Raw genomic sequence first — 113474 nt, 5'->3', positions numbered from 1 at the left:
CGCCACGAGGGCGGCCTCGGCAAAACGCGGCTCGCGGTTGGGGTTCGACCTCACGTGCACGCTGGTGACCGCGCCGAAGTCCTGGGGAACCCGCATCCGCATCACCAGGTCCTGGCCGAGCGACGGATGCTGCTCCTCTATATACAGCGGAGAACCGTCGTGGTGGGGCAGGGAGGCGAGGGGCACGGCGTCATCCATTCATCGACGGTATCGCCCGGATGTTACGGGCAGGTGTGCTGGGCAGGCGAGCTGGGGGCGCGAATGCAGGACCAGGCCCGACCTGGCCGCAGATCGCGTCCGTGTCGAGGCTGGTCCTGCATTCGCCGGGCTGGGCCTACTTGACGGCGCCGGCCGTCAGGCCGCCGACGATGTAGCGCTGCAACAGCAGGAACAGCACGACGACAGGCACGGCCGCCATGATCGCCCCGGCCGAGAAGGCGCTCCAGTCGGCGTAGCGAGGGTTCGAGACCAGCTTCACGAGCCCGACGGCGAGGGTCTGCTTCTCGGGGTCGATGAGCACGACGCTCGCGATGACGTAGTCGCCGAAGGTGGCGATGAACGACAGCAGCGCGACGACAGCCAGGATCGGCGCGACCAACCGCAGGATGATCGTGAAGAAGATGCGGGCGTGGCCCGCTCCGTCGAGCTTGGCGGCCTCATCGATGGACGCCGGGATGGTGTTGAAGAACCCGTACATGAGGAAGGTGTTCACACCCAGCGCTCCGCCGAGGTACACCATGATCAGGCCGACGTGGGTGTTCAGGCCGATGGCCGGGAAGAGGTCGCCGATGGCGTTCAGCAGCAGGAAGATCGCGACGACGGCGAGCATCTGCGGGAACATCTGCACGACGACGATGGTGACCAGTCCGAAGCGACGGCCCGTGAACCGCATCCGCGAGAACGAGTAGGCGGCGAGGGCTCCGAGGAACACCGTCGCGACCGCCGTGATGCTGGCGATGATGAGCGTGTTCCAGTACCACGGCAGGTAGGGCACCTGCGGATCGGTCAGGATGCGGCCGTAGCTCTCGAGCCCGAACTTCGAGAACAGCGCGTTCGAACCGGTGAGCGTTCCCTTCGGGTTGAGGGATGCCGACAGCACGAAGACGAGCGGGAAGAGGGCGAAGACGCTCACGACAACGCCGACGACGTGGCGCCAGCCGGTGGCGCCGAACCAGCGGCCGAAGTTGAACGGGCGGCGCCTGTCGGCCGGCCCGCGCAGGTGTGGAGGAGACGGGTTCCTGGCTGCGTCGTCGGCCTCGAGGATCAGGGCCTCGGTGAGGCCGACGTTCGTGCCGGGCACTGCCTTCTGAGCGTTCATCAGTTGAGATCCTCCAGCGCCTTGGTCTTGCGGAAACTGACGATGGCGATGACCGCCACGATGATGAAGATGATGATCGCGAAGGCGCTGGCCAGGCCGTAGTCGCGGGTCTGGCCGGTGAAGGCCACCTTGTAGACCATCGAGATGAGGATGTCCGAGAAGCCGACGGGGATGGGCGCGTTCGCGTCGCGCGGCCCACCGTTGGTGAGCAGGTAGATCAGGTTGAAGTTGTTGAAGTTGAACGCGAACGACGCGATGAGCAGCGGCGTCAGCGTCACCAGCAGCAGCGGCAGCTTGATGAGCCTGAAGATGGCCCACGGCCTGGCGCCGTCGACGGTCGCGGCCTCGGTGATGTCCTCCGGAATCGCCTGCAGTGCACCGGTGCACACGAGGAACATGTACGGGAAGCCGAGCCACAGGTTCACGATCAGGATCGAGACCTTCGCCAGGGTCGGATCGGTGAGCCACGGTATCTCGGCCCCGCCGAAGATCACCTGGTTGATGAACCCGAAGGTCTCGTTCATCATGCCCGCCCAGACGAGGGCCGTGAGGAAGGCCGGGAAGGCGTAGGGCAGGATCATGATGACCCTGTAGTACTTGCGTCCCTTCATCCGCGCATCGTTGAAGACGATGGCGAGGAAGAGCCCGAGGAAGAAGGTCGTGGCCACCGACAGGATCGCGAACACGAACGTCCAGATCGTGACGTAGATGAGCGGACCACGGATGCGTTCGTCGGTGAAGGCGCGCACGAAGTTCTCGAAGCCCACGTTCACCTGCCAACCGGGCAGCAGCTCGGTGCCGTCCTCGGCCGTGAAGGCTCCGGTTCCGGTGTTCGAATACACGATGCCGGTCTCGGTGTCCGTCATCGTGTCAGCGGCCTCGTCGTACTCGAGCGACGAGGTGTAGAGGTAGGCCGAACGGCCGTCCTGGGTGCGCAGCGCACCGTCGTTCGGGTCGTCGGAGAAGGGCACGGAGAGTTCGGTGATCTCGTCGGTGCGGGCGATCACCTCGGCGAAGTTCAGGCTGGTGGCGTTGGGGATCGCGACCGCGAGGCCGCCCTCGACGGTCGCATCCGTCACCTCGTGCAACGGGGTCTCGTTGTTTCCGACGCTCACCGTGCCGTCGGGGTCGGTGACCAGCAGGCCGAGGGTGCCCGCCTCGTCGATGACCGTCACGCTGTAGGTGGGCGAGTCCGGCACGCGCACCAGCGCCGAGCTCATGAGCGAATCGATCGCCTGCTCCTGCGTGCCGTTGTGGCCGGTTCCGTAGTTGGTGAAGGCCACGTAGCCGGTGTAGACCAGCGTGAAGATCTGGAACACGACGAGGAACAGCACGCCGGGAGCCAGGTACTTGGCCGGCAGCTTGCGCGGCGAGAAGTAGATCCAGTTGAACAGCGCCGTCACGACGACGACGATCGCCGCGACCAGCCACTGTTCGTGGCCGACGAGCACGAACAGGGCGTACAGCGCGACCGCGTCGACGACACCGAGCAGCACGATCTTCAGCAGAAGTGCCTTCGTGCCGACGGATGCCGCCTCGGCGACCCTGGCCGCCCGCTTCTGGTTCCTCGTCGGCGGCGGGGTGGTGCCGGAGTCGACGTCCTCGGTGATGGTGCTCATGTACGTCCTCGTTCTCGTCGCCCGGAGTGTGCGGTCCCAGCTCCCGCTGAGTCTGCCCCACCCCGACGAACACCGAAACCCGGTGCGGATGCTCTGGCATCCGCACCGGGTCGATGGGTGGTGTTACTTGATGGCGGCCTGCACGTCGCTGGCCAGCTTCTGCCAGGTCGTCACCGGGTCGGCGCCGTTGATGATGCCGGCTTCGGCGATGCCCCAGTACTGCCAGACCGAGCCCATGGCCGGGATGGCCGGCATCGGAACGGCGTCCTGGCCGACGGTCTCGAAGCCCTTGATGATCGGGTCCTTAGAGGCGGTCTCAGCCGCGGCGGTGAGGGCGGGAAGCACGTTTCCGGCCTTGAACAGCTCGAGCTGCACGGCCTCGGTGCCGATGTAGTTGACGAGGAAGTCGGTCGCGGCGACCTTGTTCTTCGACTCGGCGCTCATGAAGAAGCCCTTCACACCGGCGAACGGCTGTGCAGCCTGGTCGGTGGGGCTGGGGATCGGGTCGATGGCGACGTTGATGCCGGCATCCGTCGCCGCGCCCACGTTCCACGGGCCCGTCAGCCAGAAGGCAGCCGTGCCGTCGAGGAATGCCTGCTTGGCGATGTCACCGTCGATGTCGGTGTTGAAGGCGCCGGTGCCGTTCTTGCCCTGGCTGCCGAGCCACGTGGCGAACTGCTCGCCGCCCGCGTTGCCGAGCTGCAGGTCGGTGGGGTCGTAGCCCTCGGCTCCGGAGCCGAAGACGGGAGCACCGAATGCAGTCTGGAACGGGTAGAGGTGGTACGGGTCGCCCTCTGCACCCTGCTGCACGACGAACGGCTGGGTGAGGCCGGCGGCCTTGCCCTTAGCGATCATGTCGTCGAAGCTCGTGGCGGCGTCGGGGACGAGGTCGGCGTTGCGCAGCATCGCGATGTTCTCGACGGCGTAGGGCAGGAGGTAGGTCGTGCCCTCGTAGGTCGATGCGTCGATGGCGACGGGGAGGTAGTCCCCTGCTGCATCGCCGAGCTCGAGCGGAGCGACGACACCGTTGGTCGAGAGCTCACCGAGCCAGTCGTGCGCGCCCATGACGATGTCGGGGCCCTTGCCGGTCGGAACCTGCTGGATGAAGTCGTCCTTGATGGTCGCCGTGTCCTTGCCGACGAGCTTCACGTCGATGCCGGTCTTCTCGCTGTAGTCCGCGGCGGCACCCTTCAGCGCGTCCACGCGCTCGGAGTCCACCCACACGGTCAGGGAGCCGGTGCTTGCACTGGACTTCGTGTCGTCGGAACCGCCGGTGCTGGCCGAGCAACCCGACAGAACCACGGCGGCCGTGAGCGCTACGGCTCCGAGCCCCACAAGACCCTTCTTCTTCACCATCATTGGTGTCGCCTCTCGTTTGAACGCTGATGTGGAGAGAGTTCCTTCACCCGCGGGAGGCGCGAAAGGTCGTTCTCTCGACTTGCCTGCAGAAATGCAAGCGATTACATGTATACCCGCTCGGGGCGCGTACGCCAAACTGCACAAGCAGAACCGATATGGGGTTGTTACCTCTGATACCTGCCCGAAACATGCAATCGCTTGCATTCCGTGGATTTCGCGTATGGTGTCGCCATGAACACTGAGAGCACCGTGCCCTCCGACGCGAGCCGCGCGGCCGCAGCCGGCGAGGCATCCGACGCCGAATCCACCGCCGCGAACGTGGCCTCGGAATGGTGGAGAACCGCCGTCATCTACCAGATCTACCCGCGTTCCTTCGCCGATGCGAACGGTGACGGCATGGGCGATCTGGCCGGCATCACGCACAGGCTTCCGGCGCTCGCCGACCTCGGTGTCGATGCGATCTGGCTCTCGCCGTTCTACACCTCGCCTCAGCGCGACGCCGGCTACGACGTCGCCGACTACTGCGACATCGACCCGCTGTTCGGAACCCTCGCCGACTTCGACGTGATGAAGGATGCTGCGCACGCCCTCGGCATCCGCGTCATCGTCGACCTCGTCCCCAACCACTCCTCGAGCGACCACGCCTGGTTCCAGGCTGCGCTCGCGGCGCCTGCCGGAAGCGTGGAGCGCGAGCACTACATGTTCCGCGAGGGCCGCGGCGAGAACGGGGAGCTGCCACCGAACAACTGGGAGTCTGTGTTCGGCGGCGCGGCCTGGACCCGCGTGACGGAGCCCGACGGAACGCCCGGCCAGTGGTACCTCCACCTCTTCGACTCCTCGCAGCCCGACCTCAACTGGGACGACCCCTGGGTGCGCGAGCAGTTCCGCGACGTGCTGCGCTTCTGGCTCGACCGCGGCGTCGACGGTTTCCGCGTCGATGTGGCGCACGGCATGGTCAAGAAGGCCGGCCTGCCCGACTACACGCCGGCCGAGGGCACGGGCAGCATGGGAGGCGGCACGGCCACGCTCGAACCGGCCATCAGCACCGAGTTGCCCGACCTGCCGCCGTACTGGGGACAGGACGGCGTGCACGACATCTACCGCGACTGGCGCAAGCTCCTCGACACCTACCCCGGCGAGCGCATCCTCGCAGCCGAGGCCTGGGTCGACCCGCTGGCGCGCATGGCCAACTGGGTGCGCCCTGACGAGATGCACCAGGCCTTCAACTTCGCCTACCTCGAGACGCCGTGGAACGCGGCAGCCCTGCGCTCGGTCATCGACGAGTCCCTCGAGGCCTTCGCCGCCGTGGGCGCGCCGTCGACGTGGGTGCTGTCAAACCACGACGTCGTGCGTCACGCCTCGCGCCTCGCGCTCACCGCCGAGAACCTGCAGGGCCACGGCATCGGCCCCAAGACCGTAGGCCTCCCCGACCCCGAGATCGGCCTGCGGCGGGCGCGCGCCGCGACGGCGCTCATGCTCGCGCTTCCCGGCTCGGCCTACCTGTACCAGGGCGAGGAGCTCGGCCTTCCCGAGGTCATCGACCTGCCCGACGACGCCCGCGAGGACCCGACCTGGTTCCGCACGAACGGCGAACGCTACGGGCGAGACGGATGCCGCGTGCCCATCCCATGGGAGACCGGCGGCCCGTCGTACGGCTTCGGCCCCTCCACGGCCTCGTGGCTGCCGCAGCCGGCCGTCTGGGCGCAGTTCGCCCGCGACCAGCAGGTGGGCGTCGAGGGATCGACGCTCGAGCTCTACAAGGCCGCCCTGCGTCTGCGCCGGGCGCACGGCCTGGCCTCGGGCACGCTCGTGTGGGGTGGTGCGGGCGCAGCGGACGCCGACCGTGCTGACGTGCTGGTCGTGACCAACGGATCCGTCACCGTCGTCGCCAACACCGGCACGTCGCCGGTGGAGCTGCCCGAGGGCGAGGTGCTGCTGAGCAGCGCGCCGCTCACCGGCCGCACCCTCCCCGCCGACACGACGGTCTGGCTCGCCGCCTAGCGACAGCGCCGAGCGCCGCGCCCAGCAACCTCAGTCATCACGTTTGCAGGATCAGGAGCAGGATGAGGCCCTTGGGGACCTCATCGGGGCGCTGATCCTGTATACGTGAAGGGCACGGGCGCGCTCGGCCGACGTCCTCCCCACAGGTGCTCGTCGCGCCGGACCAGCTCCAGGATCGCTGCGGCGACGTCGTCCCAGCGGGCCATGACCATCCGGTAGCTGATCCTCACCACCAGGTAGCCCTGCATCACGAGCTCGAGATCGCGGCGCCGATCCTCTTCGAACGCCGCACCGGTGTGGAACGCGCGCCCGTCGAGCTCGAGCACCAACCGGTCGCCTACCAGGATGTCGACCCTGCCTGCCGGCGCGATCCACACTTGCGTGCGGAAACGGATGCGGCGGGCTCTCAGGAGCAGCCGAGCGAGAGTCTCCAACCCGGACTGCGCCTTGCCGTCGACCCTGTCGACGAACTTCCGTCTGTCCGCGGGGATCAGGGTTCGAAGTTCACTCAGCTCAGCGACAGAGAGCAAGCCTTGGTTGAGTGCCGAGTCCGTGGCAACGACTGCGGCCCTGGCGTCGCCGCAGGAGTACATCTCCACCAGCGCGTCGAGCACGCCATCCATCGCGTGCTCGGTGCCCGGGCGGCGACTGTAGTGCACGCACACACGGTCATGAGCGGCGTCGAGCGGCATCCCTCGATCGGCAGGCGAACGCAGTCTGCTCGCAGTGGTCGGCACTCGGACGTGGAGCCGGTCATCATCGAGCGTCCACATTCCCTGCAGACGCGCGGCCGACGAGCCGGTGAGCGTGCCTCCCACGCGCACCGCCCGCACCACGTCGGTGGCGGCGGACGGCGACGCAAACCATCGCCCGCGCACCTGGATGATCTGTCCCGATCTGACGGCGGCGCGCACAGAGGAGCGCCCGACGCCGCGCGAGTCGAGGGTGCGATAGCTCGCGACCCCGCCCGAACGATCGAGGACCTCGGCGATGGACATGACGACAGCTTCCGGTGAAGCTACATCCGACGTCCGGCTCCCGGTGGCATCTGTGGAGTGCGCATTCGCTGGGACGATGTGTGGAGGACGCCTGACGGGCGCGTTTACAGGATCACGCCGCCGTTGAGCCCAAGGGAACAGGCATCATCCTCGGCATCCTGTAAACGCGAGGCGAAGGCGGAGGACGGGCGCGTCAGTTGACGTGCGCGTAGAGCCACTCGAGCGGATCGGTCCAAGGGCCGGTCTTGCCGCCCAGACGGATCTCGAAATGGAGGTGCGGACCCGTCGACATGCCCGTGTCGCCGGTCTTGCCGATGACGTCGCCCACCTTCACGGTGTCGCCCTCCTTGAAGAGCATCGAGCCGTGGATCATGTGGGCGTAGACGCTGGTGACGACCTGGCCGTCGATGACGTGGTCGATCATCATGTGAACGCCGAGCGAGCCGTCGCCGTCCTCGACGTAGCTGACGACGCCGTCGGCGATGGCCTGGATGGGTGCGCCGAGGCCGGGGTTGAAGTCCTGGCCGTGGTGGTCGCTCGAGCAGCCGGCGCAATCGCGGGCTCCGAACTGGTCGCCGATGTGCACGCCGACGCGGAACGGCCACTGCACGGTTCCGTTGGGGTCGTTGGTGAACGACGCCTCGAGACGGATGCCGCTCTCGGCCGCGACCTGCGCCACCGTTGAGGTGTCGTATCCGTCACGCTGCACGGCGTAGACGGAGACGTCGTCGCCGACTGTCACCGTCTGCGCGACGCCGCTGTCGGTTCCCGTGGCCGCGGCCACGGCTGCGGCCTGCACGTCATCCGCCGAGAGCAGTGCGTTGGCGGGGGTCGTGGTTGCGACGGCGAGGAGGGCGACGACGACGATCGCGAGGCTGGCCATCCCCTTCGCAGCGAGGTGCCGTGAGACGCGACGGCTCACGGAGGGCTGGGCGACGGGAGGAGTCGGGGCCTTCGGCGCTGAGGCGGCTTCGGGCAATGAACGCACCGGAGCGGCTCGGCGACCCCGCGACGGGGCGGTGACCTCGTCGGCCAGCGTGCTGCGGGCCTCGCGGCGGGACGACGGCTGGGGCGGCGCCGGAGGAAGATCGGCTGCAGGCAGGTCGACTCGAAGGGCTGCACGATCGCGTGCGGGCACCGAGGTGGCCGGGACGAGGGCCGGGAGGACAGCGGTCGACGGAGACGCTGACGCATCGTCGAAGGGCGCATCGTCGGAGACCGGCACGACGGGACCGGCGGAGGACGCGTCCGGTGCAGCGATCGGTGCAGCCTCGGGAGCCGCATCCGGAGCGACGCCCTCGGGGTTCAGAAGCGAGAAGAAGGCGTCATCGGCAGCACGCGAGACGGTCGGGACGTCTGCGGGAACCGGCAGCTCAGCCGCGGCCGCCTCGGCAGCGGCGCTCGGACGCTCATCCTCGACGGGCTGCGACGTGCCTGTGGAGTCTGACGCGGACGATGCCGCAGCCAGCTCGAGTGCACGCTCGCGCTCACGGATCTCGCGCCGGGTCAGACCTGCATCCGGGGACCCTCCTACGCCAGACGAGGCTGGTGTCAGGGGGTCATGAAGCAAGATGAATACCTTCGGCACAGGATGGAACGGACGCGCCACCGGTCAGGGGATACCGGTAACGGATTGGTAAAGGCTAACGAAGCCTCCCTGAAAACTCTATGTATATGAGTGGAATCACCCCCACAAGAGTCACAATCGATCATAACCACGATCCCGCGGCACCCCGTGTGCCGACCCTGCATGTTGAAGGCGCGCCCGCCCGTACGGCTGGGGAGGAACAGTGCAGGTCAGGCCGTGTATCCGGCCTCGATGAGCAGGTCCTCGAATGCGTCGTAAAGTCGGGGAGCCGCGGCTATCGTCATGGCCGAACTCTCGGCGGCCCCACCGACTCCGCCCACTCTGGCACCCGCTTCGCGAGCGATCAGGCCGCCGGCAGCGTGGTCCCAGGGATTCAGTCCGCGCTCGAAATGAACGTCGAGTCGCCCCGCCGCGAGGTAGCTCAGATCGAGGGCGGCCGAGCCGATGCGCCGGATGTCTCGCACCCGCGGCAGGATCGTGCGCAGAATCTCGGCCTGAACGCCACGCGTCTCCGACGAGTAGGAGAAGCCGGTCGCGACCAGTGCGTACGGCAGCTCGACGTCCTGGTTGACGGCGAGGCGCGCGTCACCGAGGAAGGCACCTCCGCCGGCGCTCGCGCGATAGGTCTCGCCCGCCGCCGGGCCGACCACCACGCCGGCGAGCGCGTTCCACGTCGCCGGGTCGGGGTCGCCCTCCACGACGGCGACACTCACAGCCCAGGCCGGAAGCCCGTAGAGGAAGTTGACAGTGCCGTCGATGGGGTCGACGACCCAGGTGAGGCCGCTCGATCCGCCAGACGCATCCGATTCCTCGCCGAAGAAGCCGTCGTTCGGTCTGGCGTCGGCGATGAGCGAGCGGATGAGCGCCTCGGTCTCGCGATCGGCCTGGGTCACGATGTCGGTCGGTCCGGACTTGGTCGCGGCGACGTCGACACCCTCGCGGCGGCGCTGCAACGCGAGGGCTCCGGCCCGGGTCGCGATGTCGTGGGCGAGGTCGAGAAGGTCGGAATTCGCGGCTGCGGTCATGATTGCAACGCTACTCCGGGGATGCTCGCGGCATAGGGGATGGCGGAGCGCGGATGCACAGGGCACCATTCGCGCAGCCGAGCTAGCAGCCGAGCACCGAGCACCGCGCGTCTGCCGGGTGACGGATGCCGCCGCGGCGAGGCGGCGGCATCCGTCACGCGTGGGCGATCAGCCGATCGAGGCGCGCAGACCCTCGACGAGCGGGGTCGTCGGGCGACCGATGAGGCGCGCCAGGTCGCCGCTCGTCTCGGCGAGCAGGCCGTCGCGGATGTTGCCGTCGAGTGCCACCACGAATCCCGCGGTGCCCTCGTCGAGCCCGGCGGCGGACAGCGCCGCGAGGTGCTCCTCCGGGCTCAGCGCCTGGTAGGTCACGGGGGTGCCGAGCAGCTCGGATGCCGCATCCGCGAGCTCGCTGAAGTTCCAGGCGACGTCGCCGCTCAGCTCGTAGACGGCGCCATCGTGACCGTCCGTCGTGAGCACGGCGGCCGCGGCGTCGGCGTAGTCGGCGCGGCTCGCGCTGGACACGCGGCCGTCGCCCACCGAGGCTGCGATGACGCCGCTGGTGCCGGCATCCGTCACGGTTCCGACGTAGTTCTCGGTGTACCAGCCGTTGCGGAGGATCGTGGTGCTGAGACCGGATGCCTGCAGCAGCTCCTCGGTCGCCTTGTGCTCCGGCGCGAGGACGAGCGGGGAGGTGGTGGCCTTCGGGGCGCTCGTGTAGACGATGCGGCCGACTCCGGCGGCCACGGCGGCATCGATGGCGTTGCGGTGCTGATCGACGCGCTGGCCGACCTCGCTGCCCGAGACGAGGAGCACGGCGTCGGCCCCGTCGAAAGCCGCGGCGAGGGAGGCGGCATCCGTGTAGTCGATGCGCGCTGTGCGGACTCCGCGCTCGGCGAGGTCGGCGAGCTTCTCGACCGATCGACCCCCGGCGACGATGGTGGCGGGTGCGACGCCGCGTGCGAGGAGCGATTCGACGGCGAGGCGTCCGAGGTGGCCGGTGGCTCCGGTGACGACGATGGTCATGGTGGGGTCCTTTCCCGAGGGATGAAGCGGGTGATGCGAACTGCGTACGTCGGTGCCAACGGCGTCCGCGTCGCAATGCTTCCCACTCCGCAGTACCCACTTTTTGGTAAGGTACCCACATGACGGTAAGTGATCTGGCCCTCGACGCCCTGCCCGGATTCAACGGCGGACGATTCCCGGCGGCCTGCAACAGCCGCACGGTGCTCGACCATGTGACGAGCAAGTGGGGAGTCCTCGTGCTGCTCACCCTGTCGGCAGGCAGCCTGCGCTGGGGCGCACTGCGGCGCACCATCGAGGGCATCAGCGAGAAGATGCTGGCCCAGACCCTGCGCACCCTGGAGGCCGACGGCTTCGTGCTGCGCGAGGCGCAGGCGGTCATCCCGCCGCGAGTGGACTACAGCCTCACCGAACGCGGCCGCGACCTGGCCGAGCGACTCATCCCCTTGATGGGATGGATCGCCGACAACGCCGACGACATCGTGGGCGACGGGGCGGCGCGCCGCTGAAGCTGGCGCTGGGGCTGAGGCAGCCGCTGCGCCGGTTCTCATCGGCATCCATCACCAACAAAAAAAGGACCCTGCGGGCCCTTTTCGTGTTGGTGGCGCGTGAGGGATTCGTCCCCACCGCTCGGCCGTCACGTCGCTTCGCGCCGCGCCGGAACCGGCGGCGTGGGCCCACCCGGGGGTTCTCATCGGCATCCATCACCAACAAAAAAAGGACCCTGCGGGCCCTTTTCGTGTTGGTGGCGAGTGAGGGATTCGAACCCCCGAATGCTGAGCAGTCTGATTTACAGTCAGATCCCTTTGGCCGCTTGGGTAACTCGCCGAAGCGCACCCGACCACATGCAACCACATGACCGAAGACGCGTGATAAGGATACTCGGCAGATCGCCAGTCGTGAAATCGACGGATGCACCGGGCCGGAGTGCCCCCAGACCGGGCCACGGCGCGGTGCGGCGGCCCGCGCACGCCGGGCCTGCCGCGCGCCGATAGTATTCACGGGCAGACGAATCGAAGGGCACGTTCATGGCCGGCATCGAAGAGGTCGCCCGGCTGGCCGGGGTCTCGACAGCCACCGTCTCGCGCGCCCTCAGCGGCAACACCCACGTCTCCCCCGCCACCCGGCTGAAGGTGGAGGCCGCTGCGCTCGAGCTCGACTACGTGGTGTCCTCCAACGCCTCGAGCCTCGCCTCAGGTCGCACCCGCAACATCGGCGTCGTCGTGCCGTTCCTGAACCGCTGGTTCTTCTCCTCTGTGCTCGAGGGCGCCCAGCAGTCGCTGCTGCGCCACGGCTACGACCTCACGCTCTACAACCTGTCGGGAGACGGCGACGAGCGTCACAGCGTGTTCGAGCACTTCCTGCTGCGCCAGCGGGTCGATGCCGTGATCGCCATCTCGCTCGAACTGACCGAGAGCGAGGTCACGCGACTGCACGCCCTGCGGAAGCCCCTCGTGGGCGTCGGCGGCCCCATCCCGGGCGTGCGCACCCTCACCGTCGACGACACAGCAGTCGCACGCCTGGCGACCGAGCACCTCATCGGCCTCGGCCACACGCGCATCGCCCACATCGGCGGCACCCTCGAGTTCGACCTCGACTTCCACCTGCCCACGAACCGACGACTCGGCTACGAGCACGCGCTGACGGATGCCGGGGTCGAGATCGACCCGTCGCTGTTCGCTCCTGCCGACTTCACCATCAAGGGCGGCTACCACGCCGCCAAGCAGCTGCTCGGAGTTCCCCACCATCGGCCCACGGCCATCTTCGCCGCATCGGACGAGATGGCGATGGGCTCACTGCTCGCCGCCCGCGACCTCGGCCTCGTCGTTCCGCGCGACGTCTCCATCGTCGGAATCGACGACCACGACCTGTCGGACTTCTTCGGCCTGACCACCGTGGCGCAGTTCCCTCGCGGCCAGGGCGAGAAGGCGGCCGAGATGCTCATGGAGGAGCTGGCGCCGTCGCCGCTCGCCGAGCTGCCGGCGACGACGCCGCTGCCGTTCGAGTTGAAGGTGCGCTCGAGTACGGCTCGTCCGCCGGCGTGACGTTGATCGAGTAGCGCCGCCGCAGCCGACGCGTATCGAGATCGCAGTCGGCCTGATCTCGATACGTGGCCGACTTCGTCGGTCACTACTCGATCGGCGGGAGCAGGGATCGATAGGCTGGCACCATGGCTGATTCCACGTTTGACATCGTTTCCAAGGTCGACAAGATGGAGGCGGAGAACGCCGTCAACCAGGCGCGCAAAGAGGTCGAGCAGCGCTACGACTTCAAGCACGTCGGCGCCTCGGTCGAATGGAGCGGCGAGAAGATCCTGCTGAAGGCCGCCACCGACGAGCGCGTCAAGGCCGTGCTCGAGGTCGTCGAGTCGAAGTTCATCAAGCGCGGCATCACGCTGCGCTCGCTCGACACCGGTGAGCCGTATCCGTCGGGCAAGGAGTTCCGCATCGAGATCGAGCTCAAGAACGGCATCGACAGCGAGAACGCCAAGAAGGTCTCCAAGATCATCCGCGACGAGGCTCCCAAGAGCGTGAAGAGCCAGATCCAGGGTGACGAGCTGCGCGTCTCGTCGAAGAGCCGCGACGACCTCCAGGCCACGATGGCCCTGCTCAAGGGCAAGGACCTCGACGTCGCCCTGCAGTTCGTCAACTTCCGCTGACCCGATGACGGATGCGGCAGCCGGCCGAGACGCCGGCATGCCCGACGCCGCCCATTCCGACGCGCATCAGCCCGGCGCGCGCAGGACTGGACACCCGGGCGTCGACGTGCCCGACCGCCGTGGACGCATCGGGCTCGACAGGGTCGGCCTCGACCTCACCGGCAACCCGCGCGTGCGTGTGCGCGACGTGCGCCTGCTCACCTCCAACTGGTACGTCACCCGGGTCACAACCTTCGACTTCCAGCGCGGCGACGGCACCTGGACGACCCAGGAGCGCGAGACCTACGACCGCGGCGACGGCGCCTGCATCCTCCTCTACGACCCCGAGACGCGCAGCGTGCTGCTGACCAGCCAGTTCCGGTACCCGGCGTACGTCAACGGTCATCCGACCGGCGACCTCATCGAGGTCGTCGGCGGCCTGCTCGACGACGACGACGCCGAGACCGCGATCCGCCGCGAGGCCGAGGAGGAGAGCGGCGTGCGCGTGGGAGCCGTCGAGCACGTCTTCGACGTCTACATGAGCCCCGGCTCGGTCACCGAGAAGCTGCACTTCTATGCGGCTCCCTACGATGCGACCCGCACGGCCGGCGGCGGTCTCGCCGACGAGGGCGAGGACATCACCGTGCTCGAGGTGCCGTTCGACGAGGCGCTGGCACGCATCGGCGATGACATCATCGACGCCAAGACCATCATGCTGCTGCAGTGGGCGGCGCTCAGGGGCCCGTTCGCGCCGTCCGCCTGACCTGCAGCCCGGTCGGCGCCTTCCGCCATCCTCCCCCCTGCCACGCCATTCCGCGGCGGTCTGCGCCAACAGAACTGGCGCACATCACCGGGAAATGGCGCACCAGCATCCGGGCGGCGTGCCGGGGTGCCGAGGGCGCATCACTCCGGCGCGTAGCCGCTCAGCCAGCGGGTGATCGCGGCGGCCGCGGCCTCACGGGCCGGCGGCGCCGAGAGGAACACGTCGTGCAGGGCACCCGGGACGCGCGCCACGGTCACGGTGCCGCCCAACTTGAGCGAGCGGGAGGCGATGTCGTCCACCACCAGCACCGAGTCGCTGGCGCGCATGGCGGCGGACCAACGGGCGGCGATGGTGGAGCGATCCGACATCATCGAGAGCACGGGCGCCTGGATGTCGAGTCCGGCGGCGACGCGGGCCTGCCCCGAGAAGATGGCGCTCAGCCAGGCTGGGTGCACGGGGAAACCGCGGACCGGGCGCCAGACGTCGTCGTAGTCCCACTCCCCCTCGCCGGCCGCCTTCGAGACCGCACGCGTGTAGAAGCCCAGGTCGACGTTGGGCAGTTGAGCGAGAGGATGCAGCCGCGCCTCGGCGCGGGTGAGCGGCGTGATGGCCTGCCGTCCGAGCGCGCTCGCCTGGAACTCGAGCCAGGCACTGTTGAGCACCACTCCGCGGGTGCGATGCGGATGCCGCGCTGCCCAGAGGCTCAGCGTGAGACCTCCCGTCGAGTGGCCCATGAGCACGAGGGACCGCCCGCCGAGGTCGTCGGTGCGCGAGTGGCCCATCACGGCCAGCGCCGCCTCGATGTCCTCGTCATAGGTGCTCAGATCGGTGACGAATCCGGGCGTCTGGTGCGGTCGCAGGCTGCGGCCGTACTTGCGCAGGTCGAGGGCGAAGAAGCGTGCACCGTTCTCATGCCAGTAGTCGGCGAGGTGGGTCTGGAAGAAGTAGTCCGACCAGCCGTGCACGTAGAGCACGTCGATGCCGTGAGCCGGGCCACGACCGGGCAGCTCGAGAGGCAGTCCGCGGCGGCGGACAAGGGTGGCGACCACCTCTCCCTCGGAGTCGTCGGCGAGGGGCAGCGTGAGCTGCTCGAACCCGCGACCCAGCACATCCGGCTGCCATCCGTGCGATCTGACCACCCCCTCACTCTAGGAGGGCACCCACTCCGGAAGGGGGCAGAACCTCTCCTCAGCACAGGCACTCGATGGGTGCAGCCTCCCCGGGGTGCCGTGCCCGCGCCAGTAGAGTTCCCTCACGAGCGAAGGAGCACGCATGATCGACCGCGCCCGACTGGCGACCCTGACCGAACGCGAAGCGGCGGTCTTCGCCGAGCGCAACCCGAAGTCGGCCGCCGCCTACGCTGAAGCCGGGCATCTCTTCGGCCGTGTTCCGATGACGTGGATGAACAAGAAGGCCGGCGCCTTCCCCCTCTACGTCGAGAGCGCTCGCGGCAATCGGGTGATCGACCTCGACGGCAACGAGTACCTCGACTTCGCCCTCGGTGACACGGGAGCCATGGCTGGACACTCCCCTGCGCCCGTCGTCGACGCCATCGGCCGGCGCATCTACGAGCAGGGCGGCATGACCATGATGATGCCGACGACGGATGCCGAGTGGGTGGGCGCCGAGCTCTCCCGTCGCTTCGGCATGGACGCCTGGAGCTTCGCTCTCACGGCGACGGATGCCAACCGCTGGGCCATCCGCCTCGTGCGGGCCATCACGGGCCGCTCCAAGATCCTGTTCCACTCGTACTGCTACCACGGCAGTGTCGATGAGTCCCTGATCGTGGTCGGACCGGACGGCAAGGGCATGGACCGCCGGGGCAACGTCGGGGCTCCGGTGAAGGTCACGAAGACGAGCCGCGTCGCGGAGTTCAACGACATCGACGGCCTGGCCGAGCAGTTGGCCCACGGCGATGTGGCCGCAGTGCTCATCGAGCCGGCACTCACCAACATCGGCATCGTGCTGCCCGAGCCCGGCTACCACGAGGCCGTGCGCCGCCTGACACGGGAGCACGGCGCCCTGCTCATCATCGACGAGACCCACACCTTCTCGGCCGGACCGGGTGGCGCGACGCAGGCGTGGGCGCTCGAGCCCGACGTCGTGGTCATCGGCAAGGCCATCGGCGGCGGCATCCCCAGCGGCGCATACGGCCTCTCAGCGCACCTGGCCGAGCGCATCCTGAACCGCACCGACCTCGACATCGTCGACATGGGCGGCGTCGGCGGCACCCTGGCCGGATCCCCTCTCTCTGTGGCCGCCATGCGCGCCACTCTCGAGCAGGTGCTGACGGATGCCGCCTTCGAGGGCATGATCGCCACCGCGACGGCCTTCACCGACGGCGTGCGCGAGATCATCGCCGAGTTCGACCTGCCGTGGTCCATCAACCAGCTGGGGGCGCGGGCCGAGTACCGTTTCGCGACACCGTATCCGACGAATGGAACGGATGCCGCGGCCGCAGCCGATCCCGAACTCGAGGACTACCTGCACCTGGCACTGGCGAACCGCGGCATCCTGCTCACGCCGTTCCACAACATGGCGCTGATGTGCCCGACCACGACGCTCGACGACGTGGCGGCGCATCACGCGGCTCTGCGCGAGGTCGTGCGTCCGCTGATCGAGTAGCGAGCGACGCAGTCGCACGCGTATCGAGATCATTCGCCGTGCGCAGGGTCGGTTTCGATACGCGTCCTCGCTGCGCTCAGGCGCTACTCAACCAACGGCCGAGCGGCGACCACGGGCGAACGCGAACGGAAGCGGATCAGCCGCGCGAGATCTGCACCATCTCGTCACGCGGGACGACCTTGATGCGCACCCGACCCTCGGCCTCACCGAGTGCCTTCTCGTGCTCATCGAGATTGTGCCAGCCGTCGAGGTCGGTGTAGGCGATGCCGCGCTCGTCGAGCAATGCGACGATCGACTCCTCCGACGGCGACTCGGGGCTCCACCAGTTGCCCAGGTCGTTGATCAGGTGCTTGATCGTCTCCATCGCATCCGACTTGGTGTGGCCGATGAGTCCGACGGGCCCGCGCTTGATCCAGCCTGTGGCGTAGACACCGTACATCTGGCGTGATTGGCCGGTCTCGTGATCCTTCACGAGCACCTGTCCCTCGTGGTTGGGGATCACGCCGCGCTTCTTGTCGAACGGAACCCCGGGCAGCGGAGAGCCGAAGTAGCCGACAGCGCGGTAGAGGGCCTGGATGGGGAGCTCGCGGATCTCGCCGGTGCCGACCACGCCGCCCTCGCCATCCGGTGCCGTGCGCTCGAAGCGGATGGCGCCGACCCGGCCGGTACCGTCGTCGACGAGCTCGAGGGGCTTGGCGAAGAAGTGCAGGTGCAACCGGCGCGATGCCTGGCCGACCTCGCGCTGGCGCCACTGCTGCAGGGTCTTGTCGATCACGAAGACCTGCTTGTTGCCGCTGACGGCCGCTCGCGCCGCGTCGTCGTAGTCGAAGTCCTCGTCGTGCACGATCATGTCGACATCGCGCAGTTCGCCCAGTTCACGCAGTTCGAGAGGAGTGAACTTCACGGATGTCGGCCCACGACGGCCGAACACGTGCACGTCGGTGACCGGCGACGCCGCCAGGCCCGCCCGCACGTTCTCGGGGATCTCGGTGGGCATCAGGTCTTCGACGTGCTTCGCCAGCATGCGGGCGACGTCGAGGGCCACGTTCCCGTTGCCGATGACGGCCACCGACTGGGCGTCGAGAGGCCACTCCCGCGGATAGTCGGGGTGGCCGTCGAACCAGCTGACGAACTCGGCCGCGCCGTACGAGCCTTCGAGCTCGATCCCGGGGATCGCCAGACCGGCGTCGCGCACGGCGCCGGTGGCGAAGATGACGGCGTTGTAGTGCTTCTTGAGGTCGTCGAGGGTGATGTCCTCGCCGAACCTCACGTTTCCGAAGATGCGGATGTCGCCACGGTCGAGCACCTCGCGCAGGGCGTTGATGATGCCCTTGATCCGCGGGTGGTCGGGGGCGACGCCGTAGCGCACGAGCCCGTAGGGCGCGGGCAGGTGATCGAACAGGTCGATCGAGACGTCGAAGTTCCGTTCTGCTTTGAGCAGGATGTCGGCTGCGTAGATTCCGGCAGGGCCGGCGCCGACGATGGCGAGGCGGAGCTTGGTCATCGTGAGGTGACGTTCCTAACTGCTGCGTTCGACGATCGTGTCGGCGAAACGGATGAGCGCTTTCTTGACGGGGCCATTGGGCAGGGTGTCGAGACCGGCGACGGCCTCGCGCGCCCAGCGGTGGGCTTCGGCGAGGGTGGCCGCTGTCGCGGGGTGCTCGCGCAGCTCGGCGACGAGAGCATCGGCGGCAGTCTCGTCGACGTCGAGCAGGCCGATGACGCCGGCCTCGAGGCGGAGGAGGAGGTCGGCGGATGCGGCATCCGTCACCGCCGCCTCTCGCAGCCGGAGCAGCGGCAGCGTCACGACGCCGGCGCGCAGGTCGGTTCCGGGAACCTTGCCGGTCTCCTCGGGCTGGGGCGAGAGGTCGATGACGTCGTCGATCAGCTGGAAGGCGATGCCGATGCGTTCGCCGTACTCGATGATGGGCTGCTCGTACTCGGTCGCCGCGTTCGAGAAGATGACGCCGGACTGCGCAGCCAGCGCGATGAGCGAACCGGTCTTGTCGGCGAGCACCCGGATGTAGTGGGTGACCGGATCCTCGCCCTCGGCCGGGCCGACGGTCTCGTGCAGCTGGCCGAGCACCAGGCGTTCGAAGGTCGTGGCCTGCAGGCGGATGGCGCCTTCACCGAGGCCGGCCATGAGCTGGCTGGCGCGCGCGAACAACAGGTCCCCGGCGAGGATCGCCACGGAGTTGCCCCACACCGTCTGGGCGCTCGGCACTCCACGGCGCTTGTCGGAGTCGTCCATCACGTCGTCGTGGTACAGCGAGGCGAGGTGGGTGATCTCGATCGCGGTGGCGGCCGTGATCACGTCACGGGTGATGCCGTCGCCGAGATGAGCCGTGAGCAGGGTGAGCATGGGGCGTACACGCTTGCCACCGGCGTTCAGCAGGTAGCGCGTCGTGACGTCGGCGATCTCGTCCGCGAATGCGACCTGCTCGCGAAGCCGTTCCTCGATCTCGTCGAGTCCGGCCTCGAGGGACCGGAAGAAGTCGCGGTCTGCTGGGGTGGCGCGCAGTCTGTCGCTCAGGCCCAACTGTGAGGCAAGCGCACTGCCGCGGCGCACGCTACGGGAAATCACCCCCTCAGCCTACCGAGTGCGGCTGAGCGTTCGCGCCGTGCCGCCGCGGAGCTCGCCAGCACACCCGCTGGTCGAGCAGCGCCCGAGCACCCACCCGCACACCCGCTGGTTGAGTAGCGCCCGAGCGCAGCGAGGTCGCGTATCGAAACCAGCCTGGCGCGCACGACGGTGTGATCTCGATACGCGTGCTCCTGCGTCGCGCGCTACTCGATCAGCGGGGCTCCTGCTCCTCCGTCACTCGCTACTCGATCCGCGCGCTACTCGATCAGCGGCGCCGCGCGCCACTCGATCAGCGATCGAGGGGCTTCGTCCCGCGGTGGAGGGCGACCACCCCGGCCGTGAGATTGCGGTGGGCGACATCCGTGTAGCCGGCGGCGCGCAGCCAACTGCTGAGCGTCGGCTGGTCGGGCCAGTCGTTGATCGACTCGTTCAGGTAGTCGTAGGCCGAGTCGTTCGAACTGGACAGCTTCACCAGCGGCGGCATCACGTAGCGCTGGTAGACGCCGTAGCCGAGGCGTACGACGCCGAGCGGCGGGGTGGAGAACTCGCAGATCACGAGGCGCCCGCCCGGCTTGGTCACCCGGAAGAACTCGGCCAGCGCCTTCTGCGGCTCGACCACGTTGCGCAGGCCGAAGGAGATGGTGACGGCGTCGAACGAGGCGTCGTCGAACGGCAGCTGGGTCGCATCGGCCTCGACGAAGACGATGTTGGTCGCCCCGGCCTGCCTGCGGCGCCCGACCTCGATCATGCCCGGCGAGAAGTCGGCTGCGGTCACCCAGGCGCCGCTGGCGGCGAGTGATGCGCTCGAAGTGCCGGTTCCCGCTGCGACGTCGAGCACGGATTCGCCGCGCACAGGAGCGACGGCCCGAGTGGTGGCCCGGCGCCAGAGCGCCGCGTTGCCCATCGACAGCACGGTGTTGGTGCGGTCGTAGCTCGCTGCGACGTCATCGAACATGGCGGAGACCTGCTCGGGCTGCTTGCGGAGATCTGCGCGCGTCATGCTCCGAGTTTAGGCGGCGCACGATCCGTTCCGCCTCGCGCTGCGAACACCCTGAGAGCGGGAACAGGATGCGTCTGCATACGGTTGTCGCTGGTGACCCAACACGACGACGAAAGGCATTCTCATGAAGAAGGCGATCTGGAACGGCGCGGTTCTCGCGGAGTCCGACAAGACCATCGAAGTCGAGGGGAACCAGTACTTCCCGGCTGAAGCGCTCGACCCGCAGTACTTCAGCTCGAGCGAGCGCCACACGGTGTGCTCCTGGAAGGGAACGGCCAGCTACTTCCACGTGACCGTCGACGGCGCGCACAACGCCGATGCCGCCTGGACCTACCCGACGCCGCTCCCCGCAGCCGAGAACATCACCGACTACGTGGCCTTCTGGCGTGGTGTCGAGGTCGTCGACGCGTGACTTCGCAATCGCTCGCCGAGAGCCGAGCGAAGCGACCGCTCGAAGCGCGCGCAGCTGGCGCTTCGGCCGCGGACTTCGTCCGGGCCTCAGCGAGCGGTGAGCGACGCGTAGGCTGAGATGGTGACGGCGACGGAGTCCCGGGTGCGGGCATTGCGAATCGAGACGACGCCCGTCGACGGCATCCGCTCGCTTCTGTTCTTCACGGAGCAGCGCTCGCCCTTGCTCTGGATGCGCCGCGGCGAGGGCTTCGTCGGCGTCGGAGAGGCACTGCGGCTCGAATTCAGCGGGCCGACGCGATTCACCGACGCCGCTGCCGCGTGGGCCGAGGTCGCGGCGATCGCGCAGGTGCACGATGCCGTCGGCCTTCCGGGCACCGGGCTCGTCGCCTTCGGGACCTTCGGATTCGCCGACGACTCGCGTGCCACCAGCGTGCTCATCGTGCCCGAGATCATCGTCGGCCGTCGCGGCTCGCACTCCTGGGTCACCCGGGTCTCTCCCGCGGATGCCGCGGGCGATGACCTCGGCGGTCCTGCAGCCGAGGATCCGGTCGCGACCGCCTTCGGAGACGACTACAGGGTGACCTTCCGGCCCGGGGAGCTCCCGCCTGCCGCCTTCATGGAATCCGTCGCATCCGCCGTGCGGCATATCTCGGCATCCGACGCTCGCAAGGTCGTGCTCGCCCGCGATCTCGTCGGAACAGTGCCCGCCGGGAGTGATCTGCGCCGCGTGCTGGCCGAACTCGCGCTCGGTTACCCGGACTGCTGGACCTTCTCGGTCGACGGGATGCTGGGGTCGAGCCCCGAGACACTCGTGCGCTCGGAGGCCGGCACGGTCTCCGCCCGTGTGCTGGCCGGCACGGCCCCCCGCGGCCGCGACGCCGTGACGGACGAGAAGGTCGCCGCCGGACTCTCACGCTCCGCGAAAGACCTCGCGGAGCACGGCTTCGCGGTGCAGAGCGTGCTCGCCACCCTCGGCCCGCACACGACGCGCCTGCAGAGCTCGAAGCCGTTCACCCTCCAGCTTCCGAACCTGTGGCATCTGGCGACGGATGTCGAGGGCGTGCTGCACGACGGATCGACCTCACTCGACCTGGTCGCGGCGATGCACCCCACGGCTGCCGTCGCCGGTACGCCGACGGATGCCGCCCTCACGATCATCCGCGAGCTCGAACCGTTCGACCGCGGCCGCTACGCGGGACCCGTCGGCTGGATCGACGCCAACGGCGACGGCGAATGGGCCATTGCGCTTCGCTGTGCGCAGGTCGCCGAGGACGACAGCGTGCGCGCATATGCCGGCTGCGGCATAGTCGCAGACAGTGTGCCGGCCGACGAGCTGGCGGAGTCGCGCATCAAGTTCCGTCCGATCGTGGAAGTGTTCGCGTAGCGCACCCACCCCCGCCCGATGGTCGAGTGGGCCCGCGAGCGCACCGACCGCTGGTCGAGTAGCCCCCGAGCGCAGCGAGCGGGCGTATCGAGGCCACGCCGTCGGGTGGCGCGACTCGAGGGATCTCGATACGCGTCCGACTTCGTCGGGCGCTACTCGATCAGCGAGGGGTACGTCGGGCGCTACTCGATCACCGGTGGCACGTCGGGCAGCAGTCGATCGACCGGTCCTCGTCCTAGCTGGCCGCCAACCGCGCCTTCTCCACCTCGACGTCGTAGTCGGGCTTCGGCCACTGGGGGTCGATCAGCCGCAGGGCATCGATGAGCAGGTGCTGCACGGCCAGACGGGCGTACCACTTGCGGTTGGCCGGCACGACGAACCAGGGAGCATCCGTCGTCGACGTCTCGTCGAAGACGCGCTGGTAGGCGGCCTGGTAGTCGTTCCAGCGCAGGCGTTCTGTCACGTCACCCGGGTTGTACTTCCAATGCTTGTCCGGCCGTTCCAGACGGGCGGCGAGGCGCGCCTTCTGCTCGTCGGAACTGATGTGCAGCATCACCTTGACGATGACCGTGCCGTTGGCCACCAGTTCCTGCTCGAACGCCGCGATGTCGCGGAAGCGCTGCTCGATCACGTCGTCGGGTGCGAGCTTGCGCACGGAACCGATCAGCACGTCCTCGTAGTGCGAGCGATCGAAGACTCCGATCTGGCCGGCGACCGGCACCTGCCGGCGCACCCGCCAGAGGAAGTCATGAGCGAGTTCCTCCTCGGTCGGCGCCTTGAAGGCGTGCAGGTGCACTCCGCCGGGGTCGACGGAGCCGACGACGTGCTTCACGATGCCGCCCTTGCCCGCTGTGTCCATGGCCTGCAGCACGAGAAGCACCGAGCGGGTTCCGCCGACCGTGCTGTCGGCGAAGAACTTCTCCTGCAGGGTCGCGAGCACCTCTGCTCCCTCGTCGAGGGCGTCGACGGAGTCGCGTTTGCGCCCGCTGAAGCCGGGAGTGCCGTCGGTGTCGACGTCGGTGAGCACGAAGCCCGGTTCCACACGGAGAAGGGGCGCGGGGTCCTCGCGCCAGAAGGTCTCGAAATCGGCCATCGGATGCCTCCTCGCGTCGCGGATGCCCCCATCCTGCCCTACCCGCCGCTGGGCGAGTAGCCCGCGAGCGTACCTCGCTGGTCGAGTAGCCCGCGAGCGGAGCGAGCAGGCGTATCGAGACCACCTCACGGGGATCTCGATACGCGACCGACTTCGTCGGGCGCTACTCGATCAGCGGAGCGAGAACCCGCTGGTCGAGTAGCCCGCGAGCGCAGCGAGCAGGCGTATCGAGACCACCTCACCGGGATCTCGATACGCGACCGACTTCGTCGGGCGCTACTCGATCGGCGGAGATGAGGTCGGGCGCTACTCGATCAGCGGAGGGAGAACCCGTCGGTCGAGTAGCCCGCGAGCGTAGCGAACAGGCGTATCGAGACCACCTCACGAGATCTCGATACGCGACCGACTCCGCCGGGCGCTACTCGATCAGCGGAGATGAGGTCGGGCGCTCCTGCATCCGCGGAGGAGCGGGAGGAGAAGCCTCAGCGCTGCAGCGGGATCTCGAGGATCGTCGGACCGGTGACCGGTGCCGTCAGCGCGTCGGTCAGTCGCCCCTGGTTCTCGGCGCGCCTGTACTCCCAGCCGAACGCTCCGGCCAGTGCTTCGAGATCCGCGGACTGAGGGGTGTAGAGCACGCGATCGAAGGCGTCGCGAGGAGCACTGGCCGCCACCTCCAGCGTGTCGAAGATCGTGCCGCCGCCGTCGTTTCCCACGACGATCAACACCCTGGGGCGTGTCTCCCCGTCGCCGATCAGCAATGACCCGGCGTCATGCAGCAGCGTCAGATCGCCGAGCAGCACCCTGGTGATCCCGGGGGCTCCTGCGGCCTGGCTGGCAACCGCGATACCGAGGGCGGTGGCGACGGTGCCGTCGATTCCGGCGAGCCCGCGGTTGGAGTGCACGGTGATGCGCTTGCCCGGCACCACGCGGTCGGCATCGCGGATGAGACGGGACGCCCCGAACACCAGCCTGTCGTGAGGCCAGGTGGCGTTCCACAGTGCCTCGACGAGCATCCGCCTGTCGACGGGCTTCTTCACAGCGGCCAGCTCCACCTTGAGGAATTCACGGCGGGCGTCGGCCCCGGACCCCAAGGGCACGAGGGCGTCGGTGCTCGCGTCGAACGCCGCGTCGCGCAGCGCGCGGCTGGTCGCGACCCAGCGTCCGGTCCAGCGGCGCTCCTCGCTGGTCTGCTCGTGGGGCGCGACATCGACAGCGGGGGCGAAGACGGCGCGGTGGCCGGGGTCGTAGCCCTCGGCCGCGCTCGGGTTGACGACGATGGTCTCGACCCCGTCGCGCCGGAGCAGGGCAGGAACCTCGCGGCTGAGCGTCGGATGCCCGAACACGACGGCGCGTTCGATGCGTCCGCCGAAGTCCTCGTCGGAGAGCAGCTCCCGATACGACACCACGAGTTGCGGACCGAAGCGCGCCCCGCTCGAGACTTCGGCGAGCAGCGGCCAGGCGCCGGCTCTCGCCACGGCCTCGGCCTGCTCGCCCGATCCGTGTCCCGCAATCACGACGGTGCGTGGTCCGTGAGCGAGGACGACGGCATCGGATGCCGCATCCGGCGCGTGATCAGCCACAGTTGCGGTCGACGCGGCCGCAGTGGCGCCGGTCTCGTGGACGTCGCTCGACCGTGCAGCGGCGCTCGGTGCCCCGGATGACAGCGGCTCCCGGTACTGCAGGTTGAGGTGCACGGGACCGGGGTTGCCGGTATCCGTCGCCGCCCCGATCGCCCGAGCGGCGAGCGACGTCATGCCGGCGTCGTGGTCATCCGTCTCGATCGGTGCATCGACGTCGACGTCGAGCCGCACGGCGGAGCCGAAGATCCCGGGTTGCGCTGTCGTCTGGTTCGCACGGATGCCGCGGAGCTCGACCGGCCGGTCAGCGCTCAGCACGACGAGCGGGACGCGCGAGTGATGCGCCTCCAGGACGGCCGGGTGCAGGTTGGCGACGGCGGTACCCGAGGTGGTCACGACCAGCGCCGGCACGCCAGCCTCGATGCCGAGGCCCAGCGCGAGGAAGCCGGCGCCACGCTCGTCGAGGCGCACGTGGAGTCGCAGGACGCCGTCATCGGCGAGGGCGGCCGCCGCCAGGGCGAGCGCCTGCGAGCGCGATCCCGGGCAGACGACCACGTCGAGCACGCCGAGCCGCGCGAAGGATCGGAGCAGCGCGAACGCCGCGTCCGATGCTGGGCTCTCGCTTACGGGTGCTGGGGCCTCAGGCATCCGCACGGCCGGGCTTGTCGCCGTCGGTGCGGTGGTCGGGGTCTGCGTCGGGATCGGGGTCCTCGGCCTCGGCGCGTGCGTCGAGATCGGCCAGCTCCTGTTCCATGCGGCGGATGCGCTCCTCCTGGGCGGCGTCGCGCTTGAGCCTGCCGAGGAACTCGGGGTCGTCATCGGGGGCGACGGTGCGGGAACGGCCTCGTGCGCTGGAACTGCGTCGACCGCGGCCGACGAGGAACCAGAGAGCACCGCCCACGAGCGGAACGAGGATGATGACGATCAACCACACGGCCTTGGGCAGCCCTCGAACGCGGCGGCGGTCGAACAGTGCGCAGTCGATGATCGAATAGATCATGAACACGACGGCCGCCACAACGAGGCCGACGAGCAAACGAGTCATGGGGCAAGTCTAGGCACGATTCCTGCACGATCCCGGGGACTGCGGAACTCGCCTGCGGCAGGGGGTACTCAGCCGCCGATCGTAGACTCGAGGGGTGAAGGCTTCCTCCTGGGTGACGTACACCGTTCTGCGACTGCTCGCATTCTTCGTGCCGTTCGCGGTGCTCATGCTCGTGAACGTGCCGTGGTACGTCTCGGCCATCGTCGCGGCCCTGTTCGGGCTCGCCTTCTCCTACATCTTCCTGCGCCGTCCCCGCGAGAAGGTCGCCACGTCGATCTACGAGACGCGGCACCGCGACAAGCCTCTGGTGAACGCAGACGACGAGAGCGAGGACGCCGCCATCGACGAGGCTGCGACGACGGATGCCGCGGTCGACTCAGAAGGCGAACGCCGCTCCTAGTCCGACACCCATGAGCAGGCCGGTGAAGCTGGTCAGCTGCAGGGCCAGGATGAGCTCGGGCGCCGTCTTCGCCGTCACCGTGATGAGGCACGCCGGCAGCGCCAGCAGCAAGGCGAACAGCACCAGCCAGGCGATCGGGTACAGCAGGGCGAGGAACGCCACGATTCCGAACGGCACCAGCAGGAAGATGCAGAACAGCACCGTGGCCCAGCGTCGTCCGATCAGCACGGCGAGGGTGCGCTTCCCGGCGATTCGGTCCTGTTCGATGTCGCGGATGTTGTTGACCATGAGCACGGCACAGGCGACCAACCCGAGCGCGACACCGGCGAGCCAGCTCTCGAGGTTCACGTCGAGCACCTGCACGAAGGTGCTGCCGGCCGTCGCCACGAGGCCGAAGAAGATGAAGACCACGAGCTCGCCCAGCCCGAAGTACCCGTAGGGGCGCTTGCCGCCGGTGTAGAACCACGCGGCGACGATGGCGACGGCGCCCACGGCGAGCAACCACCACTGCTGGCTGGCGATCACGAGCAGCAGGCCGGCCACGGCCGCCAGGCCGAAGAAGACAAGGGCGACGGTGAGCACGCGCTTCGGAGCGACGGCACTGGATGCGGTGAGGCGGGCCGGGCCGACGCGGTGGGCATCCGTTCCCCTGATGCCGTCCGAGTAGTCGTTGGCGTAGTTCACGCCGATCTGGAGGCACAGCGCCACGACCAGGCAGAGCAGCGCACGCACCCAGTGCACCACCTCGGGATCGCTGAGCACGACGGCGGCGCCGGTGCCTGCGGCGACGGGTCCGACCGCGAGCGTCAGGGTGCGCAACCGTGCTCCGGCCACCCAGTCGCCGAAGGTCACCCGGCCGAGCGGATGCTGCACACCGGCGGCACGCTTGGCCGGGTTGCCGCTGCGGGCCGGGTTCGTGCGGGCTGCGCCGCTGTTCTGCTGGTTCTGTCGCGATGTCTGGGCCACGAGGTGCATCCTAAAGGCTGGAGCTATGGGCGGAGGCTGCGCCCGGCGGGCCTGGCGTCGTGAATGCAGGACCACGCTCGACATGGCTGCGATATGCGGCCCTGTCGGATCTCATCCTGCATCCCGAGCCGCAATCAGCGCGGCGATGGCCCTCCGGTCGGGCTTGCCCGAGCTGAGCTGCGGCAGCGCCTCGAGTTCGACCAGCACGGCCGGGCGGGCGGCGACGCCGAGTGCGCTGCCGACGGCGGCACGGATGTCGTCGAGAGTGGGGTGCGTCGGCGTCGGCCGCCCGGCCGGCGGCGCGACCGCGATGGCCGGCACCTCTCCCCAGCGCGGATGCGGCACTCCGACCACGACGGCGTTCTCGAGACCCGGCAGCATCCGCACGGCACGTTCGACGGCGTCGAGCGACACCTTCACGCCGCCGGAGATGATGACGTTGTCCGCCCGGCCGAGGATGCGCAGGCGCTGAGTCCCCCCGGCGCCGGCCACGAGTTCCCCGAGGTCGCCCGTCCGGTACCAGCGGCATCCGTCGCGCTCGACGAAGGCGGCGGCTGTGCGGTCGTCGTCGCCGAGATAGCCCATCGCGAGAGTCGGCCCCGCGAGCTCGACCAGGCCGTCGCGAACGGCGACCCGCGTCGATCCGATCGGCACGCCGTCGTAGACGCAGCCGCCACTGGTCTCGCTGGAACCGTAGGTGCGGGTGACAGCAAGGCCGAGCTCGGCTGCCCGCTCGAGCAGTGCGGGCGGCGATGCCTGCCCACCGAGCAGGATGCGCGTGAAGCTGCGGGCAGCTGCGAGCACGGCAGCGTCCCGCCCCGCGGCCTCGACGATGCGCGCCAGCTGCGTGGGCACCAGCGAGGTGAAGCGCAGCGGGGCGGTGAGACGTGATGCCGCCTCCGAGAAGCCCACGGCATCGAAGTGCTCCGCCTCGAGCACCACCGGCGCGGTGCCCGCGGCGATCGAGCGCACGAGCACGTTCGCACCGGCGATGTAGTGCGCAGGCAGGGCGAGGAGCCACTGACCTGATCCGCCGATGGCCGCAGCGGATGCCGCGGCCGAGGCGAGCAGCGCATCGGCGCCCAGCGCGACCCGCTTCGGGCGTCCGGTCGACCCGCTGGTCTGCACGACCAGCGCGATCCCGTGCGGCACCACCGGCCCGTTGCGGAGATCGGCTGCGGCGAACCCGGCGTCGGCGGCAGCGACCGGGAACACAGCGGGACCGGAGCCGTCGAGTGCCGCGCGCAGAGCCGAGAGGACTGCATCCGCGGCCCCTCCGTCGACGAGGGCGAGCGGCCCGGTCACGTCAGAACTGCCAGGGGAACGGCGACCAGTCCGGCTCACGCTTCTCGAGGAAGGAGTCGCGCCCCTCGACGGCCTCGTCGGTTCCGTAGGCGAGGCGAGTGGCCTCGCCGGCGAACACCTGCTGGCCCACGAGCCCGTCATCGACGGCGTTGAAGGCGAACTTGAGCATGCGGATGGCCGTGGGCGACTTCGTGAGGATCTCGCGTGCCCAGTCGATGGCCGTCGACTCGAGTTCGGTGTGCGGCACGACGGCGTTCACCGCACCCATCTCGTAGGCGCGATCGGCGGAGTACTCGCGGGCGAGGAAGAACACCTCGCGGGCGTTCTTCTGGCCGATCTGGCGCGCGAAGTAGGCGCTGCCGTAGCCGGCATCGAACGACCCGACGTCGGCGTCGGTCTGCTTGAATCGCGCCTGCTCACGACTCGCGATGGTGAGGTCGCAGACCACGTGCAGCGAATGCCCGCCACCGGCCGCCCAGCCGGGAACGACGGCGATGACGACCTTGGGCATGAAGCGGATGAGGCGTTGCACCTCGAGGATGTGCAGGCGGCCGGATCGGGCGGCATCGATGCCGGTAGCCGACTCGCCGTCGGCGTACTTGTAGCCGTCACGCCCCCGGATGCGCTGGTCACCGCCCGAGCAGAAGGCCCAGCCGCCGTCCCTGGGGCTCGGGCCGTTTCCGGTCAGCAGCACCACGCCGATCCGTGGGTTGGTGCGAGCATCCTCGAGCGCCGAGTAGAGCTCGTCGACGGTGTGCGGCCTGAAGGCGTTGCGCACCTCGGGCCTGTTGAAGGCGACGCGGGCGATGCGGCCATCGGTGCTGTGGTGATAGGTGATGTCGGTGAGACCGTCGTAACCGGGAACATCCGTCCACTGGCTCGAATCGAAGATCTCGGACACCGGTGCCGACTGCTGGCTCATGTCTCCAGCCTATTCCGCGGCTCACCGGACCTCTCGCCCCTCACCCGTGCGCCCTCAGCCGCGCGGGCCCGGAGCGGTCGTCTCCGCGGCGACTTCGTCGCGGTACTGGACGCGCGACGGGCGCGGCACGGGCGCGGAGGCTCGCGAGGTGCGACGATGGGACGGTGCCACTGCCGCCGCTCGTCGAATTGCTGTCCACCGCTCGCGTCGTCGCGCTTCCGCTGCGCACCAGGTTCCGCGGCATCGATGTGCGGGAGGCGATGCTCTTCGAGGGGCCGGCCGGGTGGACCGAGTTCTCGCCGTTCGTCGAGTACGACGACGCAGAGGCCGCCGCCTGGCTGAGCGCCGCCATCGACTTCGGCTGGCGCGAACTTCCGGTCCCGTTGCGCACCCGCATTCCCGTGAACGCGACGATTCCCGCAGTCGCGGCGAACGAGGTCGCCGGCATCCTCGCGCGCTATCCCGGATGCCGCACAGCCAAGGTCAAGGTGGCAGGCGGAGACGTGTCGCTCGCCGACGACGTCGCCCGTGTCGCCGCCGTGCGCGGGGCGCTCGGGCCGGAGGGCCGCATCCGCGTCGACGCGAACGGCAACTGGAACGTCGACGAGGCCGAACACGCCGCGCACGCTCTCGAGCCCTACGACCTGGAGTACATCGAGCAGCCGTGCGCCACGGTCGAGGAACTCGTCGAACTGCGGCGTCGCGTGCGCTACATGGGCATTCCGGTGGCGGCCGACGAGAGCGTGCGCCGCGCCGCCGATCCTCTGGCCGTGGCAGAGGCCGGTGCAGCAGACCTGCTCGTCATCAAGGCCCAGCCTCTCGGTGGGATCAAGGCCGCCCTCCAGATCGTCGCACGGGCCGGGCTTCCCGTCGTCGTCTCGAGCGCCATCGACACCAGCATCGGGCTGGCGATGGGCGCCCACCTCGCCGCCAGCATTCCCGAACTGGAATACGACTGCGGACTGGGCACCGCCGAGCTGCTGGCGGCCGATGTGACGGCCGAACCGTTGTCCGTCACCGACGGGGCGATCGACGTGCGGCGGGTGGTTCCGGATGCCGCCCTCCTCGAGCAGCACGCGGCATCACCCGAGCGCCGAGAGTGGTGGCTGGCGCGGCTGAAGGCCGTGTACGCGCACCTGTAGGAGCCGCACACCCGCCCGCTGAGGGCCGAGCGCAGCCCCACCGCGCCACCGCTGGTCGAGTAGTGACCGAGCGCAGCCCCACCGCTGGTCGAGTAGTGACCGAGCGCAGCGAGGACACGTATCGAGACCACCCCAGGCCACGACATCGGCCGGGAGTGATCTCGATACGCCTGCTCGCTGCGCTCGCGGGCTACTCGATCAACGCGGTGGAGTGATCTCGATACGCCTGCTCGCTGCGCTCGCGGGCTACTCGATCAACGAAGTGGGGTGATCTCGATACGCCGGCTCGCTGCGCTCGCGGGCTACTCGATCAACGCAGCGGCCTACCACAGCAGCACCGGCAGCGGGATCGACCGCGAGTTCTCGTATGGTGCGACACCCGTGAACGAGGTGCGGATCAGGTGGATCCCCTTGCCGAGCTTGGGCAGCTTCACATCGATGCGGCCCTTGTCGCCGGCCTTCAGCGTCTCGGTCGCGATGACCTTGCCGTTGTCGGTCACGGTGATCGTGCCCACGGGGTTGGTCCTGTCGGCGGTGACCACCTTGCCCACCACCTTCACGGAGCTACCGGCCTTCGCGATCAGCTTGTTCGGGGCTGCGAGCACCGTCGTCTTCACCGGGGCCGGAGCCTGGTCGTCGAGCAGCACCGCCACCGAGCGACCCGGGATCGTCACCGACCCCGCCGCCCTATCCCAGGTCGTCTGCTTGACCACGGCGTCGGCACCGGATGCCTGCACCGACGACAGCGCGTAGGCCCTGCCCTTCAGCGAGGGCAGCACCTGGGTCGCGGCATCCGGAGACGCGTTGAACACCACGAGGGCGCCGTCGAGGTCGGGGTCGGCATCCGGGCCCACCAGGTCGTCGATGCTCATCGCGATGACGCCGGGCACAGCCGCCGGACCGCTGCCCGGGAAGGACACCTTCTGGTCGATGAGCTCGGCGGAACCGAGGCGCAGCAGGTCGACGTCGGATCGCAGGCGCAGCAGGTCGAGCGCCTGCGCCTCGGCGGTCGCGATGTCGGCAGCCGCCGGCTTCAGGGCCGGGTCGGCGAGCAGCGGCGCCATGATCGGCCACTTGTCCTCGTTGTCGGCAGCCGGCGGGAGGCCGGATCCGAACGTCGACGTCTGGCCGGTCCAATCGATGCGGTTGAACCAGTCACCGGAGTTGAAGCTGTTGCGGTCGAGTGACTTCGAACGCAGCAGTTCGGTTCCGGCGTGCCAGAACGACGGTGACTGCGACAGGGTGGCCGTCGCCAGCGACAGGGTGTTCATCCGGATGCGGTCGGCCATCGGGGTGTCGGTCGGCAGCTTCAGCACCCCGAGGTCGTAGAGCGTCTCGTTGTCGTGGGCGTCGAGGTAGTTGATCGTCTCGGCCGGTTCGTCGGAGTAGCCGGCGGGCTGCCCGTTGTAGTCGAGAGCGTCGCCGCGCTTGACCGTGCCGTCGGCGGTCTCGAACTCGAATCCGCGCAGGTTGCCGGCGAGCCCGAGCTTCACCAGGTCGGTCTGGCGGGCGAGCGCTGCTGCTGCCTCCTCGGGCGTGCCGTTGATGACGTTGCCGTTGGAGTCGGTCGAGAGTCCGGTGCCGTAGCCCTGCGAGTAGGTGGTGCCTGCGTCGACGGGACTGCCGCCGTGCACGGCGTCGCGCAGCCTGTCGTTGAACGTGCCGATGCCCGTGCCGCCGAGCTGGCCCTGCGTCGCCTGCTCGAACAGGGCGTTGTCGGTCACCTCGCCGAAGTTCCAGCCCTCGCCGTAGAGGTAGACGGCCTTCCCGTCGACTCCGTCGTTCGCGAGCGTCAGCTCATCGAGCGCCGCGCGCACGGCCAGCATGTTGGCCTTGGAGTGGTGCCCCATGAGGTCGAATCTGAAGCCGTCGACCTTGTACTCCCGCGCCCACAGCACGACCGAGTCGACCATGAGCTTCTCGGCTGCGGCATGCTCAGTCGCCACGTTCTGGCAGCAGGTCGACGTCTCCACGTTGCCGACGGCGTTCAGCCGCTGGTAGTAGCCCGGCACGACGCGGTCGAGGACGCTGCGCTGTCCCTGTCCGCTCTCGGCGGTGTGGTTGTACACCTCGTCGAGCACGACCTGGAGGCCGGTGGCGTGCAGGGACCCGACCATCTCGCGGAACTCCTCCACGCGCGCTCCGCCGTTCGGGTCGACGGCGTAGGAGCCCTCGGGCGCCTGGAAGTGGTACGGGTCGTAGCCCCAGTTGTAGCCGTCGGTGTCGGCCACGGCCGCGACGCAGGCCTGCTGCTCCGGTGACGCCGGTCCGAAGCTCGCGAGATCGCAGTCCGGCTGCTGCTGGGCGGCGCGGTCCTCCTCGATGGTCGCGAGATCGAAAGTGGGAAGCAGGTGCACCGTGTTGATTCCGGCGTCGGCCAGCTGGCGCAGCTGATCCGTTCCCGCGCTGTCGCGGGCGAACGCCCGGTACGTGCCGCGTTCGGCCTCGGGCACCGTGGTGTCGCCGATCGAGAAGTCGCGCACGTGCAGCTCGTAGATGGCCCGGTCGACGGGCTTGTCGATCACCGGAGCCTTCGTCGTGGCCCACTGCGTCGGCTTCCACTCGTCGTCATCGAGGTCGATGACGACGCTCCGCTCCGAGTTGGTGGTCAGGGCCACCGAGTACGGGTCCGTCACCGAGTTCGTCTCGATGCTGCCCGTGGTCGGCGCGTAGACGTCGACCGACCAGCGGTACTCCGTCCCGGCTGTGACGGATGCATCACTCACGGCCCAGGTTCCGTCGGCGGCATTCCACTCGGCGGGTACTGCGACCGGATCGCCGGCGACGCCCGTCGGGTAGACGAGCACCGCGGCACTCTGTGCCGTCGGAGCCCAGAGCCGGAGCGTGGGCGATGCTCCCGACCAGCTGACGCCGAGAGTGCTCGAGGCAAGATCGTCGGCGTACAGGTCGTCGAGCACGCCGGGCAGCTGCACTCCGGTCAGCGCACTGAGAGCGCCGTCCGTCTCCTGGGAGACGAGAAGCTGCTCGGTGACGAGATCGGCGACGTCGGACCGAGAGAGATCGACCGGATGCAGCGCCACATAGCTGGCGAGGGCCGGGAACGCAGCCTTCTCGGCATCCGTCAGTCCGGCGGAGTCGTAGGCGAGCTCGATGGCGCCGTCGTCGCCGGTCACGGCGTCCTCGCTCACGGCGAGGGCGGCCTCTGCGGAGTGGTGGAGCGTGAAGTTCGCGTCAGCGGCATCCGTCTCGCCCAGGAGCGACTGCGGCCAGGCCAGGGTGTTCTCGCTCACCCAGTGGGCGCGCAGTTCTCCGGTTCCGGCGAGCGGCGGGTCGTCCAGCACGACCTCGAGCACGTGCGTCTCGAGGGTGTAGCGCAGGGTGACGAGCTTGCCGTCGGTTGTGGTGAAGGCGAGGTTGCCGCCGCCGGGGGCGCCACCGACACCGTAGTTCTCATCCCACGACATGCCGTGAGCCACCTTGAGCTCGTAGGAGCCCGCCGGGATCTCGTCGCTCGACCACTCGTAGACGCCGTCGCCGTCACCGTCGGTGAGCCAGGTCGCCAGGCAGTCCGGCTGCCAGTCGCCGGAGCAGCCGACCTCGCTCTGGTAGCTGCCCGGAGCAGTGACGATGGGGCCCTGCGCCGTGTTCTGCACCTGGTGGGTGCGCGGATCGAAGTAGAACGTGATGGGGCCGCCGGGGGCCGTGTAGGCGATGTTGCCGCCATCCTTCACACCATCGGCGCCGTAGTTGACGTCCCACGATCCGTTCAGGGCCACCTTGAACTCATAGTCGCCAGCGGGGATGTCGAAGGTGCCCGCGTAGATGCCGTCGGCACGCTTGGTGAGCTTCGCCGTCTCGCACGCCGGTGTCCAGTCGCCGGCGCAGCCCATCTCGCTGTTGTGGCTGCCCGGGATGGTCACGAGGGAGATCTCCTCCTCCGGCTCCTCGGTCACCACGGTGGTCACGGCGTTGCCGACCGAGGCGTACGTCGACGCTGCGGCGTGGTTGCCTGCGGCATCCGTCGTCACCGCCCGGTACTCGACCAGGGTTCCGGCTGCGAGGCCCTTCACATCGTGAAAGACGCGCGGCGAGGTGGTCTCGGCCGTGCCGAGCTCCGTCCATTCCGCGTCGCCGACGGTGCGCCAGGCGAAGCTGGTCTGCTGCCACGTGTCGTCGGCCACGTCGGCCGAGACGGCGCTGACGCCGGAGAGGCCGGCACCTGCGGTCGGCGCCGAAACCGTGATGGCATCAGGGGCCGCCGGAGCCGTGACCGTCGAGCCGGCCTTCCACACCACGGCGCCGAGAGCGGGCACTGTGACGGATGCGAGTCCGTCGGCATCCGACGCGAGCTCGCCCGTCGCCCCGTAGAGCGGGGTGAACGCGCCACTCTTCGTCAGCGTCGGAACCGAGACCGTCTTCTCGGCGGCCGAGTTGTTGACAGCCACGAGGTACTCGGTCTTCTCGGTCGCGTCGACGCGGGAGAAGGCGTAGACGCCCGGGCCGTTGTCGACGTAGCGCTCGATCTGCGCTCCGCTCGACAGGGCGGGGTGCGCCTGGCGGAGAGCGGAGAGCTCGGCGATGTGCGTGTACAGCTCGCCATCCGTGCCGAAGTGCTCTCCGGTTCCGACGGGCTCACCGGTGATGAGGTTCTGGCCCGTGTACTCGGCGACCTGGCTCGGGAACAGCGTCTGGCGTGCACTCTGGTCGTTGCCCTGGCCGGCACCGGCGAAGCCCTGCTCGTCGCCGTAGTAGACGACGGGCTGGCCGCGGGTGAGGAACATCAGGTCGTGCGCGAGGGCGTCGCGCTGCACGGCGGCGGCGGTGTTCTGCAGGAAGTAGCCGACCCTGCCCATGTCGTGGTTGCCGAGGAAGGTGGGCAGCGCCGTCGCCGAGCTGTGCGGCGTCGTGTAGTAGTCGTCGCCGGCGAACAGGCTCTGCAGACTCTTCGCCGAGTTGCCGGATGCGTAGCCGACGGCCTGCGACTGGAAGGTGAAGTCGAGCACCGAGTTCATGTCGCTGTCGCGCACGTACGGCGAGAGCTTCTGCGGGTCTGCGTCGTACACCTCGCCGAACATGAAGAAGTCGTCGTTGCCGATGGATGCGGCATGGTCGCGCACCGCTGTCGACCACTTCTGCCAGAACTCGAAGTTCACGTGCTTCGCCGTGTCGATGCGGAAGCCGTCGATGCCGAGGTCGACCCAGTCGTTGTAGACGTCGACGAAGCCGTCGACCACCTTCGGGTCCTCGGTCATGAGGTCGTCGAGCCCGGAGAAGTCGCCGAACGTCACCGACTCCCCCTCCCACGTCGAGTCGCCGCGGTTGTGGTAGATCGTCGGATCGTTGAGCCACGCCGGAACCTTCACGTCGGCCTCGGCCGGATCGATCGTGGGCACGTACGGGAAGCTCGTGGCCGGGTCGAGCGTCGGGAAGTCCTCGGTGCCGGCGTAGTCGGCCGGGTTGAAGGCGACTCCGTCGGCGTCCTTGTACGGGCTCGTCGCCTGGTCGATGTACGACGTCTCGCCGCCCTCGTAGGCGATCACGTCGGCCGTGTGGTTGGTGATGATGTCGAAGTAGACCTTGATGTCCTTCGCGTGGGCCTCGTCGATGAGGGCCTCGAGTTCTGCGTTGGTTCCGAGGTGCGGGTCGATCTGGGTGAAGTCGGTGATCCAGTAGCCGTGGTAGCCGGCGGAGGCGTTGGCACCGGTGCCCTGCACTGGCTTGTTCTTGAAGCTCGGCGTCAGCCAGATGGCCGTGGTGCCCAGCTGGTCGATGTAGTCCAGGCGCGAGCGGAGACCGGCGATGTCGCCGCCGTTGTAGAAGCCCTTGGCGGTCGGGTCGTAGCCGGTGGTGAGGCTGTCGCCGGTCAGGCCTCCGGCGTCGTTCGCGGAGTCGCCGTTCTCGAACCGGTCGGTCATGACGAAGTAGAAGACGTTGTCGGCGCCGGGCTGGCGTACCGGGTCGGCGACGAGGTCGGCATCCGCCTCGGTGTAGCCGCCGTCGAGCTCGAGGGGTGCGAGACCGACGCGGTGGGTGGTGTCGTCGAAGGTGAAACGGATGCCGGTCTCCCCGGCGATCGTGAGCGGTATGTTGTCCTGCCCGCCGTTCAGGCCGTACGCCTCGTCCCAGGTGCCGTTCACGGCGACCTTGTACTCGTAGCTGCCGGCCGGAAGCGTGAAGTCTGCGGCGTAGACGCCGGGGACGTCGGTGGGGAGCAGCTCGGTGTCGGCGCAGTCGGGCGCCCAGTCGCCTGGGCAGCCGAGCTCGGATTGCAGCGATCCGGCCAGGGTGAAGGTGCGGGGATCGTCGGCCAGCGCGGGCTGGACTCCGACCATCACGAGGGCTGATGCGGCCAGCGCCGCGATCGTGCCCGCTGCGAACCAGCGCCGTGCGTCTACCCGAACCGTCATCGTCGACTCCATGCTCTCGCCGGCACACCCCTGTGCCGCGCGTCGAGTGCGACCGTAGCAGCGCGCTCCGGGTGCGTGCAAGCGTTTACACGTTTAATGTGCGAGGGACAGCGGTCGATGCGGGGAATTCATGCAAGCGCTGTCGACCCCGAAGGAGGGGTGCGCGGCTCCCAGCCGTTGGTTGAGTAGCGAGCGTGCGCAACAAGACAGCCGTGGTTACCAGCCGTCGGTTACCCAGCCGTTGGTTGAGTAGCGAGCGAGCGCAGCGAGCACGCGTATCGAAACCATCGCCACCCGCGAACGCCGGGCATCACGGAGCGGTGGTCTCGATACGCGTCCGACTCCGTCGGTCGCTACTCGACCAGCGGGAGCGAGCGTGCTCAGATCAGAGCCCCGAGTACGCGTGCAGACCCTTGAAGAACAGGTTCACGATCGTGAAGTTGAACAGCACGGCCGAGAAGCCGATGATCGCCAGCCAGGCCGACCTTGATCCGCGCCATCCGCGGGTCGCTCGAGCGTGGATGTATCCGGCGTAGATGACCCAGATGATGAAGGTCCACACTTCCTTGGTGTCCCAGCCCCAGTACCGGCCCCACGCCTTCTCGGCCCAGATGGCGCCGGCCATGAGGGTGAAGGTCCAGAGGATGAAGCCGATGATGTTGATGCGGTACGCCAGCGCCTCGAGCTTGGTCGACGACGGCAACGTGGCGAGCAGCCGGCGACCCGTGGACTGGGCGTCCGCGGTGTTGCTCTCGCGGCGGAACTGCATGAGCTGCACCACCGAGAGTCCGAAGCCGAGCGCGAACAGGCCGACGGCCGTGGCTGCGACGAAGACGTGGATGACGAGCCAGATCGACTGCAGTGCCGGCGGCAGCGGCGAGACCGCCACGTAGAAGTTGACCGAGGCGAGGCCCAGCAGGATGAGGACGAGGCCCGTCACGAAGGTGCCGAGGAACCGCAGGTCGACGAAGAGGTTCGCGATCAGGAACACGGCGACGATCACGAGCGTGCCGGTCATGGCGAACTCGTACATGTTGGCCCACGGAACGCGACCGGCGGCGAGACCGCGCAGGATGTCGGCCGACAGGTGCAGCAGCCACGCGACGACGGTGAGCGCCACGCCGACGCGCAGCGCGGCGGACCGTCCGTAGCCGCGGGCGGCATCCGTCTCCGGAGCGCTGGGCGCGAGCGTGGCCGTGGATCCGTAGCCCTGAGCGGTCGTCGTCGCTGCCGCCGCCGAGGCGGGCGACGCCGAGCGGGCGGATGCCACAGCACCGCTGCTCGCATCGACAGCGACCTCGTCGATGGACGACGAGCGCTTCGCCAGGTCGATCGCATAGGCGATGAAGGCGATCGCGTACACGGCCATCGCCGAGTACAGCGCTATGACGGACATCTCATCGAAGTTCACGGCTCAACCCTACGCTTCACGATCTTGATCTCTGACGGCATTCTCAGGCCCGCGCATCCGGGGACTCCAGCGCGTCGGGCTCGTCCGTCACCTCGGGAACATACTCGGCGTCGCGGGCTGCATCCGGAGCGAAGCCGGCGGCGTGCCTGTCGGCAACGGCGGCGACCGCAGCGTCGAGACCCGGGTCGTCGCCGCGCGCCAGGCCGGCGTACTCGAAGCGCAGCGCTCCCCCGCCAGCGTCGCGCACCTTCACCCAGACCCGGCGGCGCGGAATGAACAGGCTGGTCACGAGTCCGGCCAGCACGAGCAGAGCGAAGACGAGCACCCAGCCCTGCGTCGGATCGTGGTGGATGTCGAGCGAGGCGAAGCGCAGCACCGAGCCCGAGTAGTCCGTGCCCGCGGTTCCGGCGGCGTCGCTCTCATCGGTGACCGGCGGCGCCGCCTCGCCACTCGGGTTCGCGGCGTCCTCGAAGGTGACGGTGCCGAGGCCGTTCGGAAGCTCCTGCGTCTGTCCGGGCATGAGCTCGAGAGCCTTCGCCTTGGCCTTGCCGCCTGCGATCTCTGTCATCGAATCGGTGTCGAGAGTGAAGACGGATGTCGGAGTTCCCGCGTCGATGCCCAAGTCGCCCTCGAACACCTGGAGCGTGAGCACGGGGTACTCGAGATCGGGGTAGCTCGAGAAGTAGGGCGGCTGCTGGGCTCCCTGCGTCGGATAGAACAGGCCGATCATGCCGAGCTGCTCGGACAGGCCGTCGGGAACCTTGACGACGCCGATGGAGGTGAGCTGGGCATCCTGCGGGAGGAACGGGATGGAGTCGGTGAAGACGACGGCGCCGTCTGGGTCGCGCACTGTGATCGTCGGGGCGTATCCGTTGCCGAGCAGGTAGATGTTGGTACCGCCCGTGTTCAGCGGCTCGTTCACCTTGATGGTCTGCTCTGACGAGTCTCCGCCCTGCTCCGTCACCTGAACCGTCGCCGTGTAGTCGATCGGCTGCCCGAACGCCTTCTGGTTCTGCTGCTCGTAGGTGACGGCCATGTCGGTCAGCGTCAGGGAGTACGGGTCGAGGGTGTCGGGATCGAAGAAGCGGCCGGGGTTGAAGGAGTCGAAGGCTCCGAGGGTGTTGACGAAGGTCTGCCCCTCGACGAGCACCCGCTGCCCGGCGAAGCCGAAGCCGCCGCCGAAGCCCACCGTGACGAGGATGCCGACGAGGGCGCTGTGGAAGACGAGGTTGCCGGTCTCGCGCAGATAGCCGCGCTCGGCCGAGACGCTCTTCTCGCCGGGCTTCTCGAAGACGGCGACGCGATAGCCGGCCGAACGCAGTTGCGCGCGGGCGGCCTCTGCGGCCTCATCGAGCGAACCGGCGCCGTCGCGCTCGGTGTAGCCGGCCAGCCTGCCGAGGCGCACGGGGGTGCGCGGGGGCTGAGCACGCAGCGCGTCGAAGTGGTGCTTCGTGCGAGGGATGACGCATCCGATGAGCGAGATGAACAACAGGATGTAGATCGACGAGAACCACGCCGAGGTGTACACGTCGAAGGCCTGGAGCTTGTCGAGGAACGGCGCCAGGTCGGGGTTGTCGCGGAAGTACTGCGTCACACCGTTGGGGTCGCTCGATCGTTGAGGCACCAGCGAACCGGGAACCGCCGCGACGGCGAGCAGGAGCAGCAGGAAGAGCGCGGTGCGCATGCTGGTGAGCTGCCGCCAGAACCAGCGCAGCCAGCCGACGAGTCCCAACTTGGGCTGGGTGATCTCCGCACCCGAGGCGTCGCGATCCGAGGTGCCGTCGGGCGCCTCGGCGGATGCCGCGGCATCGATGTGGTCGTCGGGACGACGCAGCCGCTCCTCGGCGCCGCCGCGTCCGTCCTCGTGCCCGCCGTCGTTCTCGGGGCGTTCGGTTCCGTCAGAGGAAGAGGTCAAAGCCCGCCATCACCGCCTGCAGCTCGCTCATCCATGCAGTCCAGACTCCGGTCACCATGAGCACGCCGACCGCGATGAGCAGCACGCCTCCGATGATGTTGATCGTACGAATATGCCGTTTGAAGAATGTCACGGCGCCGGTCACCCAGCTGAGGCCGAGGGCCACCAGCAGGAACGGCACGCCGAGGCCGATGCAGTAGGCGACGCCGAGGACCGCTCCGCGCCAGGCGGATCCGGAGTCGAGGCTGAGGCTGAGGACCGCGGCGAGGGTCGGGCCGATGCAGGGCGTCCAGCCGATGCCGAACACGACGCCGAGCAGCGGTGCACCGGCGAGCCCCGTCGCCGGGCGCCACACGGGCTTCAGCTGGCGCTGCAGGAAGGTGAACTGGCCGATGAAGACGAGCCCCATGATGATGACCACGACGCCGAGGATGCGGATGATGAGGTCGGAGTAGACCTTGAGCCATACTCCGAGGGCGCCGATCGTCACCGTGTAGGCGACGAACACCAGGGTGAAGCCGAGCACGAAGAGGGCGACGCCCAGAAGGAGTCTGCGGCGGTACCGCCGTTCCTCGCTCGCGTCGGCTGAGGCATCCGTGAACCCGCCGATGTAGCCGAGATAGCCGGGCACCAACGGAAGCACGCATGGCGACAGGAACGAGATGAGACCGGCCGCCAGTGCGATGGGAATGGCCGCGACGAGCTGGCCGCTCATCACGATGTCGCCGACGCCGCCCACCTCAGTCGCTCTCGGCGAGAGTGTCGCGCACGAGGGTCTCGAGGATGGAGGGGCTCTGCAGCTGGCCGAGGATGCGGGCGGCCACCCGGCCCTGCTTGTCGAGCACCAGCGTGGTGGGCACAGCATTGGCGGGAACCTTGCCGGCGAAGGCGAGCTGCACGGCACCGGACTCGAGATCCATGATCGACGGATAGGTCACGCCGTACTTCTCGTCGAAGGCCTGGGCCTGCGCCGACTGGTCGCGCACGTTCACGCCGATGAATGTGGCGCCGTCGTCGCCGAATTCCTGGTTGATCGACTCGAGGTCTGCGGCCTCGGCTCGGCACGGGGCGCATCCGGCGTACCAGAAGTTGACCACGAGCACGTCGCCGGCGTGCTCGGTCGAGTCGAACGCCTCGCCATCCTGCGTGGTGCCGGAGAAGTCGATCGCCTCACCGCGGTCGTCGACATCGATCTCGGTGACGGTGCCGTCGCCGGCCACGTAGTTCTTGCCGCTGCCCGCCCGGTACTGGTCGGCCAGGGGGTCGCTCGTGCAGGCGCCCAGCGAGACGACGGCCGCGAAGGCGATGCCGATGGCCACGGAGGCGCGCAGGCGCGGGCTCAGGCGCGCGCGCATCACACTGCTCCCACGTCGGTCGCTTCGGCGTGCAGCGGGCCGGCCGGGTCGGAGTACGCGACCTCGACGTAGCTACCGCCGCGCTTCTCGAGACTCGTGATCGAGGAGAGGTCGCAGCGACGCCTGCGGGGGTCGTGCGCCAGGCGCTTGTCAGCCAAGGTGCGCGCGACCATCCAGATGGGCAGCTGGTGGCTGACGATGATCACGTCGCCGCCGTCGACGGAGGCATCCGCGTCGGCGATGCCGGCCATCATGCGCGCTGCGATCGACGCGAACGGTTCACCCCAACTCGGCTTCAGGGGATTCCGCAGGCGCACCCAGTTGCGGGGATCGCGGAGAGCGCCGTCGGGTCCGCTCATGCGCCGACCCTCGAAGGCATTCGCCGGCTCGATGAAGCGAGCGTCGAGCTGCGGGGTGATGCCGAAGGCGCGGGCGATGGGTGCTGCCGACTCCTGCGTGCGCTGCAGCGGAGAGGCGAACAGTGCGCTCACCGGGCGACCGGATGCGGCGAGCTCGTCGGCCGCGGCCTGCGCCATCCGCTGCCCGAGAGCCGAGAGCCCGAAGCCCTCGAGCCGTCCATAGAGGACGCGATCGGGGTTCTCCACCTCTCCATGGCGGACGAGGTGGATTCGGGATGCTGCCACGGCTCCAGTCTACGGATGCCCAAACCGCGAGTTCGCCGTGAGCGGGGCCGTTCCTGCTCCCACCCCCGCTCGTCATCCCGTTGGTCGAGTAGGCCGCGAGCGTGGCGAGCAGCCGTATCGAGACCACCCTCACGGCGACACGAGTTCGTGCGGCGATCTCGACGTGATCTCGATACGCGTCCTCGCTGCGCTCGGTCGCTACTCGATCGGCGATCAGGGACGCCGACGGTAGACTCTCCCTTCGTGACTCGAGTACTCGTGAAGAACCTCTCCGCCCTCCCCGACGGCCCCGTGACGGTGTCGGGCTGGGTCGACACCGTGCGCGACCAGAAGAAGGTGCAGTTCGTCATCCTCCGTGACGAGTCCGGTGCCGTTCAGATCGTGAACCCCGCGCTGCGCGAGCTCGCCGAGGACGCCGCTGAAGGCGACGCCGCCCGCCTCGCCACGACCGAGGCCATCTCGGCGCTGTCGCACGGCTCGTTCATCACCGTCACCGGAGAGCTGAAGAAGGACGAGCGCGTCAAGCTCGGCGGCCTCGAGGTCAAGCTCGCGACCCTCGACGTCGTCACGGCCGCCAACCCCGAGGCTCCCATCGCCGCCGATTCCAGCCTGGACAAGCGCATGGACTGGCGCTTCCTCGACCTGCGTCAGCCCAAGCAGGCACTGATCTTCCGCATCCAGACCACGTTCCTGCACGCGCTGCGCAGCTACTGGGTGGAGAACGACTTCGTCGAGATCCACACCCCGAAGCTCATGGCCAGCGCCTCCGAGTCCCGCGCCGAACTGTTCGAGGTGGAGTACTTCGAAGGCAAGGCCTACCTGTCGCAGAGCCCCCAGTTCTTCAAGCAGATGGCGCAGCCCGCCGGCTTCGGCAAGGTCTTCGAGGTCGGCCCCGCGTTCCGCGCCGACCCGTCGTTCACGAGCCGTCACGCCACGGAGTTCACGAGCGTCGACGCCGAGGTCAGCTGGATCGAGTCGCACGACGACGTCATGAAGCTGCACGAAGAGCTGATGGTGGCGGGCTTCACCGCGGTCAAGGCCAAGCACGGCGCCGAGATCCAGGAGTTGTTCGGCATCGAGATCGAGGTGCCCGCGGTTCCGTTCCCGCGCATCCCGCTCGCCGAGGCCAAGCAGATCGTCGCCGACCGCGGCTACGTCATCCCCCGAGCCGACGACGACATGGACCCCGAGGGCGAGCGCCAGATCGCGGCCTACGTCAAGGAGACCTACGGGCACGACTTCGTGTTCCTCACCGACTATGCCTCGAGCATCCGGCCGTTCTACCACATGCGCCGCGAGGGCGACGCGACCATCACGAACTCGTACGACCTCATCTACAACGGCACCGAGATCTCGACCGGTGCCCAGCGCGAGCACCGCATCGACGTTCTCGTGGAGCAGGCGAAGGACAGGGGCCTCGACCCCGAGGAACTCGGCTTCTACCTCGACTTCTTCCGCTACGGCGTTCCGCCGCACGGTGGATTCGGCATGGGCCTGGCGCGCGTTCTCATGCTCATGCTGGGCGAGTCGTCGATCCGCGAGACGACGTACCTGTTCCGCGGCCCGACGCGCCTGCTGCCCTAAGCGCGCGGGCTTCGAGTCCCACGCCGCGCCCGTGCGCCATTTCGCGGGGGTGCGCGCCACTCCACGTGGCGCGAAGGCCCACGAAATGGCGTGAGGCGCGCCGGTAGGCTCGAGCCGTGACGGATGCGACGGAGATGGTGCTGCTTCAGGGCGGCACCTTCACCATGGGATCGCTCTTCTACCCCGACGAGTCGCCCGTGCACGAGCGCACTGTCGCCGCCTTCGAGATCGACCGGCATCCGGTGACGAACGCCCAGTTCGCCGCCTTCGTCGACGCGACGGGCTACGTCACCGTGGCCGAGCGCCCGCTCGACCCGGCCGATTTCCCCGGCGTCGATCCAGCCGACCTCGTTCCGGGCGGCCTGGTCTTCCACCCGACGCCGGGCCCCGTCGACCTGCGCGACTGGCGACAGTGGTGGACGTGGGGTGCCGGCGCCAGCTGGCGGCATCCGTTCGGGCCCGAATCCTCCATCGACGACAGGCTCGACCACCCCGTGGTGCAGGTGAGCTTCGAGGATGCGTCGGCGTACGCGGCCTGGGTCGGCAAGCGCCTGCCCACAGAGGCCGAGTGGGAGTTCGCCGCTCGCGGAGGCCTCGACGGCGCGCTCTACACCTGGGGTGACGCTCCGGATGCCGCAGGCGAGCTCGGCGGCAACCACTGGCAGGGATCGTTCCCCTATCTCAACACCGGGGCGAACGGCTGGGTGGGCACGTCACCGGTCGGCACCTTCCCGCCGAACGGCTACGGCCTGTACGACTGCGCGGGCAACGTGTGGGAGTGGACGACCGACTACTACACCGAACGCCACATCGTGCCGGGCTCTCGGTTCGCCGAGGCCGGCGCCCGACCGAACCTTCTCGCCGCCGCCAGCGCCGAGCCGGGATCCCGCATCCCGCGCCGTGCCCTCAAGGGCGGCTCGCACCTGTGCGCCCCGGAGTACTGCCTGCGCTATCGCCCGGCAGCCCGCTCACCCCAGGCCGACGACTCCGCGACGACGCACATCGGGTTCCGCTGCGCTCGGTGACGCCCGTCAGGGATTCTGCCCTGCAGCATCCGGGAAGATCCTCGACCAGTCGTCCTTCACACTGACCACCGTGATGCCGGATGCAGCATCCGACGCCGCGGCCAGCGCTTGCTCGGCGCCCTCGTCGTAGGCAACGTCGCCGCGGCCGGCGTCGTCGTCGTGGTGCACGAGCAGTGCCAGACTGCTCGCACTGCCGCTGGCGAAGCGCAGCATCGGGATGTCGCCGTTCGAGTTTCCGGCGGCGAGGATCGGCCGGCGCCCGATGCGGCTCCAGATGCGGACGGGTTTGACGGGTCCGTCGTCGAGGAAGTCGAGGCTCGTGCCGTAACGCACGGCATTCGTCTTCTCGTCGTAGACGAGGCCGACGGCCGAGCCGATCACCCGCTCGGGCGGGATGCCGTAAGAGTCCGCGGTCATCGGCCGCATGAAGTCGCGGTCGCCGCCCGAGACGATGTAGCAGGTGAAGCCGTTGGCCTCCAGATAGGCCAGCAGCTCGACCATCGGCGCATAGACCACGGTGGCGTATGTGCGCTGGAGAACCGGGTGCAGGGCGTTGCGATAGAACTCGGAGACGGATGCCGCGTAGTCCTCGACGCTCTCGTCCGCCGTGGCGGCGATGATGGCCTCGACGAGGCTCTGCAGGCCGGAGTCGTCACCGGTGTAGTGCTTGTCGACCGCCGTCCCGATCCAGGAGAGATCTCCGCTCGCGACGGCGGCGTAGGGCTGTCTCGCCACTAACGACGGATCGGCCGTCGCCGCGGCCGTCCACCTCTCGACGAGGTAGTGCAACTGTGTCGGCATCGGCTTCTCGGTCCAGAGCGTGCCGTCGTTGTCGAACACCGCGATCCGCTCCTCCGGGGCAACGGCATCCGGGGTGTCGCCGGTCACCCGTTCGACGAAATCGATGATCGTCGTCCGGGTCGTGGTGTCCCGCCACGACGGGAGCGCGGTGCCCGCCGTGCTGGCGGCGGCACTCGTGCGTCCTCGAGCTGCCTCTGCCACGTGTTCCCCACTCCATGCGCCGAGCGTGCGTTCGCTGTCGACACTGCCACACGCCACAGGACGCCACAACGCCCGACTCCCGGCGACACGGCGCACCGGACGGTGATACTGAACTCTTTTCACTTGCGCTACATTGATGGCGACTACTGGCACCGGGATGGTCGCCGGTAACACCTGAACAAACAACGGGAAAGGCTCTCCATATGTGGGGTAACTTCTGGGACATCGTCTGGATCTTCTTCTGGAGCTTCGCGTTCATCGCGTACCTGATGGCGCTCTTCGCGATCATCGGTGACCTGTTCCGCGACCACAAGCTCAGCGGCTGGTGGAAGGCCGTCTGGATCATCTTCCTGCTGTTCGTGCCCTTCCTCACGGCCCTCATCTACCTGATCGCTCGCGGCCAGGGCATGGCCGAGCGCCAGCTGAAGGACGTCAAGGCTGCTCAGGCGGCCAGCGACGCCTACATCAAGCAGGTCGCCGGCTCGAGCGCAGCCGACGAGATCGCCAAGGCGAAGGCCCTGCACACCGCGGGCAGCATCACCGACGCCGAGTACGAGGCCCTCAAGGCCAAGGCGCTCGCGTAACCAGCATCACCTCGAAGGGCGATCGGCGCACCGCGCCGGTCGCCCTTTTCAGCGCTTCGGCCGCCGACTTCGTCGGGGCCTCAGCGACCGGGGTCTCGGCTCAGCGAGCGGGGTCGCCGGCTCAGCGAGCAGGGTCGCAGCGCGCCTCAGCCGGCAGGGGTCGACAACGCCGCCCGCAGCCGATCCGGGTCAACACGCCAGTACGTGTGCACGGCACCGTCGATGAGCAGCACCGGGATCTCCTCGGCGTAGCGGTCGCGGAGCGCGTCGTCGTCGAGGATCGAGAGCTCAGTGAGGGCCGCGTCCGGGAACTGCGCGAGCACCGTGGTCACGACTGCGCGGGCGTCGTCGCAGAGGTGACAGCCGGGCTTGCCGATGAGGGTCAGAGTGGTCACCCGTCCAGCCTAGACAGCTGTCGGATGCCGCAGCCGCCGGCCGCGGGGAATGCAGAAAGCGCCCGACCATGACGGTCGAGCGCTCGTGCAAGTAGAAGACTCTACTTCTTGTTGCGACGCTGGTGGCGAGTCTTGCGAAGCAGCTTGCGGTGCTTCTTCTTCGCCATGCGCTTGCGACGCTTCTTGATTACAGAACCCACGCGAACCTCACACGAATCGGGGGCGACCGGCGGATGCTCGGCCACACGAAGTGCCCAGTCTACCGGATGGAACGCCTTCGCGGCGCCACGGGATCGCCCTGCGGCATCCGCAAGCGTCAGGCCGTGTCGGCGACGTGGTTCTCGACGGCGGCGGCGACGGCGGATTCCGGCACCCGGAACGACCGACCGAAGCGGATGGCCGGCAGCTCGCCGGCGTGCACGAGCCTGTACACGGTCATCTTCGAGACCCGCATCATCTCGGCCACCTCGGCGACAGTGAGGAATCGCACGTCTGAGAGATCGCTCGTCATGGGTAGACCTTCGCTCGGGACCGTCGCGGTCGCTATCACACTCGAGTGAACCTCTGTGACTGGAGTGTTTAACGAGACTCTAGAACTCCGGAGCGCACGGCGTCCAGTGCCCGCCGGGCACCAGTTCGCGGGTGACGGTCACCGGCAGCGCCGGTGCGCTACTTGCGCCAGGACTTCGGACGCACGTCCTTCACGGCACTGCTCACCTGGTGCGACGCATCGGCGACAGCCTTGCCGATGGCGGCGGCGAAGGCCTTCTGCTCCTCCTTCAGCCCCTCGGCCAGAGCAGCCTCCTCGGCGACGGCCGCCTCGAAGTCGACACTGAGGAACGGGATCAGCCAGTCCTCGATCTCCTCGAGGGGCGCATAGACCAAGTGGTAGTAGCGGTGCTGGCCCTCTTCACGGACGCTGACGAGGCCGGCCTCCCGCAGCACCTTGAGGTGCTTGGACACCGTCGGCTGGCTGAGGCCCAACTCGGCGACGATGGCCGAGACGCTGATCTCGCTCGGACGCGTCGAGCCCTCGGTGTGGTGCGCGAGCAGGGTGCCGAGGATGTCGCGTCTGGTGGCATCAGCCACAACGTCGAAGATGTCCGCCATGGTGCAAGGTTAGTCAGTCCGACCGGGGAGTACCATGACATTTCGAACTGCCGCCGGAACAATCGGCCGCACGAGGAATGAGGGGTCGTGATGCAGCGCACTCTGGCGGCGCGCGGCTTCGTCACCCCTGCCCGATCGTGGGGTGGGCGCGTTCGCGACGGCGTGGACTTCCTCGCCAGGCACTCCCCCGCCAGGTTCGCGATCCTCATCTTCACGGCCCTCATCCTGCTGTGGACGTTCATGCTGTCGCTGCCCATCGCGAGCCAGAGCAGGTCGATGACACCCCTCGCCGACGCCCTGTTCACGGCGGTGTCGGTGATCTGCGTCACGGGACTCTCGACCGTCGACATGGCAACGCACTGGTCGGGCTTCGGCAATGCGGTCATCTTCATCGGCGTGAACATCGGCGGTGTCGGCGTGCTGACGCTCGCCTCCATCCTCGGCCTCGTGGTCTCCCGCCGCATCAGCCTTCGCACCCGACTCATGGCGGCGAGCGACAGCAACCCGTCCCGCATCCACGTCGGCCCGGTGAACGAAGGCCAGGCCGTGCGCCTCGGCGAGGTCGGCAGTCTGCTGGCGACAGTGGCGATCAGCGCCCTGACCATCGAGGCACTCACGGCCGTCATCCTGTTCCCCAGAGTGCTCGCCGCCGGCTACGACTTCGGCCATTCGGTCTGGTACAGCGTCTACTACGCGGCCATGGCGTTCACGAACACCGGCTTCACTCCGAACCCGGAGGGCATCGCTCCGTTCGAGCACGACTACATCTTCCTGAGCGGCCTGATGTTCGGCGTCGTCCTCGGCGCCATCGGCTTCCCCGTCATCTACGCCCTCGTGAAGCTCTGGCGCAGGCCCCGCAAGTGGACCGTCCACGTGAAGCTCACCCTCTTCACCTTCGCCGTGCTCCTCGTCGCCGGCACGGCGCTCTTCATCTGGCTGGAGTTCGACAACCCGAAGACCTTCGGCGGACTGAACGCCTTCGACACGGTGTTCCAGTCGTTCTTCATGTCGGTGATGACCAGGTCGGGCGGCTTCTCGACCATCGACATCTCCGACCTGCACGGATCGAGCCTGCTCGTCGCCGACATGCTCATGTTCATCGGTGGTGGCTCGGCCTCGACGGCCGGTGGCATCAAGGTGACGACCCTCGCGGTGCTGTTCCTGGCCGCATTCGCCGAGGCCCGCGGACGCGACGCGATGGAGGCCTTCGGTCGACGCATCCCCCGCGACATCCTGCGGCTCGCCGTGAGCGTCGTGCTCTGGGGAGCGACGACCGTCGCCGTCTCGAGCATCCTGCTGCTGCACATCACGAAGGCCTCGCTCGACATCGTGCTGTTCGACGTGATCTCGGCGTTCGCCACCTGCGGACTGTCGACGGGCCTCACCCAGGACCTGCCGACCGCCGGCGTCTACGTGCTGTCGGCGACCATGTTCATGGGTCGCGTTGGTACAGTGACTCTCGCTGCGGCCCTGGCGGCCAGCCAGTCGCGACAGCTGTTCAAGCGTCCTGAAGAGAGGCCCATCGTTGGTTGACCGCATCAAGCACGACGCCCCGGTGCTCGTGATCGGCCTCGGTCGGTTCGGAGCAGCGACCGCCGGGCAGCTCGACCGCCTCGGCCGCGAGGTGCTCGCTGTCGACGACAACGAACTGCTCGTGCAGAAGTGGTCGGAACGGGTGACGCACGCCGTGCAGGCCGACGCGAAGTCCATCGACGCGCTGCGCCAGATCGGCGCTCAGGACTTCTCGATCGCCGTCTGCGCGGTGGGTTCCAGCATCGAGGCATCGGTTCTCATCACGGCCAACCTCGTCGACCTCAAGATCCCGCAGATCTGGGCCAAGGCCATCTCCACCTCGCACGGCAAGATCCTGGAGCGCATCGGCGCCAACCACGTGATCTACCCGGAACGCGAGGCCGGCGAGCGCACGGCCCACCTCGTGAGCGGACGGATGCTGGACTTCATCGAATTCGACGACGACTTCGCCCTGGTGAAGATGTACCCGCCGAAGCCCATCAGGGGCCTGTCCCTGCAGGACTCCGGGGTGCGCTCGAAGTACCGCATCACCGTCGTGGGCGTGAAGAGCCCGGGCAAGCCGTTCACCTACGCGACCGAGCAGACCGTGGTCTCAGACCACGACCTCATCATCGTGTCGGGCTCAGAGGCCGACATCGAGCGCTTCGCGGCCCTCGGCGGCTAACCGACTCAGCCGGCCGCGAGTTCCCGCGCCCGGGCGAGGGCGGCATCCGTCGCCTCGTCGAAGACGCGCTTGAGCCCGGCGTCCTCGAGCACGGCCACGGCACGCTCGGTGGTGCCCTTCGGACTCGTCACCCGGCGACGCAGCTCGGTCGGGTCCACGTCCGACGACGCCAGCAGCTCGCTCGCCCCGCGGAACGTCCCCTCCACCATGGTGCGTGCCTGCTCGAGCGTGAACCCCTTGTCGACGGCAGCCGCCGTCAACTGCTCGATCAGGTAGAAGACATACGCCGGACCGGAGCCCGAGATGGTCGAGAGTGCATCGATCTGCTCCTCGGGAACCACGAGCACCTCGCCGACGGTCTCGAACAGCGCGACGGCGAGAGCCAGGTCGTCGTCGCTCGAGCGCGTGCCTGCTGCCACACCGGTGAGAGCCCGCCCGACCACGGCCGGGGTGTTCGGCATCGAGCGGATCACGGCGACGGATGCCGGCAGCAGCGACTCGAACGTCGCGACGGTCACGCCGGCCGCGACACTCACCACGACGGCTCCCGGCTCGAGTGCATCGGCGATCTCCCGCAGGAGATCAGGCACCATCACCGGCTTCACGGCGACGACGACGAGCTTGACGCCGCGCACGGCGGCACGGTTGGCGTCGGCATCCGTCTCGGTGGCCGTCGCTGTCACACCATCGAGTGCGTCGAGCTCCGCCGCCTTCGCCGCCGAGCGATTGGTGGCACGGATGCCGCCCGCCACGCTCACGTCGGGCTGAAGCAGCCCGCTGATGATGGCCCGCGCCATGGAGCCGGCACCGAGGAACGCGATCGAGGGGAGGTCTGTGCTCACCCGTCCATCCTAGGATTGCGGTATGAGCACAACCGGCGGCAACAGGGCGATCTTCGCGGCACTTCTCGCGAATCTGGGCATCGCGATCACCAAGTTCATCGCCTGGTTCTTCTCCGGATCGTCGTCGATGCTCGCCGAGGGCGTGCACTCGCTCGCCGACACCGGAAACCAGGTTCTGCTGCTCCTCGGCGGGCGCAAGGCGCGCAAGCGCGCCGACCTCTCGCACCCCTTCGGCTACGGCCGCGAACGCTACGTCTACGCCTTCGTCGTGTCGATCATCCTGTTCTCGGTCGGTGGCGTCTTCAGCGTCTACGAGGGCTTCGAGAAGCTGCAGCATCCGCACCCCCTCGACAACTGGTGGCTGCCGATCCTCGTGCTCGTGATCGCGATCATCCTGGAGTCGTTCTCGCTGCGCACCGCCGTGAAGGAATCGCGTCCGCACAAGGGCAAGCAGAGCTGGGTCGCCTTCATCAGGCACGCGAAGGCTCCCGAGCTTCCCGTCGTCCTGCTCGAGGATGTCGCAGCCCTCACCGGCCTCATGTTCGCCTTCATCGGAGTCGGCCTGACCGCGCTCACCGGCAACGGCGTCTGGGATGCCATCGGCACCCTGGCGATCGGCGCGCTGCTCATCCTCGTCGCCGTCGTGCTGGGCATCGAGACGAAGAGCCTGCTCGTTGGCGAGGGCGCAAACCTGGCCGATTCGGCCGCCATAGAGGACGCGATCCTGGCCGGTGGCGAGACCGACCGCATCATCCACATGAAGACGCTCTACCTGGGCCCCGACGAGATTCTCGTGGGGGCGAAGATCGCCATCGACGCCGACATGCGCTTCGCCGAGGTCGCAGCGGGCATCGATGCCATCGAGAAGCGCATCCGCGCAGCCGTGCCGGCCGCACGCACGGTCTACCTCGAGCCCGACGTCTACCACGCCAGTTCCGACCCGGCGCCACCCACCGACGCCATCGTCTTCAAGGGACTGGAGTGACGGCGGCCGCGCCGGGAACCGCGGGGCTTCCCACCCGCACTGCGCTCGTCCTGCGGCACGACGCCGCCATCGGACTCGGCAACCTCGGCCCAGTGCTCGCCGAGCACGGCTACGAGGTGACGACCATCGACACCCCCGCAGCCGACCTCGGCGCCATCGACCCATCGGCGGCCGACCTCGTGGTCGTGCTCGGCGGCGACGAGGGAGCATACGAAGGCGCCGTGCATCCGTTCATCGATGCCGAGATCGCCCTGTTGCGCAAGCGCATCGCGGACGAGCGTCCGATCTTCGGCGTGTGCCTCGGTGCCCAGTTGCTGGCGGAGTCGCTCGGCGGCTCGGCCTACAAGGGCCCGACGACGGAGGTCGGCTATCTCGAGGTCGTGCCGACGGATGCCGGAAACGCGTCCCCCGTGCGCCATTTCCGCGGCGTTCCCGTGGTGCAGTGGCACGGCGACACCTACGACCTGCCCGAGGGCATCACCAGCCTCGCCACCTCGGGGCAGTACGCGAACCAGGCGTTCGCCATCGACGACTGGCTGCTCGCCGTGCAGTTCCACCCCGAGGTCACGGCGGAGATGCATGAGGACTGGCTGCAGCGCTGGGGAGCCGAGCTCCCCGACCACGGGCTCACGGTCGATGGGCTGCGCGCGGACCGGGAGCGCTACTCCGACGCCATGCAGCGCGCCTCGCGCGCGTTGCTCGGCGACTACCTCGACGGGCTATCGGCGGCTCGCTGAGCGCGAAGCGCCCCACCTCTCACCCGCTGATCGAGTAGCGCCCCACGAAGTCGGACGCGTATCGAGATCATCGAACGTGGTCTCGATACGGCTGCTCGCTGCGCTCGCGGCCTACTCGACCAGCGGCGGATGCCGCTTCCCCTCGAAGAAGTCGAGGAGCAGGCGCGAACACTCCGCCTCCCCCACGCCGGCAAAGACCTCGGCGCGGTGATTGAGCCTGCGGTCGCGCAGCACGTCGTAGAGCGAACCCGAGGCGCCGGCCTTGTCGTCCCAGGCACCGAACACCACCACCGGCACGCGCGCAGCCAGGATCGCCCCGGCGCACATGATGCACGGCTCGAGCGTGACAGTGAGGGTGCAGCCCTCCAGATGCCAGTCTCCGAGGGCCGCTGCGGCCTCCCTGATGGCCACGATCTCGGCGTGCGCTGTCGGGTCAGCGGTGAGTTCGCGCTCGTTGCGGCCGCGGCCGATCACCCGACCCGAGGCATCCGTCACCACGGCTCCGACGGGAACGTCGCCCCCGGCCAGCGCCACCCGTGCCTCGTCGAGGGCGAGCCGCATCGCGGCCGTGTGCGCCTCGGAAGACCCCATCGGCCGCCCCCTCCTGCTCGAACTAGGATGAGCCTATGCGAGTCCATGTTGCCGACCACCCGCTCATCACCCACAAGCTGACGGTTCTCCGCGACAAGGACACCCCCTCCCCGGTCTTCCGCTCGCTGGTCGACGAGCTCATGACCCTGCTGGCCTACGAGGCCACACGCGACGTGCGCGTCGAGCCGCACACCATCCAGACGCCGGTCGCCGAGACGACGGGCGTTCGCATCAGCGAGCCCCGGCCGCTCGTCGTCCCCATCCTGCGTGCCGGCCTCGGCATGCTCGAAGGCATGGTGAAGCTGCTTCCCACAGCCGAGGTCGGCTTCCTCGGCATGGCGCGCAACGAGGTCACCCTCGAGCCGACCACCTATGCCGAGCGACTTCCCGACGACCTCTCCGACCGTCAGTGCTTCGTGCTCGACCCGATGCTGGCCACCGGCGGATCGCTCGCTGCAGCAATCCAGTTCCTCTTCGATCGCGGAGCGCAGGACGTCACCGCCATCTGCATCCTGGCCGCCCCCGAGGGCCTGGCCGCAGTCGAGAAGGCCTTCGACGGCCATGACGTCACGATCGTCCTCGGAGCCGTCGATGACCACCTCAATGAGAACGGCTACATCGTCCCCGGACTCGGCGATGCCGGCGACCGGCTCTACGGACTCGTGTAGGCGCGAATATTCTTCGGCGGACGACACGCCGCCCCCGCATCCGATCAAGGAAATCCGATGAAATTCGTTTTCATCGGTTTTTCTTTGCCCGAATCTCTCTCGATAACGGATGCTGCCACGCGCCGCACCTCTGGGCGCACCTGATGCGGCCGCGCCCGAGTCATACGCCGACATCGAATTGACACAACTCGTCACACTGGTTTTACTGACGACCATGACGAACAGCGCACACCCCCTGACCTCGCTCGAGGCCCAGAGGCATGCCGGCATGATGATGCCCGGCCGTGCGCCCATGTGTTGTCGAATGTGCAGCTGACGCAGCTCCGACCGCCGAGTTCCTCCCGCGAACTCCCGAGGCCATCCGGCCGCCAGTTTCCCGAACCCTCCGTCGCCTCTCCTCCCGCGACAGGTTCGCCACAGCATCATCCCCTCTGAAGGACATCCCATGTCGATCGCCCAGTACACCTCACCCGACTCGCTCACCGATCTCGCCGCCGAGGCGCCGACCCCGCCGCCCCGCGTTCGCGCTGTTCCCGACGGCACCGAGGCCCGCGGCTTCGTTCTCTACGTCGGCTTCGACGAGGCCAAGGCAGCAGCATCCGGAACCACCCTCCACCGCGTCGTCGAGGCCCTCAAGGCCCTCGCAGCCGAGGTCGCCCCGGGCTCCGAGACCTACGCCGCCGTCGCCCTGGCACCCCAGGGTGCCGGAGGCCGCGACGTCGACGTCGTGCGCCTCGCCCTGCAGGACCCGTCGGCCCTCGCCAAGCACCGTCAGACGCCGGATGCCGCCGACCGCCACCCCGCCGGCGTGATCGTCGACATCTCACGCAAGCGCGTGCTGCTCGACGGCGAATCGGCCGGACTCACCTACAAGGAGTTCGAGCTGCTGCAGTACCTCGTGCTGCGCGAGGGCCGCACCATCGAGCGCGCCGAGCTCATCTCCTCGCTGTGGGATGCCGCTGGCGACGACGAGGTTCCGAACGAGCGCACCATCGACGTGCACGTGCGGCGCCTTCGCGCGAAGCTCGGCGCCTACGAGGACATCGTGCGCACGGTGCGCGGCGTCGGGTACCGCTTCGACCGCCACGCGGATGTCTCCATCCGCCAGGCGTCGACCCCGAGCCCCGACCTGTACTGAGGCCGGGAGCGGGCGTCGGTTTTCGCTCGGTGAGGGCCGAGCGGAGCGACGGGGCGCGCTTCGACCGCGGCCTGCGGCCGGTCCTCAGCGAGCGGGATCAACAGTCCCCGCCCGGTGAGGGCCGAGCGCAGCGACCGCCCGAAGCGTGCGGTGCGCTCAGTGCTCGTGCGCGCCTGACAGCTTGAACGCCAGCCGGCCGTGGGTGTAGCCGCCACCGGCACGGATCGCCGTGGCGACCCAGGCGGCCTCGGCCAGTTCCGCCTCATCGGCACCCGCCTTCACGGCGTTCTTACTGTGCCCGTCGATGCAGTACACGCACTGCGTGGTGATCGACACGGCGAGAGCGATCAGCTCACGGTACTTCAGCGGGATCGCCCTGCCCTCCTTGGCGAACACGGCCTCGTCGAACGTGGCGAAGGCCGCGAGGATGTCGGGCGTGTGCTCCTTGTAGACCTTGGTGTACTGGCGGTCGGTGCTCTCGAAATACTCGCTCATGCCCTCAGTCAAGCCGAGCACTCTGGCCCAGCCGCATCAGCGTGACGCCCTGTGACATCGGGTGACTCCGGCAGCGTGAACACGGCCGTCATCGCTAGGCCGGCGCGAGGACGCGTTGCTCGCGCACTCGCGCCGCCTCCTCGAGGAGGGCGATGGCCAACGCGTCGTTCTGCCTGAACGGCAACGCGTTGATTCCCGGTCGCGTGAACGCGCCGGATTCCGGTGCAGCGGTGAAGCTGCCGACGGCGAAGATCGACGGGTGCTCCCGCCCTTCGCCATCGACGACCCTCGAGTGCTCGGGGTGCACCGTAGTCCGCTGCGAACCGGCACCACGGGCCCCCAGCTCACGCAGCACCGGGTTGAGGCTCGCTGCAGCGTGCGACTCGGGCAGCCAGGCATCGACGAGAGCCGTGGCCACCGCGGCCTGCGGAACACTCCGACTGGTGGCGATGAAGCCCACGCCCTCCTCGCACCGCACCTGCACGTCGGGGCCGAGGAAGCGCACGAACCCCGCCTCGGTCAGGGCGAGCAGTTCCTCGAGCCTGTGCCCTGGTGGACCGCTGGCCACATAGGAGAAGTAGGCGTGCCAGTCACGCGGCAGCGCTTGCGTACGACTCCGCTCGTTCCAGGCGTCGCGCGGAATCTCGGCCACGGCCATGAAGGCGTACAGCGTCGCGAGGAACAGCCCCTGCGTCGCGCTGAACCGCTGCTCGGTGCGCTGGGCGAGATCGCCGCTGATGTGCGCCCGCAGTCGCTCCTGCAGGACCTCGGGTGACGCGAACCGCTCGGCGCCGAGCGGCCGGTCGAAGCTCATGATGTCGAACCGGTCCGCGGCATCCGGAACAGCGTGCTCGATGGCGTCGAGCAGCTCGGCCGAGTTCCACGGCAGGCGCCGGATGAGCTCGCTGAACGTCGCCCAGTCGGCGCACACCCGCTCGGGATGCCCCGTGAACAGCTCGCGGTAGTAGCCGAGCAGCTGCTCGGTGGCGACGAGCGGCCAGACGTCGTCGAAGTCGAGGCTGCCGGATGCCGCTCCGAACGCGGCGATGCGCTCGGAGGTGAGCACCTCCAGGCGCGGCGGGTCGCCCTGCAGCGCCGAGGTGATCTTCGAGCGGTACGGCACTCCGCGGCGCGACCCGAGGTGAGCCCTCGGCTCCAGTCCCGAGGCCTCATAGACGAGCCGCCCGTCGGCGGCGCGGGAGAACGAGCCGCCCCGACCCTCGAACAGCAGCACGATGAGATCGGTGGCGGCCAGCCCCATACCCCGCACGATCACGTCCTGACCGGCCCGGATGCCCGTGAGGTCGGCATCGGCGGTGAAGTCCGGGGGGATGTAGGTGCCGGCGTTGCGCTCGGCGAACAGCTGCAGTCGTCGCTCGCGATCGCCATCGACCCGGGCGTTGTGCCCGACGGCGTAGACGACGATGTCGGCCTCGAGAGCCTCGCCGGTGTCGAGGCCGACGCGGTGGGCGCGGGCGCCGACGTGGGGGTGGGCGCTCAGGTGCGCGCCGCCGTCGCCTGGCGCGTGTGCCCACTCGACGGAGTGCACGGACGCCTGAACGACGGTCACGCTCATCGAGTCGGGGGCATCGCGCACGATCGACTCGTGGAACCAGGCCAGGTAGGCGCTGTTGAGGCGCCTGGTCGGGAAGCTCTCACCCTGCAGTCCGGCGATCTCGGCCAGCACCGCGGCATCCGTCTCGGTCACCTCGGGTCGGAGGCCGGAGCGCACCTCCTCAGCCCATTCGATCAATGACGGCCCTGGTGAGACCGGTCCGGCGATGCGACAGGAATCATCGGTGAAGACGGTCACGTCCTTGGCCATGGAGTTGAGCTTGAGCAGGGGCGACTGATCCCGGCGCCAGATGCGGCCGGCGCCGGGCGGATGCGGGTCGACCAGGGTGACATGCAGCGGCGTGACAGCGGCGGAGTCGGAGCCGGCAACCGCCTGGTTCGCGGCGAGCCGCTCGAGGAGCATGACGGCGCGCGGTCCCGCCCCCACGATGACCACGCGCACGGCATCGTCCATGGCGGCACGCCTCCCTTCGCGCCGGCGGTTCCGGCTCGGCATCGTGCGAAGCTAACGGAGCGACGAATACAGCAGCAATGTGCCGTGTCACGGGCGCGTCATGCGTCGACACCGCGGGTAACACAGCACGCTCCCACGGTCGAGTCAGCACAATCGAAGGTAGAGAGAAAGGTCCGCCAGCGAGTGAGCTCCCCCATCGAGATCCGCCCCGCGCGCCCCCACGAGTACGACGAGGTCGGCAGGGTGACCGAACGCGCCTTCGCCGATGGACCCTACGGGCATCTTCCGATCTCCGCGGAGCGGCGGGACCTCGTGAACGACGTCGCGGCCCGGGCGGCATCCGGCACCGTACTCGTGGCCGTCGCGCCCGACGGCGCCATCGTCGGAACCGCGACACTGCTGCGAGCGGGAACACCGCAGTCGCGTCTGGCCGTCGGCGACGAGACGGAGTTGCGGCTGCTCGGCGTGGCGGGCGCCGCCCGTGGACTCGGTCTCGGTCGCGCGCTCGCCCTCGCCGCGGAGGAGGTCGCGCTCGGTTGGGGTGCCGCATCCGTGGTGCTCGACACCGGAAGCCGCAATCTCGTCTCGCAGGCCCTCTATCGCAGCCTCGGCTACGAGCTGATCCCGAATCGTTCGAGCGAGCCGGATGGCTCACCGATCGAGCACGTCGAGTTCGCCAAGCCCCTGCGCGTCCGCGACGACGTGCTCGTGCGCCTGGTGCGCCCAGACGAGTACGAGGCCGCCGCGGATCTCTCCGAGCGCGCCTACACGAGCGAGTACGACATCACCGAGAGCTACCGGGCGTCGATCCGGCAGATCGCCGACCGCGCGCAGGAACACCAGGTGTGGGTGGCCGTCGACACGGCGACGGGCGTCCTGCTCGGCGCCGTCGCGACACCGCGCCCGGGTCGCAGCATCTCCCCGCTCGCCCGCGACGGCGAGCTGGATTTCAGGCTTCTGGCCGTTGACCCGCCGGCCAGAGGCCGCGGCATCGGCGCACTGCTCACCCGGCATGTCATCGAACTCGCACGGCTGCGACGCCTGGAGCACGTCGTGATGAACAGCGGGCAGCAGATGGTGGGCGCCCACAGGCTCTACGAGAAGCTCGGCTTCGGCAGACTGCCCGCTCGGGAGGGTTCCATCACCGAGGGGGGCCGCACCATCCAGCTGCTCGCGTTCACGATCCCGGTCGGAGCCGCATCGTGACGGCATCCGGAACCGACACCGACGTCGTCGTCATCGGCGGCGGAGCCATGGGCTCGGCCACGGCCTGGCAGCTCGCGAGTCGCGGCACGTCCGTCACGCTCCTCGAGCGCTTCTCACCGGGGCATCGCAACGGCGCATCGCACGGGGCCTCGCGCAACTTCAACGTGAGCTACGGCGATCCGGTGCACCTCGCCCTGCTGATCGAGTCGCTGCGACTCTGGCGCGAGCTCGAGGACGAGACGGATGCGTCCCTCCTCGCTCAGGTCGGCATCGTCAACCACGGCGACTACGCCGACATCGACCTCGTGCAGCTGGCCCTCGAGACCGTCGGCATCCCGAGCGAGTTCCTGCCGGCATCGGAGGCCGCTGCCCGCTGGCCGGGCCTGCGCTTCGAGACTCGCGTGCTGCACACGCCGACGGCCGGTCGGCTGAACGCCGATGCCTCGGTCGCTGCACTGCAGCAGGCTGCTCGCGCCCGCGGTGCCGAGGTGCGCCACGACACCCGGGTGCTCGCCATCGACGTGCTCGACGAGAACCGCGTGCGGGTCACGACGGAGACGGGAACACTCACGGCCCGCCGCGCCGTCGTCACTGCCGGCGCGTGGACGCAGAAGCTGCTGGGCGGCATCCTGGATCTTCCCCCGCTCGTCGTCACGCAGGAACAGCCTGCGCACTTCGCCGTGCTCGACACCTCCTTCGAGTGGCCTGGCTTCAACCACCGGCCTCGCCCCGAGGACTCCTGGTGGTACTCCGGCGTCTACGGCATGCACACGCCGGGCGAGGGAATCAAGGCGGGCTGGCACGGTGTCGGCCCGGCCGTCGATCCCGACGCACGCGACTTCACCGCTGAGCCCGTGCAGCTGGCGGCCCTGCGCCGCTACGCGCGCGAGTGGCTGCCGGGCGCGGATGCCGACGCCGCCGTCGAGATCAGCTGCACCTACACCACCACCCCCGACTCGACCTTCATCCTCGACTCCGTCGGCCCGATCACCGTCGGCGCCGGATTCTCGGGCCACGGCTTCAAGTTCACGCCGTCGATCGGCCGGGTGCTCGCCGACCTCACCATCGGACGCACGGCACCGGGAGTATTCTCGCTGGGGCGCTTCTCGTCCGGCCGGGCCTGACCGCCGCATCCGTCTCCCGCCCCACGCCATTTCGCGGGGCTGCGGGCCAGCCGAGATGGCGCAGAACCCCACGACATGGCGCACAGCCTGGAACACCGAAGGAGAACAGCATGGCGCAGACCCGGGCGCTCACGATCGAGTCCGTCGTCTGGGACGACCCGCGCGCCGTCGCGCTCCGGGCCGCGATGGACGACGAGATGGGCGAGCGCTACGCCTCCGCGTGGGACGACTGGGACCCGGCTGCCGTCGAGAAGGCCATGAAGGCGTTGGTGCTGGACCCGGCCGACATCCACGCGACCTATCTGGCCGTCGTCGACGGTGAGGCCGTCGGCCACGCAGCGCTCCGCCGCCTCGGCTCCGAGTGGGAGTTGAAGCGCGTCGTCACGCTGCCCTCCCACCGCGGGCACGGCATCTCGAAGGCGCTGATCGCTGCCGTGGAGGCGGCGGCTGTCGCGGAGGGGGCGACCCGCCTCATCCTGCAGACCGGCGATCGCCAGCCCGAGGCTGTGCGCCTGTACGAGTGGCTCGGCTACAGGGGGATCCCCGTCTATCCGCCGTACGACACCCTTCCGATGTCGCTCTGTTTCGCGCGCGACCTCACCCGCTGATCGACCACTCCGTTGATCGAGTAGCGACCGAGCGCAGCGAGGACGCGTATCGAGATCAGGCCGACGTCAGCGCGACGCTGAGAGTGGTCTCGATACTGCTGCTCGCTGCGCTCACGGCCTACTCGACCAGCGGGGACCGACGGCTGCTCGCTGCGCTCACGGCCTACTCGACCAGCGGGCAGTGGCCGGGGAGAGTAGCCTCCTGTCACCGAGCAGAACGGAGTTCCCATGACGGACAAGACGCCTGAGGAAGAGCGCATCCAGAAGGAGCAGGAGCGACGCGATGCCGACAAGGCTCGCCTCGAAGCCGAGGAGGAACGTCGGCTGGAGTGATCCGCCCTTCTCCTACGGTGCGCCATTTCGTGGGGTTCTGCGCCGTGTGAGATGGCGCAGAACCCCCGGAAATGGCGCAACCGCACCGGATCAGCTGCGCGGAAGCCCCGCGGGGTTCACCTCGCTCTTCTCGATGCCCTCCGACGAGAGTCCCCGGCGCTCGAGGATCTGCTCGTACTGGCCGTTCTCGATGGCATAGTTCAGCACGATCTCGACGGCTTCGATCAGGCCGTTGCCCTTGGCCGTTCCCGCGGCGATCTGGGCGTTGGCCGGGTAGCCGCCGTTCACGAGACCGACGAGCTTCGTCTTGCCGTCGACGGCTGCCTTGTAGGCAGCGGTCGCGTTCGGACCGAATGTCGCGTCGACCCGGCCCGACTGCAGCGCCAGGGTGCCCGCCGCGTCATCCTCGAAGTACTGGAAGTCGACGGGGTCGAGTCCCGCGGCCACGTTCTCGTCGTTCCAGGCGAGCAGGATCTTCTCCTGGTTGGTGCCGGAGCCGACGATGATCGACAGGCCGGCGACGTCAGCAGCCTCCGTGATCGAGGTGATCTCGCTGTCGCTGCGCACGTAGAAGCCGAGCTCGTCGTTGCGGTACGAGGCGAAGTCGAACAGGTCCTTGCGCTCCTCGGTCACCGTGACGTTCGCGGTGATGAGGTCGTACTTGCCCGACTGGATGCCGAGGGGCCAGTCGGCCCATGCGGCGACCTCGCTCTTGAGCTTCAGTCCCAGGCCGTCTGCGATGAGCTGTCCGAAGTCCGGCTCGCTTCCGAGGAGCGTGGCGTTGTCGTCCTCGGCGAGGAAGCCGAGCGGCGGGATGTACGCGCTGCCCACGACCGTGAGCGATCCGGGCGTGACCGGCTCGAATCCGCTGGCCTTCAGCGCCGCGACGGCCTCGGGTACTGGATCAATGCGCGGGCGTCCGTCGACGTTCTTGCTGGTGAGGTCGAACTCGAGCGCGGTCGATGTGGGGCTCGGCGCCGGAGCCGCTTCCGCCGAGCCGCCGCCCGCCCCGTTGACCGCGACGGCGGCGATGAGTCCGCCGACGATCGCGACGACGGCGACGCCCCCGACGATCACGCCGACCTTCTTCTTGTTGAGTGCCATGATGTGCCTCTTCTCGTGATGATGGATCCGCGACGTCCGAGTGGGCGCGCGGGGACTGCCCTCCCGGCTGAGAGCGCCGGCAGGAACGTGTGGGTGGGCGGAATGGACCCGGTCAGAGCACCTTGCGCAGGAAGTCCTGGGTGCGCGGATGCTGCGGATGCAGGAGCACGCGCGCCGGCGTCCCCTGCTCGAGCACCCGGCCGCCGTCGAGGAAGACCACCCGATCGGCGACCTCGCGGGCGAAGCCGATCTCGTGGGTGACGATGACGAGGGTCGTGCCGAGCTTGGTGAGCTCGCCGATCACGGCGAGCACCTCGCCGACGAGTTCCGGGTCGAGCGCGCTGGTCGGCTCGTCGAACAGCAGCACCTTGGGTTTCAGCGCGAGCGCCCGGGCGATGGCGACCCGCTGCTGCTGTCCGCCCGAGAGCTGACGCGGGTAGTGGTCGGCCTTGTCGGCCAGCCCGACCCTGGCCAGAAGCCCGAGCGCGAGCTGCCGGGCATCCGCCTTGCCGAGGCGTCCGAGGGCGAGAGGCGCCTCGACGATGTTCTCGATGGCGGTGAGGTGCGGGAACAGGTTGAAGTTCTGGAACACCATTCCCACCTGTGTGCGGCGTTTCAGCACCTCCTTCTCGTGCAGCTCGAAGAGCTTGTCGCCGCGACGTTCGTAGCCGATGTACTGTCCGTCGATCGTGACGGAGCCGCGGTCGACGCTCTCGAGGTGGTTGATCGCTCGCAGCAGGGTGGACTTGCCCGACCCCGATGGGCCGATCAGCGCCACGACCTCTCCCGGCTCGATTCGGAGGTCGATGTCGTGCAGCACCTCGTGCGGTCCGTAGGACTTGCTGACCCCACTGATCTCGACGAGCCCGTCGGTGCTGCGGCGCGACGGTGCCGCGGTGATGTTCTCGTCGAACGATGGCGCGAGGCGCGTCGTGGTGCTCATCGGACGGCTCCTGTCTGGGTGTCGATCACGGCTTCGCCGGTGACGGATGCCGCCGGCTGGTCGTCGAGCCGCGCCCACTGCGTGCGCACCCAGCCGGTCGCCCGCTGGATCGGGGTCGGCGGCAGCACGCGCAGCGCTCCCCGGGAGAAGCGGCGCTCGATGTAGAACTGGGCGATCGAGAGGACCGTCGTGATGATGGCGTACCAGACCACGGCGACGAGCAGCAGCGGGATGACCAGTTGGTTGCGGTTGTAGACCACCTGCACCGTGTAGAACAGCTCGGGCAGGGCGACGACGAAGACCACGGAGGTGCCCTTCACGAGGCCGATCACCTCGTTGAAGGCGTTGGGCACGATGGCCCGGGCGGCCTGCGGCAGGATGATGCGGAAGAACCGCACCCGCCGCGGCAGGCCGAGTGCTGCCGCCGCCTCGAGCTGCCCCTGATCGACCGACAGGATGCCGGCCCTGATGATCTCCGCCGAATAGGCGGCCTGGTGCAGTGACAGGCCGAGCACGGCGGCTGCGAACGACGAGATGAGCGTGACGGTGTCGAACGACGCCAACCAGAAGTCCGTGGAGAACGGCCAGCCCAGACCCAACTGCGGATACAGGTAGCCGAGGTTGTACCAGACCACCAACTGCACGACGAGGGGCACCGACCGGAAGAACCAGATGAAGCTCCACGCCAGCGAATTGAGCAACGGCGACTTCGAGAGCCTGGCAACGGCGAGCAGGCCGCCGAGGGCGAATCCGACAGCCCCGGCGATCACGGTGAGCCAGAGCGTCAGGCCGAGGCCCTTGACGACGGCGTCGCTGAAGAAGAACTCGGCGAAGACGTCCCAGCGGTACTGGCCGTTGGTCACGAGCGACCAGAGGAACTGGGCCACGAAGAACACGGCGACAGCGCTCAGGATCCAGCGCGCCCAGTGCTTCGGATGCACCACCTCGAGCTGGGCGCGGGCAGCTCGGTCCTGACCCTCGGGTGGCGCCGGCTGACGGTCCACAACGAGGAGAGCAGCGGGCAGGGCTGCGGCATCCGTCGTCACCGGGACCCGGTTCTGCACCGGAGCGCCGGTCTCAGGCGGCGTCATGTCGCACCTCGTCGGGGGCGGCGTCGGCACTCGGGGATGCGACGGAGGATGCGGCGGCGGCATCGCGCGACGCGACCTCGGCTCGCACCAGCGGGATGACGTAGCGCCCGAAGTCGATGGTGTCATCGATGAAGTCGTATCCCCGCGCCGAGATGATGTCGACGCCCAGGTCGATGTAGTCGAGCAGGGCGGCCGTCACGGTCTCGGGACTGCCGACCAGGGCGTTGGAGTTGCCGCGGCCCCCGGTGAGACGAGCGGGCTTCGTCCACAGAGCTCGATCGTGGCGATCACCGCGGTCGGCGATCTCGAGCAGCCGCTGCGTCCCCGCGTTCTCCGCGGGCGCCGAGAAGAAGGCCGGCGCGTTGACGCCATGCCCGGCAGCGCGTTGCTCGATCTGCCCGAGGATGCGCTCCGCCTTCTCCCAGGCCAGGGCATCCGTCGCGGCGATGATCGGTCGGAACGCGACCTGGATGCGGGGCGGAGTGCTGCGACCGGCGGCTCGCGCGGCGGCGCGGATGGTCTCGATCTGCGCCGCCGTGTCGCGCAGCGGCTCGCCCCAGAGGGCGAAGACGTCGGCCTCGGCTGCGCCGACGGCATAGGCCGCCTCCGACGAACCACCGAACGAGATGGGCACTCGCGGCTGCTGGACCGGGAAGATGTCGCTCACGAAGTTCTCGAACCTGTAGTGCTCGCCATCGTGGCTGAACGGCGTGCGACTGGTGAGCGCCTGCTTGACGATCCTGATGTACTCGCCGGTTCTGGCGTAGCGCTCGTCCTTGGTCAGGAAGTCGCCCTCCGCAGCCTGGTCCGCCGTGCTGCCGCCCGTGATGAAGTGCACGCTGAGGCGGCCGTCGCTGATCTGGTCGAGGGTGGCGAACACCTTCGCCGCGTAGGTCGGATACGACACGTTGGGGCGGTGCGCCAACAGGATCTGGAGGTGGTCGAGCCGGCTCGCGATGTACGCTGCAGCCGTCGCGGGGTCGGGCGAGCCCGAGTGGTACGCGAACAGGATGCGGTCCCAGCCGTTGTCCTCGTGGGCTCGGGCGAACCTGAGCGTGTAGTCCTTGTCGAAACTGGCGCCGCTCCTGGCGCGGGTCTCGCCGCCGTCATTCAGACCGGCGATTCCGAGGAATTCGATGGGCATGGCTGGTTACCTTCCTGTGGGCGGGTGATGCCCAGAAGGTATGTCGCAGCCGGAGGGCCCGACCAGCGCGGCGATTCACAGTTCGTCACGATCGTCACGAAGTGTCACAGCGGTGACGGATGCTGGCACCGGCGCCGCGTGCGTGCAATGGCGAGCCGGTCGTCTTTGCGCATCGGGCGGTCGCTCCGCTCGGCCCTCAGCGAGCGGAAAGTGGCGGTCGCTCCGCTCGGCCCTCAGCGAGCGACAACGGAATAGCCGCTCGCTGAGAACCGGACGAAGTCCGCGTTCGAAGCGCAGTCAGCCGGCGCCGTCACTCCCCCGCGTCGGGCGCGTGCAGCTCCATGCTGATCTGATCGGCGTCGAGTGACTGCAATGCCCAGCTGAGGGCGCTGGACGAGTAGGTGCCAGCCTTCTGCAGATCGAGCAGGCGCACCCGCTGGGCCTCGAGCATCTCCACGCGGATGGCCCGCACACGATCGAAGTCGGGCTTCGGATCAGGCACATCGGATGCGCCTTCATCCGAGGCCCGGCGCATCAGCTCGCGCGGATCGATGCCCTTGTCGCTGAGCACTGCCAGCGCCACGGCGTTCAACTCCGCGGACAGCCGCTCGCGCTCCTCGATGTTCACGCCGATGCCGGTGAGCCCGAGACGGCGGGCCAGCCAGCCGAGGGTTCCGCCCTGGATGAGCAGGGACAGCGCCGCCACGACGAAGGCGATGAGAACGAGCAGCGAGCGCGATTCCGTGTCCTGGGGCAGGGTCTGCGCCGCCGCGAGGGTGACCACGCCGCGCATGCCCGCCCAGACCACGACAGCACCCTGCTTCACGCCGAGAGGCTCGGCCTGCATGTAGTCGACGTCGGCGACGTAACGCACCACGCGGTCGCGGAACCTGTCGGCGTCTCCCGGTCGCAGCTTCGGGATCGGGCGATCCTCCATACGGGTCGGATCCCCCGGCGGCATGCCACGACTGCGCCGGGGATCGCCGCCGGTCTGCCCGTCGCCGAGCGCCGGTGTTCCAGCCTCCATCCGATCGATGCGGTCCTGGATCGCGCCGAACTGCTCGGTGCGCGCAGCCTTGCGTCTCGCCGATCGTGCCAGCCCCTGCAGCAGCGGAACCACGTAGGCGGCCCGCACCAGGACCGTGGCGACGAGCGCCACCGCGCCGATCCACAGCGCGGTCCACAGCCCGCCGCCATCCGTCCCCACGTCATCGAGCAGGGTCCAGAGCTCCAGCCCCATCACCAGGAACACCGCCCCCTCGAGCAGCAGTTCGATGGTGCGCCAGTTCTGCGCATCGGAGAATCGATGGGCCGGGGTGAGCCAGCGCGGCGCGCCGATTCCGGTGACGAGCCCGGCCGCCACAGCCGCCACGAGGCCGGACGCGCCCAGCACCTCGGCCGGAACCGAGGCGATGAACGGGATCGTGAACGAGATGGCGGTGTTGACGGCGGCGTCCTTCACGCGGTGTCGCAGCCGCAGGTTGAGCCAGCCGACGACGACGCCGATCGCGACGGCCACGGCCACGGCGTAGGCGAAGTCGCCGAGCACGCCCCAGAACGAGACCGTGGCGGCCGTCGCCGCGATGGCTGAGCGCAGCAGCACCAGGGCCGTCGCGTCGTTCAGCAGGCTCTCGCCCTCGAGCACGGCGACGATGCGCGGCGAGACCCCCAGCTTCTTGACGATCGAGGTGGCGACGGCATCCGTCGGGCTGACGATGGCACCGAGGGCGATCGCGGCAGCCAGCCCGAGCCCGGGGATGAGCCAGGCGAACAGGAGGCCGAGGAGCACCGAGCTGAGCACCACGAGGATGACCGAAAGTCCGGCTATCGCTCGGAAGTCGCGGCGGAACTCCATCGTCGGCATCGACACCGCCGCCGAGTAGAGCAGGGGCGGGAGCACGCCGGCGAGGATCCACTCCGGTTCGATCTCGATGTCGCCGACGAACGGCAGCAGGCTCACCCCGATGCCGAGCACGACCAGGAGGAGCGGGGCTGCGACCCCGAGCCTGCCCGACGCCTGGGCGGCGAGTACGATGGCGAGCACTCCGAGCACTCCGATGACCAGCACGTCCATGCGTCCCCCTCGAGCACCCTGGGTGCGAAGAATCAGTTGTCGCCGGGCTCTTCCAGAGCGCGCGCGTGGGCGGCCATCCCGTCGGCGGCAGCCTCGAGGTATCCCATGATGAGCTCGCGCTGCTCAGGCGTGTAGCGCGCGAGCAGTTCGGACGAGATCTTCCCGAGCGGGCCGAAGAACTGCTGCGCCACCTTCATGCTCGCATCCGCGTAGTACAGGTGAACACGGCGGCGGTCCTGGTCGTCCCGGCGCCGTTCGAGGTGGCCGGCCCGTTCCAGCCGGTCGACCAGACCGGTGGTCGCTGCGGAACTCAGCCGCACGGCGGCGCCGAGCTGGCCCGGCGTGAGTGGCGATCCCGCCCGCTCCGCGTTCATCACGGCGAGGAGCGCCTCCAGGTCGATCTGGTGCAGTCCCTGCAGGGCAGCGAAGGCGCTGGAGACCTGTTCGGTCGCGGAATGGAGTCGCTGATGGGCGCGGGTGATCCGTCTGAGGCTGTCCACCTCGACTGCCGCTGCATCCTCCACGCCTGTTTCATCCACAGTCTCATTGTGGCCGAAGCGCGACCCGGAATAAACTCTCGGTGACAGAGAGTTATGTCGATAGAGACAACGTGAGAGGAGTCGACAGGTGGAACCGCACCACGGCGAGACGCTGCAGGAACAGGCCGTCCGGGCCGAAAGGGTCGTTCGCGAGGCTCTGACCGGGTTCTCCCCGGAGGAGCGGGCGGTCATCGACGCATTCCTCGACGACGTGACCGACCCCGAGGAGCCGCGAGCATGAGCGCGCTGAATCCCCCGGTCGATCGTCGCCGCTGGCTCGGGCTCGTCGTCATCAGCCTCGCCGTCGCCCTGATCATCGTCGACTCCACGATCGTCAACGTGGCGATCCCCTCGATCATCGACGATCTCGACATCAGCTCCACGCAGGTGCAGTGGGTGCAGGAGAGCTACACCCTCGTGTTCGCCGCGCTGCTGCTGGTCTTTGGCACCCTCGCCGACCAGTGGGGACGACGACGGATGCTGATCATCGGCATCTCGATCTTCGCTCTCGCGAGCATCCTGGCGGCCCTCGCCCCGACGGGCGAGTTCCTGATCTTCGCGCGCGTCATCCAGGGCATCGGCGGCGCCATGATTCTGCCGACGACCCTCTCGCTCATCAACGCCACCTTCCGCGGCCGGGAACGCGGGATCGCGTTCGCGGTCTGGGGATCCACGATCGGCGGCATGGCGGCCGTCGGACCGTTGCTCGGCGGATGGCTCACCACCGAGTATTCCTGGCGCTGGGCCTTCGGCATCAACGTGCCCCTCGGCATCCTCATCGTCGCCGGCGCGCTCTTCGCCGTGGTCGAGTCGAAGGCGGCCCATCCGTCCCGCGTCGACGTCGTCGGCGCCGTGCTCTCGGTGATCACCTCGGCCAGCCTCGTCTTCGGTCTGATCGAGGGTCGCAGCTACGGCTGGTGGCTCGCCGCAGACGACCTGACCATCGGCGACTGGACCTGGCCGTTCGTCATCTCGCCCATTCCCATCGCCTTCGCCATCACCCTCGTCGCCGGTGCCGCGTTCATCTGGTGGGGCCTGCGCCGGCAGAGGCGCGGCCAGAGCACGATGATCGCGTTCTCCCTGTTCCGGCTGGCGTCGTTCCGCAACGGCAACGTCGCAGCGCTCATCGTCTCGCTCGGTGAGTTCGGCATCATCCTGTCGCTGCCGCTCTGGATGCAGAACGTCCTCGGCTACGACGCCCTGCAGGCCGGGTACGTGCTCCTCGCCCTGGCGATCGGCTCCTTCGGGGCCAGTGGCGCCGCCGGCGCCTTCGGTCACCGCTTCGCCCCTGTGTGGATCGTGCGCGCCGGAATCCTGTTCGAGATCATCGGCCTGGTGCTGGTGGCAATCGTGATCTCGAGCGACACCCCCTGGTGGCAGATCGTGATCGGGCTCTTCGTCTACGGATTCGGCGTCGGCCTCGCCACTGCGCAGCTGACCGGCGTCGTACTCGCCGACGTGCCCGTCGAACAGAGCGGGCAGGCATCCGGTACCCAGAGCACCGCCCGCCAGTTCGGATCGGCGCTCGGCATCGCGGTGCTCGGCACCGTGCTGTTCACGTCGCTCGGAAACAGTCTCGACTCCTCGCTCGAATCGACGATCCCGGATGCCGCCGCCCGCGATCAGGTCGTCGACCTCGTGGTCGACAGCTCGGGCTCGGCGATCCCTGCCCTCGAGGAGAAGTCACCGGAGGCGGCAGCCGCGGCGCGCGACGCCTTCAGTGATGCGACCCGCTACTCGGCATTCACGGCGGCCGGCTTCCTCACCCTGGGCCTCCTGACAACGATCTCGCTCGGCTCCGGGCGCCCTCGCGAAGACGAAGCGTCCCCCTCGCCCGAGCCGGACTCCGCAGCTGCTCCGGCACTCTGAGGCGGCGGGTCACGTGGGACTCATGTGAATTCTGAGAATTCACGTGCGTGGTACTAGCGGCCGTTACCTCTTCGTTATATATTCGATTCAGCGTCAGTTGTTTGCTGTGGCGACTGACGTGGAATGTGATTGCAGGACACTCTTGGTGCAAGGGAGAGGGCCGGTCGTTAGCCTCAACGACCGGCCCTCAATCACGTCCGGCGACACCCGGGAATGACTTCCGAGAGCGCTCGGCACTCCCCACGCGGCCCGAGAAGAACTCCCGCCCAGAGGCTGCATCCGGTGCAGATGACATGGCCGACGCACGCCTGACGCCGCAGCCCCCTATTCTGGTACCTCGAAGGGGAGAGTGGGCATGTCGAACAAAGCAACGGCCGTCGTAGCGTGGGAGTCGCTGTTCCGCGCCCAGGTCGCTGTGATGCGCACCCTCACCCACGAGTTCCCGGCCCACGACATCTCGTTCAACGAGTACGACGTGATGTTCAACATCTCGCGTCAACCCGATCGAAGCCTGCGACTGCGCGACCTCAACAAGCACGTGCTGCTCACGCAGCCCAGCGTGAGCCGCCTCGTCGACAGGCTCGTGTCGCGGGGCTTCCTCGACAAGATCACCGACCCGTCCGACGGCAGGGGTGCCATCGTCACGCTGACCGATGCCGGCTACGACTCCTACCGCCGGGTCGCGGTCGAGCATGCCGAGTCGATCCGTCAGCGCGTCGGCACGAAGCTCAGCACCGCGGAACTGACCGAATTGACGCGGCTCTGCGACAAGCTGCGCAACGCGGAGAGCTGAACGCTCCCGTCAGCAGAGAGCCGAGCGAAGCGGGCGGTGAGGGTTAAAGGAACGATGGGACGGAGACCCTACTCCCCGCCCCATCGCGGCAGTCCCTCGCAGGATTGCCATCTCGGCCGGGCTACCCGAACATGGCCCGTCGAGAGCGCTCCGATGGCGCGCCACACAGGCTCCCTGATACCGCGCTAAGCGCGGTCGGGGCGTGACCGAGCACAGCCGGAGCGGGGTGCTCCAGCGTGGGCATACGGAGTTCGGGCTCCATGTCCACGTGCCTTTCGGGTCGGCTGACGTGTGTGCCGTCACAGGAGTGCGCTCAGGGCGGCGCTCGGTAGTGACGCGTAATCGGATTGGGGCATCCGCTTGGCAGACACCTTGAGGTGAGCCTAGTGCTCTCTGGCTCATACGACAAAGTACCCCGAGTGGGGGCCACTCCGGAATGCCGAATCTGAGGTCGAGACTGAAATCCCCGATGAAATCGGCGGAATTCGTCGGGGTACACGAGACGGCACAAAGGGGGACCGAGCGAGCTGAATGGGGTCGGAATAGGCCATGCTCGAACCTGGTCGAACTCCGACCGACCATCGATGTCGTGCATCGGACCCAGTGCCATCGCTGTTTCACGCCGGTTACGCGCCGGTTCCGTGCGCAATGCGGCCAGACCTGCGCATCGAGGACGGAAATGCAGCCGATCCGTACCCCGTCGCCCCCTTGTCGCGTGACACCTGTATTGGGTGCAGCGATTACGGGGTACATCCGTAGGTCGGCCGTTATGCCGACGTATACAGTCGAATCGAGGTACACGCCATGTGGCGTGTCCCAGCACTCAGCCCTACATCAGTGTTCCGCCTCGCGTGAGGCGTGACTTCGGGCCGACTCGGCCGCGCCATTCGTGGTGCGCTGACGCGCCGGCACGCTCATTCGGAAGGAACCGCACCATGAACAAGATCATCAAGGGATCGATTGCAGGCGCAGCCGGCATCGCTCTTCTCCTCGGAGGCGCCGGCACGTTCGCGCTGTGGAACGACAGCACTGGCGTCAACGCGGGAACGATCACCGCCGGAACGCTCACCACGGCGACCTCGGGAGCCTGGACCGACACGACGACCGCCACGGCGACGAGCATCGCCAACCCGCAGGCCGTCGTCTTCGCTCCCGGCACCAAGGTCACCTACACGGGCACCGTGACCGTCACGGCGACGGGCACCCACCTGGCCGGCAACGTCTCGTTCAACTCGACGTCGATCACCGCCAAGACCCCGGTCACACCGGCCAACACCGCCCTCGCCGCTGCCCTCGTGCCGACCCTCGTCGTCAAGAAGGCCGGCACGACTGTCACCGGAACGACCGCGTTCGCCGAGGGCACGACCACCCTCGATGTGGTGCTCACCATCACACTGCCCGCAGGCACAGGCGTCGACAACACCGCGAAGCTCGGCGCAGCCGACCTGAGCGCGATCACCTTCACGGCGCTGCAGGTCGCACCGTAACGATCGGTGATTCACCCGAAGTCACGCACCTGACATCACGCACCTGAAGGGAGGAGGAGTTCATGCGCAATCAGAGACAGCTGTCACCGGCAGCCGTTCCGGTGCGCCGTGAGCGCGGCTCCTCCTCCCTTCACGGCCGCATGTCGATTCTCATCGGTGCGATCCTGGCCGTCTGCGCCGTGACCGTCGCCACCTCCGGCGGCACCTTCGCTCTCTGGAACAGCCAGGCGGCGGTATCGCCTGCGACCGTCACGGCCGGATCCCTCAGCCTGACGATCAGCAACCAGAGTCTCGGCGGCCTGGCGACGAAGCTCCTGCCCGGCACGTCGGTGCTCGGCTCGTACGAAGTCGGCTACACCGGTGGCTCCAGCGCCAATCTGGTCGCTGCGGTCGCCGTGAACACCTCGACCCCGACCGGCATGGCGAGCGCGGTCACGCTCACCATCACACCGTCGACGACGACCTGCACCGCGGGAATGACCGGCGGCGTGAGCGGCAAGCTCAACGCGTTCGGTCCGACGGCAGCAGTCGTGCTCCCCGCCACGACCACCGAGGCGAAGACCCGCTACTGCATGGAGCTCAAGCTCGACGCGGCAGCCGGCAACGAACTCCAGAACGGCACCTCGACCTTCACTGTGACCTACACGGCAACCCAGAGGATCCCATGATCCGAGGCGGCATCCGGCGCTCGTCCCGACGCCTGCTCGGTGTCGCGGTGATCGGCCTGCTGGGCGGCGCCGCGATCGTCGGTGCTGCGCCGGCTCCGCCAGCATCCGCGTCTGTGATGGATGCTGTCTCCTTCAGCCGCGACGGCGTCCATTTCGCAGCCCGCGCCCAGGGCGCACTCTTCGCCGGTCTCGGCCCGATCGTTCCCGGCCAACGCGAGACCGCGCGGCTGTGGGTGCGCAATGACGGCTCGTCGCCGCTGGTGATCCGCGTGAACGCGACCGACGTGAGCGTCGATGACGGCGACTACGGCCGTGCCCTGTCACTGCGTGCGACGACGGGGACCCAGTCGACCGCTGAACCGATGACCTTCTCGACCACGGAGAGCTGCTTCATGCTGCTGGGCGAGCAGTACCTCCAGCCGGGAGCGAGCATGCCCATCACCTTCAGGCTCGCCATGGCCGACGTCGGCGGGGCGATCGCGCAGAGTTCGACAGCCGCAGCGACGCTGACCGTCGGCCTGCGCGATGCAACGTCGCCGTGGCTCGACGACGCCGAGTGCGACGGGGACGGCGCCCATCTGCCGGTGCTCGTCGACCCGGATCCCGAGCCCACGACACCGCCATCGTCTGATCCATCTCCGTCCGCGACACCGGACCCGACCGCCTCCGTCGAGCCGACACCGCTTCCTGCGCCGGCCGGTGCCGCAGGCGGTCCGTTCGGTCCGTCCGGCGACTCCCTCTCCTCGACCGGAACCGACGCCCTGACCTGGCTCTCGGCATCCGTCGCCCTCATCGCAGGAGGCGGGCTGGCCCTCCTCCTGCCGTACCGCTCGCGCCGCCGGAGGAACCCGTGACCATCACAGAACCGACATCCCGGCAGACGACCACCGCCGACGACGCGCCCGACGCGCGCCGCGAGCGCGGTCTGCTGCACTATCTCGGCCTGGGTCTGAGCATCGGGCTGCTCGGCCTGGTCGTCGCGCTCGCGGCCCTGCTCATCATCGTTCCCAAGGTGGGCGGGGCGACTCCGCTCACCGTGCTCACGCAGTCGATGGAGCCCTCGCTTCCGCCGGGCACGCTCGTGGTCGTCGGTCCGGTGGAGCCCTCCGAGATCCGGGTCGGCGACGTCGTGACGTACCAGATCCGCTCGGGAGAGCCCGACGTGATCACCCACAGGGTCATCGGCATGACCTCGGCGAGCGACGGCAGCACCTCCTTCACCCTGAAGGGCGACAACAACGCCGTCGAGGATCCGCCCGTCGTCGCCGAGCAGATCAAGGGCAGGCTCTGGTACAGCGTGCCGTTCGTCGGCTACGTGAGCAGCGTCGTCAACGGCGACACCCGCTCGTGGATCGTGCCCGGGCTCGCCATCGCGCTGTTCGGCTACGCCGCCTTCATGGTCGTGTCCGGGGTTCTGGTGTCGATGCGCCGCCGCCGCGAGACCGACGCCGACACCGGCGTCGACACCGGCGCCGACGCCGCGAGCGACTGACGTCTCAGCCGGTCGGTCGCGCTCGGGTGAAAGCGCCCGTCACGCCCGCCGATCGAGCACGCTGACGAAGGCTTCGGGAAGAACGACGTTCTGAGTCGCATCGCTGAAGTACGGGGCGATCTGCTCCGGGGTGTAGCCGGCGATGCCGCATCCGACCTCCGTGACGAGGAAGCGGAGTTCCGGATGCTGCGCGGCGAACTCGAGGAAGGCGGCAACCTGCGTCTCGATGGTGGGCAGTCCACTCATGGTGTCGATGCCGTAGCTGCGGCCCTGCAGCCCTTCGGCCTGGCCCCAGACGGCGCCGAAGTGGTCGGCGGCGAACCTGGCCGCGCCCCCTCCGTGCGCGCCGCTGGCGTTGGAGCCGAACACGAAGATCTCGTTGGGACCGAGGCTGGTGATCATGGGATCCACGATGCTCCGAGGAGGGAACAAGCGCAATGCCCAGCACGCCCGAGCGGCATGCGCAAGCCGTTGCCGAGCGTGACGCGCGAGCCTAGCGTCGCACCATGACCTCCCTCCTGACCCCACCCGGGACCTCGTCCAGGATCTCCCTCTGGAATGCGCGATCACCGGGGATCGAGACGGACCGCCACGGACTCGGAGTCGAGGCGGCGGCCCGCGATGTCGACGAGATCGTCGTGGGAGGCGGCCTCACAGGACTCATCACGGCGCTGCTCCTGGCACGTGCCGGCCGCCGCGTGACCGTGCTCGACGCCCGGAGCATCGGCGCGGTGGCGACGGGCAACAGCACGGCCAAGTTGAGTGTGCTCCAGGGCGCCCACCTCCAGCAGGTGGCGGGCCGGAACACGCCGGGCGTGACGCAGGCCTACGTCGACGCGAACCTGGCCGGCCAGCGCTGGCTGCTCGACTTCGCCGCCCAGCACGGCGTGCCCGTGCAGCGGCGGGCGGCACTCAGCTACGCCGCCACGTCCGACGGCGTCGCCACTGTGGAGAAGGAGTACGAGACCGCCGTCTCCGCCGGGCTGCCTGCGACCCTGCTCGAGGATGCCGGGCTGCCGTTCGTGACGCACCGGGCCGTCCGGCTGGCGGATCAGGCGCAGTTCGATCCCATCCTGGTTCTCGCGGCGCTCGCCTCCGAGTTGCGGGCGGCCGGAGGAACCATCCATGAGGCGACGACGGTTCTGGGTGTCCGCGCCGGGCAGCCCGTTCGGGTGCGCACCACCCGGGGCGAGTACCGCTGCGAGCGCCTGGTGCTGGCCACCGGAACGCCCATCCTCGACCGCGGCCTGTACTTCGCGAAGCTCTCCGCCGAGCGGTCGTACGCCGCGAGCTACAGGGTTCCCGGCGGCGCGCTTCCGCCCGACATGTACCTGAGCGTCGACGATCCCTCCCGATCGATCCGGACGACTCCGGATGCCGGGCCCGACGCGGGGTCCGGGGAGTTGCTGCTCATCGGCGGCAACGGGCACGGGGTGGGCCGGCATCCGTCGCCGGCATCGCTCGTCGACGACCTCGAACAGTGGACGACGACTCATTGGCCGGGAGCCGAGCGCACCCACGCCTGGAGCGCCCAGGACTATGCGACCCCGCACGGTGTTCCGTTCGCGGGGTGGTTGCCCCGCGGACGGGGACGGGTGTTCCTCGCGACGGGCTACAGCAAGTGGGGCATGACGAATGCCGCGCAGTGCGCCATCACCCTCGCGGGCGACCTGGTCGGCGACCTGCCCGACTGGGCGGTTCGGTTGCGGCACCGGATGACGCTTCCGGCGGCCGTCGCCACGGGCATCGGCATGAACGCCGCCGTGGGCAAGCACTACGCGGTCGGCTGGACGAAGGCACTGACCCGACGTCTCCCGGTCGAGGCTCCTGCCGAAGGCACTGGGGTCGTGGGCAGGGTCGGCCTCTCGCCGGTGGCCGCCTCCACCGTCGACGGCGCGACCTGCCGCGTGTCGGGAGTGTGCCCGCACCTCGGTGCCGTGCTGACCTGGAATGACGCCGAGGCGAGCTGGGACTGCCCGGCGCACGGCTCACGGTTCTCTGCGGCCGGCCGACGCCTCGAGGGCCCGGCCACGGTGGGGCTCGCCCGACGCTGAGGTGCCGCACCCCGCAGCGGTCCCGGGGCCTCCATCGCGCCAGGACGGAGTGAGAACGCACTCGTGCGACCGAGCCGACGAGAATGGCCCCGTCCGAAGACGGGGCCTGCTGTGCGCCCGGAGGGATTCGAACCCCCAACCTTCTGATCCGTAGTCAGATGCTCTATCCGTTGAGCTACGGGCGCATGTTCTCCGCCGGCCAACCGGCCGGAAGCAACCTACAGACTATATCCCAGACAGTGGCGTCTCACCAATTCGAGGGGCGGATGCGCAGCTGCGCGGCATCCGTCAGCCCTTCACGGCACCGCCGAGTCCGGCACTGCGCAGGAAGAGCCGCTGGAAGACGAGGAACAGCGCGACCGGGATGATCGTCGAGATGGCGAGCGCGGCAAGGAACACGTCGAGCTCGGTCTGCGACTGCACCGCGGGCAGACGCACCGACAGCGGTTGCACCGCGGGATCGGGCAGCACGAGCAGCGGCCAGAGGAAGTCCTTCCAGGCGGCGATGATCGCGAAGACCGACACCACGCCGAGGATCGGGCGGGACATCGGAAGCACGATCGACCAGAACACGCGGAACGGTCCGGCGCCGTCGGTCTTCGCCGCCTCGAACACCTCACGCGGCAGGTTGTCGAAGAACCGCTTGACCAGCAGGATGTTGAACGCGTTCGCCGCGGCGGGCAGCCAGACGGCCCAGTAGGTGTTGAGCAACGAGGTTCCGATGACCGGCGGATGCAGGATGGTCAGGTACAGCGGCACGAGCAGCACGACCGCCGGAATGAACATCGTCGCGAGCACGGCCATATTGAGGATCGGCGCGTACTTGGGCTTCAGTACGGAGAGGGCGTAGCCGGCCGTCGTGGCCACGAGCACCTGGAACAGCCACGATCCTGCGGCGATCACCAGCGTGTTCACGAAGTACTGGTCGATGTGCACGTCGTTCCACGCCGACGACAGATTCGCCCAGTCGATGCCGTTCGGCCACAGCTCGAACGGATGCTGCAGCGTGTCCTGCGTGGGAGTCACGGCGGCCTTCGCCAGCCACAGGATCGGTCCGAGTCCTGCGACGACCAGTCCGACGAACAGCACGACGTGCACGCCGGCCATGGAGGCCCGCACGCCGCCGCGCCGCCGTTCGTACTCCGAGAGCACGCCGCGGTCGGTCTCGTCGTCGAGCGACTTTCGCACCTTCTTCCGGCGGCTCTTCGTGTCGGGGATCAGTGCACGGCGGCCTGCGGCATCCGAGCTCACACTGGTGGTCAATTGGTGCTCCATCGTTCGGTCAGCTTGAAGTACGCCCAGCTCATGAGGCCGAGGAAGATCGCGAGCATGAGACTCAGCGCCGTCGCCTCGCCGTAGTCGCCGCCGAGGGAGTTCTGGAAGGCGTAGCGGTAGATCAGCAGCAGGATCGTGAGGGTCGCATTGTTCGGCCCACCCCCTGTGAACAGGTAGGGCTCGAGGAACACCTGCGATGTCGCGATGATCTGCAGGATGAGCATGATGAACAGCACGCCGCGCAGCTGGGGCATCGTCACGTGCCAGACCTTGCGCCAGACGCCGGCGCCGTCGACCTCCGCGGCGTCGTAGAGCTCCGGCGGCACGCTGATCAGGGCGGCGAGGTAGATGATGATCGATCCGCCGGCCGCGGCCCAGGTGGCCTCGATCACGAGCGACGGCATCGCGGTGACCGCGCTCTGCAGCCACGGCTGCGGCGGGATGCCGACCCAGCCGAGCATGGTGTTGAACACGCCGTTGGGGCTGGCGTCGTAGAAGACCTTCCAGAGGAGCACGGCCACGACGGGCGGGATGACCACGGGCATGTACGCGAGGGCGCTGTAGAGGCCCTTCCCCCGCTTGACCTCGCTCATGAGCACGGCGAGGAAGAGCGGAATCGGGAACCCGAAGACGAGCGCCAGCACGGCGAAGTAGAGGGTGTTGAGAATGGCCGTGCCGAGGTTCGGGTCGCTGAGCACGCGTTCGAAGTTGTCGAGGCCGACCCAGGTGGCAGGCTGCACCAGGTTGGTCTTCTGGAAGCTCATGATGACCGACTGCACGATCGGCGACCAGCTGAACACCGTGAAGACGACGAGCATCGGGGCGAGGAAGATCAGGTTCGACAGCCCGCCTCCGCGCACCCAGGTGGCCGGATTGCGCTTCCGGCGCCGTCGGACGGCGACGGATGCCGGCGGGTCGGCGGGAGGAGCGTCTCTGACCACGGGCGGATCATCCGTGACTGTCATGGTGGCTGGTTCCTTCGTATGGGGCGGCGATGACCCTGGTGCGGCTGCGGGCGGGGTGCGGCGGTGCGGATGCCGGCTCCCGGCGCGTGCGCTGGGAACCGGCATCCGTCACCGAATCGGCCTACTGTCCGTCGAGGAGCGCCTGCGCGTCGGAGTCGGCCTTCGTGAGAAGGGCGTCGACGTCGGCGTTCTCGTCGGTCAGCACGGCCTGGATGACGTTGTCGAGGAGGCCGTAGATGGGCTGGGTCTGACCCTTGAACTCGCCGACGGGCGTCTGGTCGAAGATGCCGTCGAAGAATCCGGCCATCTGATCCGTCGGCACGTTGACGTAGGGCTTGATCCACTCCTGCTGCTGGTCGTAGGTCGCCTTGTCGAGCACGGGCAGGACCGGGGTCCCGACCGCCTGGTCGCTGTCGGCGAGAGCCTGGGCATCGGCCTGGGCCGCCTTCTCGTTCAGCAGCTTCTGCATGTAGTACCAGTCGATCCACTTCACGCCGGCGGCCTTGTGGGCGTCGTCGATCTTCGGGCTCATCACGGCGATGTCTCCGCCGCCCAGCACGCCGGCCTCAGCGCCTTCGGTCGGGATCACGGTGAGGCCGTACTGCTCCGGCTTCATGGAGAAGTCGCGTACGAGAGCCGTGTAGACGTCGGACCCGCTGGTGTACATGCCGAGGTTGCCCGCGGCGAACTCCTGGTTGATGCTTCCCCAGTCGAGCAGGAAGTTGTCGCCCATCGAGTCGTCGTCCCAGCGCAGGTCGTGGAAGTACTCGAGGGTGTCCTTCGTTCCCTCGTTGTTCAGCGTCGACGTGTAGGTGCCGTCGCCGTTGTCCGTCTGCATCTCGGCGCCGCGCGAGATCGACTGCGCCGTGAGCTGCCAGCCGCCGGTGTTGCCCATCGTCATCGTGGCGTAGCCGGCCTTGCCCGTCTTGTCCGAGATGGCCTTGGCGGCGGCGCGCACCTCGTCCCAGGTGGTCGGCGGCTTGTCGGGGTCGAGGCCCGCAGCGGTGAACAGGTCGCGGTTGTAGTGCAGGCCCATGGCGTAGGCCTGGCGCGGGAAGCCGAAGATGCTGCCCTCGTCATCCTGAACCTCCCCGAGGATGATCGGGTTGAACTTGTCGGCGTATCCGAGGTCGGTGACCTCCTTCGTGACGTCCATGAGCTGGCCGTTCTCGAGCAGCGTCTTGGTGTCGGTGAACGGCACCGTGAAGACATCGGGCAGGCTTCCGCCGGCGAGCTGCGCGGCGAAGGTCGGTGCCTTCCATTCGTACTCGACGCCGATGACGTCGATGTCGGGGTTGAGCTTCTCGAACTGCTTCTCCTGAACGGCGAAGGCGTCGTAGGCCGCCTGATCCGCTCCGGGCGGGAAGGTGGCGACGCGGAGCTCGAGCTTTCCGCCGTCGTCACCCGATCCGGTACCGCAGCCGGCGAGTGTGCCGACCAGGGCGAGCGCGGCGAATGACGCGATCGCGACCTTGGCTGCTGACTTCATTGTCTTAGGTCCTTTCGGTGCTGTGTTGCTGGGGTGTGGTGGTGGGTTGGTGCCGGGGTGGTGGTGCTTCATACGGCCGGATGCTCCGAACCGCCTCTGCGGTCGGCTGCCGTGATGCGCAGCCAGGCCGTGGAGTCTGTGGGCAGCAGTCCGCCGTCGAGCGGGATGCTGGCGAGCAGGACGCTCTCGTGCGCTGGCAACTCGACGGCTGCATCCGAGAGGTTGGTCACGCAGAGGAAGTGCTCGCCGCGGGTGAAGGCGAGTACCCCGGGTCGGCCGCCGAGCTGCCACGCGAGGGTTCCGTCGCCCAGCTCCTCCTCCTGCCTGCGGATGCGGATGGCCTCCCGGTAGAGCCTGAGCATGGACTCGGGATCGGCCTCCTGCGCCTCGACCGTGATGGCGGACCAGTCGTCGGGCTGCGGGAGCCAGGGGCCGCTGGCCGCCTGCGCCGGGCTGAAGCCGAACGGTGCAGCCGTCCCGCGCCAGGGCAGGGGCACGCGGCATCCGTCTCGCCCGGGATCGACGCCGCCGGAGCGGAAGTGCATGGGATCCTGCAGCAGGGTGGTGGGCAGTTCGACCTCGGGCAGGCCGAGTTCGTCGCCCTGATAGATGTAGAGCGATCCGGGCAGGGCCGCCGTGAGCAACGCGGCCGCTCGGGCCCGGCGGGTGCCGAGGACGAGGTCGGTCGGTGTGCCGAAGCGCTTCTTCCCGAACGCGAACGACGAGTCCTCGCGACCGTAGCGCGTGACCGGGCGCGTCACGTCGTGGTTCGACAGCACCCAGGTGCTCGGAGCACCGACGGGGGCGTGCGCCGCGAGCATCAGGTCGATGGATGCGCGGAACTCGTCCGCTCCCCACGGGCGGGACATGAAGTCGAAGTTGAACGCCGTGTGCATCTCGTCGGGTCGCAGGTAGTCGGCGAAGCGCTTCGCATCCGGAACCCAGACCTCGCCGACGAGCACGCGGGTGCCCTCGTAGGAGTCCGCGATGCGGCGCCAGGCCCGATAGACCTCGTGCACCTCGTCGCGGTCCTCGGTGGGGTGCTCCCCCGGACCAGGGTTCTCGGGCACCTCGGCGAGGGTCGGATCCTTGATGAGCAGGCCGGCCGAATCGATGCGCACGCCGGCGACACCACGGTCGAACCAGAACCTCAGGATGTCCTCGTGCTCGGCGACGACGTCGGGGTGATTCCAGTTGAGGTCGGGCTGCTCGGGGGTGAACAGGTGCAGGTACCACTCGCCCGGAGTGCCATCCGGGTTGGTCGTGCGCGTCCAGGTGTCGCCGGCGAAGTTCGACACCCAGTGGTTCGGCATCTCGTCGCCGTTCTCGCCGAGGCCGGGGTGGAACCAGAAGCGGTCTCGCTCCGGCGATCCCGGGCCGGCGGCGATGGCCGCGCGGAACCAGGGGTGCTGATCGCTGACGTGGTTCGGGACGATGTCGATGATGGTGCGGATGCCGAGGGCCAGGGCCTCGCTGATGAGGAGTTCGGCCTCGTCGAGCGTTCCGAACGCCGGGTGGATGTCGCGGTAGTCGCTGACGTCGTAGCCACCATCGGCGAGCGGCGACGGGTACCAGGGGTTGAACCAGATGGCATCGACGCCCAGGTCCTTCAGGTACTGCAGGTGCTGTCGCACGCCGCGCAGGTCGCCGGTTCCATCGCCGTCGCTGTCGGCGAAGCTGCGCACGTAGACCTGATAGATGACGGCGCTGCGCCACCACAGGGCATCGGATGACGCCTGCTCCGGCTTACCGGCATCGAGTACGGACATGGTCACTCGGAGGACTCCTCATCGCGTCTGGCACGGATGTCGTGCGCACCGCGAAGGGCTGTTTTACGAGCGACTCCATCGGCGTGAAGTTGAACGTAGTGTTTGTAACAGATTGACGCAACAATTCAACAAAGCGTAAGCAGCTTGCTCGGATGTGCGTAAAGATTCATGCAAGTGGATCGCAAGCGGCCCGATGGTCGAGTAGGCCGCGAGCGCAGCGAGCAGCAGTATCGAGACCACACCGGACGCAGAGACCCGCGGCTCGGACCTGGTTTCGATACGCGTCCGACTCCGTCGGGCGCTACTCAACCAGCGGAGCGCGCTGCGACCGCTGCGGGCCCCGTCGAGGCCCGCACCACCAACTCGGGCGCGAACAGCAGCTCGTCGGTCACCGGGGCTCCGCTGGTCATCTGCCGCATGAGCAGCTCCACGATCATCCGGCCCATCGATTCGATCGGCTGCCTCACCGTGGTGAGCGGAGGCTCGGTGCAGTTCATCAGCGCCGAGTCGTCGTAGCCGATCACGGAGATGTCCTCTGGCACGCGGAGCCCCGCACGGCGCACCGCGCGCACTGCGCCGAGCGCCATCGGATCGCTGGCGCACACCATCGCCGTGACGCCCTCCTTGAGCAGCCTCGTCGCGGCGGCCTGTCCGGCCTCGAGGGAGTAGAGCGAGTGCACGATGCGCCGCTCGGGCAACTCGAGGCCCGTGGTGCCTGCGATCCGCGCGGCCGCCTCGAGCTTCCGTCTGGACGGCATGTGGTCGGTCGGGCCCAGCAGGATGCCGATCTCGCTGTGGCCGAGCTGCATGAGATGACTGAACGCCTGCTCCATCGAGACGCGATCGTCGCACGAGACGGTGGCGAAGTCGAGGTCGGGCACCGGCGCATTCACGAGCACGGTGGGGAGGTTGAGCTCTCGCAGGCGCTCGTAGTGATCGTGGGAGGTGTCGGCCTGGGCGTAGGCGCCGCCGACGAAGATGACGCCCGAGACCTGCTGGTGCAGCAGCAGCTCCACGTAGTCGGACTCCGAGATGCCGCCGGCCGTCTGGGTGCAGAGAACCGGGGTGTAGCCGTTCTGCGCGAGTCCGCCGGAGATCACCTCGGCGAAGGCGGGGAAGATCGGGTTCTGCAGCTCGGGCATGACGAGCCCGACGAGGCGGGCTCGTTCGCCGCGGAGCTTGGTCGGGCGCTCGTAGCCGAGCACGTCGAGGGCCGTGAGCACCGTCCGTCGGGTGGCCTCCGAGACCCCGGGCTTGTTGTTGAGCACGCGGCTGACCGTGGCTTCACTGACTCCGACCTTGCGTGCGACATCCGCCAACCGTCTCGACATGCCCGCAAGTGTACGACTGAATCACGCAAACAGACGCGCCCCCGACCTCCCGTCGGAACGGGAGGTCGGGGGCGCGTGGCCTGAACTGACTACTTCTTCGCGCTGCAGGCGTCGTTGACAGCGGCAGCCGCGTCGGAGATGTCGGTCATCGCCTTGGTCTGCGCGTCGGCGTCGAGCTGCTCGGGATCGGTGGGAACCGTCTCGATGTAGTCCTCGCCGGCGTCGAGGGCGTCGCTGAAGCCCTCGAGGGCCTTCTCGACGTCCTTGTTGTCGTCCCAGTCGTCGGAGAGGGTGTCGACGCGATCGCCGAGTCCGTCGAAATACGTCTTGGCGTCGGCCTGGCCGGCGGAGAGGTCACCGGCGAGGGTGTTCTGCGCGCCGTTGTTGATGTCGCGCACCTCGGACCGGAGCGTGTCGCAGTTCTGGGCGGAGGCGGTGGAGTCACTCGAGGAGCCGCTGGCGCAGCCCGTGAACAGCAGGGCCGCGGAGACGGCGAGGGCGGCGACGATGGCCGGGCGGGTTGTCTTCATGGAATTGATCCCCTTGTGTTGCGGATGGAACGGATGTTGCAAAGCAACAAGCCTACGCTCCACCCTCCGACACCGCCTCGGCCGGCCATCGCCGTGGAGCGGCTCAGTACCAGTTGACCGACTGGCTGTGGCTCCAGGCCGCGCACGGCGAGCCGTAGCTGCCGGCGATGTAGCCGAGTCCCCAGGTGATCTGGGTCGCGGCGCTCGTGGCCCAGTCGGCACCGGCCGTCGCCATCTTCGAGCCGGGCAGGGACTGCGGGATGCCGGTGGCCCCCGAGCTGGCGTTGCTGGCGTTCACGTCCCAGCCGGACTCCTTGGTCCACAGGCTGTCGAGGCACTGGAACTGGTCGTCTCCCCAGCCGTACTGGCTGGCGGCGAGCTGGCGGGCAGTGGCGCGCGCGCCGTCGGGAGTGTTCGCGACGCGAGCCGCCTCCGCTGCTGCGGCCGCAGCGGCATCGGCTGCGCTCACGGCGGCGGCGGTCTGGGCGGCGGCCGCCTGGGCGGCATCCGTCAGCGCGACGGTACGACCGACGCTGAGCAGCTTGTAGTCGGCGAGCTGCGAGACGGTGGTCTCGAGCTCGGTCGCGTCGACTTTCGACTCGGCCGAGGCGATCACGGCGTTAGCGCTGGTGATCGTGGCCCGAGCCGCGCTCTGCGCCTTGTAGGCGGCGATGTCCTCGTAGAAGGAGAGGTGGTCGTTGTCGAGAGCGCCCTGCTGGGAGAGGGCGGCGGTCTCGCGCTGGGCGGCGGCCTGATCGGTCGTGGCGTTGGCGATGAACGGGGCCGAGAGGATGCTTCCGGCGGCGACGAGGGCGATGGCGGTCGTCGCGATGATGCGGTTGCGGCGGGCGCGCGGGGGAATCGTGTTGATGTGGCGGTGCACGGGGGTCCAATGCTCTTGCTTCCCTGCTGCGGGCGATGCGCTGCGCTCCGGCAGGCACGGGCCGCGGTGCGCACGTCGGTGCAGCACGCAGGCTGGATCTGGCTCGGGGGATCGGGGCTCCCGGCCGGCGCGGAGAGCCGCGCGACTCTGCCACTGCCGCGCGAGGCGCGATCAGTGGCAGAGCGGTCATGCCGATGGGGGGATCGGCACGCGCTCACAACGATAGGCAGCCGCCCTGAGGGAGTTCTGTGCTGGGGCTGCGACACCCCTGTGAGCGTGCACACTCAGCGCCTGCACGCGACCAGCCAGCCATCGGGCTCGAGTTGCGGCATCCGAGTTTCGAAACTATGTTCGAGACATGGGACAGAACCGGCGCTACGGCAGTGACATCACCGACGAAGCGGTGCACGAGATGGCGACACGGCCGCAGCCCATTTCGCTGGGCAAGGCGGAGCTCGGCGACGAGCCGGTCAAGGAGGCCGATCGACCCATCGCCGTCTCGGCGTGGGTGCGCTTCCCCGAGTCGCCGATCCGCGTGCGCTGTACGGCCATCGCCTGGACCAGCAAGGCGGTGCGGGTCGAGTTCACCATGAAGGACGGCGCCGTGCGCCGGGCGTGGGTGTGGGCATCGGCGGTCGAGCGCGTCTAGCCCTGCCGTCCCGCCATCGGAGCCCGGAGCCGGGTGAAGTCGGCTGAAGTCAGCTGGCTTCGGCTTCTGCGCTCGCCGATGCTGCGGCATCCGCGTAGCTCGATGTCACCAGGATGGGCAGGTGATCAGACGATCCGCGGGGCAGGGTCACGACGCTCTCGATCGTGAGACCCACGGATGTCGCCAGGTCGAAGTGGCCGCGGAACACCTTGTAACGCGTGTAGGTGCGGCTGTCGCTGAGCGTCAGGTCGTAGCCCGAGGCGGTGATCTTGTCACTGAGCCCCGCCTTGAAGACCGGGTAGTTGTAGTCGCCGACCATGAGCACCGGGAGGCCGGGGCCCATCAGCTGCATCTCGGCGAGAGCGGCGTGGATCTGCTTGCGACGCAGTGAGTTCAGCGCGGTGAGCGGTGCGGCGTGGAAGGAGGCCACGACCAGCTCCCGGCTGTGCTCCTCGTCGCGGAGGCGCACGGCGATGAGCCTCTCGTGCGCCGGCTTGGCCACCCTGTCGTACAGCGAACGCTTGAGCTCGAAGGCCCTCGTCGCCTGCACGGTGAACTGCCTGTTCCGGTGGTAGACGGCGAGGCCGAGCCTGTTGCGGGCGGTCGCGTCCGACAGGTGCAGATCGCCGATGAACTCGGGGAGGGCTCGGTCGTCGCACTCCTGGAGGCACAGCACGTCGGGAGAGTGACGCTGCACGATATCCGTCAACTCGCCGATAGCGCGGTGCTTCCGGAGGTTGTAGCTGATGACCTTCACGGTGTCTTCTTCTCGTTTCTCGGCGGACTCGACCAGCCTACGGCGATGAGTGTCCGACATCTGAACCCGACCTGTGCAGAGCCTGAAAAGTGTGAAGCCCGCGCATCGCGAGTGCCGCGCTCCGGATGCCCCTTGGAGCGCGGCCGACGACTCAGCCCAGCGGATCGATCAGCGTCGGGTCGGCCGGGTCGACCTTGCGGGTGTTGTTCACCTTGGGATCCACCTCGTACGTCGTGATGGTGGCTGCCACCTTCTCCGACTCGGAGTCGAGCAGAGCGAGCAGGTGCTCCTTGCCTCCATCGTCGAGCTTGACGGGGGCGAGGTACTCGTCCCAGACGTCGCGCTCGAGGAAGACCGGCATCCGATCGTGGATCTCGCCGGAGGCATCCCGAGCCGCCCTGGTGATGATGGCCGTCGACACCACCCACTCGTCATCGACCTTGCGCGCCGTCGCCAGGCCGGCGGCAGCGAGCAGCCTGTCCGGGCCGTGGATGAAGTGCGCCCGCTTGTGTCCGGGCTCTCCCTCCCACTCGTAGTATCCGCGCATCGGCACGATGCAGCGCGAGCCGGCGAAGGCGCCCTTCCACATGCCGTTCGTCGCCACGGTCTCGATGCGGGCGTTGAAGTTCGGCCGCTTGGAGTCCTTGATGAATGACGGGTGGAAGTCCCACACCGCCGGCTCGACGCTGCGGGTGATCTCGCCGGTGTCGTGATGCTGGCGCTCGCGCACGATGGGCACCACGTCGGTCGGCGCCAGCGAGTACGTCGGGCGCCAGTCCCTGTAGTCGTTCCCCTGCGCCACGAATTCCTGGATGAGCTCGTCGACTTTCGCGTCGTTGGCGAATCTTCCGCACATGAGGCCAGTCTGTCCGAGATGCGGATGCCGGCACCAGTGCCCGCTCGCCACCTGTGGCCGCCCGACCCTCGCCCGCTCGCCACCTGTGGCCGCCCGCCCCGATGCGGCCACAGATGGCGAGCGGATGCGTTGGGCGGCCGGGCACGGATGCGTCAGGGGGTCCGGGTGCGCGCCACGTAGACGGTGTTCGACGACGTGCCACCCGTGATCGGGTTGGCGAAGTCGATGATGTGCGCCGCGGTGTCGACGAAGACGCCCTCCATCGTCGCCAGGAACTCCTCGTCGGGCGGGTCGTCCGACCACAGCGCGAACACCCCGCCCTCGACGAGGTGGCGGGCGAGCGAGCGCAGACCGAGCGCCGTGTACAGGTCGGCGTGGCTCGGGTCGAGCTGGTGCCGCGGGGAGTGATCGACGTCGAGCAGGATGACGTCGTAGCGGGCGGCATCGTGCTCGGGCGCGCGGCGCATCAGCGCGAAGAAGTCGTCGAGCACGAGGCTGGTGCGGGCATCCGTCGTCAGCGATCTCGAGACCGGGAGCAGACCTGCTTCGTGCCAGGCGATGACGGCGGGCATGGTGTCGATCACCGCCAGCGTGCGCACCCGCGGGTCGCGCAGCGCTGCGATCGCCGTGTAGCCCAACCCCAGCCCGCCAACGAGCACGTCGAGCGACGCCGCTTCCTCGCCGACGGATGCCGCGAGCCCGAGGGTCGCCAGCTCCTCCTCGGCGACGGTGAACAGGCTGGACATCAGGTACTCGTCGCCGAGCTTCACCTCGAAGACCTCCACGCCGAGCGACGGCTCGACACGCCGCCGCAGACTGAGGTCGCCCATCGCGGTCTGCTGCCAGTCGAGTTCCTCGAAGCGTGCGCTCATTGGGCTCATCATCCTCCCCTTCCGTCGGCGCGGCAGTTCCGGTCGGATGGCGCGCAGCATTCCAGCCACGAGTGCGTCAGCGCCGACCCGGTCGACATGAGGGCGAGACACAAAATCCCCGCCTGAGAACTGAGTTCTGATCGGGGATTGCGCGGAGACGGAGGGATTTGAACCCTCGGTACCCTTTCGGGTACTCCACCTTAGCAGGGTGGTGCACTAGGCCGAACTATGCGACGTCTCCTGAGTGCTCGCGAGCGAACACACCTCAGCAATCATAACCGCACATCGGCCTACGCCAGAATCCGAGAGGCGGGGCCGCCGGATGAACAGCGCTCAGGGCGAGATCGACAGGAAGATGAATGCCGCGAAGATCACCAGGTGCACGCCGCCCTGAAGCCTGGTCGCGCGCCCGGGCACGAGGGTGAGGATGCTCACCAACAGGGTGAGCACGAGCAGCACGATCTGAGTCGAGCCCAGCCCGAGCGCCAGCGGCCCGGCGATGAAGAACGAGGCCACCGCCATGGCCGGGATCGTGAGGCCGATGCTCGCCATCGCGGAACCCAGCGCCAGGTTGAAGCTCGTCTGCATCTTGTTCTCACGGGCGGACCGCACGGCGGCGATGCCCTCGGGAAGCAGCACGAGGAGAGCGATGACCACCCCGACGAAGGAGGGCGGGAATCCGACGGCGGCGACTCCGGCCTCGATCGAGGGCGACTCGAGCTTCGCCAGGCCCACGACGGCGACCAGGGAGACGAGGAGGAGCCCGAGGCTCGAGAGCGCCGCACGCCGCGACGGGGTGCTGCCGTGCTCGTGCGCATCCGCGGTGCGACGCTTCTCGCCCTCGGTCACGACGGGCACGAACATCTCGCGGTAGCCGACGGTCTGCGCCGCGACGAACATGCCGTAGAGCACGACGGAGGCGATGGCGACGAAAATCAGCTGCGGCGGGCTGAAGACGGGGCCCTGCGCCGAGGTGAACGTGGGCAGCACCAGGCACAGTGTCGCGAGGGCGACCACCGTGGCGAGCGCGCCGCCCGTGCCCTCGGCATTGAACTTCACCGGACCGTGCTTGAACGCCCCGAGCAGGAGGGCGATGCCCACGATGCCGTTGAGGGTGATCATGATGGCCGCGAACACCGTGTCACGCGCCAGGGTCTCCGAGCCCTCGCCTCCGGCGGTGACCAGCGTGATGATGAGCGAGACCTCGATGACCGTCACGGACACGGCCAGGATGAGCGAGCCGAACGGCTCCCCCACTGCATGGGCAAGCACTTCGGCGTGATGCACGGCGGCGAGGACGACGGCCGCCAGCACGACGGCGATCAGGGCCACGACGATGCCGTTGAGGTCACGCCCCCATCCGGCGACGAGGAGCACCACCCCGAGCACCGGGACGACGATCGGCAGCCAGCGCTGCAGGCGGCCCGGAGTGGCGGTCGATGGCGTACCGGTCGATGGCATGTCGGGGGTCTCGGTGTCGGGAGCCGGGGATGTCATCGGTCGGTGCCGCCTTCGGATCGAACTACTGGTCGTCGAGTGTTCGGCCGCTCGAGCAGGTGTACTGCCCGGCCGTCTGGCCCTTCGCGTCGAGCTCGGTCTTCGTCGTCGGCGCCTTCGTCGGTGCCTTGGTCGGTTCGGGGGCGTCGGTGGACGGCTCCGGATCGGCCGAGGGTTCCTCGGTCGGCTCTTCGGTTGCGGCCGGCTCCTCGGTGGCTGCCGGCGCGTTCGGGTCGGCGACGGATCCGCCGGTGTCACCCGTGAGAGCGATCGGCTGGTCGGCCAGGAGTGCGGCGTTGAGAGCGGCTGCCGGCTCTTCGAGCGGCTCGACGCCGCCGTCGGTGCTTCCCGTCGGGTACTGCACGAACACGACGTTGTTCAGGTCGATGTCCTTCAGCGCCATGGCGATGGAGACCATCGTGTCCATGTTCTGCAGGCTGTTCGAGAGCTTCATGTTGCCGAGCGCGGCCTTCGCCAGCGAGTACAGCTTCACGGGGTTCGTCAGCGTGTCGGCGCTCTTGATGGTGCGCACCAGCGAGGAGAGGAAGACCTGCTGGTTCGAGATGCGGGTGAGGTCGCTGCCGTCGCCGACGCCGTGCCGGGTGCGCAGGAACTGGAGTGCCGCGAGGCCGGACAGCGTGTGCTCTCCGGGGTCTAGGTACGTGTCGGTGTGGTCGTCCTCGATGCGCTCGGCGACGCAGACGGGAACGCCGCCGACGGCATCCGACATCGCGATGACGCCGTTGAACTGCACTTCGGCAGCGAACGGGATGGAGAGGCCGGTGAGCTGCTCGACAGTGAGCACCGTGCAGGCGAGGCCGCCGTAGCCGAGGGTGGTGTTGATCTTCTGGCTGCTCATCGCGTCGAAGGTGCCGCCGTTGGGGTCGGGGCACTCGGGGATGGGCACGAACATGTCGCGGGGGAAGCTGACGACGGATGCGCTCGAGTGGTCCTGCGCGATGTGGAGCAGCATGGTGACGTCGTTCAGGTCACCGCTCTCCTCGCCGTAGCCGTCGCCCTGGCCCTCGCGGCTGTCGCTGCCGACGAGCAGCACGTTGGCTCCGCCGTCGATGGCGCCGATCTGCGGGATGGCACCGAGGGTCTTCTCGTTCTCGAGCGTGACACCCGGGCTCACGGCCGAGGCGAGGCTCAGCCCTGCGATACCCACGACCGAGAGTCCTGCGACGAACACGACCGCCATCGCGGCGGCCAGCGCCTTGAACGCCGTCGCCGTGGCGCTGGACCGCTTCAGCCGTCCGTGCCGAGCCACACCCGGGGTCTTCAAGGCCCGGCGGGAGTGATGGCGAAGATCGTCGCTCACACAGTTCCTCTCGGTAGTCGGTTGCCTCGTCCTGCTTGTGCGGAGGGCGTGGGATTCGAACCCACGAGACATCTCTGCCCACCAGTTTTCAAGACTGGCTCCATCGGCCGCTCGGACAGCCCTCCATGTCCATCTCGGGCGCATTCACTTTCGTGAACGGGGGTGGCTCGAAACGAACAGGGCTTGATTCTAGCCGATGACAGTTCGGGACAGACTCCCAGACCTACCTGCGAAGGCTCTGCATGGGTGCCGTCAAAACGCCATGTGATCAGCATCCGCGGGCGACTGATGCCACCAGGGGCACGCGTCTCGCACCCGCATCCGTGACCCGAAAGGGGTCAGCCGGCGAAGGTCTCGAGCGCCCGCGCGAGGCCGTCTTCGTGCACCGAGGCTGTGATCTCGGTCGCCACCTGCTTCACCTCGTCGGGAGACTGACCCATCGCGACGGCGCGACCCTCCACGCCCGCCCAGCGGAACATGTCGATGTCGTTGCGACCGTCGCCGGCCGCGAACACCCGGGACCGGGGGATGCCAAGGCGCTCGCGCACCCGCTCCAGGCCGGTGGCCTTGTTGACGCCGTCAGGGGCGATGTCTAGCCAGGCCGTCCAGCCGATGGCATAGGTGACCTGGTGCAGCCCCATGCCCTCGACGATGGAGAGGAACTCCTCGAGGTCGTGGTCGGGCGACACGACGACGACGCGTGTCGCCGGCTGCTCCGAGAGCTGCTCGAACGTCGCGAGCCGCGCGTTCTCGAGGTTCCACTCCGTCATCCCGTCGGTGTAGAGCCGGAAGCCCACAGGGTCCTCGACCATGAACCGACCTGTCGGCAGGTGGGTGCGGATGCGCTCGAGAACGGGTCCGGGATCGAAGGTCTCGACGTGGGCGCGCCTGTAGCCGTCGGGCTCGGTCTCGTCGCGCTCCATGACGAGCGCGCCGTTGGAGCAGACGACGAACTGGGGAGCCAGCCCCAGATCCTCGAGCACCGTCTTGGACGCCGCCCAGCTGCGACCCGTGGCGAGCATGACCTCGTGCCCGAGCTGCTGCACGCGTGTGATCTCATCCCGCACGGCGACACTCAGCGTCTCGTCCTCGTGGAGCACGGTTCCGTCGACGTCGAGGGCGATGAGCCATCGCTCGGATGCTGCCACGGGAGTGATGTCGTCGTCGCTCGCGGCGATCATCGGCGCGCAGCCGGCTCGAGGACCTCGAGGCCGCCGAGGTAGGGCCGCAACGCCTCCGGCACCCGCACCGAGCCGTCGGGCAGCTGGTGGGTCTCGAGGATGGCGACGATCCACCGTGTGGTGGCGAGCGTGCCGTTGAGCGTGGCGACGGGAGCCGTCTTGCCGCTCTCGGTCCTGTAGCGGGTGTCGAGGCGGCGAGCCTGGAAGGTGGTGCAGTTGCTCGTGGAGGTGAGCTCGCGGTAGGCGTTCTGGGTCGGGACCCAGGCCTCGACATCGAACTTGCGGGCGGCGCTCGACCCCAGGTCGCCGGCCGCGGTGTCGATGACGCGGTAGCTGAGCCCCAGCGACTGCAGCATCTCCTCCTGCAGCGCCAGCAGACGGGCGTGCTCGGTCTCGGCCTCGTCCGGCGTGATGTAGCAGAACATCTCCAGCTTGTTGAACTGGTGCACGCGGATGATGCCGCGGGTGTCCTTCCCGTGGCTGCCGGCCTCGCTGCGGTAGCAGGTGCTCCAGCCGGCGTAGCGGAGCGGGCCCTTCTCCACGTCGATGATCTCGTCGGAGTGGTACCCGGCGAGCGCGACCTCGCTCGTTCCCGTGAGGTAGAGGTCCTCCTTGGGGAGGTAGTAGACCTCGTCGGAGTGGGCGCCGAGGAATCCGGTGCCCTGCATGATCTCGGGCTTGACCAGTGTCGGCGTGATGAGCGGAACGAATCCCGCGGCCATGGCACGATCGAGCGCCATGTTCATCAGCGCGATCTCGAGTCTGGCCCCGATGCCCTTGAGGTAGTAGAAACGGGCGCCGCTCACCTTGGCCCCGCGGCCCATGTCGATGGCGTCGAGGATCTCGCCGATCTCGAGGTGGTCGCGCGCCGGGAAGTCGAACGTGGGGATCCCGCCGACCTCGCGCAGGGTGACGAAGTCGTCCTCACCGCCGGCAGGAACGCCGTCGATGATGACGTTGCCGATGCCCCGAACGATCTCGTCGAAGCGGGCGGCGGCATCCGTCGCCGTCTGGTTCGCCTCCTTGACCTGCGCGGCGAGCTGCTGCACCTCGGCGACAAGCGCCTTCTTCTCCTCGGGAGCCGCCTGGGCGACGCGCTTGCCGAAGGCGTTCTGCTCGGCGCGCAGCCGCTCGAACTCCGAGATGGCCGCGCGACGGATGCCGTCGGCTTCGAGGGCGGCATCGACGAGGGCCGGGGAGTCGCCGCGGGCCTCCTGCGAGGCCTTGATGACGGCAGGGTTGTCGCGGAGGAGTACGGGATCGATCACGGTCGTCAGTCTACAATCGCGCCCAGCGCCGCCCCTCGCCCGGCCGTGCAGCCCCGGAACGACGGACCGACCCGCAGACCCATGCAATACGGTGGGACCCATGTCAGCAGCCGCGCCCAGGGCCCCTCGGGCGGCAGTGATCCTCAACCCGATTAAGGTGGATCGGGCGGCTCTCCGAGCTGTCGTCGCACGGCACTCGGACTGGCACGGCTGGGCCGACCCGCTGTGGTTGGAGACCTCCATCGAGGACCCGGGCAGCGGCGTCGCCGCCCAGGCGATAGCGGCGGGGGTGACCACGGTGCTCGTCGCCGGTGGAGACGGAACCGTGCGCGCCGTCGCCGCCGCCCTCAGAGGAAGCGGCGTGCCGCTCACCCTCGTTCCATCGGGAACGGGCAACCTCCTCGCCCGCAACCTCGACCTGCCGCTCGGCGACCTCGAGTTCTCGGTGCGGCTCGCCTTCGAGGGCACCGAACGGCCGATGGACGTCGGGATAGCCTCGGTCGTCACCGTCGACGGAGCATCCAGCGACCATGCCTTCGTCGTGATGGCCGGACTCGGCCTCGATGCCGACATGATCGCGACGGCCAATCCGCAGCTGAAGAAGAAGGTGGGCTGGCTGGCCTACGTCGACTCCGGCATGCGTGCCCTGCCGAAGGCGAAGCGCTTCAGGCTGCGGTATGCGATGGGTGACGAGGAGCACCGCCATCACGCTCACATCAGCACCGTGCTCATCGGGAACTGCGGCATGCTTCCCGGCAACATCCTGCTCTTCCCCGACGCGCGCATCGACGATGGCATCCTCGATATCGCGATGATGCAACCGCGCACCCTGTTCGGCTGGCTCGACGTGTGGCGCAGGGTCGCATGGGAGAACCGCGTGATGCGTCCGTTCGCCTTCGGCAGGCGCATCATCAAGCTCACGGATGCGGCTGCTCCTGCCACGATGACCACCATGCGCGGCCCGCGCATCTCCATGCAGCTCGAGGAGCCGCGGGTGTTCGAGCTCGACGGAGACGAGGTCGCGGTGATCAGCTCGATGACGGCCTGGGTCGAGGACGACGCCCTCATCGTGATGGTGCCCCCGCTGGTGTAGCGCCGGTCGCTCCGCTCGGCCCTCAGCGAGCTGAGGAGGAGCGCACAGCCGCGTAGGCCAGCAGAGCCAGCCCGCTCGCGAACAGCAGCACTGCGGATGCCGGCAGCACCAGCGCCTGCTGAATGCTGATCACCGCCCAGTCCACGCCCGCGTAGTCCTCCTGTCGGCGCTGCCCCGGCATCATGGCCGACAGGCCGGCCGCTCCGACGGCGCAGCCGACGACGCCGATCAGCAGACCGGCCCAGAGGGCTGCGAGCCAGCGGTTCACAGCTCGTCGATTCCGTAGGCCGCGGCATCCGGATCGGCGCGGTCTGGGTTGTCGGCCAACCAGCCGAGGGCGCGGGACAGAGTGAGCGCGACGAGACCGAGTAGCCCCACCATGACGGCGGGCGGTGCGATGACCCACGCCGCAACGACGAAGGCGTCGCCGAAGGCCGAGACACCGAACCCGCCACCGGGGGTGTTGACGGCGGCCTGCACGATGACCACGGCGCCTCCCACGACGAGCGCCACGCAGGCGATCCAGAGGGCCACGAGGTACGGATTGCGACCAACGGATGCCGGCGAGCCGACGGTCGGAACGACCGACGGGTCGTCGTCGTCGACCGCGGCGGGGTCGGGAACGGCCGGCGCGGCGGCCGGCCGAGCGTCCCTCGCCGGCTGCACCGGAGTGCGCGCAGCCGGTCGCGAGACGGGGGCGTCGATCGGGCGCGGGATCCCGGCCTTGACCGTCGATGAGAATGCCGGGCGATCATCGACCTCGTCCGCCGCGATCGGTCGTCGCACCTGCTGGTGCCGCTCGGGGTCGTAGCCACGCTGGAACCGGGGATCGAAGCGCGGATCGATGCCGGCCCGGCGCTTCTCCTCGGCCCGCTGCTCGGTGGGCGCGGGCGCTCCGGCCGACGCGGGGGCGCTGTACCCGCGCTGGAACCGGGGATCGAAGCGCGGGTCGAGCCCCTCATCGGTCACGGCGTCTCCGTCGTGGCCGTGCACATCCTCGTCAGCGGCCATCGCTCACATTCCCGGTGCGGCATCCGTCGCGGATGCGGTCTCGGCCGTCTGCGGCTCGCCTGTCACCAGTCCTCGCAGCCAGTCCCGCGCCTCGATGAACACCTCGTCCTCGTAGCGTGATGTGAACTCGATCTGCTGCTTGTCAGCCCGGGGATAGGAGCCCAGGAAGATGACCTGCGGACTGAACCGGCGAAGACCGAGCAGCGCGTCGGCCACCCGCTCGTCGAGGATGTGGCCGTCGGCGTCGATGACGAAGCGGTAGCGCCCGAGGGCGTCGCCGATCGGACGCGACTCGAGCAGGCTCAGGTTGACTCCCCGGGTGGAGAACTGCTCGAGCATCTCGAGCAGGGCACCGGGGTGATCGTCGGGAAGCTCGACGATGAGGCTCGTCTTGTCGGCACCCGTCGGCGCCGGAATGGAGACCTCACGGCCGACGAGCACGAACCGGGTCACGGCGTTGGGGTTGTCGCCGATGTCCTCGGCGAGCACCTCGACGTCGTAGTGGTTCACGATGCCGGGAGGGGCGATGGCGGCATCCGCCTGCGACGTGAGGAAGAGTTCGGACGCCGCGGCGACGTTGCTCGTGGCGGGGATGTGCCCGTGGGCCGGTAGGGCGGTCTCGAGCCAGCCGCGGGTCTGGGCGTAGGCGACGGGATGGGCGTTGATGACGCTGACCATGTCGATGGTCGTGCCGCGGCGGGCGACCAGCACGAAGTTCACCGGAACGAGGTACTCGCCGATGATGCGCAGGCCCGAGACGTTGGCGAGGGCGTCCTGGGTGGCCGAGACCCCGCCCTCGATCGAGTTCTCGATGGCGATCATGGCTGCGACGCTGCGGCCGCTGGTGACGTCGGCGAACGCCTCCCCCACGTTGTTGACCGGCCGCCAGGTCTTGCCGGCCGCCGCCTCGACCTGCGCCAGCGCGGCCTCGGTGAAGGTGCCGGCCGGTCCGAGATAGCTGTAGGTCTCGGAGGCGGCGTCGGCGGAGGGCTCGTCTGGCATGGGCATAGCCTAGCCACGAGGTGCGCCGCTACGCCCTCGAAATGCGACGCGTGCGATGCCAGACTGAGCACTATGACGGATCGCGCAGGAACGCCGGCCAAGAAGTCCGACCTCATCGATGTCGAGGCTCTCATCCACGCCTACTACGAATTGAAGCCCGACCCCTCGATACCCGAGCAGCGGGTGGTGTTCGGCACCTCCGGCCATCGCGGGAGCTCCCTCACCACCTCGTTCAACGACTGGCACATCGCGGCGACCACCCAGGCCATCGTGGAGTACCGCACGGCCCAGGGCATCACCGGTCCGCTGTTCATCGGAGCCGACACCCACGCCCTCAGCGCTCCGGCGATGACGACGGCCCTCAGCGTTCTCGTCGGCAACGGCGTGCAGGCCATGGTCGACGAGTACGACGACTGGGTGCCGACACCGGCCGTGTCGCTCGCCATCATCACCTGGAACAACGACGCGGCCCACCGCGCCGCCGGCGAGACTGCCGACGGGATCGTCGTCACCCCGAGCCACAACCCGCCGACCGACGGCGGCTTCAAGTACAACCCGCCGCACGGTGGTCCGGCCGACTCCGACGCCACCAGCTGGATCGCGGCGCGCGCCAACGAGATCATCGCCGACGGCATGCACGCTGTGAAGATGGCAGAGCCGAGCGCCGTCCAGACGTATGACTACCGCGGCATGTACGTGGCGGACCTCGCCAACATCATCGACTTCGACGCGATCAAGCGCAGCGGCATCCGCATCGGTGCCGATCCCCTGGGCGGGGCATCCGTCAACTACTGGGGAGCCATCCGCGACTTCTACGGCATCGATCTCACGGTGGTCAACGAGGCCGTCGACCCGACGTGGGAGTTCATGACGCTCGACTGGGACGGGAAGATCCGCATGGATCCGTCGAGCCCGTCCGCCATGGCCAGCGTGCTGAAGCACCAGAGCGAGTACGACATCCTCGCGGGCAATGACGCCGATGCCGATAGGCACGGCATCGTGACGCCCGACGGCGGGCTCATGAACCCGAACCACTATCTCGCCGTCGCCATCGAGTACCTCTACGGTCACCGCGGTGGGTGGCGACAGGATGCGGCCATCGGCAAGACGCTGGTGTCGTCGAGCATGATCGACAGGGTGGCCGAGCACCTCGGCCGCCGCCTCTGGGAGGTGCCCGTCGGCTTCAAGTGGTTCGTGCCCGGTCTCATCGACGGCTCCGTCGGCTTCGGCGGGGAGGAGAGCGCCGGCGCGAGCTTCCTGCGCTTCGACGGCACGGCCTGGACGACGGACAAGGACGGCATCCTGCTCGCGCTGCTGGCATCGGAGATCCGAGCCGTGACGGGTCGCAGCCCGTCCCAGCTGTACGCGAAGCTCGTCGAGAGGTTCGGCGACCCCGCCTACGAGCGCATCGACGCCGAAGCGACGCCCGCCCAGAAGGCGGCGCTCGGCAAGCTCGACGGCGACGCCATCACCGCCACCGAACTCGCGGGCGAACCGATCACGGCGAAGCTGTCGAAGGCGCCGGGCAACGACGCCGCCGTCGGCGGTCTCAAGGTGGTGAGCGAGAACGCCTGGTTCGCGGCTCGCCCCAGCGGCACCGAGGACGTCTACAAGATCTACGCGGAGTCGTTCCTCGGCGAGGACCACCTGCGCCAGGTCCAGGCGGAGGCGCGAGACATCGTGGACGGCGCGATCAGCTAGGAGCACACCGGTGATCGAGTAGTGCCCGCGTCCCCGCTGATCGAGTAGTGACCGACGCAGTCGACACGTATCGAGATCACGCCGATGCCCGCCCCGGCGCCGGACGTGGTCTCGATACGCCTGCTCGCTGCGCTCGCGGGCTACTCGACCAGCGGGGCAGAGGAGGTCAGGCCTGGTTCTTGATGCCCCAGAACTGCACCGTGCCCCCGCCGGTGGCGAGCGCCTCGTCGACGTCCCAGTAGTCGGAGTCCTTCGTGTGCCCGGCCACGTACACCTTCACGCCGTCATCGGTGTGATCGACTCTGGTCACCGTGGTCGTGTGGTCGAGGTCGCCGGAGCCGTCCCAGTCGAACTGGGCGATGTCGCCGACCTTCACGTTGGTGCGGTCGCCACCGAGGTAGGTCGCACGCTCGGGGTGGGCGCCGAGATAGCCGTAGAGCGCCGTCGAACTGATCCACGAGGAACTCGTCTGCCCGTCGTCGGCGTACCACCAGTCGGCATCCATGGTCCAGCCGCGAGCGATGAGGCCCTGGCTGGCGAAGTTGGCGCAGTCCGCCCCGTCGATCGACATGAAGTACTGCGAGTTGTAGTTCGACCAGTACGTGAGCACGTAGTTCGTCTGCGCGGTGATGTGCTCGTCGGGCGTGTAGCTGAAGGTGAGGGCGGGCTCGGCCGCACCCTTCACCTTGAGGTCGGCGAGGGTGGTCGCCGGCGTGACGTCGAGGGGGACGGCGGTACCCGCGGCGTCCAGCACGGTGATGGGAACCGTTCCCTCCGAGTAGCGGGGCGCCGCCGGAGCGGCGACGGTCACGGTCTCATCCGTCGCCGACAGCACGGGTGCGGCCTGACCTCCGATGGTCACGGATGCGACGTCGGTGAGGTTCGCGCCGGACAGGGTGATCGTCGTGCCGCCGGTCACCGGGCCGGACGTGACCACGGGCAGCGCGTCGATGACGGGGCTGCCGTCATCGACGGGGGTCGGCGTGGTGACCGGGGTGATCGTCGCCTTCCGCTTCGTGTCAGCCACGGCGCTGCCGGATGCAGCCGCACGGGCTGGAGCGTCGGTCGCCGAGGCGCCCGCCGTCGCTCCGAGCGTCAGTGCGCCCGCTGTGACGCTCAGCGCGAGGCCGCAGCTGACCAGCGCCGTACCCGCCGTGAAGGGCGAGTGCGAGGCGTGCTGGCCGCGGCGGTGACGACGAGAAGCGATGAGACGGAGGGTGGAGAAGAGGGTGGGCCGGGTGGGGGTCCAGGTGGAGCGGTGGAGCATTGAGTGAATTTCGGATAGCCGAGCAGAAGACCCGTAACCTCACCACACGGTTATGGCAGGGTTCTGGACGAATCCTCAACATTTCATGGGAACGCATGTATTCGGGCGACAACGTGCGCCCACCGGCGCGATGCGAGCGCCCCGTTCCGAAGCGACGTCAGCCGTAGTTGGGAGCGGCCGGAAGGCCGAAGAACTCCTCGAGCGTGGTGACCCCGCTGCGGTGCATCTCGGTCGCGAGGTCGACGCCGATGTAGCGGTAGTGCCACGGCTCGAACTCGAAGCCGGTGACAGGCACCTTGTCGGCCGGATAGCGCAGCAGGTAGCCGAACCTGTACGCGTTCGCAGCCAGCCACTGGCCCTCGGCGGTGTCGGCGAAGCACTGGCTCAGCGAGCAGTCCCCCGACTCCGCGCCGATGTCGATCGCGAGCCCGGTCTGGTGCTCGCTGAACCCGGGCCGGGCCGTGCTGAGGTCGGCGCCCTCCTGGCCGAGCGCGGCGACGTCGTCGTCGTAGACGCTCTGCTGCGTCGAGAAGCTGCGATACGCGCTGTTGGAGGCGAGGGCGAGGCCGGCCTCGTCCGAGGCGGTCTGGAACATCGCGACGACGGCATCCGACGCCTCCTGGCGGAGAACGGGGTCCCAGGTGTGGGCGACGGGCACGTCGACGAGATCGGCCGGCTCATAGTCCACGGGGTTCAGTGGGCGCAGCTTGTCGCTGACGACCCAGATGCTCGCGGGGTCGTCGATCGATCGGGCGGCCTTGTCGAAGCTCGGCACCGCCGTCGGAGTCGGCGTCTGGGCCGGGGCCGGACGGGTCGGTGTCGGTGTCTGGCTCGCGGATGCCGTCGGCGAGCCAGACCGCGACGGGTCGGCGGAGGTCGGCCCGTCGGCGCCATGCGCGCCCGTGATCACACCGGCCGCGGTGGCGCCGGCCACGAGCACCACGACCGTCGTCGCGACGACGATGGTGCGATTGCGCCGCACTCGACGGGACGCACGCAGGGCTCGGGATCCGGACATTGTTCCAATGTATCCGGGGAGGCGCGCCTCGTCGCCCCACCGCCGGGTGCGGCGCGTTGCAGACGCCGGACGCCAGACGCAGACGCGCTGGGCGACGCGACCGAGTAGCTCGCCCTAGGAGGCGATGTGCCAGTAGTACACCGCGCCGCCCGGGTGGTCCTCGGTGATCGCGGTGTCGACGCTGCGGTAGTCGGAGTCGAGCGTGTGACCGGCGAAGTAGACCTGCGTTCCGCCGTCCTCATGGGTCACGCGGGTCACCACGCCGGTGTGGTCGCGGTCACCCGACTGGTCCCAGTCGAACTGCACGATGTCACCGACGCTCACCTGGTCGCGCTGGCTGTCGTCGAGAGCCGTCGCCAGGTCGGGGCGGGTCTCGAGCCAGTCCCGGAAGGAGGTGGAGCTGCGCCAGCTGGCGCTCGACGCATACACATCGTCGGAGTGGAACCACTCGTCGTCCTGCACCCACCCCCGGGCGAGGAGGGTCTGGCTGGCGAAGTTCACGCAGTCGTTGTCGCCGAGTACCCCGAATTCGGCCTCGTTGTAGTCCTGCCAGTACGTCAGCGCGTAGTCGATCTGCGCCTGCACGGGAGCACTGAGAGCAGCGGAGGCCGGGGCCGTGTCGGCCTTCGAGGCCTCCTGCACCGGAGCCGGGATCTCGGCCGAGGTCTTCGCCTTCGGGGCGGACTCGGTCTTCTCGGCAATCGCCACGGGACCGGAGCATGCGGCGAGGATGGCGACGGATGCCGCTGTGACGGCGATGGCCGCGATGGCGCGCGGGAACGTCGAGGAGGAGCGGGGCATCCTCGGACCGTAGCAACCGAACCTCGGAGGACCCTCCGAGCGCCCGAACCGATGCTCGTGGACATGCCCATTGTCCCCCGCAGGGACCGGGTCTACCGTGAGGTCTGTGACCAACACCGCGGAGTCCCCAGCATCCACCCCGCTCATGTCGCATCGGCAGATCCTGTTCGTGATCTTCGGCCTGATGGCGGGCATGTTCCTCTCGGCCCTGGACCAGACCGTGGTGGGTACCGCCATCCGCACGATCGGCGACGACCTGCACGGGCTCAGCCAGCAGGCGTGGGTCACGACGGCGTATCTCATCACCTCGACGATCTCGACCCCGCTCTACGGAAAGCTCTCCGACATCTTCGGTCGGCGGCCGCTGTTCATCATCGCCATCGTGATCTTCATCATCGGCTCGATCCTCGCCACCTTCTCGACGTCGATGATCGAGCTGGCGTTCTTCCGAGCCGTGCAGGGTCTGGGAGCCGGCGGCCTCATGTCGATGCCCCTCGCGATCATGGGCGACATGCTGGCCCCGCGCGAACGCGCGAAGTACCAGGGCTACTTCCTCGCGGTGTTCGGGATCTCGAGCCTCATCGGCCCGCTCGTCGGCGGCCTGTTCGCCGGCGCGGAGGAGATCCTCGGCATCGCCGGCTGGCGCTGGGTGTTCCTCATCAACGTGCCGATCGGAGTCATCGCGCTCGCGATCGTGCTGCGCTTCCTCCACCTGCCGAAGACCGAACGGTATTCGGTGCGCATCGACTGGTGGGGCGCCGCCACGGTGATTCTCGCGCTCGTCCCGCTGCTGCTGGTCGCCGAGGAGGGTCGCGTGTGGGGATGGAGCAGCCCCGGCGCCATCGCCTGCTACGTGATCGGCGTGCTCGGCATCATCGCCTTCATCCTCGTCGAGGCGAGTATGAAGGACGACGCGCTCATCCCGCTCAAGCTCTTCCGCTCGTCGACCTTCTCCATGGCCACGGTCATCGGCGTCTTCGTCGGCTTCGGCATGTTCGGCGCCATGCTCACCCTGCCGCTCTACCTGCAACTCGTGCTCGGGTCCACTCCCACCGAGAGCGGGCTGCAGATGCTGCCCATGATCCTCGGCCTGATGATCTCGTCCATCGCCAGCGGGCAGATCATCGCCCGCACGGGCCGCTACAGGATCTTCCCCACCATCGGCACGGCGCTCCTCTCCGGCGGGTTCTTCTACCTCACGTTCCTGCAGTACGACTCCTCGTACTGGTTCGTCGCTGGCGCGATGCTCCTGATCGGCCTCGGCCTCGGTCAGCTCATGCAGACGCTCACCATCGCGAGCCAGAACTCCGTGGGCCTGCGCGACATGGGGGTCGCGACCAGTTCGTCGACCTTCTTCCGCCAGATCGGCGGCACCCTGGGCACGGCCGTTCTGCTGTCGCTGCTGTTCACCGTGATGCCGACGAACATCGTCGGCTCGCTCTCGGATCAGGACACGCTGGCCGACGCCCTGGATGCCGCTCTCGACCCGACAGTCGCGGCAGCGCCGGAGAACGCCCAGATCATGGAGACGATCTACACGCCCATCGTCACGCCCATCCAGGCCCAGCTGCCCGCCGGTGTCGATCTCAGCGATGACGCCCAGCGCGCGCAGGTGGTGAGCCAGGTCGCTCCCACGGTTCAGGAGCAACTCGAGAGTGGAACGGGCGGCTCGTTCGGGAGCAGCACTCTGGACGACACGTCGTTCCTGAACGGAGCCGATCCCCGACTGGCGAAGCCGTTCCTCTACGGATTCAACGCCTCGGCCGTGCAGGTGTACTGGGTGGCGCTGTTCGTGGTGCTGATCGCCTTCGTGCTGACCCTGTTCTTCAAGGCACCGCCGCTTCGAGCGAAGTCGGCGCTGCAGGAGGCTGCGGACGACAAGGCGGAGGCCGCGGCAGCGCAGGCCAGGGCGGACGACGAACTCCAGACCGACCTGCAGGCTCAGCACGCAGCCGACATCACCGGGTCGCTGCTCGATCCCGGCCCGCGCACGGGATCCGTGCCGGTGCAGCGCCCCTGACGGGCGCCGACAGGCGAATATGCACGGCGACCGACGCCGTGCATCGACCACGTTCCGCGTGCAGCGGCGTGTAACGGATTCGTAACGTATGGGCGCCGTGAGAGCGCTCTCTTGACAGACGCCATCCGCAGTGCTTATTCTCGGAACGCAATCGTGAGAGCGCTCTCACAGGGTAGTGAGAGAGCGCTCTCAGAGCACGCACCACACTAATTGTCCACGCACACAAGGGAGTGAACCGTGAAGCTTTCACGACGCACCACAGCTGTTGCCGCCGTCGCCGGTGTCGCAGCAATCGCCCTCCTCGCCACAGGATGTTCCTCATCCGGCGACACGGGATCGGGATCGTCCGACGAGAAGGTCGAACTGACCGTCACGACGTTCGGAACCATGGGACTCGACGACCTCTACAAGCAGTACGAGGAAGAGAACCCCAACGTCACCATCAAGGCCACCAACATCGACACCGGTGGAAACGCGCTCACCGACTGGAAGACCAAGCAGGCAGCAGGCGCCGGTCTCCCCGACGTGCAGGCCGTGGAAGAGGGCTGGCTCGGCCAGGTGCAGGCGGTCTCCGACAGCTTCACCGACCTCACCGAGTACGGTGCGAACGACATCAAGGACCGCTGGGTCGACTGGAAGCTGAAGCAGGGCACCGACAAGGACGGCCGCATCATCGGCTACGGCACCGACATCGGCCCCGAGGGCCTCTGCTACAACGGCAAGCTGTTCGAGGCAGCCGGCCTGCCGAGCGACCGCGAGGCCGTTGCCGAGCTCTTCGGTGGCGACGACGCGACGTGGGACGACTTCTTCAAGGTCGGCGAGCAGTACAAGGCTGCCACCGGCAAGCCCTTCTACGACCAGAGCGGCTTCGTCTGGAACGCCATGGTCAACCAGCTCCCCGAGGGCTACTACACCTCCGACGGCAAGCTCGACGTCGAGAACAACGCAGACCTGAAGGCGCAGTGGGAGAAGCTCGCCGGTGGCGCAGCCGCCGGCCTCTCCAGCGGCCAGGCTCAGTGGGACTGGGGTAAGGGCAAGGCCTTCACCGACGGTTCCTTCGCGACCTTCATGTGCCCGGGCTGGATGCTCGGTGTCGTCAAGGGTCAGGTCGAGTCCGCTGGTGGCGACGCCACCTCCGGCTGGGACTTCGCGGATGTCTTCCCCGGCGGCCCCGCCAACTGGGGTGGAACGTTCCTGACCGTTCCCACCACGTCGAAGCACCCGAAGGAGGCTGCCGCACTGGCCGCCTACCTGACCGACGCCAAGTCGGCCGTCTCCGCCTTCCAGGCAGCGGGCACCTTCCCGTCGGTCATCGAGGCGCAGACCGACGCCGGTGTCACCGGCGAGAGCGACCTGACCAAGTTCTTCAACAACGCCCCCATCGGCGAGATCCTCGGATCCCGTGCCGAGGGCGTCGTGGCCCAGTACAAGGGCCCGAACGACTCGGTCATCCAGGAGCAGGTCTTCGGACCGGCGACGCAGTCGCTCGACAAGGGCGCCTCGGGCGATGACGCGTGGAACGAGGCAATCACCACGCTGCAGAGCCTGGACCTCAAGTAAGTCTCACCAGCTCCACGGTGGCCCCCCGGAGACCCGTTTCCGGGGGGCCACATTCCTTGAGAGAGAACAGCATGACCACGACAGTCAGTCCCCCGGAGACGAGCACCACCCCGGCAGCGGCACGGCCCCCGAAGGCCTCGCCCTCGAAGGTGCCGTTCAAGCACCGAGTGAGCCGCTTCGACGCCAAGGTGTCGCCGTTCCTCTACATCGCACCGTTCTTCGTGCTGTTCGGCCTCATCGGCCTGTTCCCGCTGGTGTACACCTTCGTGGTGTCTCTCAACGACTGGGACCTGCTCTCCGGGCCGGGCGAGTGGGTCGGCTTCCAGAACTACACGGACGAGCTCACCGATCCGTACTTCTGGAACTCGCTGTTCAACACCGTGAGCATCTTCCTGCTCTCCTGCATCCCCCAGCTCCTCGCCGCGGTGTTCATCGCGGCCGTGCTCGACCAGAACATCCGCGCCAAGACCTTCTGGCGCATGAGCGTCCTCATCCCCTACGTGGTCACCCCCGTGGCGGTCGCCATCATCTTCTCCAGTGCGTTCTCCGAGAAGTACGGCCTCATCAACAACATCCTCGAAGCCCTGAACCTCGATCCGGTGATGTGGAAGACCGAGACCTTCCCGTCCCACGTCGCGATCGCCACCATGGTCAACTGGCGCTGGACCGGCTACAACGCCCTGATCCTCCTCGCCGCCATGCAGTCCGTGCCGCGCGACATCCACGAGTCGGCCGCCCTCGACGGCGCCGGAGCCTTCCGTCGCTTCTTCTCCATCACGCTGCCGAGCATCCGCCCCACCATGATCTTCGTGATCATCACGGCGACGATCGGCGGTCTGCAGATCTTCACGGAGCCGAAGCTGTTCAACCCGTCGAGCTCCGTGCTCGGCGGCCCGCACCGCGAGTACCAGACCACGGTGCTCTACCTGTGGGACATGGCCTTCAACCGCAGTGACTTCGGCAAGGCATCCGCCATCGCCTGGTTGCTGTTCATCATCATCGTGGCGTTCGGCATCATGAACTTCCTGATCTCCCGTCGCATCGCATCGGTCGAGACCCGCACATCGAAGAAGCGCACACGTCGCCGGATCGCGGAACACAACGCAGGGAAGGCCGAAGGCGCCCGCGCCATCGTCGCAGCAGCAGGGGAGAAGCGCTCATGAGCACCACGACCGACCTGAAGAAGCCGGCCGCTCCCACGACGGATGCCGGCGCCCAGAGCGGCAGCGGCAAGCCGCCCAAGCCCACGAGGGCACGCCGCGACGTCGGAATCGATCGCCGCCCCGGGTTCCTCACCTACGGCCTGCTCATCGCCCTGTTCCTCGGCGGCGCCTACCCGCTGTGGTGGTCGTTCGTCGCCGGATCCAGCGACAGCTCCGTGCTCGCGGACACCTGGCCGCCGCTGCTGCCCGGTGGACGATTCTGGGACAACGTCGCCTCGGTGCTCGACACCGTGCCGTTCTGGCAGGCGCTCGCCAACAGCATCATCGTCGCCAGCGTCATCACGATCTCGGTCGTGTTCTTCTCGACCCTGGCCGGCTACTCCTTCGCGAAGCTCCGCTTCAAGGGCCGAGAGGGCCTGATGGTCTTCGTGATCGCCACGCTCGCCGTGCCGACCCAGCTCGGCATCATCCCGCTCTTCATGCTCATGAAGGAGTTCGGCTGGACGGGCACCCTGGGCGCCATCATCGTGCCGACGCTCGTGACGGCATTCGGAGTGTTCTTCATGCGGCAGTACCTGGTCGACGTCATCCCCGACGAGCTGATCGAGGCCGCCCGCGTCGACGGAGCCTCCATGTTCGGAACCTTCTGGCACGTCGGCCTTCCCGCTGCGCGCCCGGCCATGGCCATCCTCGGGCTGTTCACGTTCATGACGGCCTGGACCGACTATCTCTGGCCGCTGCTGGTCTCTCCGCAGAACCCGACCCTCCAGGTCGCCCTCAGCCAGCTGCAGAGCGCGAAGTACGTCGACTACACGATCGTGCTCGCCGGCGCCGTCATGGCGACCATCCCCCTCCTCATCCTGTTCGTGCTGGCCGGAAAGCAGCTCGTCTCGGGAATCATGGCAGGAGCAGTGAAGGGCTGATGAGAATTCCACTCACCGAACGCACCTGGCCGACAGGGTTCCTCTGGGGCTCGGCCACCGCAGCCGCCCAGATCGAGGGCGCTGCCCACGAGGGCGGCAAGGAGGACTCCATCTGGGACGCGTACTCGGGGGTCCCGGGCGCCGTCGCCAACGGCGACACTCCCGAGCAGGCCGTCGACCACTACCACCGGGTCCCCTCGGATGTCGCCATCATGAAGGACCTCGGGCTCGACTCGTACAGGTTCTCCACCAGCTGGGCCCGCGTGGTTCCCGGTGGGCGCAGCGTCAACCAGGAGGGGCTCGACTTCTACAGCTCCCTGGTCGACGAGCTGCTCGACCAGGGCATCCTGCCGTGGCTGACCCTCTACCACTGGGACCTCCCGCAGGCCCTCCAGGAGGAGGGCGGCTGGGCCAACCGCGAGACCGCCTACAGGTTCGTCGAGTACGCCGAAGCCGTGTACGGCGCCCTCGGCGACCGCGTCACCCACTGGACGACCTTCAACGAACCGCTCTGCTCCTCCCTCATCGGCTACGTCGCCGGCGAGCACGCGCCGGGCCTGACCGATCCGGACGCCGGGCTCGCGGCGCTGCACCACCAGCACCTCGCGCACGGTCTCGCTGCAGCCCGCCTGCGGGAGTTGGCCGCACGTGACGGTCGTGAGTTGCAGATCGGCATCACGCTCAACCTCACGAACGCCGTTCCGAACAACCCGACCGACCCTGTCGACCTCGAGGCCGCCCGCCGCATCGACGGCCTGTGGAACCGCATGTACCTCGAGCCACTGCTGCTCGGCGAGTATCCGGCCGACGTCATCGGCGACCTGGCGGAGTACGACTTCCTCCAGTACGTTCAGGGCGGCGACCTGGCCGTCATCAGCACGCCGATCGACTTCCTCGGCGTGAACCACTACCACGACGACAACGTGTCCGGTCATCCCGCTGCACCGGATGCCGCACCCGGCCTGGTCCCGACGGACAAGCCCGGCCGTTCCCCCTTCGTCGGCAGCGAGTACGTCACCTTCCCGACGCGCCACCTGCCGCGCACCGCGATGGGCTGGGAGGTGAATCCCGACGGCCTCCGCACGCTGCTGGTGCGCCTCGGTCGGGAGTACCCGACTCTGCCGCCTCTCTACATCACCGAGAACGGCGCCGCCTACGAGGACGAGATCGTCGACGGAGCGGTGCACGACGCGGAACGCTGGGCCTACATCGACGCCCACATCTCGGCGGTGGGCGAGGCCATCGACGCCGGCGCCGACGTGCGCGGCTACTTCGTGTGGTCGCTGCTCGACAACTACGAGTGGGCATGGGGCTACAACAAGCGCTTCGGGATCGTGCACGTCGACTACGACACCCTCGTGCGAACCCCCAAGTTCTCCGCCACCCAGTACGCCTCCATCATCGCGGCGTCGAAGGCGAGCGTCTGATCAGCACTATCGTGGGAGCCAGTTCGAACATGGGGAGCGATGGAGTGGCAGAGAAGCTTCGGGCGGGCGCAGTGCCGACGCTCGAGATGGTCGCCGCACATGCCGGCGTCTCGCGCGCCACGGTGTCGAGGGTCGTCAACGGCTCACCGAAGGTCACTCCCGACGTCGCCGAGGCCGTTCAGCGCGCCATCGAAGCCCTGAACTACGTTCCGAACCGGGCTGCCAGGTCGCTGGCCAGCCGGAAGACCCAGGCGATCGCACTCATCGTTCCCGAGTCGGCCGCCCGCGTGTTCGCCGACCCGTTCTTCGCCTCGGTGGTGCAGGGCATCGCCCTGCACCTGGCCGACACCGACTACACGCTGAACATGATCATCGAGTCCGAGTCGCAGTCGGGCAAGACCAGGCGCTACCTGCTGGGCGGCAACGTCGACGGGGCACTCGTGGTCTCCCACCACACCGGCGACCACTCCTACGCTCAGTTGAGCCGCACGCTTCCTGTCGTCTTCGGCGGCCGACCGCTGAGCGACACGGAGAGCGACAACTACTTCATCGACGTCGACAACCAGCGCGGTGCCGAGACGGCCGTCGCGCACCTGGTCGCATCCGGTCGCACGAGGATCGCCACGATCGCCGGGCCCCAGGACATGCCTCCCGGTGTCGACCGCCTGGCGGGCTGGCGCGAGGTGCTGGGCGAGCACGGCATGGACACCGAGTTGTTCGAAGTCGGCGACTTCTCCCCCGCGTCGGGAGCCACGGCGATGAAGCGGCTGTTGGCCCGGGACCCGAAGATCGACGGCGTGTTCGCGGCCAACGACCAGATGGCCATCGGCGCGTACTCCGCCATTCGGGAGGCCGGTCTGCGCATCCCCGAGGACATCGCAGTGATCGGCTTCGACGACGACATCTACGGGGCCACGGCGAACCCAGCGCTCACGACGGTGCACCAGCCGGCTGTCGAGATGGGCCGCGAGATGGCCAGGGTGCTCGTCAAGCTCATCGAGGGCGAACCCGTCGACACCGTCACGAAGCTGAAGACCTCGCTCGTCGTGCGCGCGTCGACCTAGGACTGCTGCGGAGCGAACTGACTCAGCGTGAAGATCGCGCCGTGGGGATCGCGGATGAGCGCCTCGCGGGTCCACGGGCCGTCGGCTGTGGTGAGCACGGTGCCGCCGAGAGACTCGCTGAGGGCAGCCGAGGCGTCCCGATCGTCGACCGTGAACCTCACCTCCCAGCGCGCAGGCGCCTCCCCGGCCTCGATGCCGGCGACGACGTCGGCGAACCCCGGGGGCGCGAAGGCCTGGCGCTCCCTGATGTCGGGGTCGATGGTCGCCGCCAGGTGATCACCGTAGCCCGGCAGCCTGGCCATTCCGGCGCCGAGGGCCGGATCGACCTCCCAGCCGAAGACCTCCGAGTAGAACCGAATTCCGTTCTCTGGCGTCGGCGTGACCAGCACGCTGAAGTTCCACGAGCCGGGCACGTTCACGAGCTGGGCGCCCAGGCGCCTGCGAGCCTGCCAGACCCTGAAGACGGCGCCGTCGGGGTCGACGAACTCCGCCCAACGACCGCCGGGGCCGGCATCGACCGGCCCCGTGCGCACGCTGCCGCCCGCGGCGACGACGGTCTCGACCGCGGTGTCGGCGCTGCGAGTGGCGACGTAGCTGTTCCAGACCGCCGGAACCTCCTCGATCGTCGGCGAGATGGCGGCGACGTCGTGCCCGTCGAGGGTGGCGACGAGGTACGAGCCCGGCGCTCCCGGCGGCACCGCATCGTGGAACCGCCAGCCGAACAGCGTTCCGTAGAACTCCATGGCGTCATACGGATGCGCGGTCTCCACGTCGATCCAGCTGGGGACGCCCGGCGGGTATTCCCGGGTATCGGTGACTTCGACCATCGTCGTACTCCCTCCATCGGGCACGCCGCCCGTCCACCAGGGTCGAGAACAGGCCGGATTCGGCGATTGCGGCGACTACAGGCCAGACCGGCCTGTTCTCGGCGTTCCGGCCTGTTCCCGGCGGTCTACTCGATCGCCTTCTGCGGCTCTCCACCCTTGAGCGCTGCGAGCCGGGCCTCGACCTCGGTGAGTTCGCCGAGGTCCTCCAGGTCTTCGAACTGCGCGTCGAGGCTGGAGGCAGCCAGCTCCTGCTGGCCGCGCACCTTCGCCTCCTCGCGCCGGATCTTGTCCTCGAAGCGGCTGATCTCGCTCGTGGGATCGAGGATGTCGACACTCTTGATGGCGTCGTTCACCTGCGACTGAGCCTCGACGGTCTTCGAACGGGCGATGAGCTCGTCGCGCTTCGACGAGAGCTGATTGAGCTTCTCGCGCATCTTTCCGAGGCCGTCCTTGAGCTGGTCGACGACGGCCGTCTGCGAGGCGATCATCGGCTCGGCGCCCTTCGCCTCGTTCTCGGACTGCAGCTGGCGCCCGAGGGCGACCCGGGCGAGGGCGTCGAACTTGTCGGCATCCGTCGTGTTCCCGGCTCCCCGCAGCTCGTCGGCCTTGCGGCTCGCGGCCAGGGCCTTACGACCCCAGTCGTCTGCAGCGGCGACGTCTTCGCGGTGATCCTCCTCGAGCATCCGCAGGTTGCCGATGGTCTGCGCCACGGCGCTCTCGGCTTCGCCGATGCTCGACGTGTAGTCGCGCACCATCTGATCGAGCATCTTCTGCGGATCCTCGGCCTGATCGAGCAGCGCGTTGATGTTCGCCTTCGCGAGCTGGGTGATGCGGCCGATGATGGACTGCTTTGCCATGGTGTTCCCTTTCTCGTACTGCTGATTGATGCTGTTGCGTCGTTGCCCGCCACACTCGTGCACGACCCCGGCTGCGGTGCCGGATGCCGCTAGAACCTGCCGCCGGATCCGCCGCCGCCGAAGCCGCCGCCGCCACCGAAACCTCCGCCGAAGCCGCCTCCCCCGAACCCGCTGCCGCCGCCGAAGCCGCCACCTCCGCCGAAGATGCTGCCGGAGTCGCCGCCTCGCCCGCCGCCCCCTGTGAGGAGGCCGCCGAGTATTCCGCCGATGATGGCGCCGGTCAGGGCGTCACCGCCACCGGAACGCCTACCGCCGCCACCCCCGCCACCCCAGGAGTCGTCGTCGTAGCCCGACACATCGCTCTGGGCGATCTGGATGGCGCTGGCCGCGAGTGCCTGCGACCGCTGGGCCTGGTCGAGTGCCTGCACGGGGTCGCCCGGGCCGATCGCTCGGGAGGAGTCGAAGAGGCGCATCGCCTCCGACAGGCGCTGGCGCGCGTCGGACCCGACCGCTCCCCGCCTGGTGGCGATGAAGTCGGATGCGGCCTGGATCTGCGACTGCGCGGTGGCCTGAGCGCGACCCAACAGGGCGACGGCGCGCTCCTGCTGGACGCGTTCCTCACGTGAGGGCGCGAGCGCGGCATCGAGCGCCGCCTCGGCCTCCTGCAGGCGGCGAACCATGGCGAGCGGGTCGGTGCGACCTCCGGATGCCTGACGTGCGGCGACGAGCACCTGCTCGGCCGCAGCGATCGGTCCCTCGAGCGCGGCCTCACCGAGGTGCGTGGTGACGGCCGTACGCCGGGCCTCGGCCAGATCGCTCTCGACGTCGTCGATCTCCTTCGCCACGGCGGCCGTCGCATCCTCGAGGCTGCGGGCCACGCGGTCGACGGCGTCGAGCAACTGGCCGGCCTGGCCGATGCTCTGCTGGGCAGCGCGCACCGGGACGGCGACGCTCGGACGATGGCCGCCATCGGGGGCCGGCGTCGAGAGGGTCGCCGCGGCGGCTGCGGCGGTCTCGGTCGCGAAGGCGAGCAGCTGGCGAGCCTGGGCGGCATTGCCCGTGAGAGTCGACATCGTCTCGCCCTCGAAGCGGGTGTGCAGCTCGGCGATGCGGGCCTCCGTGGAGGCGAGGCGGGCGCCCAGCCTCTCGGCATCCGTCGTCACGGTCTTCAGCACGGGGAGGGCGTTGTCGTCGAGAGCCCGAAGGGCATCGAACTCGTCGGAGCGCTCGTCGAGACCGGCGATCGCCTGCTCGGTGAGGCTGGTGATCTCGGCCGTCATGGCCGCGCGCTCCGCATCGCTCTCGGGGAAGGCGTCGTCGAGCTTCTGCTTCAGGGCGAAGGCCTGGCGAGCCGAGGCGTTGGCCGCCGCGAGCGCGTCGGTGAACGGCTTCACGGCCTCATCGCCGAACTCCGCCGCAGCGAAGCCGACCTCCTGCTCGCTGGTCTTGAGGGCGTCGTCGAGTTGCACCAGCAGGCTGCCGGCGCGCTGCTCGAGTGCTGCTCGATCCTGAGCCGCCCGCGCTCGAGCGAGGGCGGCCCGGCGGCGCTTGCGGATGGCCGAGACCACCACGACCGCGAGCACGATGACGCCGACGCCCAAGAAGACCCACAGCAGTACGGCCCCGCCGTTGCCCGACCCGCTCTCGCCGGTGTCGGTACCACCGCCACCGCCGCTTCCGCCGCCTCCGCCGCTGAGTTCACCGTTCGATGCCGCCCGGATGCCGTCGGCAGCGCCGATCGCGGCGCCGGCCCAGTCCTCCTGCGAGAGGCTGGGAACGACATAGTCCTGGGCGATCTGCTCCGAGTCGGCCTGGAGCGGCGAGTCGTCGGAGAACGAGAGCTGGTAGAGCCTGTCGTCGATCGCCACGGCCAATACGACGTTCGACGCGCCGAGCTGGTTCTGGTCGCGCACCTCCTGCACCCACTGCTCGCGATCGCTCGGGTTCTCGAAGGTGTCGACATAGGCGACGAGCAGTGTCTGTCCGGTGTCGGCCTGCAACTGGTCGATGGCGTCCTGCACGGACTGGGTGTCTCCGCCCAGCACGCCGGCGGGATCGATGATGTCGCTCGAGCCGAAGTCGACCGGATCCTCGGCGAACGCGGGAGAAGCGGCGCCGACGGCGAGAGCGAGGCCGATGACACCGGCTGCGATCCCTGCGAACACGCGGCCAACGGCGGTGCTGCCTGTCGTCACGCGGGTCGCCTCCTCGTCTGGCCATCCGTCGTCGGATGCTCCATGTCGTCTCCCGTCTACGCTATCGGGCACGACCCCGCGTTGACGAGGCGTACAGCCACCTCTCGGCCAGAGCACAGAACGCAGCTCTCCGCCTGCTCGCCTGCTACTCGAACTCGACGCCGTCGACGGCCGCGAAGCGCGTGCGCATGATGGCGACGGCATCCGCGGACTCGTCGATGAGCGTGAAGCGGCGCCCGAGGGCCGCGGCCACGGCGCCCGTCGTTCCGGAGCCCGCGAAGAAGTCGAGCACGGCGTCACCCGGCCGGCTCGAGGCCTGGATGATGCGCCGCAGGATGCCCTCCGGCTTCTGCGTCGGGTATCCGGTCTTCTCCCTGCCGGTCGGCGAGACGATGGTGTGCCACCACACGTCTGTCGGCAGCTTGCCGAGCTCGGCCTTCTCGGGAGTGACGAGGCCGGGCGCCATGTACGGCTCGCGGTCGACGGCCGTGGAGTCGAACCAGTAGGTCTTC

The 113474-nt window shown here is 68.5% G+C and carries 103 protein-coding genes and 4 tRNA genes (2 of these 107 only partly in view); 39 read left to right on the top strand and 68 right to left on the bottom strand.

Going from position 1 to position 113474, the window contains the following annotated elements; genetic code table 11:
- From ASC59_RS14480 to ASC59_RS14465, 4 genes are all read right to left on the bottom strand, one after another.
- Nucleotides 1–198, bottom strand: partial view of a glycoside hydrolase family 13 protein gene (locus ASC59_RS14480; RefSeq protein ID WP_157488157.1) — the beginning only. Its footprint begins 1767 nt before the window's first position; the window shows 198 of its 1965 coding nt (coding positions 1–198); the start codon lies at nt 196–198; its stop codon lies off the left edge, out of view.
- A gap of 136 nt (nt 199–334) precedes the next feature.
- Nucleotides 335–1318 (bottom strand): sugar ABC transporter permease, encoded by a 984-nt coding sequence (locus tag ASC59_RS14475; protein WP_082513708.1) that lies wholly within the window; start codon nt 1316–1318, stop codon nt 335–337.
- Nucleotides 1318–2937: a maltose ABC transporter permease MalF gene (gene malF, locus ASC59_RS14470; protein ID WP_055824448.1), complete on the bottom strand. Its 1620-nt coding sequence runs from the start codon at nt 2935–2937 to the stop codon at nt 1318–1320. The genes ASC59_RS14475 and malF overlap by 1 nt, the downstream gene beginning before the upstream one ends.
- Nucleotides 2938–3060: 123 nt before the next feature.
- Nucleotides 3061–4296 carry a sugar ABC transporter substrate-binding protein gene (locus tag ASC59_RS14465; protein WP_055824446.1) on the bottom strand — a complete coding sequence of 412 codons (1236 nt, stop codon included), beginning with the start codon at nt 4294–4296 and terminating at the stop codon, nt 3061–3063.
- A gap of 231 nt (nt 4297–4527) precedes the next feature.
- On the opposite strand from ASC59_RS14465, the gene ASC59_RS14460 reads away from it, so the two are divergent.
- Nucleotides 4528–6297 (top strand): glycoside hydrolase family 13 protein, encoded by a 1770-nt coding sequence (locus tag ASC59_RS14460; protein WP_082513707.1) that lies wholly within the window; start codon nt 4528–4530, stop codon nt 6295–6297.
- 80 nt (nt 6298–6377) lie between these two features.
- Here ASC59_RS14460 and ASC59_RS14455 read toward each other — a convergent pair whose 3' ends face one another.
- The 4 genes from ASC59_RS14455 to ASC59_RS14440 form a co-directional block, all read right to left on the bottom strand.
- Entirely contained in the window at nt 6378–7295 is a 918-nt protein-coding gene (locus ASC59_RS14455) for an endonuclease domain-containing protein (protein WP_055824444.1), read from the bottom strand.
- Between the two features lie 193 nt (nt 7296–7488).
- Entirely contained in the window at nt 7489–8865 is a 1377-nt protein-coding gene (locus ASC59_RS14450; RefSeq protein ID WP_157488154.1) for a M23 family metallopeptidase, read from the bottom strand.
- Between the two features lie 227 nt (nt 8866–9092).
- Nucleotides 9093–9908 carry an inositol monophosphatase family protein gene (locus ASC59_RS14445; RefSeq protein ID WP_055824440.1) on the bottom strand — a complete coding sequence of 272 codons (816 nt, stop codon included), beginning with the start codon at nt 9906–9908 and terminating at the stop codon, nt 9093–9095.
- A 168-nt stretch (nt 9909–10076) separates the two neighbouring features.
- The gene (locus tag ASC59_RS14440) at nt 10077–10934 is read right to left on the bottom strand and encodes an SDR family oxidoreductase (protein ID WP_055824438.1); all 858 of its coding nucleotides are present in this window, start codon (nt 10932–10934) and stop codon (nt 10077–10079) included.
- 119 nt (nt 10935–11053) lie between these two features.
- On the opposite strand from ASC59_RS14440, the gene ASC59_RS14435 reads away from it, so the two are divergent.
- On the top strand, nt 11054–11440 hold the full coding sequence (locus tag ASC59_RS14435) for a winged helix-turn-helix transcriptional regulator (RefSeq protein ID WP_055824436.1): 387 nt from the start codon (nt 11054–11056) through the stop codon (nt 11438–11440).
- A 234-nt stretch (nt 11441–11674) separates the two neighbouring features.
- Here the strand turns inward: ASC59_RS14435 and ASC59_RS14430 are convergent.
- Nucleotides 11675–11759, bottom strand: a tRNA-Tyr gene (locus ASC59_RS14430).
- A gap of 200 nt (nt 11760–11959) precedes the next feature.
- Here ASC59_RS14430 and ASC59_RS14425 point away from each other — a divergent pair.
- From ASC59_RS14425 to ASC59_RS14415, 3 genes are all read left to right on the top strand, one after another.
- Nucleotides 11960–12976 carry a LacI family DNA-binding transcriptional regulator gene (locus ASC59_RS14425; protein ID WP_055824435.1) on the top strand — a complete coding sequence of 339 codons (1017 nt, stop codon included), beginning with the start codon at nt 11960–11962 and terminating at the stop codon, nt 12974–12976.
- A gap of 125 nt (nt 12977–13101) precedes the next feature.
- The gene (locus ASC59_RS14420; RefSeq protein ID WP_055824433.1) at nt 13102–13590 is read left to right on the top strand and encodes a YajQ family cyclic di-GMP-binding protein; all 489 of its coding nucleotides are present in this window, start codon (nt 13102–13104) and stop codon (nt 13588–13590) included.
- A 4-nt stretch (nt 13591–13594) separates the two neighbouring features.
- Entirely contained in the window at nt 13595–14332 is a 738-nt protein-coding gene (locus tag ASC59_RS14415; protein ID WP_082513706.1) for an NUDIX domain-containing protein, read from the top strand.
- Nucleotides 14333–14472: 140 nt separating this feature from the next.
- On the opposite strand, the gene ASC59_RS14410 is transcribed toward ASC59_RS14415, so the two are convergent.
- Nucleotides 14473–15471 carry an alpha/beta hydrolase gene (locus ASC59_RS14410; protein WP_055824431.1) on the bottom strand — a complete coding sequence of 333 codons (999 nt, stop codon included), beginning with the start codon at nt 15469–15471 and terminating at the stop codon, nt 14473–14475.
- Nucleotides 15472–15604: 133 nt separating this feature from the next.
- On the opposite strand from ASC59_RS14410, the gene ASC59_RS14405 reads away from it, so the two are divergent.
- Nucleotides 15605–16957 carry a transaminase gene (locus tag ASC59_RS14405; RefSeq protein WP_055824429.1) on the top strand — a complete coding sequence of 451 codons (1353 nt, stop codon included), beginning with the start codon at nt 15605–15607 and terminating at the stop codon, nt 16955–16957.
- A 136-nt stretch (nt 16958–17093) separates the two neighbouring features.
- On the opposite strand, the gene ASC59_RS14400 is transcribed toward ASC59_RS14405, so the two are convergent.
- From ASC59_RS14400 to ASC59_RS14390, 3 genes are all read right to left on the bottom strand, one after another.
- Nucleotides 17094–18461, bottom strand: coding sequence for an FAD-dependent oxidoreductase (locus tag ASC59_RS14400; protein WP_055824427.1), 1368 nt, complete (start codon nt 18459–18461; stop codon nt 17094–17096).
- Nucleotides 18462–18476: 15 nt separating this feature from the next.
- A complete protein-coding gene (locus ASC59_RS14395) occupies nt 18477–19541 on the bottom strand; it encodes a polyprenyl synthetase family protein (protein ID WP_442915103.1) in 1065 nt (354 codons plus the stop codon).
- Between the two features lie 289 nt (nt 19542–19830).
- On the bottom strand, nt 19831–20541 hold the full coding sequence (locus ASC59_RS14390; protein ID WP_055824425.1) for a class I SAM-dependent methyltransferase: 711 nt from the start codon (nt 20539–20541) through the stop codon (nt 19831–19833).
- Nucleotides 20542–20665: 124 nt separating this feature from the next.
- On the opposite strand from ASC59_RS14390, the gene ASC59_RS14385 reads away from it, so the two are divergent.
- Nucleotides 20666–20953: a DUF427 domain-containing protein gene (locus tag ASC59_RS14385; protein ID WP_055824423.1), complete on the top strand. Its 288-nt coding sequence runs from the start codon at nt 20666–20668 to the stop codon at nt 20951–20953.
- A gap of 117 nt (nt 20954–21070) precedes the next feature.
- Nucleotides 21071–22336, top strand: a complete 1266-nt coding sequence (locus tag ASC59_RS14380; protein ID WP_055824421.1) for an isochorismate synthase — start codon at nt 21071–21073, stop codon at nt 22334–22336.
- Nucleotides 22337–22571: 235 nt separating this feature from the next.
- Here ASC59_RS14380 and ASC59_RS14375 read toward each other — a convergent pair whose 3' ends face one another.
- The 3 genes from ASC59_RS14375 to ASC59_RS14365 all read right to left on the bottom strand — a co-directional run bounded on the left by ASC59_RS14375 (nt 22572) and on the right by ASC59_RS14365 (nt 26051).
- Complete coding sequence (locus tag ASC59_RS14375; protein ID WP_055824419.1) at nt 22572–23429, bottom strand: PPK2 family polyphosphate kinase; 858 nt, start codon at nt 23427–23429, stop codon at nt 22572–22574.
- A gap of 482 nt (nt 23430–23911) precedes the next feature.
- Nucleotides 23912–25654 carry a 2-succinyl-5-enolpyruvyl-6-hydroxy-3-cyclohexene-1-carboxylic-acid synthase gene (menD, locus tag ASC59_RS14370; protein ID WP_055824417.1) on the bottom strand — a complete coding sequence of 581 codons (1743 nt, stop codon included), beginning with the start codon at nt 25652–25654 and terminating at the stop codon, nt 23912–23914.
- Nucleotides 25647–26051, bottom strand: coding sequence for a PLD nuclease N-terminal domain-containing protein (locus ASC59_RS14365; protein ID WP_055824415.1), 405 nt, complete (start codon nt 26049–26051; stop codon nt 25647–25649). The genes menD and ASC59_RS14365 overlap by 8 nt, the downstream gene beginning before the upstream one ends.
- Nucleotides 26052–26145: 94 nt before the next feature.
- On the opposite strand from ASC59_RS14365, the gene ASC59_RS14360 reads away from it, so the two are divergent.
- Nucleotides 26146–26451 (top strand): DUF4229 domain-containing protein, encoded by a 306-nt coding sequence (locus ASC59_RS14360; RefSeq protein WP_055824413.1) that lies wholly within the window; start codon nt 26146–26148, stop codon nt 26449–26451.
- Here the strand turns inward: ASC59_RS14360 and ASC59_RS14355 are convergent.
- The 3 genes from ASC59_RS14355 to ASC59_RS14345 all read right to left on the bottom strand — a co-directional run bounded on the left by ASC59_RS14355 (nt 26428) and on the right by ASC59_RS14345 (nt 29644).
- Nucleotides 26428–27426, bottom strand: coding sequence for a 1,4-dihydroxy-2-naphthoate polyprenyltransferase (locus ASC59_RS14355; protein ID WP_055824412.1), 999 nt, complete (start codon nt 27424–27426; stop codon nt 26428–26430). The genes ASC59_RS14360 and ASC59_RS14355 overlap by 24 nt on opposite strands.
- Nucleotides 27427–27528: 102 nt before the next feature.
- Nucleotides 27529–28722 (bottom strand): AMP-binding protein, encoded by a 1194-nt coding sequence (locus ASC59_RS14350; protein ID WP_055824409.1) that lies wholly within the window; start codon nt 28720–28722, stop codon nt 27529–27531.
- A gap of 1 nt (nt 28723) precedes the next feature.
- Nucleotides 28724–29644 carry a 1,4-dihydroxy-2-naphthoyl-CoA synthase gene (locus tag ASC59_RS14345; protein ID WP_055824407.1) on the bottom strand — a complete coding sequence of 307 codons (921 nt, stop codon included), beginning with the start codon at nt 29642–29644 and terminating at the stop codon, nt 28724–28726.
- 164 nt (nt 29645–29808) lie between these two features.
- Between ASC59_RS14345 and ASC59_RS14340 the strand changes: the two genes are divergently transcribed.
- Entirely contained in the window at nt 29809–30786 is a 978-nt protein-coding gene (locus ASC59_RS14340; protein WP_055824405.1) for an o-succinylbenzoate synthase, read from the top strand.
- Nucleotides 30787–31109: 323 nt separating this feature from the next.
- On the opposite strand, the gene pulA is transcribed toward ASC59_RS14340, so the two are convergent.
- The 6 genes from pulA to ASC59_RS14310 all read right to left on the bottom strand — a co-directional run bounded on the left by pulA (nt 31110) and on the right by ASC59_RS14310 (nt 42479).
- Nucleotides 31110–37154 (bottom strand): pullulanase-type alpha-1,6-glucosidase, encoded by a 6045-nt coding sequence (pulA, locus tag ASC59_RS14335; protein WP_082513782.1) that lies wholly within the window; start codon nt 37152–37154, stop codon nt 31110–31112.
- A gap of 385 nt (nt 37155–37539) precedes the next feature.
- Nucleotides 37540–38523 carry a c-type cytochrome biogenesis protein CcsB gene (ccsB, locus tag ASC59_RS14330; protein ID WP_082513781.1) on the bottom strand — a complete coding sequence of 328 codons (984 nt, stop codon included), beginning with the start codon at nt 38521–38523 and terminating at the stop codon, nt 37540–37542.
- Nucleotides 38524–38608: 85 nt separating this feature from the next.
- Entirely contained in the window at nt 38609–40399 is a 1791-nt protein-coding gene (gene resB, locus ASC59_RS14325; RefSeq protein ID WP_442915109.1) for a cytochrome c biogenesis protein ResB, read from the bottom strand.
- Between the two features lie 64 nt (nt 40400–40463).
- On the bottom strand, nt 40464–41219 hold the full coding sequence (locus ASC59_RS14320) for a cytochrome c biogenesis CcdA family protein (protein WP_055824403.1): 756 nt from the start codon (nt 41217–41219) through the stop codon (nt 40464–40466).
- 1 nt (nt 41220) lies between these two features.
- Nucleotides 41221–41835 (bottom strand): TlpA family protein disulfide reductase, encoded by a 615-nt coding sequence (locus tag ASC59_RS14315; protein ID WP_055824401.1) that lies wholly within the window; start codon nt 41833–41835, stop codon nt 41221–41223.
- Nucleotides 41835–42479, bottom strand: coding sequence for a histidine phosphatase family protein (locus ASC59_RS14310; protein ID WP_055824399.1), 645 nt, complete (start codon nt 42477–42479; stop codon nt 41835–41837). Before ASC59_RS14310 ends, ASC59_RS14315 begins: the two co-directional genes overlap by 1 nt.
- A 243-nt stretch (nt 42480–42722) precedes the next feature.
- Here ASC59_RS14310 and aspS point away from each other — a divergent pair, with 243 nt between their 5' ends.
- Nucleotides 42723–44063, top strand: a complete 1341-nt coding sequence (aspS, locus tag ASC59_RS14305) for an aspartate--tRNA(Asn) ligase (protein ID WP_055824397.1) — start codon at nt 42723–42725, stop codon at nt 44061–44063.
- A 134-nt stretch (nt 44064–44197) separates the two neighbouring features.
- Entirely contained in the window at nt 44198–45088 is an 891-nt protein-coding gene (locus ASC59_RS14300; protein WP_055825630.1) for a formylglycine-generating enzyme family protein, read from the top strand.
- A 6-nt stretch (nt 45089–45094) separates the two neighbouring features.
- On the opposite strand, the gene ASC59_RS14295 is transcribed toward ASC59_RS14300, so the two are convergent.
- Nucleotides 45095–46090: an HAD family hydrolase gene (locus ASC59_RS14295; RefSeq protein ID WP_055824394.1), complete on the bottom strand. Its 996-nt coding sequence runs from the start codon at nt 46088–46090 to the stop codon at nt 45095–45097.
- A gap of 203 nt (nt 46091–46293) precedes the next feature.
- Between ASC59_RS14295 and ASC59_RS14290 the strand changes: the two genes are divergently transcribed.
- On the top strand, nt 46294–46674 hold the full coding sequence (locus tag ASC59_RS14290; RefSeq protein WP_055824392.1) for an SHOCT domain-containing protein: 381 nt from the start codon (nt 46294–46296) through the stop codon (nt 46672–46674).
- Between the two features lie 146 nt (nt 46675–46820).
- Here the strand turns inward: ASC59_RS14290 and ASC59_RS14285 are convergent, their stop codons facing one another.
- The 4 genes from ASC59_RS14285 to ASC59_RS14275 all read right to left on the bottom strand — a co-directional run bounded on the left by ASC59_RS14285 (nt 46821) and on the right by ASC59_RS14275 (nt 48179).
- Nucleotides 46821–47069, bottom strand: a complete 249-nt coding sequence (locus ASC59_RS14285; RefSeq protein WP_055824390.1) for a glutaredoxin family protein — start codon at nt 47067–47069, stop codon at nt 46821–46823.
- A gap of 101 nt (nt 47070–47170) precedes the next feature.
- Entirely contained in the window at nt 47171–47269 is a 99-nt protein-coding gene (locus ASC59_RS17055; protein WP_003792170.1) for a 30S ribosomal protein bS22, read from the bottom strand.
- 116 nt (nt 47270–47385) lie between these two features.
- Entirely contained in the window at nt 47386–47580 is a 195-nt protein-coding gene (locus ASC59_RS14280) for a helix-turn-helix domain-containing protein (RefSeq protein WP_055824388.1), read from the bottom strand.
- 158 nt (nt 47581–47738) lie between these two features.
- Nucleotides 47739–48179: an ArsR/SmtB family transcription factor gene (locus ASC59_RS14275; protein WP_055824386.1), complete on the bottom strand. Its 441-nt coding sequence runs from the start codon at nt 48177–48179 to the stop codon at nt 47739–47741.
- Between the two features lie 90 nt (nt 48180–48269).
- On the opposite strand from ASC59_RS14275, the gene ASC59_RS14270 reads away from it, so the two are divergent.
- Both ASC59_RS14270 and ASC59_RS14265 read left to right on the top strand, forming a co-directional pair.
- Nucleotides 48270–49712, top strand: coding sequence for a TrkH family potassium uptake protein (locus ASC59_RS14270; protein ID WP_055824383.1), 1443 nt, complete (start codon nt 48270–48272; stop codon nt 49710–49712).
- Nucleotides 49705–50376, top strand: a complete 672-nt coding sequence (locus ASC59_RS14265) for a potassium channel family protein (protein WP_055824381.1) — start codon at nt 49705–49707, stop codon at nt 50374–50376. Before ASC59_RS14270 ends, ASC59_RS14265 begins: the two co-directional genes overlap by 8 nt.
- 5 nt (nt 50377–50381) lie before the next feature.
- Here ASC59_RS14265 and proC read toward each other — a convergent pair whose 3' ends face one another.
- The gene (gene proC, locus ASC59_RS14260; RefSeq protein ID WP_055824379.1) at nt 50382–51218 is read right to left on the bottom strand and encodes a pyrroline-5-carboxylate reductase; all 837 of its coding nucleotides are present in this window, start codon (nt 51216–51218) and stop codon (nt 50382–50384) included.
- Between the two features lie 22 nt (nt 51219–51240).
- Here proC and ASC59_RS14255 point away from each other — a divergent pair, with 22 nt between their 5' ends.
- Both ASC59_RS14255 and ASC59_RS14250 read left to right on the top strand, forming a co-directional pair.
- Nucleotides 51241–52203, top strand: a complete 963-nt coding sequence (locus tag ASC59_RS14255) for a cation diffusion facilitator family transporter (RefSeq protein WP_055824378.1) — start codon at nt 51241–51243, stop codon at nt 52201–52203.
- On the top strand, nt 52200–52940 hold the full coding sequence (locus tag ASC59_RS14250) for a glutamine amidotransferase-related protein (RefSeq protein WP_055824376.1): 741 nt from the start codon (nt 52200–52202) through the stop codon (nt 52938–52940). The genes ASC59_RS14255 and ASC59_RS14250 overlap by 4 nt, the downstream gene beginning before the upstream one ends.
- A gap of 111 nt (nt 52941–53051) precedes the next feature.
- Here the strand turns inward: ASC59_RS14250 and ASC59_RS14245 are convergent, their stop codons facing one another.
- Entirely contained in the window at nt 53052–53531 is a 480-nt protein-coding gene (locus ASC59_RS14245) for a nucleoside deaminase (RefSeq protein WP_055824374.1), read from the bottom strand.
- A 35-nt stretch (nt 53532–53566) separates the two neighbouring features.
- On the opposite strand from ASC59_RS14245, the gene upp reads away from it, so the two are divergent.
- Together upp and ASC59_RS14235 are read left to right on the top strand one after the other, a co-directional pair.
- Nucleotides 53567–54199, top strand: a complete 633-nt coding sequence (upp, locus tag ASC59_RS14240; RefSeq protein WP_055824372.1) for a uracil phosphoribosyltransferase — start codon at nt 53567–53569, stop codon at nt 54197–54199.
- A gap of 445 nt (nt 54200–54644) precedes the next feature.
- Nucleotides 54645–55337 (top strand): winged helix-turn-helix domain-containing protein, encoded by a 693-nt coding sequence (locus tag ASC59_RS14235; protein WP_055824370.1) that lies wholly within the window; start codon nt 54645–54647, stop codon nt 55335–55337.
- Nucleotides 55338–55493: 156 nt separating this feature from the next.
- On the opposite strand, the gene ASC59_RS14230 is transcribed toward ASC59_RS14235, so the two are convergent.
- Both ASC59_RS14230 and ASC59_RS14225 read right to left on the bottom strand, forming a co-directional pair.
- On the bottom strand, nt 55494–55832 hold the full coding sequence (locus ASC59_RS14230) for a carboxymuconolactone decarboxylase family protein (RefSeq protein WP_055824368.1): 339 nt from the start codon (nt 55830–55832) through the stop codon (nt 55494–55496).
- 94 nt (nt 55833–55926) lie between these two features.
- The gene (locus ASC59_RS14225) at nt 55927–57861 is read right to left on the bottom strand and encodes an FAD/NAD(P)-binding protein (protein ID WP_055824366.1); all 1935 of its coding nucleotides are present in this window, start codon (nt 57859–57861) and stop codon (nt 55927–55929) included.
- A 183-nt stretch (nt 57862–58044) separates the two neighbouring features.
- Here ASC59_RS14225 and ASC59_RS17295 point away from each other — a divergent pair, with 183 nt between their 5' ends.
- The 3 genes from ASC59_RS17295 (at nt 58045) to ASC59_RS14210 (ending at nt 60799) form a co-directional block, all read left to right on the top strand.
- Complete coding sequence (locus ASC59_RS17295; RefSeq protein ID WP_162243191.1) at nt 58045–59067, top strand: GNAT family N-acetyltransferase; 1023 nt, start codon at nt 58045–58047, stop codon at nt 59065–59067.
- A complete protein-coding gene (locus ASC59_RS14215) occupies nt 59064–60191 on the top strand; it encodes an FAD-dependent oxidoreductase (protein ID WP_268765495.1) in 1128 nt (375 codons plus the stop codon). Before ASC59_RS17295 ends, ASC59_RS14215 begins: the two co-directional genes overlap by 4 nt.
- Before the next feature lie 110 nt (nt 60192–60301).
- Nucleotides 60302–60799 carry a GNAT family N-acetyltransferase gene (locus ASC59_RS14210; protein ID WP_055824364.1) on the top strand — a complete coding sequence of 166 codons (498 nt, stop codon included), beginning with the start codon at nt 60302–60304 and terminating at the stop codon, nt 60797–60799.
- A gap of 423 nt (nt 60800–61222) precedes the next feature.
- Here ASC59_RS14210 and ASC59_RS14205 read toward each other — a convergent pair whose 3' ends face one another.
- The 6 genes from ASC59_RS14205 to ASC59_RS17400 all read right to left on the bottom strand — a co-directional run bounded on the left by ASC59_RS14205 (nt 61223) and on the right by ASC59_RS17400 (nt 68027).
- Nucleotides 61223–62236 (bottom strand): ABC transporter substrate-binding protein, encoded by a 1014-nt coding sequence (locus ASC59_RS14205; protein ID WP_055824362.1) that lies wholly within the window; start codon nt 62234–62236, stop codon nt 61223–61225.
- Between the two features lie 112 nt (nt 62237–62348).
- On the bottom strand, nt 62349–63179 hold the full coding sequence (locus ASC59_RS14200) for an amino acid ABC transporter ATP-binding protein (RefSeq protein ID WP_082513703.1): 831 nt from the start codon (nt 63177–63179) through the stop codon (nt 62349–62351).
- Nucleotides 63176–64270, bottom strand: coding sequence for an amino acid ABC transporter permease (locus ASC59_RS14195; RefSeq protein ID WP_082513702.1), 1095 nt, complete (start codon nt 64268–64270; stop codon nt 63176–63178). Before ASC59_RS14195 ends, ASC59_RS14200 begins: the two co-directional genes overlap by 4 nt.
- Nucleotides 64257–65414 carry an LLM class flavin-dependent oxidoreductase gene (locus tag ASC59_RS14190; protein WP_055824359.1) on the bottom strand — a complete coding sequence of 386 codons (1158 nt, stop codon included), beginning with the start codon at nt 65412–65414 and terminating at the stop codon, nt 64257–64259. Before ASC59_RS14190 ends, ASC59_RS14195 begins: the two co-directional genes overlap by 14 nt.
- Nucleotides 65415–65724: 310 nt before the next feature.
- Complete coding sequence (locus ASC59_RS14185; protein ID WP_055824357.1) at nt 65725–67488, bottom strand: cation:proton antiporter; 1764 nt, start codon at nt 67486–67488, stop codon at nt 65725–65727.
- 32 nt (nt 67489–67520) lie between these two features.
- Entirely contained in the window at nt 67521–68027 is a 507-nt protein-coding gene (locus tag ASC59_RS17400; protein ID WP_200942410.1) for a MarR family winged helix-turn-helix transcriptional regulator, read from the bottom strand.
- Nucleotides 68028–68115: 88 nt separating this feature from the next.
- Between ASC59_RS17400 and ASC59_RS17395 the strand changes: the two genes are divergently transcribed.
- The 7 genes from ASC59_RS17395 to ASC59_RS14150 all read left to right on the top strand — a co-directional run bounded on the left by ASC59_RS17395 (nt 68116) and on the right by ASC59_RS14150 (nt 74336).
- The gene (locus ASC59_RS17395; protein WP_162243190.1) at nt 68116–68268 is read left to right on the top strand and encodes a hypothetical protein; all 153 of its coding nucleotides are present in this window, start codon (nt 68116–68118) and stop codon (nt 68266–68268) included.
- The gene (locus ASC59_RS14175) at nt 68265–69896 is read left to right on the top strand and encodes an MFS transporter (protein ID WP_055824353.1); all 1632 of its coding nucleotides are present in this window, start codon (nt 68265–68267) and stop codon (nt 69894–69896) included. The genes ASC59_RS17395 and ASC59_RS14175 overlap by 4 nt, the downstream gene beginning before the upstream one ends.
- Before the next feature lie 355 nt (nt 69897–70251).
- Nucleotides 70252–70689 carry a MarR family winged helix-turn-helix transcriptional regulator gene (locus tag ASC59_RS14170; RefSeq protein WP_055824351.1) on the top strand — a complete coding sequence of 146 codons (438 nt, stop codon included), beginning with the start codon at nt 70252–70254 and terminating at the stop codon, nt 70687–70689.
- Between the two features lie 935 nt (nt 70690–71624).
- Nucleotides 71625–72176 carry an alternate-type signal peptide domain-containing protein gene (locus ASC59_RS14165; RefSeq protein ID WP_055824349.1) on the top strand — a complete coding sequence of 184 codons (552 nt, stop codon included), beginning with the start codon at nt 71625–71627 and terminating at the stop codon, nt 72174–72176.
- A gap of 62 nt (nt 72177–72238) precedes the next feature.
- Entirely contained in the window at nt 72239–72844 is a 606-nt protein-coding gene (locus tag ASC59_RS14160) for a SipW-dependent-type signal peptide-containing protein (RefSeq protein WP_055824346.1), read from the top strand.
- Complete coding sequence (locus ASC59_RS14155) at nt 72841–73698, top strand: hypothetical protein (protein WP_055824345.1); 858 nt, start codon at nt 72841–72843, stop codon at nt 73696–73698. The genes ASC59_RS14160 and ASC59_RS14155 overlap by 4 nt, the downstream gene beginning before the upstream one ends.
- Nucleotides 73695–74336 carry a signal peptidase I gene (locus ASC59_RS14150; protein WP_235492743.1) on the top strand — a complete coding sequence of 214 codons (642 nt, stop codon included), beginning with the start codon at nt 73695–73697 and terminating at the stop codon, nt 74334–74336. Before ASC59_RS14155 ends, ASC59_RS14150 begins: the two co-directional genes overlap by 4 nt.
- Before the next feature lie 39 nt (nt 74337–74375).
- On the opposite strand, the gene ASC59_RS14145 is transcribed toward ASC59_RS14150, so the two are convergent.
- Nucleotides 74376–74738: an A1S_2505 family phage non-structural protein gene (locus ASC59_RS14145; protein ID WP_055824343.1), complete on the bottom strand. Its 363-nt coding sequence runs from the start codon at nt 74736–74738 to the stop codon at nt 74376–74378.
- Between the two features lie 104 nt (nt 74739–74842).
- Between ASC59_RS14145 and ASC59_RS14140 the strand changes: the two genes are divergently transcribed.
- The gene (locus ASC59_RS14140; protein WP_055824341.1) at nt 74843–76390 is read left to right on the top strand and encodes an FAD-dependent oxidoreductase; all 1548 of its coding nucleotides are present in this window, start codon (nt 74843–74845) and stop codon (nt 76388–76390) included.
- A gap of 112 nt (nt 76391–76502) precedes the next feature.
- On the opposite strand, the gene ASC59_RS14135 is transcribed toward ASC59_RS14140, so the two are convergent.
- The 8 genes from ASC59_RS14135 to ASC59_RS17535 all read right to left on the bottom strand — a co-directional run bounded on the left by ASC59_RS14135 (nt 76503) and on the right by ASC59_RS17535 (nt 84632).
- Nucleotides 76503–76575: transfer RNA gene (locus ASC59_RS14135), tRNA-Arg, on the bottom strand.
- 103 nt (nt 76576–76678) lie between these two features.
- Nucleotides 76679–77653 carry a carbohydrate ABC transporter permease gene (locus ASC59_RS14130; protein WP_235492742.1) on the bottom strand — a complete coding sequence of 325 codons (975 nt, stop codon included), beginning with the start codon at nt 77651–77653 and terminating at the stop codon, nt 76679–76681.
- Nucleotides 77650–78630 (bottom strand): carbohydrate ABC transporter permease, encoded by a 981-nt coding sequence (locus ASC59_RS14125; protein WP_200942409.1) that lies wholly within the window; start codon nt 78628–78630, stop codon nt 77650–77652. Before ASC59_RS14125 ends, ASC59_RS14130 begins: the two co-directional genes overlap by 4 nt.
- A 121-nt stretch (nt 78631–78751) precedes the next feature.
- Nucleotides 78752–80119, bottom strand: coding sequence for an ABC transporter substrate-binding protein (locus tag ASC59_RS14120; RefSeq protein ID WP_055824339.1), 1368 nt, complete (start codon nt 80117–80119; stop codon nt 78752–78754).
- A gap of 68 nt (nt 80120–80187) precedes the next feature.
- Nucleotides 80188–81888 carry a glycoside hydrolase family 13 protein gene (locus ASC59_RS14115; protein WP_055825607.1) on the bottom strand — a complete coding sequence of 567 codons (1701 nt, stop codon included), beginning with the start codon at nt 81886–81888 and terminating at the stop codon, nt 80188–80190.
- Between the two features lie 305 nt (nt 81889–82193).
- A complete protein-coding gene (locus ASC59_RS14110) occupies nt 82194–83219 on the bottom strand; it encodes a LacI family DNA-binding transcriptional regulator (protein WP_055824337.1) in 1026 nt (341 codons plus the stop codon).
- Nucleotides 83220–83308: 89 nt separating this feature from the next.
- Entirely contained in the window at nt 83309–83749 is a 441-nt protein-coding gene (locus ASC59_RS14105) for a hypothetical protein (protein WP_055824334.1), read from the bottom strand.
- 103 nt (nt 83750–83852) lie between these two features.
- Entirely contained in the window at nt 83853–84632 is a 780-nt protein-coding gene (locus tag ASC59_RS17535) for a hypothetical protein (protein WP_082513699.1), read from the bottom strand.
- Between the two features lie 358 nt (nt 84633–84990).
- Between ASC59_RS17535 and ASC59_RS14095 the strand changes: the two genes are divergently transcribed.
- Nucleotides 84991–85281: a hypothetical protein gene (locus ASC59_RS14095; protein ID WP_055824332.1), complete on the top strand. Its 291-nt coding sequence runs from the start codon at nt 84991–84993 to the stop codon at nt 85279–85281.
- Nucleotides 85282–85330: 49 nt separating this feature from the next.
- Here ASC59_RS14095 and ASC59_RS14090 read toward each other — a convergent pair whose 3' ends face one another.
- From ASC59_RS14090 to serS, 9 genes are all read right to left on the bottom strand, one after another.
- A complete protein-coding gene (locus ASC59_RS14090; RefSeq protein WP_055824331.1) occupies nt 85331–86038 on the bottom strand; it encodes an endonuclease/exonuclease/phosphatase family protein in 708 nt (235 codons plus the stop codon).
- A 151-nt stretch (nt 86039–86189) separates the two neighbouring features.
- Nucleotides 86190–86894, bottom strand: coding sequence for an SOS response-associated peptidase (locus tag ASC59_RS14085; protein WP_055824329.1), 705 nt, complete (start codon nt 86892–86894; stop codon nt 86190–86192).
- A gap of 152 nt (nt 86895–87046) precedes the next feature.
- A complete protein-coding gene (locus ASC59_RS14080) occupies nt 87047–87766 on the bottom strand; it encodes a spermidine synthase (RefSeq protein ID WP_055824327.1) in 720 nt (239 codons plus the stop codon).
- Nucleotides 87767–87918: 152 nt separating this feature from the next.
- A tRNA-Ser gene (locus tag ASC59_RS14075) sits at nt 87919–88007 on the bottom strand.
- A 92-nt stretch (nt 88008–88099) separates the two neighbouring features.
- Nucleotides 88100–89227, bottom strand: coding sequence for a calcium:proton antiporter (locus ASC59_RS14070; RefSeq protein WP_055825603.1), 1128 nt, complete (start codon nt 89225–89227; stop codon nt 88100–88102).
- A gap of 61 nt (nt 89228–89288) precedes the next feature.
- A complete protein-coding gene (locus ASC59_RS14065; RefSeq protein WP_055824325.1) occupies nt 89289–90584 on the bottom strand; it encodes an LCP family protein in 1296 nt (431 codons plus the stop codon).
- A 40-nt stretch (nt 90585–90624) separates the two neighbouring features.
- Nucleotides 90625–90709 (bottom strand) — tRNA-Ser (locus ASC59_RS14060).
- Between the two features lie 213 nt (nt 90710–90922).
- Nucleotides 90923–91765, bottom strand: a complete 843-nt coding sequence (locus tag ASC59_RS14055) for an HAD family hydrolase (RefSeq protein WP_235492741.1) — start codon at nt 91763–91765, stop codon at nt 90923–90925.
- Entirely contained in the window at nt 91762–93033 is a 1272-nt protein-coding gene (gene serS / locus ASC59_RS14050; protein ID WP_055824323.1) for a serine--tRNA ligase, read from the bottom strand. The genes ASC59_RS14055 and serS overlap by 4 nt, the downstream gene beginning before the upstream one ends.
- A gap of 100 nt (nt 93034–93133) precedes the next feature.
- Here serS and ASC59_RS14045 point away from each other — a divergent pair, with 100 nt between their 5' ends.
- Nucleotides 93134–94126: a diacylglycerol/lipid kinase family protein gene (locus ASC59_RS14045; RefSeq protein WP_055824321.1), complete on the top strand. Its 993-nt coding sequence runs from the start codon at nt 93134–93136 to the stop codon at nt 94124–94126.
- Between the two features lie 22 nt (nt 94127–94148).
- Here ASC59_RS14045 and ASC59_RS14040 read toward each other — a convergent pair whose 3' ends face one another.
- The 3 genes from ASC59_RS14040 to pheA are packed head-to-tail and all read right to left on the bottom strand — an operon-like array spanning nt 94149 to nt 96139.
- Nucleotides 94149–94394: a hypothetical protein gene (locus ASC59_RS14040; RefSeq protein ID WP_055824320.1), complete on the bottom strand. Its 246-nt coding sequence runs from the start codon at nt 94392–94394 to the stop codon at nt 94149–94151.
- A complete protein-coding gene (locus tag ASC59_RS14035) occupies nt 94391–95137 on the bottom strand; it encodes a hypothetical protein (RefSeq protein ID WP_055824319.1) in 747 nt (248 codons plus the stop codon). Before ASC59_RS14035 ends, ASC59_RS14040 begins: the two co-directional genes overlap by 4 nt.
- Before the next feature lie 3 nt (nt 95138–95140).
- Complete coding sequence (gene pheA / locus ASC59_RS14030; protein ID WP_055825597.1) at nt 95141–96139, bottom strand: prephenate dehydratase; 999 nt, start codon at nt 96137–96139, stop codon at nt 95141–95143.
- Between the two features lie 72 nt (nt 96140–96211).
- Between pheA and pgm the strand changes: the two genes are divergently transcribed.
- A complete protein-coding gene (pgm, locus tag ASC59_RS14025; RefSeq protein ID WP_055824317.1) occupies nt 96212–97840 on the top strand; it encodes a phosphoglucomutase (alpha-D-glucose-1,6-bisphosphate-dependent) in 1629 nt (542 codons plus the stop codon).
- A gap of 166 nt (nt 97841–98006) precedes the next feature.
- Here the strand turns inward: pgm and ASC59_RS14020 are convergent, their stop codons facing one another.
- The 3 genes from ASC59_RS14020 to ASC59_RS14010 all read right to left on the bottom strand — a co-directional run bounded on the left by ASC59_RS14020 (nt 98007) and on the right by ASC59_RS14010 (nt 100926).
- Entirely contained in the window at nt 98007–99107 is a 1101-nt protein-coding gene (locus tag ASC59_RS14020) for an amidase domain-containing protein (protein WP_055824315.1), read from the bottom strand.
- A 157-nt stretch (nt 99108–99264) separates the two neighbouring features.
- A complete protein-coding gene (locus tag ASC59_RS14015) occupies nt 99265–100125 on the bottom strand; it encodes a M15 family metallopeptidase (RefSeq protein WP_055824313.1) in 861 nt (286 codons plus the stop codon).
- 114 nt (nt 100126–100239) lie between these two features.
- Nucleotides 100240–100926, bottom strand: a complete 687-nt coding sequence (locus ASC59_RS14010) for an amidase domain-containing protein (protein ID WP_055824311.1) — start codon at nt 100924–100926, stop codon at nt 100240–100242.
- Nucleotides 100927–101071: 145 nt separating this feature from the next.
- On the opposite strand from ASC59_RS14010, the gene ASC59_RS14005 reads away from it, so the two are divergent.
- The 6 genes from ASC59_RS14005 to ASC59_RS13980 all read left to right on the top strand — a co-directional run bounded on the left by ASC59_RS14005 (nt 101072) and on the right by ASC59_RS13980 (nt 109083).
- Nucleotides 101072–102946, top strand: coding sequence for an MDR family MFS transporter (locus ASC59_RS14005; protein WP_055824309.1), 1875 nt, complete (start codon nt 101072–101074; stop codon nt 102944–102946).
- Nucleotides 102947–103183: 237 nt separating this feature from the next.
- Entirely contained in the window at nt 103184–104506 is a 1323-nt protein-coding gene (locus tag ASC59_RS14000; RefSeq protein WP_055824306.1) for an ABC transporter substrate-binding protein, read from the top strand.
- 71 nt (nt 104507–104577) lie between these two features.
- The gene (locus tag ASC59_RS13995) at nt 104578–105669 is read left to right on the top strand and encodes a carbohydrate ABC transporter permease (protein WP_055824304.1); all 1092 of its coding nucleotides are present in this window, start codon (nt 104578–104580) and stop codon (nt 105667–105669) included.
- Nucleotides 105666–106592 (top strand): carbohydrate ABC transporter permease, encoded by a 927-nt coding sequence (locus ASC59_RS13990; RefSeq protein ID WP_082513697.1) that lies wholly within the window; start codon nt 105666–105668, stop codon nt 106590–106592. Before ASC59_RS13995 ends, ASC59_RS13990 begins: the two co-directional genes overlap by 4 nt.
- Nucleotides 106592–108019: a glycoside hydrolase family 1 protein gene (locus tag ASC59_RS13985; protein ID WP_055824299.1), complete on the top strand. Its 1428-nt coding sequence runs from the start codon at nt 106592–106594 to the stop codon at nt 108017–108019. Before ASC59_RS13990 ends, ASC59_RS13985 begins: the two co-directional genes overlap by 1 nt.
- Nucleotides 108020–108048: 29 nt before the next feature.
- Nucleotides 108049–109083 (top strand): LacI family DNA-binding transcriptional regulator, encoded by a 1035-nt coding sequence (locus tag ASC59_RS13980; RefSeq protein ID WP_055824296.1) that lies wholly within the window; start codon nt 108049–108051, stop codon nt 109081–109083.
- Here the strand turns inward: ASC59_RS13980 and ASC59_RS13975 are convergent.
- From ASC59_RS13975 to ASC59_RS13960, 4 genes are all read right to left on the bottom strand, one after another.
- Nucleotides 109080–109910 carry a VOC family protein gene (locus ASC59_RS13975; protein ID WP_055824293.1) on the bottom strand — a complete coding sequence of 277 codons (831 nt, stop codon included), beginning with the start codon at nt 109908–109910 and terminating at the stop codon, nt 109080–109082. The genes ASC59_RS13980 and ASC59_RS13975 overlap by 4 nt on opposite strands.
- Nucleotides 109911–110035: 125 nt before the next feature.
- Nucleotides 110036–110767 (bottom strand): PspA/IM30 family protein, encoded by a 732-nt coding sequence (locus ASC59_RS13970; RefSeq protein ID WP_055824290.1) that lies wholly within the window; start codon nt 110765–110767, stop codon nt 110036–110038.
- A gap of 89 nt (nt 110768–110856) precedes the next feature.
- On the bottom strand, nt 110857–112962 hold the full coding sequence (locus ASC59_RS17730; protein ID WP_055824286.1) for a TPM domain-containing protein: 2106 nt from the start codon (nt 112960–112962) through the stop codon (nt 110857–110859).
- Nucleotides 112963–113107: 145 nt separating this feature from the next.
- Nucleotides 113108–113474 carry the 3' portion of a DNA-methyltransferase gene (locus tag ASC59_RS13960; protein ID WP_082513695.1) on the bottom strand. It continues 602 nt past the right edge of the window, so only the last 367 of its 969 coding nucleotides appear in the window; the start codon falls outside the window, past its right edge — the gene reads right to left on this strand; its stop codon occupies nt 113108–113110.

Origin of the sequence: Leifsonia sp. Root1293 (assembly GCF_001425325.1) — a bacterium.
Lineage (GTDB): Bacteria > Actinomycetota > Actinomycetes > Actinomycetales > Microbacteriaceae > Orlajensenia.
Note: the sequence above shows the minus strand (reverse complement) of the source record. Positions and strands in the feature narration are given on the sequence as shown.

What these genes read in the sequence shown, in the direction of transcription:
- ASC59_RS14105 (WP_055824334.1), bottom strand. Translation starts at nt 83,749, where the DNA reads ATGAAGACAACCCGCCCGGCCATCGTCGCCGCCCTCGCCGTCTCCGCG.
- menD (WP_055824417.1), bottom strand. Translation starts at nt 25,654, where the DNA reads ATGCCTGAGGCCCCAGCACCCGTAAGCGAGAGCCCAGCATCGGACGCG.
- ASC59_RS13980 (WP_055824296.1), top strand. Translation starts at nt 108,049, where the DNA reads ATGGGGAGCGATGGAGTGGCAGAGAAGCTTCGGGCGGGCGCAGTGCCG.
- ASC59_RS13970 (WP_055824290.1), bottom strand. Translation starts at nt 110,767, where the DNA reads ATGGCAAAGCAGTCCATCATCGGCCGCATCACCCAGCTCGCGAAGGCG.
- ASC59_RS13995 (WP_055824304.1), top strand. Translation starts at nt 104,578, where the DNA reads ATGACCACGACAGTCAGTCCCCCGGAGACGAGCACCACCCCGGCAGCG.
- ASC59_RS14110 (WP_055824337.1), bottom strand. Translation starts at nt 83,219, where the DNA reads ATGTCGAGACGGTTGGCGGATGTCGCACGCAAGGTCGGAGTCAGTGAA.
- ASC59_RS14070 (WP_055825603.1), bottom strand. Translation starts at nt 89,227, where the DNA reads ATGCCATCGACCGGTACGCCATCGACCGCCACTCCGGGCCGCCTGCAG.
- ASC59_RS14435 (WP_055824436.1), top strand. Translation starts at nt 11,054, where the DNA reads ATGACGGTAAGTGATCTGGCCCTCGACGCCCTGCCCGGATTCAACGGC.
- ASC59_RS14465 (WP_055824446.1), bottom strand. Translation starts at nt 4,296, where the DNA reads ATGATGGTGAAGAAGAAGGGTCTTGTGGGGCTCGGAGCCGTAGCGCTC.
- ASC59_RS14405 (WP_055824429.1), top strand. Translation starts at nt 15,605, where the DNA reads ATGATCGACCGCGCCCGACTGGCGACCCTGACCGAACGCGAAGCGGCG.
- ASC59_RS14125 (WP_200942409.1), bottom strand. Translation starts at nt 78,630, where the DNA reads ATGACAGTCACGGATGATCCGCCCGTGGTCAGAGACGCTCCTCCCGCC.
- ASC59_RS14230 (WP_055824368.1), bottom strand. Translation starts at nt 55,832, where the DNA reads ATGAGCGAGTATTTCGAGAGCACCGACCGCCAGTACACCAAGGTCTAC.
- ASC59_RS14365 (WP_055824415.1), bottom strand. Translation starts at nt 26,051, where the DNA reads ATGACTCGTTTGCTCGTCGGCCTCGTTGTGGCGGCCGTCGTGTTCATG.
- ASC59_RS14420 (WP_055824433.1), top strand. Translation starts at nt 13,102, where the DNA reads ATGGCTGATTCCACGTTTGACATCGTTTCCAAGGTCGACAAGATGGAG.
- ASC59_RS14225 (WP_055824366.1), bottom strand. Translation starts at nt 57,861, where the DNA reads ATGGACGATGCCGTGCGCGTGGTCATCGTGGGGGCGGGACCGCGCGCC.
- ASC59_RS14210 (WP_055824364.1), top strand. Translation starts at nt 60,302, where the DNA reads ATGGCGCAGACCCGGGCGCTCACGATCGAGTCCGTCGTCTGGGACGAC.
- ASC59_RS14010 (WP_055824311.1), bottom strand. Translation starts at nt 100,926, where the DNA reads ATGCCCCGCTCCTCCTCGACGTTCCCGCGCGCCATCGCGGCCATCGCC.
- ASC59_RS14475 (WP_082513708.1), bottom strand. Translation starts at nt 1,318, where the DNA reads ATGAACGCTCAGAAGGCAGTGCCCGGCACGAACGTCGGCCTCACCGAG.
- ASC59_RS14020 (WP_055824315.1), bottom strand. Translation starts at nt 99,107, where the DNA reads ATGCTCCACCGCTCCACCTGGACCCCCACCCGGCCCACCCTCTTCTCC.
- ASC59_RS14005 (WP_055824309.1), top strand. Translation starts at nt 101,072, where the DNA reads ATGTCGCATCGGCAGATCCTGTTCGTGATCTTCGGCCTGATGGCGGGC.
- ASC59_RS14120 (WP_055824339.1), bottom strand. Translation starts at nt 80,119, where the DNA reads ATGAAGTCAGCAGCCAAGGTCGCGATCGCGTCATTCGCCGCGCTCGCC.
- ASC59_RS14155 (WP_055824345.1), top strand. Translation starts at nt 72,841, where the DNA reads ATGATCCGAGGCGGCATCCGGCGCTCGTCCCGACGCCTGCTCGGTGTC.
- ASC59_RS14045 (WP_055824321.1), top strand. Translation starts at nt 93,134, where the DNA reads ATGTCAGCAGCCGCGCCCAGGGCCCCTCGGGCGGCAGTGATCCTCAAC.
- ASC59_RS14185 (WP_055824357.1), bottom strand. Translation starts at nt 67,488, where the DNA reads ATGGACGTGCTGGTCATCGGAGTGCTCGGAGTGCTCGCCATCGTACTC.
- ASC59_RS14300 (WP_055825630.1), top strand. Translation starts at nt 44,198, where the DNA reads ATGGTGCTGCTTCAGGGCGGCACCTTCACCATGGGATCGCTCTTCTAC.
- pgm (WP_055824317.1), top strand. Translation starts at nt 96,212, where the DNA reads ATGACGGATCGCGCAGGAACGCCGGCCAAGAAGTCCGACCTCATCGAT.
- ASC59_RS14255 (WP_055824378.1), top strand. Translation starts at nt 51,241, where the DNA reads ATGAGCACAACCGGCGGCAACAGGGCGATCTTCGCGGCACTTCTCGCG.
- ASC59_RS14385 (WP_055824423.1), top strand. Translation starts at nt 20,666, where the DNA reads ATGAAGAAGGCGATCTGGAACGGCGCGGTTCTCGCGGAGTCCGACAAG.
- ASC59_RS14390 (WP_055824425.1), bottom strand. Translation starts at nt 20,541, where the DNA reads ATGACGCGCGCAGATCTCCGCAAGCAGCCCGAGCAGGTCTCCGCCATG.
- ASC59_RS14140 (WP_055824341.1), top strand. Translation starts at nt 74,843, where the DNA reads ATGACCTCCCTCCTGACCCCACCCGGGACCTCGTCCAGGATCTCCCTC.
- ASC59_RS14085 (WP_055824329.1), bottom strand. Translation starts at nt 86,894, where the DNA reads ATGTGCGGAAGATTCGCCAACGACGCGAAAGTCGACGAGCTCATCCAG.
- ASC59_RS14455 (WP_055824444.1), bottom strand. Translation starts at nt 7,295, where the DNA reads ATGTCCATCGCCGAGGTCCTCGATCGTTCGGGCGGGGTCGCGAGCTAT.
- ASC59_RS14165 (WP_055824349.1), top strand. Translation starts at nt 71,625, where the DNA reads ATGAACAAGATCATCAAGGGATCGATTGCAGGCGCAGCCGGCATCGCT.
- ASC59_RS14160 (WP_055824346.1), top strand. Translation starts at nt 72,239, where the DNA reads ATGCGCAATCAGAGACAGCTGTCACCGGCAGCCGTTCCGGTGCGCCGT.
- ASC59_RS14205 (WP_055824362.1), bottom strand. Translation starts at nt 62,236, where the DNA reads ATGGCACTCAACAAGAAGAAGGTCGGCGTGATCGTCGGGGGCGTCGCC.
- ASC59_RS14195 (WP_082513702.1), bottom strand. Translation starts at nt 64,270, where the DNA reads ATGACGCCGCCTGAGACCGGCGCTCCGGTGCAGAACCGGGTCCCGGTG.
- ASC59_RS14400 (WP_055824427.1), bottom strand. Translation starts at nt 18,461, where the DNA reads ATGACCAAGCTCCGCCTCGCCATCGTCGGCGCCGGCCCTGCCGGAATC.
- ASC59_RS14080 (WP_055824327.1), bottom strand. Translation starts at nt 87,766, where the DNA reads ATGAGCGCACGCTTCGAGGAACTCGACTGGCAGCAGACCGCGATGGGC.
- ASC59_RS14170 (WP_055824351.1), top strand. Translation starts at nt 70,252, where the DNA reads ATGTCGAACAAAGCAACGGCCGTCGTAGCGTGGGAGTCGCTGTTCCGC.
- ASC59_RS14380 (WP_055824421.1), top strand. Translation starts at nt 21,071, where the DNA reads ATGGTGACGGCGACGGAGTCCCGGGTGCGGGCATTGCGAATCGAGACG.
- pulA (WP_082513782.1), bottom strand. Translation starts at nt 37,154, where the DNA reads ATGACGGTTCGGGTAGACGCACGGCGCTGGTTCGCAGCGGGCACGATC.
- ASC59_RS14460 (WP_082513707.1), top strand. Translation starts at nt 4,528, where the DNA reads ATGAACACTGAGAGCACCGTGCCCTCCGACGCGAGCCGCGCGGCCGCA.
- ASC59_RS14055 (WP_235492741.1), bottom strand. Translation starts at nt 91,765, where the DNA reads ATGATCGCCGCGAGCGACGACGACATCACTCCCGTGGCAGCATCCGAG.
- ASC59_RS14375 (WP_055824419.1), bottom strand. Translation starts at nt 23,429, where the DNA reads ATGGCCGATTTCGAGACCTTCTGGCGCGAGGACCCCGCGCCCCTTCTC.
- ASC59_RS14190 (WP_055824359.1), bottom strand. Translation starts at nt 65,414, where the DNA reads ATGCCCATCGAATTCCTCGGAATCGCCGGTCTGAATGACGGCGGCGAG.
- ASC59_RS14315 (WP_055824401.1), bottom strand. Translation starts at nt 41,835, where the DNA reads ATGCGCGCGCGCCTGAGCCCGCGCCTGCGCGCCTCCGTGGCCATCGGC.
- ASC59_RS14145 (WP_055824343.1), bottom strand. Translation starts at nt 74,738, where the DNA reads ATGATCACCAGCCTCGGTCCCAACGAGATCTTCGTGTTCGGCTCCAAC.
- ASC59_RS14425 (WP_055824435.1), top strand. Translation starts at nt 11,960, where the DNA reads ATGGCCGGCATCGAAGAGGTCGCCCGGCTGGCCGGGGTCTCGACAGCC.
- ASC59_RS14280 (WP_055824388.1), bottom strand. Translation starts at nt 47,580, where the DNA reads ATGACGAGCGATCTCTCAGACGTGCGATTCCTCACTGTCGCCGAGGTG.
- ASC59_RS14270 (WP_055824383.1), top strand. Translation starts at nt 48,270, where the DNA reads ATGCAGCGCACTCTGGCGGCGCGCGGCTTCGTCACCCCTGCCCGATCG.
- ASC59_RS14175 (WP_055824353.1), top strand. Translation starts at nt 68,265, where the DNA reads ATGAGCGCGCTGAATCCCCCGGTCGATCGTCGCCGCTGGCTCGGGCTC.
- ASC59_RS14415 (WP_082513706.1), top strand. Translation starts at nt 13,595, where the DNA reads ATGACGGATGCGGCAGCCGGCCGAGACGCCGGCATGCCCGACGCCGCC.
- ASC59_RS14035 (WP_055824319.1), bottom strand. Translation starts at nt 95,137, where the DNA reads ATGGCCGCTGACGAGGATGTGCACGGCCACGACGGAGACGCCGTGACC.
- ASC59_RS14115 (WP_055825607.1), bottom strand. Translation starts at nt 81,888, where the DNA reads ATGTCCGTACTCGATGCCGGTAAGCCGGAGCAGGCGTCATCCGATGCC.
- ASC59_RS14290 (WP_055824392.1), top strand. Translation starts at nt 46,294, where the DNA reads ATGTGGGGTAACTTCTGGGACATCGTCTGGATCTTCTTCTGGAGCTTC.
- ASC59_RS14445 (WP_055824440.1), bottom strand. Translation starts at nt 9,908, where the DNA reads ATGACCGCAGCCGCGAATTCCGACCTTCTCGACCTCGCCCACGACATC.
- ccsB (WP_082513781.1), bottom strand. Translation starts at nt 38,523, where the DNA reads ATGGCCGTGTACGCGATCGCCTTCATCGCCTATGCGATCGACCTGGCG.
- ASC59_RS14355 (WP_055824412.1), bottom strand. Translation starts at nt 27,426, where the DNA reads ATGCACCTCGTGGCCCAGACATCGCGACAGAACCAGCAGAACAGCGGC.
- ASC59_RS14345 (WP_055824407.1), bottom strand. Translation starts at nt 29,644, where the DNA reads ATGAGCCAGCAGTCGGCACCGGTGTCCGAGATCTTCGATTCGAGCCAG.
- ASC59_RS13990 (WP_082513697.1), top strand. Translation starts at nt 105,666, where the DNA reads ATGAGCACCACGACCGACCTGAAGAAGCCGGCCGCTCCCACGACGGAT.
- ASC59_RS13975 (WP_055824293.1), bottom strand. Translation starts at nt 109,910, where the DNA reads ATGGTCGAAGTCACCGATACCCGGGAATACCCGCCGGGCGTCCCCAGC.
- ASC59_RS14245 (WP_055824374.1), bottom strand. Translation starts at nt 53,531, where the DNA reads ATGGGGTCTTCCGAGGCGCACACGGCCGCGATGCGGCTCGCCCTCGAC.
- ASC59_RS14235 (WP_055824370.1), top strand. Translation starts at nt 54,645, where the DNA reads ATGTCGATCGCCCAGTACACCTCACCCGACTCGCTCACCGATCTCGCC.
- pheA (WP_055825597.1), bottom strand. Translation starts at nt 96,139, where the DNA reads ATGCCAGACGAGCCCTCCGCCGACGCCGCCTCCGAGACCTACAGCTAT.
- ASC59_RS14015 (WP_055824313.1), bottom strand. Translation starts at nt 100,125, where the DNA reads ATGTCCGGATCCCGAGCCCTGCGTGCGTCCCGTCGAGTGCGGCGCAAT.
- ASC59_RS14440 (WP_055824438.1), bottom strand. Translation starts at nt 10,934, where the DNA reads ATGACCATCGTCGTCACCGGAGCCACCGGCCACCTCGGACGCCTCGCC.
- upp (WP_055824372.1), top strand. Translation starts at nt 53,567, where the DNA reads ATGCGAGTCCATGTTGCCGACCACCCGCTCATCACCCACAAGCTGACG.
- malF (WP_055824448.1), bottom strand. Translation starts at nt 2,937, where the DNA reads ATGAGCACCATCACCGAGGACGTCGACTCCGGCACCACCCCGCCGCCG.
- ASC59_RS14275 (WP_055824386.1), bottom strand. Translation starts at nt 48,179, where the DNA reads ATGGCGGACATCTTCGACGTTGTGGCTGATGCCACCAGACGCGACATC.
- ASC59_RS13985 (WP_055824299.1), top strand. Translation starts at nt 106,592, where the DNA reads ATGAGAATTCCACTCACCGAACGCACCTGGCCGACAGGGTTCCTCTGG.
- ASC59_RS14200 (WP_082513703.1), bottom strand. Translation starts at nt 63,179, where the DNA reads ATGAGCACCACGACGCGCCTCGCGCCATCGTTCGACGAGAACATCACC.
- ASC59_RS14095 (WP_055824332.1), top strand. Translation starts at nt 84,991, where the DNA reads ATGGGACAGAACCGGCGCTACGGCAGTGACATCACCGACGAAGCGGTG.